The 115,343-nt window shown below is 63.2% G+C and carries 100 protein-coding genes and 1 pseudogene (1 of these 101 running past the window's edge); 45 read left to right on the top strand and 56 right to left on the bottom strand.

Annotation, left to right across the window (positions count from 1 at the left end):
- Window positions 1–233: 233 nt before the first annotated feature.
- From D3227_RS05950 to D3227_RS05935, 3 genes are all read left to right on the top strand, one after another.
- The gene (locus D3227_RS05950; RefSeq protein WP_120013197.1) at window positions 234–671 is read left to right on the top strand and encodes a cytochrome c oxidase subunit II; all 438 of its coding nucleotides are present in this window, start codon (window positions 234–236) and stop codon (window positions 669–671) included.
- Between the two features lie 561 nt (window positions 672–1,232).
- Window positions 1,233–1,676: a CBS domain-containing protein gene (locus D3227_RS05940; protein WP_120013195.1), complete on the top strand. Its 444-nt coding sequence runs from the start codon at window positions 1,233–1,235 to the stop codon at window positions 1,674–1,676.
- A 393-nt stretch (window positions 1,677–2,069) separates the two neighbouring features.
- A complete protein-coding gene (locus D3227_RS05935; RefSeq protein WP_120013194.1) occupies window positions 2,070–3,050 on the top strand; it encodes a lipid kinase in 981 nt (326 codons plus the stop codon).
- A gap of 328 nt (window positions 3,051–3,378) precedes the next feature.
- On the opposite strand, the gene D3227_RS05930 is transcribed toward D3227_RS05935, so the two are convergent.
- The 8 genes from D3227_RS05930 to D3227_RS05895 all read right to left on the bottom strand — a co-directional run bounded on the left by D3227_RS05930 (window position 3,379) and on the right by D3227_RS05895 (window position 12,845).
- Complete coding sequence (locus D3227_RS05930) at window positions 3,379–4,701, bottom strand: NAD(P)/FAD-dependent oxidoreductase (protein ID WP_120013193.1); 1,323 nt, start codon at window positions 4,699–4,701, stop codon at window positions 3,379–3,381.
- Window positions 4,702–4,712: 11 nt separating this feature from the next.
- On the bottom strand, window positions 4,713–5,600 hold the full coding sequence (locus D3227_RS05925) for an ABC transporter permease (RefSeq protein WP_120013192.1): 888 nt from the start codon (window positions 5,598–5,600) through the stop codon (window positions 4,713–4,715).
- A 10-nt stretch (window positions 5,601–5,610) separates the two neighbouring features.
- Window positions 5,611–6,561 (bottom strand): ABC transporter permease, encoded by a 951-nt coding sequence (locus D3227_RS05920; protein WP_120013350.1) that lies wholly within the window; start codon window positions 6,559–6,561, stop codon window positions 5,611–5,613.
- A gap of 96 nt (window positions 6,562–6,657) precedes the next feature.
- Entirely contained in the window at window positions 6,658–8,328 is a 1,671-nt protein-coding gene (locus D3227_RS05915; protein ID WP_120013191.1) for a peptide ABC transporter substrate-binding protein, read from the bottom strand.
- A gap of 58 nt (window positions 8,329–8,386) precedes the next feature.
- Window positions 8,387–9,718, bottom strand: a complete 1,332-nt coding sequence (locus tag D3227_RS05910) for an NAD(P)/FAD-dependent oxidoreductase (RefSeq protein WP_120013190.1) — start codon at window positions 9,716–9,718, stop codon at window positions 8,387–8,389.
- 2 nt (window positions 9,719–9,720) lie between these two features.
- A complete protein-coding gene (locus D3227_RS05905; RefSeq protein ID WP_167480613.1) occupies window positions 9,721–10,446 on the bottom strand; it encodes an SDR family NAD(P)-dependent oxidoreductase in 726 nt (241 codons plus the stop codon).
- Window positions 10,443–10,931, bottom strand: coding sequence for a MarR family winged helix-turn-helix transcriptional regulator (locus D3227_RS05900; RefSeq protein WP_120013189.1), 489 nt, complete (start codon window positions 10,929–10,931; stop codon window positions 10,443–10,445). The genes D3227_RS05905 and D3227_RS05900 overlap by 4 nt, the downstream gene beginning before the upstream one ends.
- A 267-nt stretch (window positions 10,932–11,198) precedes the next feature.
- Entirely contained in the window at window positions 11,199–12,845 is a 1,647-nt protein-coding gene (locus tag D3227_RS05895) for an ABC transporter ATP-binding protein (RefSeq protein ID WP_120013188.1), read from the bottom strand.
- 195 nt (window positions 12,846–13,040) lie between these two features.
- On the opposite strand from D3227_RS05895, the gene D3227_RS05890 reads away from it, so the two are divergent.
- A complete protein-coding gene (locus D3227_RS05890) occupies window positions 13,041–13,433 on the top strand; it encodes a GFA family protein (RefSeq protein WP_120013187.1) in 393 nt (130 codons plus the stop codon).
- 52 nt (window positions 13,434–13,485) lie between these two features.
- Here D3227_RS05890 and D3227_RS05885 read toward each other — a convergent pair whose 3' ends face one another.
- Window positions 13,486–15,003 (bottom strand): winged helix-turn-helix domain-containing tetratricopeptide repeat protein, encoded by a 1,518-nt coding sequence (locus tag D3227_RS05885; RefSeq protein ID WP_208646341.1) that lies wholly within the window; start codon window positions 15,001–15,003, stop codon window positions 13,486–13,488.
- Window positions 15,004–15,130: 127 nt separating this feature from the next.
- On the opposite strand from D3227_RS05885, the gene D3227_RS05880 reads away from it, so the two are divergent.
- Window positions 15,131–15,385 carry a DUF1127 domain-containing protein gene (locus tag D3227_RS05880; RefSeq protein ID WP_167480612.1) on the top strand — a complete coding sequence of 85 codons (255 nt, stop codon included), beginning with the start codon at window positions 15,131–15,133 and terminating at the stop codon, window positions 15,383–15,385.
- A 105-nt stretch (window positions 15,386–15,490) separates the two neighbouring features.
- Here the strand turns inward: D3227_RS05880 and D3227_RS05875 are convergent, their stop codons facing one another.
- Complete coding sequence (locus D3227_RS05875; protein WP_120013184.1) at window positions 15,491–16,531, bottom strand: EscU/YscU/HrcU family type III secretion system export apparatus switch protein; 1,041 nt, start codon at window positions 16,529–16,531, stop codon at window positions 15,491–15,493.
- 84 nt (window positions 16,532–16,615) lie between these two features.
- Here D3227_RS05875 and D3227_RS05870 point away from each other — a divergent pair, with 84 nt between their 5' ends.
- Window positions 16,616–17,422, top strand: coding sequence for a tetratricopeptide repeat protein (locus D3227_RS05870; RefSeq protein ID WP_120013183.1), 807 nt, complete (start codon window positions 16,616–16,618; stop codon window positions 17,420–17,422).
- A 188-nt stretch (window positions 17,423–17,610) separates the two neighbouring features.
- Here the strand turns inward: D3227_RS05870 and D3227_RS05865 are convergent, their stop codons facing one another.
- From D3227_RS05865 to D3227_RS05835, 7 genes are all read right to left on the bottom strand, one after another.
- Window positions 17,611–18,060 (bottom strand): hypothetical protein, encoded by a 450-nt coding sequence (locus D3227_RS05865; protein ID WP_208646340.1) that lies wholly within the window; start codon window positions 18,058–18,060, stop codon window positions 17,611–17,613.
- Between the two features lie 14 nt (window positions 18,061–18,074).
- Window positions 18,075–19,433 carry a type II and III secretion system protein family protein gene (locus D3227_RS05860; protein ID WP_245451664.1) on the bottom strand — a complete coding sequence of 453 codons (1,359 nt, stop codon included), beginning with the start codon at window positions 19,431–19,433 and terminating at the stop codon, window positions 18,075–18,077.
- A gap of 57 nt (window positions 19,434–19,490) precedes the next feature.
- Window positions 19,491–21,659: a type III secretion system export apparatus subunit SctV gene (gene sctV, locus D3227_RS05855; RefSeq protein ID WP_120013181.1), complete on the bottom strand. Its 2,169-nt coding sequence runs from the start codon at window positions 21,657–21,659 to the stop codon at window positions 19,491–19,493.
- Window positions 21,656–21,859 carry a hypothetical protein gene (locus D3227_RS05850; RefSeq protein ID WP_245451663.1) on the bottom strand — a complete coding sequence of 68 codons (204 nt, stop codon included), beginning with the start codon at window positions 21,857–21,859 and terminating at the stop codon, window positions 21,656–21,658. Before D3227_RS05850 ends, sctV begins: the two co-directional genes overlap by 4 nt.
- A 125-nt stretch (window positions 21,860–21,984) precedes the next feature.
- The gene (locus D3227_RS05845) at window positions 21,985–22,383 is read right to left on the bottom strand and encodes a hypothetical protein (RefSeq protein ID WP_120013179.1); all 399 of its coding nucleotides are present in this window, start codon (window positions 22,381–22,383) and stop codon (window positions 21,985–21,987) included.
- A 38-nt stretch (window positions 22,384–22,421) separates the two neighbouring features.
- Window positions 22,422–23,423, bottom strand: coding sequence for a SctD/MshK family protein (locus D3227_RS05840; protein WP_120013178.1), 1,002 nt, complete (start codon window positions 23,421–23,423; stop codon window positions 22,422–22,424).
- A 122-nt stretch (window positions 23,424–23,545) separates the two neighbouring features.
- Window positions 23,546–23,728 (bottom strand): hypothetical protein, encoded by a 183-nt coding sequence (locus D3227_RS05835; protein ID WP_147377579.1) that lies wholly within the window; start codon window positions 23,726–23,728, stop codon window positions 23,546–23,548.
- 214 nt (window positions 23,729–23,942) lie between these two features.
- On the opposite strand from D3227_RS05835, the gene D3227_RS05830 reads away from it, so the two are divergent.
- Window positions 23,943–24,803 carry a MurR/RpiR family transcriptional regulator gene (locus D3227_RS05830; RefSeq protein ID WP_120013348.1) on the top strand — a complete coding sequence of 287 codons (861 nt, stop codon included), beginning with the start codon at window positions 23,943–23,945 and terminating at the stop codon, window positions 24,801–24,803.
- A 76-nt stretch (window positions 24,804–24,879) separates the two neighbouring features.
- On the top strand, window positions 24,880–35,559 hold the full coding sequence (locus D3227_RS05825; RefSeq protein WP_120013176.1) for a LysM peptidoglycan-binding domain-containing protein: 10,680 nt from the start codon (window positions 24,880–24,882) through the stop codon (window positions 35,557–35,559).
- Between the two features lie 29 nt (window positions 35,560–35,588).
- On the opposite strand, the gene D3227_RS05820 is transcribed toward D3227_RS05825, so the two are convergent.
- Together D3227_RS05820 and D3227_RS05815 are read right to left on the bottom strand one after the other, a co-directional pair.
- A complete protein-coding gene (locus tag D3227_RS05820; RefSeq protein ID WP_120013175.1) occupies window positions 35,589–36,509 on the bottom strand; it encodes a LysR family transcriptional regulator in 921 nt (306 codons plus the stop codon).
- A 3-nt stretch (window positions 36,510–36,512) separates the two neighbouring features.
- A complete protein-coding gene (locus tag D3227_RS05815) occupies window positions 36,513–37,202 on the bottom strand; it encodes a L,D-transpeptidase (RefSeq protein WP_208646339.1) in 690 nt (229 codons plus the stop codon).
- Between the two features lie 227 nt (window positions 37,203–37,429).
- Here D3227_RS05815 and D3227_RS05810 point away from each other — a divergent pair, with 227 nt between their 5' ends.
- The 12 genes from D3227_RS05810 (at window position 37,430) to D3227_RS05755 (ending at window position 46,496) form a co-directional block, all read left to right on the top strand.
- The gene (locus tag D3227_RS05810; protein WP_245451662.1) at window positions 37,430–38,044 is read left to right on the top strand and encodes a type III secretion protein; all 615 of its coding nucleotides are present in this window, start codon (window positions 37,430–37,432) and stop codon (window positions 38,042–38,044) included.
- A gap of 20 nt (window positions 38,045–38,064) precedes the next feature.
- Window positions 38,065–38,691: a hypothetical protein gene (locus tag D3227_RS05805; protein ID WP_120013173.1), complete on the top strand. Its 627-nt coding sequence runs from the start codon at window positions 38,065–38,067 to the stop codon at window positions 38,689–38,691.
- 10 nt (window positions 38,692–38,701) lie between these two features.
- Entirely contained in the window at window positions 38,702–39,541 is an 840-nt protein-coding gene (gene sctJ, locus D3227_RS05800) for a type III secretion system inner membrane ring lipoprotein SctJ (RefSeq protein ID WP_342633991.1), read from the top strand.
- Window positions 39,538–40,155: a SctK family type III secretion system sorting platform protein gene (locus D3227_RS05795; protein WP_120013171.1), complete on the top strand. Its 618-nt coding sequence runs from the start codon at window positions 39,538–39,540 to the stop codon at window positions 40,153–40,155. The genes sctJ and D3227_RS05795 overlap by 4 nt, the downstream gene beginning before the upstream one ends.
- Window positions 40,156–40,159: 4 nt before the next feature.
- On the top strand, window positions 40,160–40,777 hold the full coding sequence (gene sctL, locus D3227_RS05790) for a type III secretion system stator protein SctL (RefSeq protein ID WP_120013170.1): 618 nt from the start codon (window positions 40,160–40,162) through the stop codon (window positions 40,775–40,777).
- Window positions 40,774–42,132 (top strand): FliI/YscN family ATPase, encoded by a 1,359-nt coding sequence (locus D3227_RS05785; protein ID WP_120013169.1) that lies wholly within the window; start codon window positions 40,774–40,776, stop codon window positions 42,130–42,132. The genes sctL and D3227_RS05785 overlap by 4 nt, the downstream gene beginning before the upstream one ends.
- Window positions 42,119–42,607: a hypothetical protein gene (locus D3227_RS05780; RefSeq protein WP_120013168.1), complete on the top strand. Its 489-nt coding sequence runs from the start codon at window positions 42,119–42,121 to the stop codon at window positions 42,605–42,607. The genes D3227_RS05785 and D3227_RS05780 overlap by 14 nt, the downstream gene beginning before the upstream one ends.
- Before the next feature lie 155 nt (window positions 42,608–42,762).
- Entirely contained in the window at window positions 42,763–43,743 is a 981-nt protein-coding gene (gene sctQ, locus D3227_RS05775) for a type III secretion system cytoplasmic ring protein SctQ (RefSeq protein ID WP_167480611.1), read from the top strand.
- The gene (gene sctR, locus D3227_RS05770; protein ID WP_120013166.1) at window positions 43,736–44,389 is read left to right on the top strand and encodes a type III secretion system export apparatus subunit SctR; all 654 of its coding nucleotides are present in this window, start codon (window positions 43,736–43,738) and stop codon (window positions 44,387–44,389) included. The genes sctQ and sctR overlap by 8 nt, the downstream gene beginning before the upstream one ends.
- Before the next feature lie 15 nt (window positions 44,390–44,404).
- Window positions 44,405–44,674: an EscS/YscS/HrcS family type III secretion system export apparatus protein gene (locus D3227_RS05765; RefSeq protein WP_006203901.1), complete on the top strand. Its 270-nt coding sequence runs from the start codon at window positions 44,405–44,407 to the stop codon at window positions 44,672–44,674.
- A gap of 9 nt (window positions 44,675–44,683) precedes the next feature.
- Entirely contained in the window at window positions 44,684–45,499 is an 816-nt protein-coding gene (gene sctT / locus D3227_RS05760; protein ID WP_120013165.1) for a type III secretion system export apparatus subunit SctT, read from the top strand.
- Window positions 45,500–45,668: 169 nt separating this feature from the next.
- Window positions 45,669–46,496, top strand: coding sequence for a D-glutamate cyclase family protein (locus tag D3227_RS05755; RefSeq protein WP_120013164.1), 828 nt, complete (start codon window positions 45,669–45,671; stop codon window positions 46,494–46,496).
- Between the two features lie 9 nt (window positions 46,497–46,505).
- Here the strand turns inward: D3227_RS05755 and D3227_RS05750 are convergent, their stop codons facing one another.
- The 9 genes from D3227_RS05750 to D3227_RS05710 form a co-directional block, all read right to left on the bottom strand.
- Complete coding sequence (locus D3227_RS05750; RefSeq protein WP_120013346.1) at window positions 46,506–48,002, bottom strand: HAL/PAL/TAL family ammonia-lyase; 1,497 nt, start codon at window positions 48,000–48,002, stop codon at window positions 46,506–46,508.
- Between the two features lie 303 nt (window positions 48,003–48,305).
- Window positions 48,306–48,809: a cupin domain-containing protein gene (locus tag D3227_RS05745; protein WP_120013163.1), complete on the bottom strand. Its 504-nt coding sequence runs from the start codon at window positions 48,807–48,809 to the stop codon at window positions 48,306–48,308.
- A 3-nt stretch (window positions 48,810–48,812) separates the two neighbouring features.
- Window positions 48,813–49,250, bottom strand: a complete 438-nt coding sequence (locus D3227_RS05740; protein ID WP_147377577.1) for a hypothetical protein — start codon at window positions 49,248–49,250, stop codon at window positions 48,813–48,815.
- 35 nt (window positions 49,251–49,285) lie between these two features.
- The gene (locus D3227_RS05735; RefSeq protein ID WP_120013345.1) at window positions 49,286–50,014 is read right to left on the bottom strand and encodes an SDR family oxidoreductase; all 729 of its coding nucleotides are present in this window, start codon (window positions 50,012–50,014) and stop codon (window positions 49,286–49,288) included.
- Window positions 50,015–50,103: 89 nt separating this feature from the next.
- Window positions 50,104–51,240 carry an ABC transporter ATP-binding protein gene (locus D3227_RS05730; RefSeq protein WP_120013161.1) on the bottom strand — a complete coding sequence of 379 codons (1,137 nt, stop codon included), beginning with the start codon at window positions 51,238–51,240 and terminating at the stop codon, window positions 50,104–50,106.
- A gap of 4 nt (window positions 51,241–51,244) precedes the next feature.
- A complete protein-coding gene (locus D3227_RS05725) occupies window positions 51,245–52,081 on the bottom strand; it encodes a carbohydrate ABC transporter permease (protein ID WP_245451661.1) in 837 nt (278 codons plus the stop codon).
- The gene (locus tag D3227_RS05720; protein ID WP_120013160.1) at window positions 52,078–53,019 is read right to left on the bottom strand and encodes a carbohydrate ABC transporter permease; all 942 of its coding nucleotides are present in this window, start codon (window positions 53,017–53,019) and stop codon (window positions 52,078–52,080) included. Before D3227_RS05720 ends, D3227_RS05725 begins: the two co-directional genes overlap by 4 nt.
- A 65-nt stretch (window positions 53,020–53,084) precedes the next feature.
- Window positions 53,085–54,371, bottom strand: a complete 1,287-nt coding sequence (locus D3227_RS05715; RefSeq protein ID WP_120013343.1) for an ABC transporter substrate-binding protein — start codon at window positions 54,369–54,371, stop codon at window positions 53,085–53,087.
- 149 nt (window positions 54,372–54,520) lie between these two features.
- Window positions 54,521–55,537, bottom strand: a complete 1,017-nt coding sequence (locus D3227_RS05710; protein ID WP_120013159.1) for a hypothetical protein — start codon at window positions 55,535–55,537, stop codon at window positions 54,521–54,523.
- A gap of 410 nt (window positions 55,538–55,947) precedes the next feature.
- Here D3227_RS05710 and D3227_RS05705 point away from each other — a divergent pair, with 410 nt between their 5' ends.
- From D3227_RS05705 to D3227_RS05695, 3 genes are all read left to right on the top strand, one after another.
- Entirely contained in the window at window positions 55,948–57,216 is a 1,269-nt protein-coding gene (locus tag D3227_RS05705) for an ADP-dependent glucokinase/phosphofructokinase (RefSeq protein WP_120013158.1), read from the top strand.
- A 12-nt stretch (window positions 57,217–57,228) separates the two neighbouring features.
- On the top strand, window positions 57,229–57,999 hold the full coding sequence (locus D3227_RS05700) for an SDR family NAD(P)-dependent oxidoreductase (RefSeq protein ID WP_120013157.1): 771 nt from the start codon (window positions 57,229–57,231) through the stop codon (window positions 57,997–57,999).
- 62 nt (window positions 58,000–58,061) lie between these two features.
- Complete coding sequence (locus D3227_RS05695) at window positions 58,062–58,895, top strand: DeoR/GlpR family DNA-binding transcription regulator (RefSeq protein WP_120013156.1); 834 nt, start codon at window positions 58,062–58,064, stop codon at window positions 58,893–58,895.
- Between the two features lie 25 nt (window positions 58,896–58,920).
- Here the strand turns inward: D3227_RS05695 and D3227_RS05690 are convergent, their stop codons facing one another.
- The 7 genes from D3227_RS05690 to D3227_RS05660 form a co-directional block, all read right to left on the bottom strand.
- Window positions 58,921–60,813 (bottom strand): ABC transporter ATP-binding protein, encoded by a 1,893-nt coding sequence (locus D3227_RS05690; RefSeq protein ID WP_120013342.1) that lies wholly within the window; start codon window positions 60,811–60,813, stop codon window positions 58,921–58,923.
- Window positions 60,813–62,690 carry an ABC transporter ATP-binding protein gene (locus D3227_RS05685; RefSeq protein ID WP_167480609.1) on the bottom strand — a complete coding sequence of 626 codons (1,878 nt, stop codon included), beginning with the start codon at window positions 62,688–62,690 and terminating at the stop codon, window positions 60,813–60,815. The genes D3227_RS05690 and D3227_RS05685 overlap by 1 nt, the downstream gene beginning before the upstream one ends.
- 154 nt (window positions 62,691–62,844) lie before the next feature.
- Complete coding sequence (locus D3227_RS05680) at window positions 62,845–63,618, bottom strand: SDR family NAD(P)-dependent oxidoreductase (protein WP_120013155.1); 774 nt, start codon at window positions 63,616–63,618, stop codon at window positions 62,845–62,847.
- A gap of 39 nt (window positions 63,619–63,657) precedes the next feature.
- The gene (locus tag D3227_RS05675; RefSeq protein ID WP_120013154.1) at window positions 63,658–64,386 is read right to left on the bottom strand and encodes an SDR family oxidoreductase; all 729 of its coding nucleotides are present in this window, start codon (window positions 64,384–64,386) and stop codon (window positions 63,658–63,660) included.
- Window positions 64,387–64,512: 126 nt separating this feature from the next.
- Entirely contained in the window at window positions 64,513–65,514 is a 1,002-nt protein-coding gene (locus D3227_RS05670; protein ID WP_120013153.1) for a tagatose kinase, read from the bottom strand.
- A gap of 241 nt (window positions 65,515–65,755) precedes the next feature.
- Window positions 65,756–66,988 carry an ROK family transcriptional regulator gene (locus tag D3227_RS05665; protein WP_120013152.1) on the bottom strand — a complete coding sequence of 411 codons (1,233 nt, stop codon included), beginning with the start codon at window positions 66,986–66,988 and terminating at the stop codon, window positions 65,756–65,758.
- 86 nt (window positions 66,989–67,074) lie between these two features.
- Entirely contained in the window at window positions 67,075–67,959 is an 885-nt protein-coding gene (locus D3227_RS05660; RefSeq protein WP_120013340.1) for a sugar phosphate isomerase/epimerase family protein, read from the bottom strand.
- 407 nt (window positions 67,960–68,366) lie between these two features.
- On the opposite strand from D3227_RS05660, the gene D3227_RS05655 reads away from it, so the two are divergent.
- The 7 genes from D3227_RS05655 to D3227_RS05625 all read left to right on the top strand — a co-directional run bounded on the left by D3227_RS05655 (window position 68,367) and on the right by D3227_RS05625 (window position 75,649).
- The gene (locus tag D3227_RS05655) at window positions 68,367–69,488 is read left to right on the top strand and encodes a helix-turn-helix domain-containing protein (RefSeq protein ID WP_245451660.1); all 1,122 of its coding nucleotides are present in this window, start codon (window positions 68,367–68,369) and stop codon (window positions 69,486–69,488) included.
- 523 nt (window positions 69,489–70,011) lie between these two features.
- Complete coding sequence (locus D3227_RS05650) at window positions 70,012–71,427, top strand: extracellular solute-binding protein (protein WP_425374479.1); 1,416 nt, start codon at window positions 70,012–70,014, stop codon at window positions 71,425–71,427.
- A 112-nt stretch (window positions 71,428–71,539) separates the two neighbouring features.
- Window positions 71,540–72,421 (top strand): carbohydrate ABC transporter permease, encoded by an 882-nt coding sequence (locus D3227_RS05645; protein WP_006204272.1) that lies wholly within the window; start codon window positions 71,540–71,542, stop codon window positions 72,419–72,421.
- On the top strand, window positions 72,421–73,257 hold the full coding sequence (locus tag D3227_RS05640) for a carbohydrate ABC transporter permease (RefSeq protein ID WP_120013149.1): 837 nt from the start codon (window positions 72,421–72,423) through the stop codon (window positions 73,255–73,257). Before D3227_RS05645 ends, D3227_RS05640 begins: the two co-directional genes overlap by 1 nt.
- 4 nt (window positions 73,258–73,261) lie before the next feature.
- Window positions 73,262–73,501, top strand: coding sequence for a DUF2160 family membrane protein (locus D3227_RS05635; RefSeq protein WP_120013148.1), 240 nt, complete (start codon window positions 73,262–73,264; stop codon window positions 73,499–73,501).
- 30 nt (window positions 73,502–73,531) lie between these two features.
- Window positions 73,532–74,575: an NAD(P)-dependent alcohol dehydrogenase gene (locus D3227_RS05630; protein ID WP_120013147.1), complete on the top strand. Its 1,044-nt coding sequence runs from the start codon at window positions 73,532–73,534 to the stop codon at window positions 74,573–74,575.
- 12 nt (window positions 74,576–74,587) lie between these two features.
- Window positions 74,588–75,649 carry an ABC transporter ATP-binding protein gene (locus tag D3227_RS05625; protein ID WP_120013146.1) on the top strand — a complete coding sequence of 354 codons (1,062 nt, stop codon included), beginning with the start codon at window positions 74,588–74,590 and terminating at the stop codon, window positions 75,647–75,649.
- 120 nt (window positions 75,650–75,769) lie between these two features.
- Here D3227_RS05625 and D3227_RS05620 read toward each other — a convergent pair whose 3' ends face one another.
- Window positions 75,770–76,285: a MarR family winged helix-turn-helix transcriptional regulator gene (locus D3227_RS05620; protein ID WP_120013145.1), complete on the bottom strand. Its 516-nt coding sequence runs from the start codon at window positions 76,283–76,285 to the stop codon at window positions 75,770–75,772.
- A gap of 92 nt (window positions 76,286–76,377) precedes the next feature.
- Between D3227_RS05620 and D3227_RS05615 the strand changes: the two genes are divergently transcribed.
- Window positions 76,378–77,844: an MFS transporter gene (locus D3227_RS05615; RefSeq protein WP_245451659.1), complete on the top strand. Its 1,467-nt coding sequence runs from the start codon at window positions 76,378–76,380 to the stop codon at window positions 77,842–77,844.
- A gap of 21 nt (window positions 77,845–77,865) precedes the next feature.
- Here the strand turns inward: D3227_RS05615 and D3227_RS05610 are convergent, their stop codons facing one another.
- From D3227_RS05610 to D3227_RS05580, 7 genes are all read right to left on the bottom strand, one after another.
- Window positions 77,866–78,873, bottom strand: coding sequence for a phosphoglycerate dehydrogenase (locus D3227_RS05610; RefSeq protein WP_120013143.1), 1,008 nt, complete (start codon window positions 78,871–78,873; stop codon window positions 77,866–77,868).
- A gap of 101 nt (window positions 78,874–78,974) precedes the next feature.
- Window positions 78,975–79,751 (bottom strand): SDR family NAD(P)-dependent oxidoreductase, encoded by a 777-nt coding sequence (locus D3227_RS05605; protein WP_120013142.1) that lies wholly within the window; start codon window positions 79,749–79,751, stop codon window positions 78,975–78,977.
- 7 nt (window positions 79,752–79,758) lie between these two features.
- Window positions 79,759–81,123 (bottom strand): dihydroorotase, encoded by a 1,365-nt coding sequence (locus D3227_RS05600; protein WP_245451658.1) that lies wholly within the window; start codon window positions 81,121–81,123, stop codon window positions 79,759–79,761.
- Entirely contained in the window at window positions 81,098–82,021 is a 924-nt protein-coding gene (locus tag D3227_RS05595) for a polysaccharide deacetylase family protein (RefSeq protein WP_120013141.1), read from the bottom strand. Before D3227_RS05595 ends, D3227_RS05600 begins: the two co-directional genes overlap by 26 nt.
- A 12-nt stretch (window positions 82,022–82,033) precedes the next feature.
- Window positions 82,034–83,050, bottom strand: a complete 1,017-nt coding sequence (locus D3227_RS05590; protein ID WP_120013140.1) for an NAD-dependent epimerase/dehydratase family protein — start codon at window positions 83,048–83,050, stop codon at window positions 82,034–82,036.
- A 36-nt stretch (window positions 83,051–83,086) separates the two neighbouring features.
- Window positions 83,087–83,854: an SDR family NAD(P)-dependent oxidoreductase gene (locus D3227_RS05585; protein WP_120013139.1), complete on the bottom strand. Its 768-nt coding sequence runs from the start codon at window positions 83,852–83,854 to the stop codon at window positions 83,087–83,089.
- Entirely contained in the window at window positions 83,854–85,101 is a 1,248-nt protein-coding gene (locus D3227_RS05580; RefSeq protein WP_167480608.1) for an MFS transporter, read from the bottom strand. The genes D3227_RS05585 and D3227_RS05580 overlap by 1 nt, the downstream gene beginning before the upstream one ends.
- A gap of 343 nt (window positions 85,102–85,444) precedes the next feature.
- On the opposite strand from D3227_RS05580, the gene D3227_RS05570 reads away from it, so the two are divergent.
- The 7 genes from D3227_RS05570 to D3227_RS05540 are packed head-to-tail and all read left to right on the top strand — an operon-like array spanning window position 85,445 to window position 92,587.
- Window positions 85,445–85,795 (top strand): RidA family protein, encoded by a 351-nt coding sequence (locus D3227_RS05570; protein WP_120013137.1) that lies wholly within the window; start codon window positions 85,445–85,447, stop codon window positions 85,793–85,795.
- Window positions 85,796–85,827: 32 nt separating this feature from the next.
- Window positions 85,828–87,258, top strand: coding sequence for a dihydropyrimidinase (gene hydA, locus D3227_RS05565; protein ID WP_120013136.1), 1,431 nt, complete (start codon window positions 85,828–85,830; stop codon window positions 87,256–87,258).
- Window positions 87,243–88,157: a nitrilase-related carbon-nitrogen hydrolase gene (locus D3227_RS05560; RefSeq protein ID WP_120013135.1), complete on the top strand. Its 915-nt coding sequence runs from the start codon at window positions 87,243–87,245 to the stop codon at window positions 88,155–88,157. The genes hydA and D3227_RS05560 overlap by 16 nt, the downstream gene beginning before the upstream one ends.
- Window positions 88,158–88,195: 38 nt before the next feature.
- Entirely contained in the window at window positions 88,196–89,494 is a 1,299-nt protein-coding gene (locus tag D3227_RS05555) for a Coenzyme F420 hydrogenase/dehydrogenase, beta subunit C-terminal domain (protein WP_245451657.1), read from the top strand.
- Window positions 89,491–90,654, top strand: coding sequence for an NAD(P)/FAD-dependent oxidoreductase (locus D3227_RS05550; RefSeq protein ID WP_120013133.1), 1,164 nt, complete (start codon window positions 89,491–89,493; stop codon window positions 90,652–90,654). The genes D3227_RS05555 and D3227_RS05550 overlap by 4 nt, the downstream gene beginning before the upstream one ends.
- Window positions 90,651–91,925, top strand: coding sequence for a Zn-dependent hydrolase (locus D3227_RS05545; protein WP_120013132.1), 1,275 nt, complete (start codon window positions 90,651–90,653; stop codon window positions 91,923–91,925). The genes D3227_RS05550 and D3227_RS05545 overlap by 4 nt, the downstream gene beginning before the upstream one ends.
- Entirely contained in the window at window positions 91,922–92,587 is a 666-nt protein-coding gene (locus D3227_RS05540) for a cysteine hydrolase family protein (protein ID WP_120013131.1), read from the top strand. Before D3227_RS05545 ends, D3227_RS05540 begins: the two co-directional genes overlap by 4 nt.
- On the opposite strand, the gene D3227_RS05535 is transcribed toward D3227_RS05540, so the two are convergent.
- The 5 genes from D3227_RS05535 to D3227_RS05515 all read right to left on the bottom strand — a co-directional run bounded on the left by D3227_RS05535 (window position 92,541) and on the right by D3227_RS05515 (window position 98,993).
- A complete protein-coding gene (locus tag D3227_RS05535) occupies window positions 92,541–94,034 on the bottom strand; it encodes an N-acyl-D-amino-acid deacylase family protein (RefSeq protein ID WP_120013130.1) in 1,494 nt (497 codons plus the stop codon). The genes D3227_RS05540 and D3227_RS05535 overlap by 47 nt on opposite strands.
- Window positions 94,035–94,057: 23 nt before the next feature.
- Window positions 94,058–95,599 carry a trimethylamine methyltransferase family protein gene (locus D3227_RS05530; protein ID WP_120013129.1) on the bottom strand — a complete coding sequence of 514 codons (1,542 nt, stop codon included), beginning with the start codon at window positions 95,597–95,599 and terminating at the stop codon, window positions 94,058–94,060.
- Between the two features lie 20 nt (window positions 95,600–95,619).
- Window positions 95,620–96,591 (bottom strand): D-2-hydroxyacid dehydrogenase, encoded by a 972-nt coding sequence (locus D3227_RS05525; protein WP_120013128.1) that lies wholly within the window; start codon window positions 96,589–96,591, stop codon window positions 95,620–95,622.
- A 10-nt stretch (window positions 96,592–96,601) separates the two neighbouring features.
- On the bottom strand, window positions 96,602–97,510 hold the full coding sequence (locus D3227_RS05520) for a dihydrodipicolinate synthase family protein (protein WP_120013127.1): 909 nt from the start codon (window positions 97,508–97,510) through the stop codon (window positions 96,602–96,604).
- 64 nt (window positions 97,511–97,574) lie between these two features.
- Window positions 97,575–98,993 (bottom strand): MmgE/PrpD family protein, encoded by a 1,419-nt coding sequence (locus tag D3227_RS05515; protein WP_245451656.1) that lies wholly within the window; start codon window positions 98,991–98,993, stop codon window positions 97,575–97,577.
- A 184-nt stretch (window positions 98,994–99,177) separates the two neighbouring features.
- On the opposite strand from D3227_RS05515, the gene D3227_RS05510 reads away from it, so the two are divergent.
- From D3227_RS05510 to D3227_RS05500, 3 genes are all read left to right on the top strand, one after another.
- Window positions 99,178–100,065 (top strand): LysR substrate-binding domain-containing protein, encoded by an 888-nt coding sequence (locus D3227_RS05510; RefSeq protein ID WP_120013337.1) that lies wholly within the window; start codon window positions 99,178–99,180, stop codon window positions 100,063–100,065.
- A 192-nt stretch (window positions 100,066–100,257) separates the two neighbouring features.
- A complete protein-coding gene (locus D3227_RS05505) occupies window positions 100,258–101,913 on the top strand; it encodes an ABC transporter substrate-binding protein (protein ID WP_120013125.1) in 1,656 nt (551 codons plus the stop codon).
- Between the two features lie 217 nt (window positions 101,914–102,130).
- On the top strand, window positions 102,131–104,551 hold the full coding sequence (locus tag D3227_RS05500) for a GcvT family protein (protein ID WP_120013124.1): 2,421 nt from the start codon (window positions 102,131–102,133) through the stop codon (window positions 104,549–104,551).
- 45 nt (window positions 104,552–104,596) lie between these two features.
- Here the strand turns inward: D3227_RS05500 and D3227_RS05495 are convergent, their stop codons facing one another.
- The 4 genes from D3227_RS05495 to D3227_RS05480 all read right to left on the bottom strand — a co-directional run bounded on the left by D3227_RS05495 (window position 104,597) and on the right by D3227_RS05480 (window position 108,233).
- Entirely contained in the window at window positions 104,597–105,502 is a 906-nt protein-coding gene (locus D3227_RS05495) for an allantoinase PuuE (RefSeq protein WP_120013123.1), read from the bottom strand.
- 32 nt (window positions 105,503–105,534) lie between these two features.
- Window positions 105,535–106,569: a pyridoxal phosphate-dependent aminotransferase gene (locus tag D3227_RS05490; protein ID WP_120013336.1), complete on the bottom strand. Its 1,035-nt coding sequence runs from the start codon at window positions 106,567–106,569 to the stop codon at window positions 105,535–105,537.
- A 268-nt stretch (window positions 106,570–106,837) separates the two neighbouring features.
- Window positions 106,838–107,602, bottom strand: a complete 765-nt coding sequence (locus tag D3227_RS05485; RefSeq protein ID WP_120013122.1) for a pirin family protein — start codon at window positions 107,600–107,602, stop codon at window positions 106,838–106,840.
- A gap of 37 nt (window positions 107,603–107,639) precedes the next feature.
- Window positions 107,640–108,233: an isochorismatase family protein gene (locus tag D3227_RS05480; protein ID WP_120013121.1), complete on the bottom strand. Its 594-nt coding sequence runs from the start codon at window positions 108,231–108,233 to the stop codon at window positions 107,640–107,642.
- A 111-nt stretch (window positions 108,234–108,344) separates the two neighbouring features.
- On the opposite strand from D3227_RS05480, the gene D3227_RS05475 reads away from it, so the two are divergent.
- Together D3227_RS05475 and D3227_RS05470 are read left to right on the top strand one after the other, a co-directional pair.
- On the top strand, window positions 108,345–109,250 hold the full coding sequence (locus D3227_RS05475) for a LysR family transcriptional regulator (RefSeq protein WP_120013120.1): 906 nt from the start codon (window positions 108,345–108,347) through the stop codon (window positions 109,248–109,250).
- Window positions 109,251–109,344: 94 nt separating this feature from the next.
- Entirely contained in the window at window positions 109,345–110,838 is a 1,494-nt protein-coding gene (locus tag D3227_RS05470) for an aldehyde dehydrogenase family protein (protein ID WP_120013119.1), read from the top strand.
- A gap of 69 nt (window positions 110,839–110,907) precedes the next feature.
- On the opposite strand, the gene D3227_RS05465 is transcribed toward D3227_RS05470, so the two are convergent.
- Window positions 110,908–111,141 carry a hypothetical protein gene (locus D3227_RS05465; protein WP_120013335.1) on the bottom strand — a complete coding sequence of 78 codons (234 nt, stop codon included), beginning with the start codon at window positions 111,139–111,141 and terminating at the stop codon, window positions 110,908–110,910.
- Window positions 111,142–111,411: 270 nt separating this feature from the next.
- On the opposite strand from D3227_RS05465, the gene D3227_RS05460 reads away from it, so the two are divergent.
- Window positions 111,412–111,741, top strand: a complete 330-nt coding sequence (locus D3227_RS05460) for a hypothetical protein (protein ID WP_245451655.1) — start codon at window positions 111,412–111,414, stop codon at window positions 111,739–111,741.
- 62 nt (window positions 111,742–111,803) lie between these two features.
- On the opposite strand, the gene D3227_RS05455 is transcribed toward D3227_RS05460, so the two are convergent.
- The gene (locus tag D3227_RS05455; protein ID WP_245451654.1) at window positions 111,804–113,195 is read right to left on the bottom strand and encodes a PAS domain S-box protein; all 1,392 of its coding nucleotides are present in this window, start codon (window positions 113,193–113,195) and stop codon (window positions 111,804–111,806) included.
- Between the two features lie 247 nt (window positions 113,196–113,442).
- Window positions 113,443–114,076 (bottom strand): annotated as a pseudogene (locus D3227_RS05450) (beta-barrel domain-containing protein); the annotation flags it as partial.
- Here D3227_RS05450 and D3227_RS41480 point away from each other — a divergent pair.
- Window positions 114,015–114,239: a hypothetical protein gene (locus D3227_RS41480; protein ID WP_167480605.1), complete on the top strand. Its 225-nt coding sequence runs from the start codon at window positions 114,015–114,017 to the stop codon at window positions 114,237–114,239. The pseudogene D3227_RS05450 and the gene D3227_RS41480 sit on opposite strands and share 62 nt — an antisense overlap.
- A gap of 153 nt (window positions 114,240–114,392) precedes the next feature.
- Here the strand turns inward: D3227_RS41480 and D3227_RS05445 are convergent, their stop codons facing one another.
- Window positions 114,393–115,343 carry the 3' portion of an HlyD family type I secretion periplasmic adaptor subunit gene (locus D3227_RS05445; protein ID WP_120013118.1) on the bottom strand. 570 nt of this gene lie beyond the right edge of the window, so only the last 951 of its 1,521 coding nucleotides appear in the window; its start codon lies off the right edge, out of view; the stop codon is at window positions 114,393–114,395.

The following is a 115,343-nucleotide window of genomic DNA, read 5'->3' as shown; positions in this document are numbered from 1 at the left end:
GCTGCCAAGGTAGAACTCTGCCCATTTGTTGGCCGCACCTTGGCAGCGCGCCAAGGGTGGCCCTTGGCGCTTTCGCACCTTGCGCCGAGGATCACCGCAGCGCTGGCTTGAAGCCTGCCTCAAAATCTCCGCCAGACGTCCCATCGTCAATTGCCAGACTGCGTAGTTAAAGTCTTGGCGCAACCACTCCGTGGCGGGCGCGTTTGTGCGCAATGGCTGCGTCGATTGGAGGGATGGGTTCGCCGACGGTTCCAGGGATAAGCACTGACATCGCGAAACGCGCTGCGGTGCTCGCGGTGTGCTTGTCCTTGGGAGTTTGTTCCAGCTGCGCAGGCGCCCAGTCGGCGCTCGATCCGGCTGGCGAGGAAGCGCGCCAGATCGCTCAACTGCTCTGGCTCATGGCCACTGCTGGCGGTTTTATCTGGCTGGCGGTAGTGGCCCTTCTCGTTCACGCGACGCGCCGCGAGCGCGTGCCGATGCCATTTGCGGTGTGGAATTCCATCGCTGCTGTGGCTGAGTTCGTTCCGGGCGCACTGATCCAGCGCAACCAGGTCGACCTCATGCGCGTCGACAACGTGGCGGCGATCGACCTGCCTGGACTGAGGCAAGTCGGAATCGAGCCGCGCGACATTCTGGAGGTAATCGGCATGATCGAGCACACGGGTGACTAAACCCTTCTCGTTTGCAACCATTCGTGGTCTCCGCCCGTAGGGCCGGGGAACGTCGGCTCCGTAGGAATTTCCGGCGGCGTGCCCGGCGGGATCTCTGGCGGTCCTCTTCCCGGCTCGGGAACGGGGTCAGGCGAAGGCGGAGGCACGCCCGGCGGCTCGCCGGGTGGAGTTTCCGGCGGGGCGGGGGGCCGGGACGGCTCTGGATTGGGATTGTCCGGCGCCGGTACGGGATTATTCGGATCAGGACGGTTCATGGTGGTCTCCCGGGTTCGATTGCGGGCTCTCCTGGAGCCGCGCTCCGAATGTTTCACATCTTGCCAATACGCGCGGTCAGCCGGTCCCACGCCATGGCTCGAGCCCCGTATCCGGAATCCCGCGTCGGTCATCGAGGCAAACCCTTGGAGGCGTGGAGTGTTCCCGATCAGTGTCGGATAACCTTTTCGGCCAGACGTCATTGCGCTTGGCCGTGGCCCGCTTTCGGAACATCGAGGCGTCACACGAGTTGGGGGTCAGGACGGGTGCCTGCCGCATCCGTTCGGCCAATTAACAGGAGCGCTGGAAATGAGAGTGAGCGAAGTAATGACCCGCGACGTCCGCGTCGCCAATGCGAATGAGACCATCCAGGAGGCGGCGCGCATCATGGCTGAAATAGACGCCGGCCTGGTTCCGGTCGGCGACAATGACCGGCTCGTCGGTATGCTGACCGACCGCGATATCGCCATCCGTGCCGTGGCGGAAGGCAAGGGTCCCGACACGAAGGTCGGCGACATCATGACGAATGATGTCAGGTACTGTTTCGAAGACGAAGACACCGTTGATGTATGCCGCAATCTTGGCGATCAGCAGATCCGCCGCATTCCCGTCCTGAACCGCGACAAGCGGCTGGTAGGCATCGTCTCGCTGGGCGATCTCGCGATCTCGGACGGCAGCGGCCGCACCGGCGAAACCTTGGCCGCCATCTCGCGACCCGGTGGGCAGCATACGCAGACCGGCGGCATGCATTAACCGAAGGTCGATGAGCGATACAATCGAGACGCAGACGTGTCCGCATCTCGAACGATTTAGGACTTATCTCACCGTGGTCGCGCCTTGCGTTCCGTGTGATCAGACGTCGCGTCCCCGCAACCACCGACATTCGTGATGTCGCGGCGGAGACAAGGTCACCGCGGATGCCGTCGGCCGCCATCTCCTGACAATCCTCCTAGCGCTTTGAAACTGTGCGCGATGACCAGTGCTCGGGAAAGCTCCTGCTTAGCGCCTATCTCACTCCCCACTTGGCGGAACTAGCCTGCGTGGCGCTGGTGTGTCCGGATGGGTCAAAAGCGTCGGTTGCGGTCGCAATCTGGAAGCAGCCACCTTATGTGCGTTGAGCCCATGAACCATCGGACCGTTCTTTGAATGAGCAAATTAGACAAAAGGCGCGCATTGCTGCTCCTCAATCCCAAGGCGCGGCGCGGCCAGGAACTGATCGCGCCAGTTGTGGAGCGGCTGGAGGGAGGTCGGCTTTCTGTCACCGTCGAGACGTTCGAGGCGTTGCCTGAGATCGCTCGTGACATCGTTCGCTTACGCCATATGGCCGATCTTGTGGTTGTGTGCGGTGGCGATGGTTCGGTATCGTCGGCGGCGATGGCGGTGATGGAAAGCGGCCTGCCGATGGGCATTATTCCTATGGGAACGGCGAATGACCTCGCTCGCACACTCAATATTCCGATGGATCTCCTGCAGGCTGCCGATGTGATCGCGCGAGGCCAAGCCCGGCTGATCGATGTCGGCACGGTTAATGGTCATGCCTTTTTCAACGTCGCGAGTATCGGACTCAGCACCGAACTGGCGCAGGGTCTGGACCCCGCTCTGAAGAAGCGTTTCGGCAGGCTTGGCTATGCGCTGGCGGCGATGAAAGTGTTGACGCGGGCCACGAGGTTTCACGCGAAGATTACCGAGAAAGGCGCGGCGATCGAAGCCGAAACCTACCAGATCGCGGTTGGAAACGGTCGGCACTACGGCGGCGGCAACGTTGTGGAAGAGACGGCCGAGATCGATGACGGACATCTCGATCTCTATAGCTTGGAAATGACGAATCTCTGGAAGCTGGCGCTGATGCTCCGCTCGTTCCGTTCTGGAACGCATGGCGCTTGGCGTGAGGTACGCACGGCCAGGTGCGTCGAGTTCAACATCGAGACGGAGAAGCCGATGCCGGTCAACACCGATGGTGAGATCGTCACCTCGACACCGGCCCATTTCAAGGTTCACCCAAAGGCGATCTCGGTCTTCGCGCCTCCGATCCTGAGCATTCCAGGCCGCACCGAAATGTTTCGTCGAGCAATCGGCGCAGACCTCGCATTGTCGGGAGATCATCCAGGCGCTGGCGCTGCGCAATAGCTTGTCGCCGGCGGGACAAAACGCCGAGGCACGCATGATCGTCATGGTCTCGACTACGGTCACGTCGTCGAGGCGTTGGATGAGGTCTCGTCCGGTCCCAACAGCCGGAAGTTCCTGGCCTCGGCATTTCAGCGTCGTTCCGACGAAGTCGACCCCGGCATCCAGTGACCAGGCGTGCGTCCTCCAGGGAGGAACAGTCGGCCCATTGCCAGCTTGCCGCAACGTCGCGCCGCCTTAAGAAAGGCCTCTACCGGCTCGGGCCGGACACGATCCGTGGCGAGCCGACCGACCCTGACGATCGGGCGTTCTTGTCCGAGAGAAACCTTAGCTAAGCGTGGGGTGGAAGTGGAGACCCGCTGGCCTTTGCCCGGATCCAGTCCGAGACGCGATAGTATCGCAACATGGCGGCGGGAGCGAAGGACATGAAGAAGGGTGCCCGTCGCAGCGGCTCGAGCTTCAGCGCCAGGTCTTTTTCGGGGACGCTTTTCGCCCATTCGCCCAGTATGCCGCCAAGCATGCTTCCGGTCGGCACGCCACGGCCGGACAGGCCCGTCAGCGCGACGACACCCGGCGCGAGTTGATAGAAGCGCGGGATGGTGCGCTTCTGCATGTCCAACTCGCCGAACCAGAAATACTCCCATCTCAAGTCGCTGCCGAACTGCGGATGGAGCCAGCGCAGGCGATCGGACATGAGGCGGTGTGTGAACGCCATGTCGCTTCCGCGCCGGCCCATCGGGAACATCGAGGCGACGATGCGTCCCTCGCCGTTGTACTTGTAGACGAAGATGTCGCCTCGGCCGTCATGCATCGTCGTGTTGCGCGGCAGGATGGTTTGGCGTTCGCTGGCGGTCAGCGGCTGGGTGGCGGCGACAAACACCCTCTGGATCTTGTAGGTCCGGTCGAGGCCGGGCCATCCGTCGACGGTGTAGGCGCCGGTCGCAAAGATGACCTTGTCGGCGACCACACTCCCTTCGCCGGCATGAACTGTCCAGGCACCATCCTGCCGCACGACATCGCGGACCGGCGACCTCGTGTGAATTGTGCCACCTTCCTCGATGACGGCACGGGCAAGGCCTCTCGCGTATCCCAATGGATTGAGGTGACCAGCCTCGGAATGAAACCAGCCGCCATGATATCGCGGGCTGCCGGTGATTTCCTCGGTAGCCTGCCTGTCAAGCAACCGCGTCTTGGCGCCGACCGCATTGTACTGTTGCGCCTTTGCCTCGAGCCTAGCGACGGCGCCTGGCGTAAGGGCACCCATCACGTAGCCGTTCTGCTGCCATTCGCAATCGATGCCGTAGCGCTCGATCATCCCTGCGACCTGTCTGTTGGCCCCTGTTTGCCGGGCGATCAACCTTTCGGCCCATGGCTCGCCCAGCATGGCACGCAGTTCGGGGAGGCTGTAGTGGGTGAAGGTTGGCGTGCAGTGGCCGGCATTGCGCCCCGAGCCGCCGAAGCCGATCTCCTGGGCTTCGAGCAGAACCACGTCTATGCCGTCACGGGCAAGGTCGAGTGCAGTGGTCAGCCCGGTGTAGCCGCCGCCGACGATGCAGACATCCGCCCGCCTGCGTCCTTGCAGCGAGCCGGTCTTTGGCGGTGGCGCCGCGGTCGCATACCAGAGCGAGACTTCAAACGGCGAAAACCTTGCCATGCCGGGCGGCCTCACAGCATGTCGCTTCGCGCGTCGAGCGCATCGCGCAACCCGTCGCCGATGAAATTGAAACTGGTGACCGCCAGGGTTATGGCGGCGCCGGGAACGATTGCCAGCCACGGCGCGCTGTCGAGATATTGCTGGGCGCCGTTCAGCATGTTTCCCCAGCTCGGCAGCGGAGGCTGGATGCCGTAGCCGAGGAAGCTGACATAGGCTTCCAGAAGGATGGCCCGGGCAACGGTAAGCGTGGCCGCGACGATGATCGGGCCGATTGCATTGGGCAGCAGCTCGCGAAACATGATGTGGCTGTTGCTGAGCCCCAGCATCCGGGCGGCGACGACGAAGTCGCGTTCGCGCAGCGAACGCACCTCCGCCTCGACGATGCGCGCGATTTCCATCCAGCTCGTTGCCGCGATGATCAGCGTGATCATGATCGGGCTCGGCTTGATGAAGGCCGCCATCGCCAGCAGCAGGAAGATGTTGGGGAAGGACAGCATCGCGTCGACAAAACGCATCAGCACCGTGCCGATGCGGCCACCGAAGAAGCCGGCAGCAATCCCGAGCACGGTTCCGAAGACGGTGCTGATGACCATCGCAGCGAACCCGACCAGGAGCGAAATGCGGCCGGCCATGAACAGGCGCGCCGCAATGTCGCGTCCAAGCGGATCGGTGCCGAAGAAATGATAGCCCGTGAACGGCGGCGAGAACCGGCCACGCAGGTCGATATAGAGATCGTCAAAGGGCAGCAGCCAAGGTCCGAAGACGCAGGCGAGGACCAGGACGATGATCATCACCAGGCCGAACATCGCCAGTCGATGACGGGCAAATCGGCGCACGCTACGGCTATGCCACCAGCGTTGCCTGGCGTGGGTGGGGATGAGGAAATCCGACTGGGTCATCTTTCGTTCCTCAGCTCAATCGAATGCGCGGATCGACGAATGCGACGGTGAGGTCCGCGGCCAGATTGCCGACCAGGACGAGGACAGCGGACATCATCAACAGACCCATCACGACGGGGTAGTCGCTGTAGCCGAGACTATCGAGGAACAGCCGCCCCATGCCGGGCCAGGTAAAGACCGTTTCCGTCACCAGAGCGCCACCCAGTATTGTCGGCAGTTGCAGCCCCAGCAGGGTGATCATCGGCAGCAGGGCGTTTCCGAGAATGTGGCGGATCAACACCCGTCGGGAACTCAGCCCCTTGGCCCGGGCCGTTCGGACGAAATCCTGGCTGATGACGTCGAGCGTCGCGGTGCGCATGTAGCGGCTCCACACGGCGATATTGACCAGCGCAAGAACGACGCTCGGCATGATGAGATGGATCGCGTAATCGCCGAGCGAGCCGTCGCCGATCGTGTACATGTTGCCGGCCGGCAGCCATCTGAGCCGCAGCGAGAAGATGTAGATCGCGATCAACCCGAACCAGAAGGTCGGGATCGACAGCGCCACCATTGCGCCGACGGTCGCGGCGTAGTCGAAGATCGAATATCGTCTGAGCGCGCCCAGGACACCGATGCAAGTGCCGACAAGGATGGCGATCGCGGTTGACACGCCCATCAGCAGCAATGTCGCGACAAGGTGCTCCCAGATGATGTCGAGCACGGGCCTGCCGTCCCGGTACGAACGCCCCCAGTCACCGCGAAGCAGGTGTGCCAGCCAGTCGATGTACTGGACGGGAAGAGGTCGATCGAGCCCCATTTGCGAGGCGATGCGATCGAGGTCGGCCTGCGTCATCCCTGGTGTCAGGGTGAATTGCGATAGCGGTCCGCCCGGAGCCAGGTTCAGGACGGCAAAGCCGATCACCGAAACCAGCAGGAGCAGGACGAGGCTTTGCCAGAAGCGTCCCAGCAGATAGCGAACCATGCCGGTTGTCTCCGTTTTGCTGTCCATCGGATACAGTCGCGCCAGAGAGGCGCCCAGGCCGAGCCGGTCATTGCCGGCCCGGCCTCATTTGTGCGTCTATGCCCAGTACCAGGTGGCCACGTCCCAGGAGTCGATGCGCACATTGATGTTCGGCACGACGCCTTCGACACCGGATTTGTGTCCGCGGACCGTCGCGTATTGGAACATCGGCAGGAATGGCAGGTCGTTGCGCACGGTCTCCTGGATCTTCAGGTAAGCCTTCTTGCGTTGTTCCGGTACGAATTCGACACCGCCGGTTTCGAGCAGCTTGTCCACCTCCGGGCTGGCATACTGCCAGGTATTCTGGCCGGAGCCGCCCTTGGCCGGGATCGACTTCGAACTGAGGTAGTCCGAAGTGTCGGGATCGGAGCCCGTCAGGAAGTTGATGCCGACGACGACGGAATCGAATTCCGACTTCATCCAGTAGTCGCCCCACATCACCGCCGGCGGCAGGTTGGAGATCACCACCTCGACGCCGATGTCGCGATACGATTGCTGAATGAACTGCTGCGCCTGTTCGCGGATATGATTGCCGGCCGTGGTCGAGTTCTTGAACGAGAGGCGAACACCATCCTTGACGCGGATGCCGTCCCCACCAGGGACCCAGCCGGCGTCGTCCAGCAGTTTCTTTGCCTTGTCCAGATCGTATTCCTGCTTCGGCAAATCGGGATTGTAGTAGAAGGACTGCTGCGGCATGTAGGTTTCGGTCGGGGTCGGCAGCCCGTAGTAGAGGGCGTCGATGATCGTCTTCTTGTCCAGCGCATGGTACAGCGCCTGACGAACGGCGAGTTCCTTGAACTGCGGGCGCTCCATGTTGAAGCTGAGCGATTCGATCGTGGCGGCGGGAATGACGGCGACCGCGGTTCCGCTCAATGCCTTGGCTTCGTCATAGTGGTCGGCCGTGATCCACTGCAGTCCGATAACGTCGATGTCGCCGGTCTTGAACTGTGTGTAGAGCACGGTCAGATCCGGAATGTACTTGTAGATCAGGCTCTTTAGGTAGGGGCCGTCGGCGAAGTAGTCGGTGTTGGCGGCCAGTTCGATATGATCGCCGGCCATGCGTTCCACCCACTTGAACGGGCCGGTGCCGATCGGGGCATTGTTGAACGGCGCGGTGTTCTTGTCCTCCGCCGCACCGAGCACATGTTTGGGAACGATGAAGGTCGCGGCCAGGATCGACGGGTAGGGCGCGTAAGGCTCCTTCATCTTCCACTTGATCTCGGTTGGCGAGACGACAGTCAGATCCTGGACAAGTTCGTGACCGGCACGTCGCCAGCTGCGAAAATTCGGGTCGACCAGCAGTTCGAGCGTGAACTTGACGTCTTCGGCGGTGAACGGCTGTCCGTCATGCCATTTCACGTCGTCGCGCAGCTTGACGTGCCACTCGAGCCCGTCGGCAGAGATACCGCCGTTTTCGACGGTCGGCACCTCCTTGGCGAGCGCGGGGAAGAAATTGCCTTTCGGGTCGACGCCAAACAGCGAATCGAACACGCTGAAGTGGATGCCTTCGTCGACCTCGATATGTATCAGGTGCGGATTGAAGACGGTGGGTTCCTGGGAAAAACCGACGATCACCTGTCCCTTGGGCTCGCTCGGCGGGGTTGCCGCGAGGGCCCTGCCTGTTCCCGTCAGGCTGGGTATGGTGAGGCCGGCGGCACCGGCGATTGCCATTCCAAGCGCCTGACGACGCGTCGGTCGAAAGAAAGTGCTGCTGCTCTTGTCTGACATTGGAGGCTCCTTTTTTAGTGTTCCACTTTCGCTGCGTCACGCTCTCTTGTCGGAGCGCTTATAATCCAGTGATCGGTGCGACCTTCGATCCGTCCGAAAACCGCGACCACCGGAAATCCCTGGGATCGACGATCGGTGGCCGTCCGGTGACGATGTCCGCCATCAGCCTGCCTGCCGCGGGCCCGATGCCGAAACCATGGCCCGAGAAACCGGTCGCCACATGAAAGCCGGGAACGTCGTCGACTGCGGAAATGACGGGAACGGCGTCGGGCGTGACGTCGATATAGCCGGCCCAGCGCTGCGCCACTTCTGCCTTTTCCAGAACAGGAAATGCCTTGCGGGCATTTGCAAGAACGCGCTCCGAGCTTTTTTTGGAAGGCTTAGGATCGAGCACGCGGCAGTATTCGAAGGGGCTCGCCTCATCCATCGCCCAGCGTGTCGGCATCCTTGCCTCGTCGAGGAAACGGTCCCCCAGGCGGAATTGCAGCGATCGCCACTCCGTCTTCCAGGCCGGAAGAAAATCGCGCGCATAGCGAAAGGAGTTCGGCACGATATCGACGAGATTGCTCATGCTGGAGGCGACGGTGTAGCCGCCGTCCTGGCGCTTGCGTATGGCGAAGTTGTTTGCCCACACGGCCTGGTCCGGTCCGTTCTCGACCGGGGTCGTGCGAAGAACCGTGTTCATGACCTTCAGCTGCGGCAGGTCGAGACCGAGCGTTCCACAAAACAGGTTCGACCAGGCCCCTCCGGCAAGGACGACCGCCTTGCAGGCGATGAAGCCACGTTCGGTCACGACGCCCGAAACGGCGCCGTTCGTCGTCTCGACGCCGCGCACTGCGCATTCCGTCAATATGGCGGCGCCGCGGTCGCGTGCGGCTTCGCCAATTGCAGGCGCCGCCTTCTGCGGCTCCGCGCGACCGTCGGCGGGCGTGTAGAGCGCGCCTTTGACATCGAGATTGGAGCCAGGCAAGAGGTCACGCAATTCGCCGGCGCCGATCATTCGCGACTCGAACTGATAGCCTTCGAGATGGCGTCCCCAGCGTTCGTGCTGGTCGTATTCCTTGTCGTCCGCGCAGGTGAAGACAATTCCGGCCCGGGCATAGCCCGTGTCTCGTCCCGTCCGTTCGGAGAGCCTCGCCCATATCCGCAGGGCTTCCGCCATCAGCGGAAGCTCGCGCGGATCCCGCCGGGAAATGCGAACCCAACCCCAGTTGCGGCTGGACTGTTCGTGTCCGATGCCGCCCTTCTCGCACAGGGCTACCCGCAAGCCTCTCTCGGCCAGTTCCAGCGCCGTCGAAGTGCCGATGATGCCGCCGCCGATGACGACGCAGTCCACCTCCTGTGGCAGCTCGGTATCTCCATGAACGGGGACGACGAACGGTCCGGGCATGCTCAGTAGGACTCCTCAAGCTGGCAATTGACGGAAAATTCCGCGACGCTCGCATGATCGGGTAGGTCGAGAAGCAGCCCGATGATCCGTGCGAGGTCGTCGGGGTCGGTCATCAGCGCATCGGCGCGATCGGTGATGCCGCGGGCCATGTCTGTGGCGACGAAACCTGGACAGACGGCCGTCGCCCGAATCCCAAGATCCCACCCCGCCTGCCGGATGCCATGGGACAGCGCGACGGCGGCAAATTTGGAGATCGAGTAGGAGCCGGCTGTCACGGACTTGACCCGCTTGCCCGACAGCGAGGCGAGAATGATCACCCGGCCCGCGCGGCTCGCCGCAAGCGATGCCCATGACGCGCGCACCAGACGGCGCGGCGCTTTGACGTTGACCTCGAACATAAGATCGAGATCCGTGTCGTCGATGTCGATGACCGACTTCGCAATCATGATGCCGGCGCTGGCGACAACCGCGTCGATTCGGTTGAAGGCATCGACGGTGCCGTCGACCCATGTCCGTTCGCTGCCGGCCTCCGTGGCATCGTAGGGGAACACACGGACGCGCTCGCCATTGGCCCAGTCTGGCTGCATCGGTTCGCGCATGCCCAGCGACAATGTCCAGCCCGTTTCGAACAGGTGCCGCGCGCAAGCCGCACCGATACCGCGGCTGGCGCCGGACACGAGCGCCACACGCTGGCCGGCTCGCTCTGCGCCTGCCGCCGGCGCCGTCATTGGTCGAGACCCAGGGTTCGGCGATAGACGCGCCGCAAAATGTCCAGCAGGCGCTTCTGATCTTCCTCGGGCACACCGGCGAAGAAATCGCTGGATTGCTTGGTGGCGATCTCGCGCACCTTGCGGGCGAGGTCCGCGCCTTTTTCGGTGATGTGGAGCTCCTGTGCACGTCCGTCGTCCGGCGCGTTCCGGCGCGTCACCAGGTCATGGTCGATCATCTGGTCGACCAGCCTGCCCATGGCGGAGCGATCGCGCAGGATAAGCTGCGCTATGACCGAAGGCCGTATCCCCGGATGGCTGTCGACAAGCAGCAAGGTGGTGATCTTGCCGGTTCCCCGGGCGACGTCGAGACCTTCCAGACGATCATCGAGATCACGCGAAAGCGCTATGTTGATGGTCCGGATATAGAAGCTCAACGTGTCTTCAAGGACGTCCAGCCCGACCGTTTCGACTGGATGAGGCGGGCCTTTCTTCTTTGCCGGCACCGAACACTCTCCCGAGGCTTGCTGACCGCCTTCATCGAGGTCGCCGCAGCCCCAATCCGGGGTTGTCGAGGATCTTCCAGGGCATGATTGAGCCGGTAGTGGATAAATGCAACTACTTTTAGTGGACAAACGCAACTATTCTGCTCGACAGCAGATCTGGACGAGCACGCGTCGGCGCCCCGAAGAACGGGCTTGCAGCCGCGCCTTTGCCGGCACGGCCATTCATGGCTCAGGGAAGGTCAGGGGATCTTCAGCATCGCCTTCGGCTCAGGCGGCGGGGACCCATTCCTTGCCGGGAATGGCGGAGATCAGTTGCCGCGTATAGGGGTGACGTGGCGACCGGAATATCTGCGAAGGCGGACCGCACTCCACGACTTCGCCGCGGTTCATCACCAGGATCTCGTCGCAGATGCGGCTCGCCACCCTCAGATCGTGCGTGATGAAGATCATGGCGATCTTCATTTCTTCCTGGATGCTCGCCAGCAGATCGAGGATCTGCGCCTGGATGGAGACGTCGAGGGCTGAGACCGCCTCGTCGGCGACCAGAACCTTGGGGTCCATCATCAGGGCCCGTGCGATGCCGATCCGTTGACGTTGGCCGCCCGAGAATTCGTGCGGAAAGCGGCCATAGGCACCCTCGTCGAGCCCGACCAGACGCAGCAGTTGCAGCGCCTTCGCGCGCGCTTCCTGGGCGGACAGGCCATGCGCCATCGGGCCGACGGTGAGGATCTTGGCGATAGTCTGCCGTGGATTGAGCGAGGCGAATGGATCCTGGAAGATCATCTGGATGTGCGGCCGCATCGGCCGGAACTCGGAGTCCGAAAGCGCAGCGATATCCTTGCCGTCAAACAGGATGCTGCCCCCGTCGCTGTCCAGGAGTTTTAGCAGGACGCGGCCCAGCGACGATTTTCCGGAACCGGACTCGCCGACGATGCCGAGCGTTCTGCCCTGGCGCACTTCAAAGCTGACCTGCTTGACGGCATGCACGATGCGGGACCGCGAGAAGAAGCCGATGCCCGGCCGATAGGTCTTGTCGAGTTTCTGCACCTCCAGCACGATCGGAGCATCGTCACGCGCCTTCGTTTCGCTCTCGATCATATGCGGGACGGCGGCGATCAGCCGCCTGGTGTAGGGATGGCTCGGATTGCCAAGCACGTCGGCGGCGGTGCCTTGTTCGACCATCGCGCCTTTCTCCATGACGATGACGCGATCGGCGATTTCCGCGACGACGCCAAAGTCGTGCGTGATGAACATGACGCTCATGTTCTTTTCGCGCTGCAGCCGCCGGATCAGGGCAAGGATCTGCGCCTGGGTGGTGACGTCGAGAGCCGTGGTCGGCTCGTCGGCGATCAAAAGATCGGGCTCGAGCGCCAGCGCCATGGCGATCATGACGCGCTGGCGTTGCCCGCCGGAGAGCTGGAACGGATACTGGTGCCGCAGGACCTCCGGCTCCGGCAGGCCGACTTCGCCGAGCAGGTCGACGACCGCCTTGGCGCGGGTCGCCGAGGTGCCGGACCGGTGTGCTTCCATGACCTCCGCCACCTGCTGGCCGACAGTCATCAGCGGATTGAGTGCTGAAAGCGGATCCTGGAAAATGATGGAGACCGAACGGCCGCGCAGGCTTCGCATCACGACTTCGCCGGCGCTGGCGAGATCGTGGCCCTTGAACCGGATGCTTCCCTGCGCAATCCGCACTGAAGACGGCAGCAGGCCCATGATCGCGTTTGCGGTGACCGACTTGCCGGAGCCGGACTCGCCGACGATGCAGAGCATCTCACCCTTGAGCATGTCGAAGGATATGTTTTCGACTGCGTTCTCACGCTCCATGTTTGCGGGCAGGCGCACGGTCAGATTTTGAACAGAGAGAACAGTTTGCTCACTCGGCTCGCGGGGAATCGTTTCGCTCGGCGGCATGGCTGGCCTTTCGAAGTCCAGTGATCAGGCTGCGCATACTAGCCGCACGTCCTACCGATAGCGCAAGCCCGCATTTGTGAGATTGAGCGTTGTTGCACCGTCGGGGCGACGCGTTTCCGCAGGCAGCGGGCAATTGCAATGACAGTGCTGCTCGTTGTAGCCATTCTGGCCGCCTGATCTTAGAGGAGACGCAGCATGGACCGATTCACCGGCGGTTGCCTCTGTGGCAACGTCAAAATTGTGGCGTCGGGCCTCCCATACCGGGTCGGTATTTGTCACTGTCTCGATTGCCGCAAGCATCATGGCGCCCTTTTTTATGCCGCGGCAGTGTTCCCTCAGGATGCAGTAACGATCGAGGGCGAAACACGCGACTACGCCGGGCGGTTTTTCTGCCCCCGCTGCGGCTCGTCCGTTTTCGCACGCACCCTGGATGAAATCGAGGTGCACCTGGGATCCCTGGATGCCCCCGACCAGCTGAAGCCAACCTATGAACTGTGGACCGTTCGCCGCGAGTCCTGGTTGCCGCCGTTTCCGCTCACGAGACGATACGAACGCGACCGTGACGCCACAGGTCGCTTTGAGGAGTAGGCCGCACGCATGACAGCTTTCGGATAGTCGTTTGGAAGATCACGCCGGCACGTCACTCCGGAAGGCCGGCCTTGCGGAAGCCATCGATGAAATGCTCAAGCGTCGCAGCATCGCGGAAAGGTTCCGTCATGACCCAGTGGCGGGTTGTGAAATGCGGGTTGCTGACGAGGAACATCTCAACCTCTGCACGCGCCTCGTCGAGTCGGCCGAGTTGGGCAAGGCTTGCCGCCAGGAAACGGCGTGAGCTTGTTCGATAAGTCTCGTCCCTGCGCAGTGTCTCGACAGCGGCTTTGTATTCGCCGGCCGCATATTGCGCCGCGCCGAGCGTCAGATAGTACCAGCTTGGCGGAAACGGATTCAGCCGGAACGCCTTGCGAATGTGCTCAAGACCCTCCTCGACCCGCCCGGCCAAGACCGCGATGTCGGATAATGTCGCCCAGGCGTCGGCCTCGTTCGGGTCGAGCTCGAACGCCTTGGCGAATTCCGCGTCCGCCTCGGCGAAGCTGCGCTCATAGGCAAGTAGGTTGGCCAGCACCCAATGGCAGCCAGCATCGTTGGGATCGATCGCCACAGCTTTGCGCGCCAGTTCCAAAGCAACGCTACGGTTAGGTTCGATGGGTTCGCCCCAATGCACCCATCCCATCCAGTGGTTCATGGCAAGCCATCGATAGGCCTCGGCGTATTCCGGATCGAGCGCCACCGCGCGGGTTAGCATCAGATGCGCTTCCCGCGCCGTCTGCGGCGAATCATCGATCAGCTTGCGCGCCCGCACGCAGAGATCGTAAGCCTCGAGATTTTTGGGTCGATTGCGCGGCGGCGGCGCGCGCAGCCGGCCGAGCAACGCCTCCACGATCTTGGCCGTCACCTCGTCCTGAACGGCAAAGATATCCTCCAGGCTGCGATCGAAGCGTTCCGCCCATAGATGTTCACCACTCGCCGCGTCGACCAGCTGGGCGTTGATGCGCACGCGCCCCGCGGCGCGTCTTGCGCTGCCTTCCAGCAGGTAGCGCACGCCAAGGTCCTCAGCGATCTCGCGCACGTCCATCGCTTTTCCCTTGTAGGCAAAGGTCGAGTTGCGCGCGATGACGAACAGGCCGGAGATCCTGGACAGATCGGTGATCAGGTCTTCGGTCAACCCATCCGCGAAGGAGTCCTGCTCGGGATCATTGCTGAAATTCACGAAGGGCAGCACGGCTATCGATGGTTTGTCGGGCAGCGGCAAAGGTTTTCGCTTCGCGCCACCGAGCTGTTCGATCGCCCCCGTGAAGCGGTAGCCGACGCGCGGAACCGTGGAGATCCACTCACCCCCGTCGGCGGGCGGACCAAGCAGCTTGCGCAGCTGTGCGATCTGGACGGTGAGGTTGCCTTCCTCGACGGCCGTGCTCGGCCACGCCGCGTCCATCAACTCGGCCTTGCCCAGGATTTCGCCGGGCCGTCCGACGAGCGCCGCAAGCAGCTTTAGCCCGCGGTAGCCAACGGCAACGGGGACATCGTTCCGAAGCAGCGTTCCCGCGTCGGAATCAAGCACGAACGGACCAAAGGCAAAGCGCGATCCCTGCATACGGCGCATCTATAGCCCGTTTGGAAGTTTTGAGAACTATTTGGGAGGGCTTAATTACGACGCTGTTCGTATCCTGCAGAATTCAACCTCTTTCAGGTGGGGGGTCCCCGGACCCTCAAACGATATGGAGGTTGCCATGAACAATATCCTTGCGTCGGCCCCGCATCAGGCAGCGCGGCCGGGAACGTCTGTGGGGCCGGCGTCGCGTCGGCGCCTGACGACCCTGCGAAGCATTATCGCGACCTGGCGCGATCGGACCTGGCGCGAGCGGATACGCTTTCGCTGGGAACTTGAGCAAATGTCGAAGGACAATCCGCATTTGATCGACGATATCGGTCTGACGAAACGACAGGTCGAGGCAGAGCTCGCCAAGCCCTTCTGGCAAGGATAAAGGCGAGTGCTGCAAGACGCGGATCGCGGCGCCAGCCTCGCACACGCGTTCGCATCAAGGTTCGCTGCCACATCGGGAACTGAAGCACGACCGCGAATCTTCGCCTCAAGTGAGGCCGTGTCGGACGAGATGGCGAACGACCGGCGAAAACATCTGCTGGCCGATATAGGATCCGGTGTTCGCATCCTCAAAGAGTGTTTCGGCGACGGCAGCGTCCTCGACTATGGGAATACCTGCCTGGCGCGCTTGCGTTGTTATCTCGTCGGCTGCGCGGCCCTGGCCTTTGCCGACGACCGTCGGCACCGGCGTTTCGCCCTTGACGTAGCGCAACGCCACGGCACGGTCGCCGGACACGAACACGATGACCGCATTTTTCACGCCCAGCTTCGCGGGTTGCACCACCGCTTCGCGCCGCTGCCGCTGCTGTTCATGGCGGATCAAGGGATCCCCCTCGAGATCCTTGTGCTCACGCTTGTATTCGGTCGTTGTCATACGCATGTCGCGAAGGAACAGCCAGCGCTGAAGTGGAACATCGATCACGCCGATGGCGACAAAGGCCAGGGCGGCGGCGATGCCAAGAGGTGTCAGCACCGCCTTGATGATAGGCTCCAGGCATGACGGACCGCAGCCTGGCGCATCGAAGAGCGGCTGCAGCCACGCGATCAAGATGAAGACGAAGAGGCTTGCCAGCAGCACCACCTTGATCAGGCCCTTGGTGAACTCGATGACGTTGCGCAGCGACAGGATCTTCTGAAGGCCCTTCGCCGGGTTTATGTGATCGAACTGCGGCTTCAGCGGCTCAAACGAGAAGACCGGCCCGAACGTCCCCAGCATGCCGAAGGCCACGGTGAGAACGACAACGATCCCGACCAGTGGCAATGTGGCAAGCATCAGCAACGAGAATGAATGGCGGATGGCCCGCAGGCTGACCTCCGCGAACGAGCCGCCGGGCGCCGTCACGGTCTGCACGAGTTCCGAAAAGTGCTTGAACAGCATCGGCCAGGAAAAATAGACATAGGCGAGCGCTGCGAAAAAAGTGAAGCCAGAGGTCAGGTCGCGGCTCTGCGGAACCTGGCCCTTGCGGCGGGCGTCACGAAGCTTCTTGTCGGACGCCGGTAATTTCTTTTCCTCAGCTTCTTCGGCCATGTTGCAATCTTATCGCACTGTTGTGGTTCCAGTCGGCCGACGCTCTGTGTAAGGTGGGGCGGGCTTGAATACCGAGAGGTGGATATGCGGTTGCATGTCGTATTCTTGCCAGTCGTCATCATCATGCTGGCGCTGACCGGTTGCCAGACGAGCAAAACTGGCTCTGTGCAGGCGAAGGCCCAGGGCCCGTCCTCGCAATCCGAGCGACTGATCAAGCTTGCCGACGATATTGATGCGCGCGGAGAAAGTGACACCGCAATCGCGCTCTACCAGCGCGCGGCAGCGATGCCGGACGCCAAGCCGATCGCGTTCGTCAAGGCGGGCGACGCCTATATGAAGGCGGGCTATCCCGCAGACGCTGCCAAAGCCTATCAGGGCGCGCTCGCAAAAGCGCCCAATGATGGCGGGGCAATGCTCGGGCTTGGCTCGGCGATGATAGAGGCGGGCGATATCGATGCCGGCATGCGCGCGCTCGCGCAGGCCGCGCCGCTGGTCAATACCAGCAGCGCCTACAATCGTCTGGGCGTGGCGCAGACATTTGCTGGCCAGACAGGGGAGGCGCAGACGACGTTCGCCCAGGCGTTGAAACTTGCGCCGGGCGATCTCGACGTCGAGACCAACATGGCGCTGGCGGCAGCGCTTGAAGACAATTCCGCCACGGCATTGCCGCTGGTCCAGAAGATTGCCGCCGCACCTGGCGCGCAATTGCACCACAAGCGCAATCTGGTGATGGTCTACGGACTTCTCGGCCAGGCCGATCAGGTCAGGGCCTCGCCGCCCATTGGCCTGACGACCAAGGAGGTTGCCACCTTGCTTGCGCGTGCCAGGACCATCCGGTCGAAAGGCAGTACCCAGGCCAAAGCGAAAGCACTCGGCTCCATCCTCGGCTAGAGCAATTCCAGGAAAAGTGTGAAACGGTTTTCCGTCCGGAATTGCGTCAAAACAAAAAGATAGAGCGGTTCTGCGTTTCCGTGAAACGATGAACAGCTCTAGTGGATCGGAGCAGCGGAAACCCTGAAGCGGTCTTCCGCCAGGCCCGACGCGTAGAGCAGTGCTACGCGAGCGATTGCCGCATCGGCTCACTCGACCGGGAGCGTCGTTTGCGGCGTCGACGGCGCGCTGTTGGCTCCGCCTGTCGGAGCCTCTTCGCCGTCGAGGTAACGACGGGCCGCACGTGCCGTGGGTGCTGCTGCCGCCGGCCCCATGCGCTGGCCCTCGACGAGGTCACGCTGGCTTTCGGCCATGCGCTGAAGATTGTAGGCATTGGCGCAGCCGGGCGGCAGGTGGGAGCCGACGCCGGAGACGATTGTCAGATCGGTCCTGGCGGCAGAATTGTCGTCATCGGCCGGTTCGGCCAGACATGCGTTGGGAGCAAGGACGGAGCCGCCGACCCCCTTCTCGGAGCCGCCCGTATCTGTCGAAACATAGCTGTAGCCGGGAGAATAATCCTGCCGCTGTTGCGGGCTGTTCACACAGCCGGCCAGAAACAGAGCTGGAAGAACGGAGCAAAGGGCGATGCGCAGTGTCATGGTCGTTTCCCCCACTACTTGATGATCAGACCCGTCGCCGACGCGTCATTGGCGTGCTTGCGACTGGCACGCTTGGCTGCCGGACGATCGAGCGGCGTGGCGAGGCTGTCGCGCACCGGCGCGACCAGATAGGGTGTGATCAGGATAACCAGTTCGGTCTCTTCGTGCTGGAAACGCTGCGATTGAAAGAGCGGGCCAAGCACGGGCACATCGCCGAGAACCGGAAATTTCTCCAGATTGCGCGAGGTCCGCTGCTGGAAAAGGCCCGCGATCGCAAAGGTCTGACCACTCGCCACTTCGACCGTGGTGTCGGCCCTGCGCACGATGAAGCTTGGCATGGCGAAGCCGTTGGCACTTACCGACCCGGTCTCCGACAAGGAACTGACTTCCGGCTGGACATGCAGCGCGATGCGATTGCGGCCGATCAGCGTCGGGGTGAACCCGAGCGAAACGCCAAAAGGCTTGTACTGGACGGTGACGCCGTCGGTTCCTTGCGGAATCGGAACCGGAATTTCGCCGCCGGCGAGAAAGCTTGCCGTCTGACCGGTCACCGCCGTCAGATTCGGCTCGGCCAGTATCTTGACGACGCCATTGCGTTGCAGCGCTTCGACCAGAATGTCGAAGTTGATGCCGTGCGCCTGATCCAGGTTCAAGCCGAAATTGCCGTTGCCCGAGGGCACGCCATTGTCCTGGAACATGTTGAATTCGAAGCCGCCGCTCCTGTATCCGACCGACCAGTCGACGCCGTATGACTGCAACTCCGTGCGTGAGACCTCGGCGAAGCGAACCCGGATATTGACCTGCTGCGAGCCCTGCACCGTCATATTGTTCAGCGGCGGCTGTTCCGGCGGCGAGAAGGTCCGGGCGACATTGTCCATATCCGTTGCCTCATCGACGCCTCGTGCCTCGCCTGTGGTAACGATGCGGGTTCCGAAAATGTGGAGATTTGTCGCCGAGTTCGGCTGCATTGCACGCTTGGCTTCATTGGCAGGCGTGATGTCGGGCGTGACGCGGAACTGGGCCGTTGCTTCGATCCGCTCATCGGCGGTGACTGCAATGAGGTTGGTCAGGCCGGGTTTGAGGCCGAAGACATAGACCATGCTCGGCGACACGACCTGCAGGTCTGCAATCGTGGTGTCCGCAACCAGGACGGATTCGACCGGTTCATTGAACCGCAGCAAGCGTCCTTGCCCGACCGGCAAGTCGAGCGATGGCTTGCTCGGCAATGGCGATGCGTTCTGTGCCGTCGCGTCTGCAGGTGTAAACAAAAACGCCAGCAAGAAGCCGACCGTCGCGATAGCGAGCCAGCGCATATCCGTCCGCCCTGCGAAAGCGGCGGACCGAACGCCTGCTGCGGTATCGTGGATTGTCATGCCGTTCCTCTCCTGAGCATTTGAATTCCCCAACTGTCCCCCTCCGTCCGCCTGGCGTCATGAGGCAGCCTCTTGCCCGGCTTTCGTCTGAGCCGACGGCAGCGACTGCGAGACATTTCGCGCGCCGGCTCTGCCGGAGCGGCCGGCGATCGTGGCCAATGGCTGGACGTTGAATTCCTGCGCGAGTTCCTGGAAGGACAGAACCGGAAGCTCGATGGCATTGTGCGTGAGCAGGCTGCGCATATGGCGGCGCACATCCATCGCGGCGAGGACGACTGGCGAGACGTCGGTGGAGTTCTGCGACAGCGCCCGCTCGATTTCGGTGACCAAAGCCTGCGCATCATCGTCCGAAAGGTTCAGGAATGTGCCGGTCGATGTGCTCTGCACTGCGTTTCGCAAGATATCCTCGGCCGAGCGCTGCAAGACATAGGCTGCGATGATGTTGTTGCGGCCGGCGGAGCGGAAGCTGATCTGGCGCTTCAAGGATGTGCGGACATATTCCGTCAGCAGGACGACGTCCTGTTCGCGTTGGCCCCATTCGATCAGGGCTTCGAGGATCAGCCGCAGATTGCCGATCGGCACGTTCTCGCCGACGAGCCGGCGAAGCACTTCCGCGATCTTCTGCAACGGCACGATCTCCTGTGCCTGTCTGACCAGATCCGCATAGTCCGGTTCCATGTCCGACAGCAGCCTGCGCGTCTCCTGGATCCCGACGAAATGGCCGGCATAAAGCCGAAGCGCATTTCCGGTCCATTTGGCCGCTGTTTCCGCCAGTGTGGAGAAGACGAAACCGGCTTCTTTCAGTGCCGATATCTGGCTGTCATCAACCCACACGAATTTGCGCTGACCGGCAATCGAAGCACCTTTTTCGTAAGTTACTTCGAGCAGTTCGAGATGCGTTGCGTCCGCTTCGACAAGAACGCGGTCGGCAGGAATTTCGGCATCCAGGATTGGTGCGCCCTCCAGATCGATGCGGATGCTTCGTGGTGAAAGCATCTCGTCTACCTGCATGCCAATGGCCGGAACGTCGACGCCGAGATCGCCGAAGAGTTCGCGGCGCACGCCGTCGGCGAGCGCGGCAAATTCGGGCTCCGGGATCGAGCGTGCGAGTTCGGTTCCGAGGCGTACGACGACGCGGTCGGATGGAGGCAGCGTTCCGGCGCGGATTGCTGAAAGCGACGCGGCATTTTCCGGTTGCTCGTGCACGGCGATCTGGCCGATCTCTTTGGACTCGGCTTCCTTTGCGGTGCGGCGATTGATTGCATAGGCGCCCGCTCCGAAGCAGGCACCAAGGATCAGGAACACGATGGAAGGGAAGCCCGGCACCAGGGCGAGGCCGACCATGATCACCGCAGCGAGCCCGAGCGCCCGGGAGTCCCGCAGGAGCTGGCTGGTTATCTGCCGGCCAAGATCGCCCGTTCCGTCCGCGCTGCCGACGCGCGTCACCATCGTGCCGGCGGCCACGGCGACGAGCAGCGCCGGTATCTGCGCCACCAGCCCGTCGCCCACGGTGAGCAGGGTGTAGGTCGCTGCCGCATCCCCCACGGACATATCGTGCTGCAGCGTTCCGACCGCGAAACCGCCGATCAGGTTGACCAGAATGATTACGATGCCGGCGATGACGTCGCCTTTGACGAATTTCATGGCGCCGTCCATCGCGCCGAACAGCTGGCTCTCACGCTCCAGCTGCTGGCGCAAACGGCGTGCCTCCGCCTGATCGATGTCGCCGTTGCGCAACTCGGCATCGATGCTCATCTGCTTGCCCGGCAGCGCATCGAGCGTGAAACGCGCGGCGACCTCAGCGACGCGCTCCGCACCCCGCGCAACCACGATGAACTGTGCGACGGTGATGATCAGGAAGATGACGAGGCCGACCGCGATGCTGCCGCCCACGACGAAGGTGCCGAACGCGGTAATGATCTCGCCGGCGTCTGCCTGGAGCAGGATCAGTCGCGTGGTCGTGATCGTTATCGCCAGCCGGAACAAGGTGGCGATGAGGATGACCGACGGCAGCGACGAGAACTGGAGTGGATGAGAAACGTAAAACGAAGCCAGCAGGATAAGCACGCTGATGGCGATGTTCGCGGTGATGAGAATGTCGACGAGAAACGTCGGCAGCGGAATGAGCATCATCACCACCGCGACGAGCATCAGGACGGCAATGACCAGATCGCTGCGGCGTGACAGCCTGGCAAGGAATTGCAGAAGTCGCTCCGACAAGGTCATCCGACGCCTCGTTGCGACAGGAAACTGATTAAGGCACTGTGTGCTTCTGTCTTACGCCCGGCCACGAGCAAGGCGCGGCTCTTCAGCAATGCAAGCGCCGGGTTGTCCATTCCTTCCAAGGTCTCCAGCCTGGCAATCGTGGCCAGCGCCTTTTCCGCCTCGCCATCGAGTATGAGCAGATGCGCCAATGTCCTGAGCACGCCGGCATTTCCCGGCGAGAGCTGTGCAGCGATAAGCAGGTACGCTGCGCCCCGCTTTGCCTGCCCATGACACCCGTAGAGATAGCCGAGGACATGCAGCAGATGGACCGTGTCATGCGGGTCGGTCAGATTCCGATTCCTCCCTGCATGCGACCAAGCAGTTCGCGATGACGCTCGATTTCATCCTCCATCAGCGTTCTGGCTAACGTCTTGAGTTGCTCGCCGCCCTCGAGGCCGGGGACCAGGTGCGTTACAAAATGCTGGAGAATAGGGACGGAGCGACGCAGGATGGCTGGCTCGGGAACAACGGGCATGACGAAGTTGGCGAGTATCTCGTCGAGCGATTCGCCGGCGGCACCTTGAGACGGCTGGAATTCCGCGGTTTCCGGCCTTTCCGCCGCAGCGGCCGATTTCGTCCCTTGAGCACGGTTTGCGGCTTTGTCGACGCCATTCATCCGTCGCCGGTTGATTGCCTGACCGCGCACGCCTTCCGCCTGCCGCACTTCGCGGCCGGCTGCGTCCATCCTTGCCGAATCGAGTCGCGGCCCTTCAAGCCGGCGGTTCACGGATATTTCAGCGCGACCGTGGCGCCGCCCTTGGTCAGGAGAAGTTCCGTCTCACCGATATGCTTGATCGTCCAGCCGTCATTGGTGAAGGCGCCTTCGTGATAGCGCGCGCCGTCGGCCGCGATGACGTAAGGCCGATCGCCATACCAGATCGCCTGCAGCGTCAGGCGCGGAGCCTGCTGCGCGTTGCCGATCATGACGTTGGAGACCAGGGGAATGTGCGCGCCGAACGCCTGGTCGAACCAGGATTGCGTCTCCGTCCAGGCGCCACTCTTGTCATTCGGGATCATGCCCGAGACCACAAGGCGTCCCGGTGATTGCTGAACGGTCAATGTGCTTATGCCGGATTGCTCGAGACGGAGCTTGAGCTGGCTTTCCGCTTCGGCGGCACTCTGGATTTGCGCCGGCGACGAATCGTCCAGGACTTCTTGGCCCGGCTCGCCGGCTAAGGCCATTCTGATCGGTTCGCCGTCGTGAGAGGATGCCTTTGCGCCGATGTCGGGCTTGGCGAAAGAGAACCCGTTCGCGGCGACGGAGACAGCGAATACGGCAAAGAGAACGCTGCCCGCAATCAGGACGGAGCGATGGGAAAAGGACCACCGGCTCGGGGGGCGTTCCGGGTTGACCAGCCGGATACGGGCGTCGCCGACGCTGATGGTGAGTGGAAGCCTGCAGCTTCTGCCATGTCCCTCGTGGATGGTCTCGCCTGTGGCAAGAGTGACATCACCGCGGACGGCCTCGATTTCAAACTGGTTGCCCTTGCGCCGCAGCCTTGCGTGGATCGGCGCGATGCCGGCATCCCTGAGCACAATGTCCGACTCGGTACTGGAGCCGATCGTATACAGTGGCCCGACCAGGCTGAGTTCGGCGCCGGCATGAAATCCGTGGGTTACGCTGAGCGCAACGGAACCTCCGGATGCCGGGGAGGGGGCGACAATCGTTCGGAGCAGGCGCGCTGGCGCCGCATCCAGATATCTGCCGATAGGATTAGCGGTCATGCCACTTCATCTCCCGCCGATGACGATTTCAAATGCAGCCTGACGACGGCGTTGAACGATTTCTGCCGTGCAAGTACGCCGCCGGTTGCTTGCGGCGGCGTATGGGTTCGAGAGTCTTTGCGCTAGGCCTTTTCAGCCGACTGGCCGAGCGTCCTTGCGGTGCTCATCAGCATGTCATGCTGGGATTTCGCCATCTCTTTCGTGATCTCCAGGCCAAACATGCGCTCCTGGTGCTTGATCATCTTGTCCAGGTTCTGTTCCGGCGACCCAGCCGAGCCGGACGTAATGGGAGGGGTAGCAGCCATCATTGTCTCCTTGAGGGACTATTCAAGTTACAAACTCCGGACTCACACCGCTGCGATCCGGCAGGTTGCGAAACCAACTTAAGGCAGCATGACCGAAATTGAAAGTCCAGTTGGAATATTTGGTCCACTTCAGTTCCAACTGTTGCGTTGCCGGCGTTCCAGGAGTAACCTTCGAACCGGGTGAATGGGGTATTTCAGGATGGAAAAAGGTCCTTTGGCGGAGCTGTTGGTCGAACGGTTCGAAAATATGCCGCCGCAACTACGTGTCGCCGCTCGTTTCGTGCTGGATCATCCCAAGGATGTCGCACTGATGTCGATGCGTGAGCAGGCGCACCACGCCGGTGTCTCGCACAGCACGATGATGCGGCTGGCGCGATGGCTCGGCCTTGATGGCTATGAGGACATGCGCAGCCTCTATGCGCGCGCGTTGCGTGAGACAATCGCCGGTGAGCCGGCGCGACGGGGTATCGAACAGCATGGCGCTCCGGGATATTCGACTGCCGGCGTCGTTGCCGACACACTCGCGGCTCAGATTTCAAGTCTCGGTGAATACGGCAATGCCATGCAATTCATCGCCGCCGCCGGGCTCCTTGCGCGATCACGCAATCTGTTCGCTCTCGGCTCGCGCTCCGCCTATCCGGTCGCGAGCCACTTCGTTCACATCATGTCGTTTGTGGCTGGCGGTGACAGCAAGGTGGCGCTTGTCGGCGAGATGGCCGGACAGGGTCTGGACGCTCTCCAGCAAGCGGGACGTGGCGATGTGCTCCTTGCTGTGGGCATGTCGCCTTATGAACGCACGACGATCGACGTGGCGCGCCAGTCGGCTCGGCAGGGCGTCGGCGTGGTGGCAATCACTGACAGCAGCGTGTCGCCGCTGACTCGGATCGCGCGGGAAACGATCATCGTCACGTCAAATTCGCAGTCGTTCTTCCGAAGCATGGCGCCGGCGTTCGCCGCCGTCGAGATTCTTGCGGCACTGACGGCAGTGCAGTCTGAAACGAATGCCGCAGAACGGGTGAAACAGTCGGAAGAACAGCTTGCTGCTTTCGGCATTTATTGGAAGCCCCCTCGATAAGACCTGAAAGGTTGCAATCGGGCGGGCGTGACGGCAGCCAGGCTGCCGGCAACAGTGATTTCCGGAGGTCGTCCAGATGGTTCGCCCGATAACGCTCATCAAGCCGCCAGTCCAGCCGCAAAAGGTCAACGCCTCGGCAAATGCCGCGCAGGTCGCGCGGCTGGAGGCGCAGGCAGCGCAGCTTCGGGAGCAGATCAGGCTTGCCAACCGGATGGGCGAGCGCGATTGGGCGGCACAGGCCCGCCAGCAACTGGCACAGGTCAATACGGAATTAAGTTCCCTGCAACCGCCGCCGGTTGCCGGGCCGGGCGTCAACGTCGTGAGCGCCAGCAATGGCACATCCGGCAACGGCACGACGGTGACTCCGGCTCTTTACGTGCGGCCCGATCTCGTGGCACCCACGCTGACGCAGGTGAAACTTGACGGAAGCAAGCCCGAAGACAACGCCGCGGAAGCGACGACCGCCCGCAACATTGTCAACGATGTCACCGGCGGCAAAAGCATCGACCAGATTGCCTCTGCCCGCGGCATGACGCGCGAACAGGTTATCGCCGCGCTCAGGTCTGGTGGGATGAGCGTGTCGACCACCGACCCGACCGGCGGCAACGGCGACGTGCACACGACGAAAATCACGGACGCCAGCGGCCGCACCGTCACGCAATACTACGACTACCAGCACGACAGCTACTATACGAGCGTCCAGCAACAGCCCAACGGCGCGGCGACCACCACGCCGGTCCGCGATGGGCTCGGACGCAAGGAAACCAGCAGCTACAATCCCGATACCGGCGCTATCACGACGCGCTATGAAGACGATCTTGGCACGGGTACCGTCACCGAGCGGACGTCGCTTCCCAACGGTGCTTCGGTGGAAACCGTGACACCGGGCGCCGGTCCGTCCCTTCCCGTGACCACCGTCACCGGCCCCGACGGCCGCAAGACCATACTGGCAGCCGCGCAGGATCCGGGCGGGACAAGCACGCAGAATATCAAAGACGGTCTGGCCGAGGGGAAAAACATCGAGCAGATCGCGCAGGAAAACGGCCTCACCAGCGAACAGGTGATCGCGGAATTGCAGGCCGCCGGCTATCAGGTCAAGACGCAGGCGCCGACGAGCGGCAATGGGGACGTGCAGTCGGTCGAAATCGTCGACCCGCACAGCGGCGACAAGACCGTCTACTCTCACGACTATCAGCACGACGCGCGCACCGTCACGACCACGGCCGACGGAAAGGAAACGTCTCACTCCGTCGATGGCAACGGCAAGACCCGCAGCAGTGTGCGCGACACCAAAACGGGCGAAACCACGACCACGATCGTCGATCCGAAGGCCGGGACCGAAACCAAGATCGTAACCGACAAGGACGGCCGGGTGACGACGACCACCACCGAGAAGATCAATGGCGGCAAGCCGGTCGAGTACGAGGTCAAGCCGGGCGACAACCTGACCCTGATCGCTGAGCAACATGGCGTGACGCTGGATGATCTCAGACGCACGAATCCGGAGCTATTCGATTCGCCTCGCGACCCGGACATCATCCATCCGGGCGAAAAGATCGCCATCGAAAACGGCACGCGTACGACCGTGGAGGTCACCTTCAACGGCTATACGCTGACCACCAGGCCTGACGGCAGCGCGACGCTGCACAACAACACCACCGGCACCGACCTGAAGATCGAGGCAGGAAGCACGCAGGAGGCGTTGGCCAAGACGCTGTTGGCGGTGAATCCCAACAGCAGCGATCCCAAGGAGGCAAAAGAGGGCGAGGTCGTGAAGACCTTCGTCGAAGGGCTGCTGGCGGGCGAGGCCTTGCCCAGTCTCATCGACGCGGCGGAAAAAGCCGGACAAGACAAGACGGACCTGATGACGAAATATGGTCGGGGTACCGTCATCGAGCCCAAGCTGGACGGTGAGAACAGGGTTGTCGATCCGTTCGGCGATCCGCCGCAGGGCAACGCACCTTCCGGTGGAAAGTGGACGCCGATGAAGGTCGACGGCGTCTGGACCTGGGTCGATCCCCAGGTCGCCCAGGCCATCATCACCGAGAACATCGCACTGTCGCGCATCACCGAGACGCGAGCTCTGGCCGGCCAGCGGCAGGAGCAGTTCAACGTCCATATGCTCGATCCAGCCTACGAGGATGCCGTCGATGGCGCGCAGACCATCATAAACGAGGCGCTGGCACCTCATGGCCTGCAATGGACCGCGCAGAAACCGAAGGGCACGCTTGCCGACGCACGGGAACGGCTGACCAAGGCCAACACCTTGCTGCAGAACGCGCAGGATGCGCGTGGGGAGTACGAAAACGCCGGCCGGGTTCTTGCGGATGCGATCGCCCAGCAGAGCGAACTTACGCCGCTGACTGATCCCAATGCGCAGGCCGTAACGTCGACGGACAATCCTGGCCCTGATCGGCAGACGGAATATGCACAGGGGCTCGCCGACCATGCGAATGTCGACAAGCTGTTTTCCGAAGTCGGCCTGCATCTGAGCAAGGGCGACAAGCTCACCATCGACTTCCTGGTCGGGCAGGCCGAACTGAACGGCGTTCCCACGGATTCGAAGGAATACAAGGACCTCAAGGCCCTGCAGACGACAGCAGGCAGTCAGCTCGAATTGGCGCAGGCCTACCAGGACTACTTCGACGCCCATGCCAATGCCACGCAAGTGGGCGCGCAGCAGACGGGTCTCGAGCAAAGGCTACTCGCCGAATACAATAACGAGCACCAGTTTCTGTTCGAACAGGGAAAGAAGCATCAAAGAGTCAGTGGCGATTATCTGGGTCTCTTCCAATCGCAAAAACTGGAGATCCGCGACGGCCAGCTGTGGGTGGTCAACCAGTTCGAAGAGGGCACGACAGAGCAGCAGCTCACCTACAGTTTGAGCGACGAGAACGTCAGGGACGAGTACCGGGACCGCCAACTCAACAAGGACTGGCAGCAGCTTCTGAGCGGCGCCAACTCCAGCGGGCCGGTGTGCACGGCCAATGGCCTTGGAGCAGCGAAGGCCGGCGAGGAGCAGGCGGCGAAGACCCTGAACGACGTCCTGGACAAGCAGCTCGGCGACAGCATTACCGACCTGAACTCCAAGCTGACGACGCTGCAGACCAACTTCAACAATGCGTTGACGGAACACGGGCCAGGAACGGTGGATGCCCCCGCTGGCACGCTGCCCGATGGCGTGCAGCCGGTCGAGATCAATGTCGGCGGACAAACGATCAAGGTGGCGCCCGAAATTGCCCAGAAATACAACGAGATAGGGATCGATGCGCTGACCGAGGGCGGGAAGGCAGTCTGGATCGACCTCGATACAAAGGATGACGATGCCAGTGGACGCTGGGTCGATCCCGAACTGGCGGTCGCCAAGCTGAAGCTAGATGCGACAAGGCTTCAGATAACGCAGGCCGAGGATCTGCGCAGGGTGGTGCAAGGTTTCAGTGACTATCATGAGCTTCGGCTCAGCGATCCTTCGCTCTTGGCCGACCGCAACAGCACGGTGGACAAGACCTATCTGGACGAGCATGAGCAGCAGACGCTCGACGGCATCTATCAGCCGAAGTTCCAGCAACTGCTCGCCAGCGGTTACGACAACGAATTCCAGGAACAGGTCGGCACGGACCTTGAGGAAAAGGTCTCCGGAGAACTCGGCCTGAATAGTTCGACCGAGGAAGGCCGCGAGGCGCTCGAGAATGTGACGGAGGAGATCCGCGATATCGGCGGCGACAATCCGTATGTGCGCAGCGTGCCGATCTTCTATGTCGACGACGAGGTCGGGACGCAGCAGGTCACGATCTTTGCCGTGCGCGACGGAGACGGCAACACGCGCTATGTCGACGTCACCGGCAAGAAGTTCGACGACCTCGGGGATTTCCAGGACAACAACAGCCAGTTTGGCGAGAACGGCAAGCTCGTCGTTCCCAAAGGCCTGGAGATGAAGGCGGGAGACGATGGAAAGGTCGCGCTTGAGGTCGTTAAGGCGCGCAACGTTTCGGTCTGGGACAAGGTTGTCGATCCGCTGGTTGGCATCGGGACCGGCATAGCCACCATCCTGTCGTTCACGCCGGCCGCGCCTGTCGCGGCACCGCTGGCCTATACGGGCGCGGCCTATCTCGGAACTAGAGCGGTCATAAACCAGGTCAACCATCTGGAACATGGCGGCAAGTGGGACGATACCGAGTCACTGATGAATGTCGCCAGCGTGGCGACCACGGTTCTGCCCATGGCTTCCAGCGGCGTGCGCACCATTGGCATGGCGGCGAAGAGTGAGTCATTCTTGAGGGGCCTGGCTGCCAGTCCGCGCGCCTTTGCTGGCAGCATCGGCGCAACCAAGTCGAACTGGGCGTTAGCAGCCGAAACCCGCACCTACATGCAGTCCTCCGCCGGGCTCAACAAAGTCGCATGGGGAATGGATGTCGGCTCGGTGATTGTCGGCGCACCTTTGCTGGCGACATCCGCCTACGATCTCGCCGTCAACGGAGACCAGATGAACGGTCTCCAGCTTGCCAACGCGCTTACGGGTCTTGGCACCGGCATCACCGGCACGGGGCTCGGCATCCATGGTTTGCGCACGCTGCGGCCGGGAACCGGCACGCAGGCGAGCTCCAATGGTCCCGGCGCCAACCCACCGCCGGGCAGCGGCGGACCGCACCAGCAGCCGCCAGGCGGCAAGGGACCGCAGCCGGCGCTGGAACCTGGCCCCTCTGGGCGTCCGATGAATGTCCATGAGATGGGCGCCGACGGCGTTTACAGGCCGACGGGAGAGCAGGTCTTCCACGATCCCAGCTACCCGGTCATTCCGGGAGAAGTGATCAAGACCGATGACGCCGGCGGCAATGGCTCGACAATGATGCCGGGCCGCGATCCGCATGGGTCGACCGCGCCCGGTACACCGCATCCCGCCGATGGAGATCCCATCATCGTGCCGGGTGAACCGACAGGAGAAGACGGACCGATTCACCTCGTCTGGGATCCGGAGACACGCAGCTTCGCCGGCATGCCTGAACCCGACACGAGCGGCTACGTCTACACCAGCGGCAAGGATCCGAAGACGCCCTCGGCCTATCTCGATGGGCTCACCACCGAGCAGCTTGTGGCCCGCTACGAGCAGGAGAAGAGCTACTACTCCAGCCGCGAGATGGCCGAGCGCTATGGTCCGGACGGCGTCCAGATACCGCGCACGCCGCTTCGCGAGATACTGCCGGACTTCCGTGTCGGCGTCACTTTCCGGGCCCGGCTGAACACCGGCGACGCATTCGGGATAGGCTCGCCAACGGTTGCGGCTGTTGGCTTCGGCGTCGGAACCAAGACCGATTTCGGCATGATCGGATGGTCGATCGTCGACAGTGTCAGCCAGCGCAGCATGACACCGTTCAAGGACGCGCTCGGCACGCAGGGCGTCGTATCCTACCGGGCACGCGAATACAGGAACATCACCGCCCTCCAGGCCGGTGTCTGGCCGGTGTCCAATCAGACGGCCTTTCCGGTTCGCAGCAACGATCTCTCGGCGGCGGCGAGCAAGGCGATATTCAGCGACGCGACCGGCTACAACGCCAAGCCGATCGATGCCGCCATTGTCGGGGCGACGCCGGACGGCGAAGGCATCGTGATCGAGATGACCTACACGCCTTCGCTCAAAGGCTCGGAGGTCACGCTCGCACCCGGCCAGCACGATTTCTTTGGCGTGCCGGCGGAAAACAGTTCCGGCCACGTCAAGCTGGAAGGCGCGCTTCCGTTCGATCGCATCATGACCGAGACCAAGGTCGGCATACGCCTGCCGGTCGTGGCCAATCATGTCGCGGCTGTCGACCAGATGCCGCGGGTCGGTTTCGAGAAGCGTCCGGAACTGGCTGTCAAGGATACGCTGCAACCGGGTGACATCGTATCGACGCAGGCATTCGATCAGATTCAGTCCGCCCTCGGCTCGACAACCCTCAAGATACAGTTCGCGGTCAAGGACCCGGCGAAGGCATCCGAAGTCGTCGCGGCCATCGGACAGGGTGATGGCATCCAGTCGATCCGTGACTTCGTCAAGTCCGGTCAGATCGACCCGTCGAACACGGTTTCTCTCGTCGATGAACCGACGCTGAGTGGATTGCGGCTCTCGGCCGTGCCCGGCAAGGCGCCTACGGCAGACATCGTCCTGCTGACCGGCGAGAAAGTTCGCGCTGTAAACCCCGAGGCGATGCTGGTCGACGTCATCTTCAACGATCGCAACGGGCTGCCTGGCGTATTGGGCTTCAATCCGGATCGGATGACGACTTCAGCGACCTACAAGGTAAAATCAAAAGTACAGTCATGGCTTCCGGCGCGGTTCCAGCCCGACGGATCACCGCAGTCCCGCTACATGCCGAGCGCCGGCAACATCTATAAGAATCTCTACGGTTCGGATGGCACGCCCGCCACGCGCTACACGTTTTCACTGTCGACGCCTCCTGTTCCGGCAAGCGTGGTGGCTTACAGCGCCGAGGTGAGGATCCAGTACAAATCCAAGGCGGCCAAGGTCGCCCCTTCGATCGCCAAGAACGAAACCGCGACATTGACCTTCAATCGCGCCGACGGGCAAAATGAGCAACTGACGATCCCGGCCTGGCTCGCCCATGCGTTGGATATGTCGCGCGACGGAGCTTCGACCGGCATACCAAAGGGCGGCAAAGCCTCCCTGGACCAGTTCCTGAGCGAACTTCAGAAGACGGCACGGCCGGATCAGCTCGCCGCGATCGAGCAGTTCAAAACCGATTTCGGCCCATCGATCGTCGATGGCGGTTTCATGCGCCAGGACATTGCCGACGGCGTGCTGACGTTCCTCTCCTCGCAGGTGGGCGGCCGCAGGAGCGGCCCGATCCAGATAAGGGACGAGAACGGACAATCCGTGACGGCCACGCGCTACGGGCCGCTGCCAAGGAGCGCCGAGAACGTCTATGTACCGCCAGCCGACGGACCGCCAGCGCGCGGCGACGAACCGGAACTGATGCACAAGTCGCATATCCTGTACCGGGACCCGGAAACGGGGGAAGCCTATGTCCTGCCATGGGTGCGCGGCGCCTCGCAGGACCATGTGCCGGGCAGCCAGGGACGGCCGCGGGAAGATGCCGTGCCGCCGGAAGCAACGCCGGCCAGAAAGGCGACAGAGGCGGCGCCGGCCAGGAAGGCAATCGAGGCGGCGCCCCCGACCACATACTCGCTGCAACAGGTCCGCAACATGCGGCAGCCCGAGAAATGGAAAGCCGGCGAGACCTATACGCGCGAACTCAATGGATCGAATGGAGAAGTGCATTTCCCGGTCGAGGCCAACCCGAGCGGGCCCCACCCGGTCGTTGGCGAAGGTGGGCGATACGTGGATGCGCCTGTCTTCAAGAGCCAGGACGTCATCGAGGCGATCGAAGTCAAGACCTACCATCGCTGGACGACGATCAACGGTGTCGCCCAGATGCGCGAAGTGCCGCTCACGCCGAAACTGCAGGAGCATATCAACAAGGACGTGGCGCTGCGCAACGAGAACCCGGGCTATCAACCGCGCTGGGTCTTCCTCGACGCGCCGCCTTCAGCGGAGTTGCAGCGGGCGCTCGACGATGCGGGGATTGTCGGCAACATCTTCGGACACAACAAACCGGCCGCGGCAACACCGCAACAACCTCAGTCTGCAACGACCAAATCCAATCCGGGCCGAACCTTGCGGCTCGAAGACGACAGCGGCAAGGTGATCATCGCGGCTATGCTTGGCACCGAACCAAGGGGGCCGGAACTGGTCTATGTTCCGCCGTCCGATGGACCGCGCGCGCCGGCCGACGCGCCGGAGGTGGCCGACAAGACGCACATATTGATGCACGACCCCAACACCGGCGAGCCCGTGGTGCTGCCCTGGATACGCGGTGCATCCGACGACCACGTACCGGGAAGGCTGCCGGAAGATGGCGGTCAGCCTGCCAATGCAGCGGAGGAAGCAAGCAATGCCGGCCGACCGTCGCGCGGCAATGTCGGCCCCTATGTTTTCCGCGCCGATACGCGCACACCGAGCGCGATCAGAGACGCGGGGGGCTTCTCGCCATCGCCGCCGACAGGAATCTGGGTGGACAATCCGCAAGGCATCACGCTGAGCAACTATGTCATGGGCAATACCCATGGCCGCTTCGTCGGTACGAGCCAGTCGGTCTCCGGGGCGAAGACCTTCGTAGCGGAAGAGTCGCGAGCCGCGCGCCAGCAAGGCTACACCTATCTTTACACGCTGAATCCAAGCAGACCGCGCCTCCACGTCCCGACCGAGTTCGAGGCGATGGGCCGGCCAGTTGGCGACAGGATGGCCCGCGTCGATGAGACCGCGGTCGACGGCAGCATACCGTGGAGCGAGGTCTACGGCTGGCGGATGATGGATCCTGACGGCAACTTCGTCGGCGGTTTCACCCGCAACGAGGGTGCCGTTGCTCCGGGCGCATCGACGCCCAAACGCCCACAGATCATCCTGCGGCCAGCCGACGAATTCTGGGATGTCAGCACGCCAACGGAGACGCCGGTAACCGAGGCCGTGGTCAACGAGGCGCCGCCTCACGCCAGTGAAACGCCGCAGGTGGTGAACACTGCCGCCGAAGCATCGTCCGCGGGTGCCGCATGGCCGCCCGCGCCTGACCGCGGCAGGGCAGTCTTCGACCCTGCCAGTGGAAAGGTCGTCAGCCTCGAGCTTCCGGTGAGCTCCGCGGCGGAACCGGGATATGCGGAACCTGTGCGAGCGCCGACCGGGCCGGAGGTCAGGGCGCTTTCAGCCGATCAGATTTCAGCGCTGACCGGCGCGCAACTGCACGCGATCAAGCCGGAGCACATCGCCAAGCTGACGCCCGAGCAGGTTGCTGCATTGACCTCCGAGCAGATCGGGCAGCTGACGTTCGATCAAGTTGCGGCGCTGCGGCCGAAGCAGTTGCGGGCGCTGAGCGCCGAACAGCTCCAGGCGATCAGGCCAAGCAGATTGCAGGCCATTGCCCCTGGCCGCATCAGCGGCTTGCGACCGGATCAGGTTGCTGCCTTCTCACCCGAGCAACTTGCCGCCTTGACCATCGAACAAGTGCGCAAGCTGACGCCCGACCAGATCGCCAAGCTCAGCGACGAGCAGCGCAACGCCTTCACGTCGGAACAGTTCGCCGCCATGAGGCCCGCCCAATTCGGCCATCTCGATGCGACGCAGTTCGCGGCGTTGAATCCCGATCTCGTTGCAGCACGCAATCCCGTGACAACGGCGAAGCTGTCGCCGGACCACATCGCGGCGCTTACGCGTGAGCAGCTTGGCGCCCTGACCATTCATCAGATCGAGGCGCTGACGAAGCAGCAGATAGCGGCTCTCACGCCGAAGCAGCTGGGCGAGTTGAGCCCCGGCCAGTTGCGCAAGTTCACGCCAACGCAGTTTGCCTGGATGTCGACGGAGCAGACGAACGCGCTTTCTGTGCTGCAGGTGACGACCTTCCGGGCAACCCACAAGGGGGCCATGACGCCGGATCAGGCCGCTGCCGTCGACCAGGCACTGAGCCATGCCCGCATCAAAGAGAACGCGCAATTGGTCGCGACCTTCGGTCCAATGGCCGGCTCGTCCTACACGCTGTGGCAAATGCTGCCGCCGCATTGGGCCGCCACGACTGCCGGCGTGGCGTTCGGCGTGCGCGGCGTGGTCTTTAGCGCGCAGTCGATCTTTCCGAACGCCACGGCAAATCACACGCCGCTGGGACGCGCTCTCAACGCCACGAGTGCGGCGACGTTCATCTTTGCCGCCCCGGGTTCAACAGTGGGTCTCCTGCGTGGCGAGAACATTGTCGTGAATGGCACTTTCAGCCTCGGCAATGTGGTTTACGGCACGAAATCCGGCTTGCAAGCGATCACCGGCCGGCCGGTGTTCCGGAACGTGGCCGAGCACATCGCCGGCCCCGGCTATGTTCTGGGCTCGGCCTTCTACACGCTTCAGAACCTGCACTCGCCGCTGGCGGCGACAGCGGGCGCCTTGTTCACCGTCGGCTGCGCCGAGTTCTGGGCATCCGCCTACAGGACCGACCGGACGAATCGCCGGTCTGTGCCGAGGACGCCCGAGGCAATCGACGCAGCGGCGAAATCCGATGGGCGTTGGGCGAATGCCGACCGCATCGCGCTCGGCGTGACCTTCGGCATCGGCATGCTGCTCTTTGCCTGGGACAGCCTGGACGACCAGCCGTGGAACAATTCCGGCACGACACCCGGTACCGATCCCGCCACGCCCGGCGACGATCCTTCCGGCGTGGATGATACGCCGCCGGACGACAAGACCGACAAGCCTGATCCCGGGACGCAAACGCCGCCGCAAGACTTCCCGCAACTTGTCGTGCTGGCGGATGACGGCCTGAATTTGCGGACCCAGCCGGACGGCGATTCGACCGTGGTGACCGTCCTGCAACCCGGAGCGTTCGTCGAACAGACCGCGAAGCCGTCGACGGATAGTTCGGGGGAAGCCTGGATATCCGTCGAAGGTTTCGGACCGGACGGCGAAATGCACAGCGGCTGGGTCTCCGGCGACTATGTGGAGGCTCATCCCGCGGGCAGCAGCAATCCCGAGGGCCGCACCAATCCAACGCTGGAGAAAGACGGCTATCAGTGGGTCGAGGTCAAGGACGGCGACAGCATACGCCTGATCGCCAGGACCCATTCAACGGACGTGGCGGAGACGGTCGTGCTCAACATGGATCATATCGTGAGCCCGGATATGATCTTCTCAGGCGATCGCATCTATCTGCCGGTCACTTCGGTAGGCTGAGGAACAGCCGGCCCAGTTTTAGCGATCGTCTACAGGCTGCGCCTTGCGGTTCTGGCGGCATAGGCGTGCGCAACGCACGCAGCCAGCTTTGCCGCCCGCTCGGCTATCGGATTGGATGGTTCGGAAGGGTAGGAGGCGGTAAACTGCAGGTCGGACGGGTGCCATTCGCAGTCGACGATGCGCAGTTGGCCGCTAGCGGTGTAGTCCTGGACGACTTCCTCGGGGAGGGAGGCTATGCCGATACCGTTGAGTGTCATCTTGATGGAAGCGGCCAGCGAATTGGCCGGAAAGATACGCGGCGTCTCTTCCAGTTCGCCGGTGAGCTTGCGGTAAAGTTCGCTGTAGGGTCTGGTGGTGCGCGCATAGCTGATGATCGGAAACTGCATCAGATCAGTCAGTGTCAGCTTGCGTCGGTTCTGCAGTTTCAATTGCGGCGAGCAGACCCAGACGAGCGGAAAGGATGGCAGCTCGATATTCTCGATGCTGTATTCCAGAATAGGCCCCATCAGCACCGCAAGATCGAGCCGGTGGGACATGAGTTCGTTGCGAAGGGTGGTCGTCGCATCGACGACGATATCCGTGTCGACAAGCGGATAGTTTACCTGCAATTCCTTCAGGAAATCCGGAAGCCAGGTGTGCACGATGGTCTCGGCAACCCCGAGCCTGAGCACCCCGGCCGTCTCTGAAAGAGAGCTGGCCGTCAGTTGCAGCCGTTCGGCTACGCGCAGCACCCGTTGAGCAGGTGGCAGCAGCCGCTGTCCCTCGGCGGTCAGCCTGACGATGCTGCTCTGCCGCTCGAACAGCTTGGCGCCCAGCGCTTCCTCCAGCCCGGCGATTCGCGTGGATACCGCCGGCTGCGTTGTGTTCAGGCGTTCCGCCGCCTTTCGAAAGCTTCCGAAAGTCGCCACCAGGAGAAAGGTTTCGAGCTGCTTGATGTTGAAAGGGATCACGAGTCAGTGCCGGACAATAATCTGGGCGCCGATTTTTACCCGGTCATAAAGGTCGATAACGTCTTCATTGGTCATGCGGATGCATCCGGAGGAGTTGGCCTGTCCGACGGTCCATGGCTGGTTGGTGCCGTGGATGCGATAAAGCGTATTGCCGATATACAGCGCGCGCGCCCCCAACGGGTTGTTCGGCCCACCCGCAACGCGCGTGGGCAGGATGCGGCCTTTCGATGCTTCCCTGGATCGCATTTCTGCCGGTGGCCGCCAATCCGGCCAATCCTTCTTGCTCGAAATCGTGTCGCGACCGGACCACTCCAGACCCTCCTTGCCAACGCCCACCGCGTATCGCAGCGCCTTGCCGTCCCCCAGCATGTAGTAAAGGCGCCGCTCCGTAGTGTTGATCACGATTGATCCCTTTGGCTGAGCCTCGCTGAAATTCACGACCTGCCTGGGGATCACCGACCACGCCGGCAGCGTTACTTCGTCCGACGTCTGGTCGGGAACCGAAGGGGAGACCAGCACATTTCTCGCCTGATCGTAAGTCCAACTTCTGGGGTCATAGCCGCTGTTCGATTGGGCCTGTGCCGACGCCATGGCCGCAAACAATACTGCAGCAGTCAGGCCCGCAGGCAGGATCTTGCTTACCGCCACCGAGACCCATCCCCTTCTGCATCCTGGCGTTGAACCGGTGATCATGGACCGGTCTCAGCTGATTCCAGCGCGCACCATATCGCTTTGCTCACTGTTCGCAACATTTGGCACTGAATACACAGGCACAATCCAATTGGACTTCCAATTTCACGATGCCCACGATAGAGTGAATTGGCGGGTAACCATGGGACAAGCGACGCGTGCCGTCGCACGTGCGTCCCTTTGCGATAGGACTGACGTTGACGGGACGCGGTATCTGCCACGCGGATCGGTTGTCGGGAGCAAAGGCTGCCTTTGCCGCCTGCGGCCTCGCCATGGTCCTAGCGTTCGGCCTTGTCGCGCAGCCCGCCTATGCTTCCGAACCACACTGGCCTCCCGGCCCCTACAAATACATCACCGTCGACCAGTCGGTGACAGACGCGCTGGTCGAGCTTGGCCGCAACGTGCGGGTGCCGATGCGTGTCAGCAAGCTTGTAAAAGGGCGCCTCAGCGCCGGCATGCCGGTCGGAACGGCCCATGAGTTTCTGGAAGAGATTTGCAATCGATACGGGCTGGTCTGGCATTTCGACGGCATCGTCATGAACGTCGCGACCGAAGCCGAAGTCCAGACGGAGATGATTCCGCTTGATGCCAATACGGCTGCCGGCGCGGAAGATCGGCTTTCGCGGCTGGGCGTCCTTGATCCGAAGTTTCCGATCAAGGTTTCCAAGCAGGACGACGTCGTCTCGGTATCGGGGCCGCCGTCCTACATCGAACTCGTCAGGAAAACGCTCGGAGTTCCTGCCATGGCGAGCGCGAAGCAGGAGCCGGGCAAGGTCGTTTCGGTCCGCGTTTTCCGCGGCAAGCAGGCGGAGGCGCAGAATGTCCCCTCCGGCAAACCGAACTGAGGAAACAGGAGGGCAGGACCATGCAAATCGCGCCGATTGGAGCCCTGGAAGCCACGCTGGCAAATTTGACCACCAGCATAAGCGCGCAACAACAGATCACCGCCGGCGCGACAGCGCAGCCGGCTAACCGAATGGTGGGCGCCAACCAGGAAAAACACGATGCCGCGAAGGTCAACACGACTGAGCGCGGCGATGTCGCCACACGCGCAGGCCAGCAGGTGTCGCAGGCATCGTCCGGCACCAATCCGGCAATGTCCGGACAATCCTCCAAATCGGAAAAGACCGAGCCGATCGTCGAACATAGGCTCTTCGACTATCTGGCCGAGGTAGAGAAGTCTGGGGGTGGGGTGTTCACGGATCCATCGGCTCTGTTCGGTTCTGCCGTTCAGTCGCTGGAAGGAACCATGCAGCAGGTCCAGAAAGCCCTTGGTCAGGCGAACGTCCCCGTGAATGCTGAAACGGCCGCCACGCAGGATGCCGCCGACAAGACGTCAGGCAAAGATGGCGAAGACGCCCCGGCACAGAACGCCGAGCAACTTCTCGAACGGTCGATTTCGGTGATGTGGGCGGCAGCCAATCTCGAAGTTGTGACGAGCAGCGTGACGGCCGTCACGTCGTCCACCAGCACGCTGATCAAGCAACAGTAGGCGCCGCGGAGTGTTCGTGCCCAGATTAGCCTCGCCGCGGCGGTCAACGCGATTGAGCCGATGCGGCGCCCGGTGCCGCGTCGCGCTCGTTGTCATGGGTATGCTTGTGCTCCAGGCCTGCTCGGTGGAGCTGTATTCCAACCTCAACCAGCAGCAGGCCAACGAGATCGTGGCCACGCTGATGCGTCGCGGGATTCCGGCCCAGCGCGAAGCCGGCAAGGACGGCAAGATGACGGTTTCCGTGCAGAAGGGCCGTTTCGCCGAAGCCATGGCGATTCTCGACGAAAGCGGCTTGCCCAAGCAGGAATTCCAGACGCTCGGCGAGGTATTCAAGAGAGATGGGCTTGTGTCCTCGCCGGTGGAAGAGCGGGCGACGATGATCTATGGCCTGAGCCAGGAGCTTTCGCAGACGATCTCGGACATTGACGGCGTGCTTTCCGCGCGTGTTCATCTCGTCCTGCCCGAAAACGATCCGCTGAGACAGCAGTTGGTGCCGTCGTCCGCCTCCGTCTTCATCCGGCATCGCGCATCCGTTCCGATGAATGAGCTGATCCCGCAGGTCAAGATGCTGGTGTCCAAGGGTATCGCCGGACTGACCTATGACAACGTCTCCGTCACCCTTATTCCGGTCGCCGCGCCGGCCCCCGAGCAGGAAACCGGCGAGGCAGGCTTCACAACCTTCCTCGGCCTTTGGCTGCATCCGGACAGCGTCGCCGCCGCGATGTGGCTGTTTTACGGCATGGCGGCGGCCATCCTCGCCCTGGCTGCCCGGCTGGCTTACCTCCAGTGGTATCGGCGGCCCGATGTCTATGCGCTCGAGGCCTCGGCAATGCCGGTGAAGAAGACATGACCCAGACCGGCTCGGAGCAGGCTGCCAGCCCGGAATGGCAGGCGTTCATTTCCAACCCCGCATCCTATGCGGATGCGGCCCGGCTGGCGGAATGCTTTGACGGCACGATCAGCGAGGCCGCCTGCGAGCGCATGCTGCACTCGGCGCGCCTGCATCAGCGATTGTCGAAGGTTCTGCTGGAGCGTTACGGGCTCTCTTGCGCAGTCGATGAACCGGCCGACGAGGTGGATCGGGCGATCGCCTTGTCGTCGAGCGAGGAGTTGGAGGAACTCGCGCTTCGCTCGGGCGCGATCTACTGGGCCGCTAGCCTGGCAGCTGTCATTGACGGACGCGAGGCCGATGCGTTGCAGGCAGCACTTGGCGCCGATCTCTGCACTTTCGCGGTCGCCAACCGCGATCTGGCCGGTCCAATGCGGCCGTTGGAGCAGCTGGAAGACATGCGTTCCCGTGTCTATGCCGACGGCCTGAGTTGCCTTAGCGCGTGGTGTCAGGCGGTGCCTGGCGAGACCAGCATGCGGGTTCGCCTCAAGCTGATGCCGCACGAGCTTGTCGATCAGACGCCCGAGCCGTTTGTCGAAGCCGGTCCGGCGCTTGTCCGACGGGCGATGGGTTAGCGTGATGGTCGAACCGGGCACAGCGACCACTGACACGCCAAGGCGCCCCTACGCCCGCATCCTGCGCGCCGCGGATGCCCGCGCCTGGCAAGACCGACACGCCGTTCTCGACGAGGCGAGGCGTGATGCCCAACAGTTGCGTGACGCCGCCCGGCGAGCCTACGCGGCCGAATATGCGCAAGGCTATGAAGACGGCAAGGCGCGAGGCGATGCGGATGCCACGCAGCTGGTAAGCGAAACAACAGTCAAGGTGGATCGCTATCTTGGTGGGCTGGAAGCCGAAGTCATCAGCCTTGCCCTCGACGTCGTCAGGCGAATGCTGGGAGAATTCGACGTCAGCATGCTTGTCGCCAAGGCGGCGAGGCAGGCCGTGTCTGAAATTCGCCGGGCCAAATATCTGAAAGTCCGGGTTCATCCCGCTTCCGTCGACAGGGTTCGCGATGAGCTGGACGCGGTCTTGCGCGAGAGCGATTTGGGCATGACGGTCGAGATTGATGCCGACGATGCGCTGGCGGCCGGAGCCTGCATCGTTTCGACGGACTTTGCCGTCGTCGACGCAAGCATCGACGCACAGCTCAATGCCATAGCGGCCGCGATTTCGTCAAAGGCTAAGGTCCCATGACGGCGCCCGTTGCTGACATCGAAAGCCGCCTGGCCTCCATCATTCCAAACCTCCGTTCCGGTCTGCGCGACGATGCCAGCCGGCCGAGGAAGGGCCGAGTGCGGCGGGTGACCGGCACGGTCATCCACGCGACCGTGGAGGAGGCCCGGATCGGCGAGATATGCGAACTGGTCGACCCCAGGACCGGCAAGACGACCAAGGCGGAAGTCGTCGGCCTCATGGACGAGATGGCGATCCTTGTCCCGCTTGGCGATCTGACCGGTCTATCGAGCCTGACCGAAGTCGTTGCGACCGGAAAGGACCAACTGGTGCCCGTCGGGCCCGGCCTTCTGGGTCGCGTGATCAGCGCCCTCGGCGAGCCATTGGACGGCAAACCGCTTGCGCCCGATGGCATTGTCGGCAGCTATCCGGTCAATGCCTATCCGCCGTCTCCGCTCGAGCGCAGTTTGATTTCCGAGCCGATCCAGCTTGGAATCCGCGCCCTCGATGGGTTGCTCACCTGCGCGCGCGGGCAGCGCGTCGGCATCTTCGGCGAACCCGGCGTCGGCAAGTCGATCCTGCTCTCCGACATCGTCAGCGGCACCGATGCCGATGTTGCCGTAGTCGCCCTTGTCGGCGAGCGCGGGCGCGAGGTGCGCGAATTCCTCGAGCATCAGCTTGGACCGGAAGGGCGGCAGCGGGCAATCGTCGTCGTCGCGACCTCCGACCGGCCTGCCATCGAGCGCGTCAAGGCCGCCTATGTGGCGACCAGCATTGCCGAATATTTTCGCGACCAGGGCAAGCACGTGCTGCTTGCGATGGACAACATAACGCGGTTTGCCCGCGCGCAGCGCGAGATCGGCCTGGCCTCGGGCGAGCCGCCGACGCGTCGCGGTTTTCCGTCTTCGCTGTTCGCGGTCTTGCCGCGTCTGCTCGAGCGCTCCGGCCCCGGCCGCGTCGGTTCCATCACCAGCCTCTACAGCGTTCTTCTGGAAGGCGACGGCACGCTGGATCCGGTCGCCGAGGAAATTCAGGCGCTTCTCGATGGCCATGTCTTCCTGTCGAACGAACTTGCCCAACGCAACCATTTCCCCGCCATCGACGTCTTGCGCAGCCGAAGCCGCCTGATGGATGCGGTTGTGCCGCCGGCACATCGGGCCGACGCCAGCCGCCTGCGCGAGCTGCTTGCACGCTACGCCGATATCGAACTTCTCCTGCGCGTCGGCGAGTACGAAAAAGGCAGCGATGCCGTGGCGGATGAGGCGGTGGCGAAGATCGACGCCATCAACGCCTTCCTGCGCCAGGCGTCCGCCACGCGCGAGAGCATCGAGAAGACACGTCAACGCATGCGGGAGATCGTCAATGAAGGAGCGTGACATGATCGCTCGATTGCGCGACCTCAGACACCGCCGTGAAGAGCGCGCAAAGGAAGAGGTGATCAGAAAACACGCCGCCGCGCGCCGGGCCGCAAGGGAGGGGCAGGAGGCGGCCGCTGCCGTCACGGAGCACCTCCAGCGCACGGTCGACGCCGAAGATGCAGCCTTCGGTGCGCTGGTCGGACAGCCGGTAAAGGCGGCCAGCCTCCACGGGCTTCAGGGACGGTTCGAAATCGCCGCCAGAAAAACCGAGCAGCTGCGAGAAAGCGAGAAGATGGCCGGCGTCGCCGAGCAGCGACGGAAGGTGGAGTTGTCGGCAGCCCGCAAGGATCATCGCGCGAGCATGAAGGCCGTGTCGAAGCTGGACGGCCTGTTGGAGCATCTGACCAAACGCACCGCGCGGCGTCGCCTGGCGCTTGCCGAGCTTTCCGAGGAAGAGGAGCGCGGCCCACCGCGCTTGCCTACAGAACGATAGCCCAATCCGTGATCGTGAATATGGATGTGATGCCTCAAGCCTTCGCGTCGGCAAAAACGAAAGCGCGGGTAAAACCAGCGAAACGTGCGGCCACACGGTCGCGCGCTGGCGAGCGGCTGAAATTGGAATCCGTAGCGTCCGGGGACTTTGCGGCATTGAACGCCTTCTACCGCCGCCGTGCTCCCGCCGAGATCACGATTGCGGGAAAGACCATGGCGATCGCAGCCGTCTGGCCGGCGCCGAACCCTGAGGACCAGCGGCTGTGGACCATCGCGTTCACGGTCGGAGACAGTGCGGGCAAATTGCACCTGCCGCTTTCCTTTGTCGAACGGGGCTTCGCCAGGGCGGACGAACTGGTCGACATGAAACGACTGGCACCCGCTCACGCCGCATTGCTGTTGGAGTCCGCGTTAGAAGGTGATCTCGAATGGATCGAGGGCAAGCTGGGCGAGAGGATCACGATCATCTCGGTCGAACAGGCAGATGCCGTTTCGGGCGAACCCCCATTCGCCTTTGTCCTGACCGGCAAGAATGAAACGATAGACTGCGTCTTGAACACGAATGACGCCGGCCTGGCGGTGCGGATCGGCCACCTCCTCGACGAGATCGGCAAGGCGAGGCCACCGATCCCGGCTGAGTTTCCGCTGCCGGTCTGCCTTCGGCGTGGCGCGCTCGCGATCACCCTTGGCGAGCTTCGAAGCCTGCAGGCTGACGATGTGGTGCTTTTCCGGGATGCGGAAGAAGAACGCATGGCGGCACTCATCATTGCCGAGCGCTTTTATGCGCCAGTGGCCTTGACTGAAGGCGGGCCGCAATTGCTTGCCGCGCCGACTGCAATCGCTGGATCGAATTGGGAGTGGACCATGAACCAGAACACGCCGCCGCGGGCCGGCCAGACTTTGGAAGAATCGACCCTGGACGAGTTGCCGGTCGAGCTTGCCTTCGAGATCGGCCGCACGGCAATGCCTCTGGGCGAAGTAAGGCAGCTTGCGCCCGGCGCTGTCGTTGCGCTCGCCGAGGTGAAGGAGGCGACTGTCGACATCATCGCCAACGGCAAGCGTGTCGGCCGTGGCGAGATCGTACGGATCGGGGAAAGCCTGGGCGTGCGGATAGTCCGCATGTTCGACAATGCTTGAGAATTCGCCCAATCTGCTTGGGATCCTGATCGCCGTCGGCGTCGTCGGGTTGCTGCCGCTGGCGGTCGTCACGATGACCGGCTTCCTGAAGATTTCGGTCGTGCTGTTTCTCATCCGCAACGCGCTCGGCGTCCAGCAGATGCCGCCCAATCTGGTGCTCTACGGCATAGCGCTCGTGCTCACCGTCTATGTCACCACGCCGTTGCTGAGCGAGATGTCGGGCCGGCTTCAGGAAGGGCAGGTCCAGTTCCAGACCACGGACGACCTCGCCAGGGCGGCGCAACTGGTCAGGGAACCATTGCAGCGACACCTTATGAAATTCACCCAGCCGCAGGAGCGGCAGTTCTTTCTCGATGGAACGACCCGTCTGTGGCCTGAACAGGCGCGCCAGAATCTCAAGGACGACGATCTGTCGATCCTTGTTCCCGCCTTTGTCGCATCCGAGCTTACCCGTGCCTTCGAGATCGGCTTCCTGCTCTATCTTCCCTTCCTCATCATCGATATCGTTGTCGCCAACGTCCTGATGACGCTCGGCATGATCATGGTCTCGCCGGTTCTCATTTCGATCCCGCTGAAACTGTTCCTTTTCGTCGCCATCGACGGCTGGTCGCGGCTGATGCATGGCCTCATCCTGAGCTACGGCTGACGCTGGGGGTTTTGCATGAGCAATGACTTCATCCTGGCGAAGGTCCAAAGCGCGCTTCTGACGGTGCTGTTCGCGTCCAGCCCGGCGATCATCGCAGCGCTGGCCGTCGGCATCCTTGTCGGCCTTGCCCAGGCGCTGACGCAGATCCAGGATCAGTCGCTGCCGCAGACAATCAAGCTGGTCGTGATCCTGCTGGTCATCATCGTCTTCGGCCCGCTGCTTGGCCAGCAGATCGCCGAGCAGGCCTCGACGGCGCTGGACGAATTCCCCATCGTCACGCGTTGAGGCACGCGGATGCCGGTCGAACCACTCTTCACGTCGGTCAAAGAGCTTCAGTTCTATCTTCTGGCAGGCGCTTTCGCGCTCGCACGCATGACCGGTTTCATGCTGCTGATGCCGCTCTTTTCGCGCGTGCCGCTATCCGGACTTCTGCGCAACGGCGTGGCGCTGGCGCTGGCGGTTCCGGTCTTTCCGATGATCGTGAACAAACTGACGAGCACCGACATCACGACGACGATGATCGTGCTCTACATGCTCAAGGAGGTCGTGGTCGGGGTAACACTCGGGCTGGCAATGGGCATACCGTTCTGGGCGGCGGAGGCCGCGGGCGATATACTGGACCTGCAGCGCGGTTCCACGATGGGGACGCTGATCGATCCGATGATGACGCATGAGACAAGTGCCACCGGCACATTGCTCGCCGTCATCATGGTCACGCTCTATTTGGCAGCCGGCGGCCTGCAACTTTCCCTGACCAGCCTCTACGACAGCTACGGACTTTGGCCGATCGACCAACTTCTGCCCGTGTTCAGCAAGGATGCAGCCGAAATCTTCCTCGGTCTGCTGAACCGCATCCTGATGATGGCGTTGACCCTTGTCTTCCCGCTCGTCATCAGCATGCTCTTGTCCGACATCGTGCTGGCTTTCCTGGCCCGCGCCTCGCCGCACCTGAATGTCTTTGCGCTCTCGCTGGTCGTGAAGACGCTGGTCTTCAGCCTCGTCTTTGTCCTCTACGCGGCTTTCCTGCTCTTCTATATGAACCGCGACCTCGGTTTTCTGCACGAGGCAGGTCGCCAGATAGAAGCGATCGGCTGCCGCACATGCCAATGAGGCCAAAAGATTTATTCGCAAACGCTAATGATAACGGCAGTCTCTGTTGGCCGGCCAATAAATACAATTTATCGTTGATGAAAGATTCTGACAATTTGACAAGCGGGTGACCCGCCGATGATCTTACGCCCTCCCGACGTGTCTGTAAAAGTGCATACTCCCGAAGGCCATGGCTCGCCAGACCACCGCATTGATCTATGACAATTTACGACTGGTCGATGCGGATAAGCTGCGCAGACTGGTTAGGACGGGTGCCTATGAAGGGTACACGGGAGGGCTTGCGCGCGGTAAGCTGCAAGCCAATGTTGTGATTGTGCCCCGCAGGTTTGCCAGCGATTTCCATCAGTTTTGCGTCCGCAACCCTAAACCCTGTCCTTTGGTGGCCGTGAGCCGTGCCGGCAGCCCATTGCTTCCAGCCCTCGGTGATATCGATATCCGAACCGATGCGCCTCAGTATAATATCTACTGCTTCGGGGAAGTGATCCGTCGGAAAACGGACATCATCGACTTGTGGCGGGATGATTTTGCCGCTTTTGCGCTCGGCAGCTGGCTTACCGTCGAGACTGCGCTTGCTGAAAAGGGCGTGAAGCTCCGCCGGATCGGCTACGGCAAAGCCTCCCCCAAATTTCGAACCAGGATCCAGACATCCCACGTCGGACCATTTGGTGGCGAAATGGTTGTCTCCATGCGCCCGACAAGACGATGCGACGTCGACAAGGTACGCGCTCTGACTGCACGCTTCCCTCATGCCCACGGCTCTCCCGTCCATGTCGGAGATCCATCGATCATCGGAATAAGGGATGTGATGGCTCCCGACTGGGGCGATGCGGTCGAAATCATGGCAGGGGAGGTCCCGGTATTCTGGGCCAGCAGCCTGACCGCCCAGGACGCTCTTGCTCGTGCCGAACTCGCGATCTCGATCACGGTTTCGCCTGGGCACATGCTGATCACCGACGTGGATGCACGAGCGGATGCGGGCGCTTTCAAGGTCTACTAGGACGCCGGCTCAGCACCGAGGCCCAGCCACCATCCGGGCAACCCGCGTCATGTCGGCGCTCATTTCGCGGTCGTCGTCGAGCGGGCTGACGAGCGCGCGCACGGTGGCATAGGTGCGTTGCGGCCCTTCGCCCATACTGTCGACGACGCCGCGCAGCTCCACGCCCGTCGCCGCAAAGATCAGTTCCATCGCAACCAGATAGCGCAGGCGCTCGATGATCTCGGCCGTCTTGGCCACCACTCGCGGCGCCATCGACGACTGATCCTCGATACCGTCCGAAACGGCAAGCGGGCTGAGCGACATCGGATTGGCCAGATGCCGGATCTCGGCTTCCAGGCCGGCGATCGGTTTCTGCAATTCGGCATAGCCCTGGCGGCTGCCGCCCCTGGCCGACAGGAAGCGCGGCAGTTCCGCCACCGTCGGCGACATCAGCTTCATGCAGCGGTTGGCGGTGCCCACTGCGCAATGCGCGAGAGCCTGGCCGAGCTGTTCCCAGGCCAGCGTCAACGCCGTGAGGTCGAAATTGCCGTTCGAGATGACCCGTTCGGCAGCGAACAGGATCACCGGGTTGTCGCCCGAATGGGTCAGTTCGATCTCCGTCGCCAGCCTTGCCTGTTCCAACGCGTGCAGCAGGCCGCCCCAGACCTGGGGCACGCAGCGATAGCTGAGCGGGTCCTGGATGCGCCGCGCCGCATTCTCCTTCCACAGCCCGCTTCCCTCGAGCTCGGCCCGCAGGCGCGCGCCGATCTCGCGCTGGCCGAACGCCGGTCGCGCCGACAGCGCGTCCTCGTCGATTGCCGTCAGCGATGAGCGGAATGCCTCGTAGTTGAGCGCCACCGCGGCCATCGACCAGTCGATGAGGTGAGCGACGTCTTCGAGGTAGAGGCAGGCCGTTCCGGTCGAAAGGCTGTTGGCGACGATGATGGCGTGGCCGTCCTTCTCGCGCAAGTCGAGCGCCTCGATCCCGGCAAGTGCCAGCCCCTCGGCGGATGGCATGACCTTGCCGTGGAACTCCACCTCGCCGTCGCCGCGCAGCGCCCTCGCCATATGGCCGAGAGGCGCAAGGTCCGCCGCGCCGATCGATCCCCAGGCTGGGATGACCGGGTGCACGCCGGCGTTCAGCGCCGCCACCAGGCCCATGACCACACGCTCGGAGGCGCCGGTGCCGCCCGCGGCCATTCCCGAGATGCGCGCCACCATCATTGCCCGCACCGCCTCGGTCGGAAGAGCCGGTCCGATGCCCATGCTGTGGCTGAGCGGCACGCTATGCTGGAAGGCGATCAGATCGGCCTGCGCAAGCGGCGTGTCGACACACGCGCCGAGGCCGGTGGTGACGCCGTATATCGGCTTGCCGAGTTGCGTGAGACGCTCGATGACGGCGCGGCTCGCGCGGATGCGGCGCATCGCCTCCTCGCCCAACACCAGGCGGGCGTTGCGACGTGCGATCTCGGCGACATCCGCCGCGCCGAGCGGCTTGGCGTCGAGCATTATCATTCTGAGCGTCATGCCCTGCATGTATCCTAAGATTGATGTTCAGGAAATGGGCGCAGTCGCCAAGGTGGCTCAGGCTGAGACCGCACGCGCGCCCGAGACCATCCGGCGCGAGGGCGCGCGCAGATGGCGTGCGGCGATGGCCTCCTCTTAGCCCGATCTGGCCAAATTTACTTGGTTCCTGCAACTGCGTCGCGGTCAGGGATGATCACCACAAAAGCCTTGGCATCCTTGCCGCCGATGGAGGGTTTCTGGGGCGTCAGTGGTTTGGTCGGGACCGCATACCGCTGTCCAGACTGCCAGTCGTCGCCATCGGGCCTACTTGGTCGCGGTATGGGGTGTCGTCGGCGCGGCATAGGTGGTGCCGCTCGGCCCATAGCCGGTGATCGCGACGATGGCTGGCTCGTCGCGCGTTTCGCCGAAGTGGTTTGCCTTGGCCGGTTCAGTGTAGATGCCACCCGGCGGAAGGGCCTTGAGCTTGGTTTCGTCGTATGTGTCGCCAAACGCAACGTAGAAGGTTCCCGATAGGATCGTCACGAAGCGGGAATCGGGGTGCGACAGCGGCATGATGCGTTTGTGCGGCTCGAGCCGCAGCAACACGGTATACAATCCAGGCTTCATCGGATCCCCATGGAGCACCGTGGCGCTCTGGCCGCTGACCTGGGACACGCCAGTCGTCTCGGATGCGCTCCGGGTGATGGAGAGTTCCTGGGGCGTCGCAACAAAGAGTGGCATTGGAACGTCCGCTGCCTGGACTGAATCCATCCCCCCTGGCGACAGCAAAACCGCGGCGAACATCAGGTACCGGAAAGCCGATTTCATCGATCACTCCTTGGTCGAAAGGCAACTCTTACGGGAGCCGACCAACTCTTTATTCAACTTCGCCTGGGCAAGCAGTGCCTTCTGCCTGCCAGCCCGAAAATCGACATCCGCTCCAGCGTGGGTCCGATCGCGCGTCCCGACAGCCATCGATGTCTGCTCATCGATCGGCAGGCACGCAGCCCGCGCACCGGTTCCACATGGTGGCGTTAAGAGCAGAGGCGTTCTGGGCAAACCATCACCCACAAGGTTGGACGCGTCCAATTTGGAAACGCTGGAACTCTCATCATCACGGTGAATAATGTATGGCTTGACCTCAACTGGGTCGCGGTCTTCGAAGCCAATATGCTGAAGCGGAACACCACTCGCGCCGCCGCAAGTCAGCCGCCGCCAGGGCCGGATCATCCATTGATGATGCGCAGCCTTAATCATGGCGATGGCCAACGGTCCCTGTCCCGTGGATCAGCCTTCGATGGGCCTCATCGGCAGGTATAACCGCCGTCGATAGGCAGCGAAATGCCGGTGATCATCGAGGCCGCGTCGCTGAGCAGGAACACGATCGGGCCGGCGATTTCGTCCTCTGTCGCCCATCGGCCGAGAGGCATCTGCTTGAGAAAAGGTTCGGCGACATGCGGCTGGCTCCAGTGGCCCGACGAGATTGGCGTCATGACCACCGTTGGGTTGACGCTGTTGACGCGGATTCCGTATTTGCCCAGTTCCAGAGCCGAACAGCGCGTGATGTTTTCGAGCGCCGCCTTCGAGGAGCCGTAGGAAATATGCCCCTCGAGCGCCACCAGCGCTGCCTGACTGGAGACGTTGACGATCGCCCCGCCCTTGCCGATGCGGACCATTTGCTGCGTTGCATACTTGGTCACCAACAGCGCGCCACGCGCATTGATGGTGATGACCTTGTCGAAGATGGCGATGTCGGTGTCCATCGGCGTCGCGATCTCGCCGCCGAAACCGCCGCAATTGACCACGCCCCAGAGGTCGAGGCCTTTGAGTGCATCGCGAATCTCGTCTTCCGAGGCGAGATCGAAGGTCACCGTGCGGCAGCCCGTTTCCTTGGCGATCGCATCGAGCGCTTCGCGAGAGCGTCCGGCGGCGATGACCTTGGCATTCGCCCGCACCAGGTGCCGCACCGTGGCGCCGCCGATACCGCCGCTGCCGCCGGTCACCAGGATGTTTCTTCCCTGAAAATCCGTCATGGTTTCCTCTTCGTCCTTGTTTGAGCTTGTGCCGGGCAATCCACGACGTCCGATGTCCAACGCCCATCGATTTGCCGTATTGCTTTAATTCAGTCGACGCGTTCTTCGGGGGAGAGTGGAACTGGCTCCGCATGCGCCGCGGTGGCATCGGAAATTCTGTCCCCATTACTGTTGAAGAGGTGGCAGACGCGTGCCGGCAGCGAGATCGCGACGCGGTCGCCCGCCCTTGCGATCCGGCCGTGGCTGTCGCGAATGACCAGGCTTTCTTCCCCCTCATTGGCATGTATGAAAGTGTCGCTGCCGAGCAATTCGACCATCGAAGCCTGCACGACATGGGCATTGGCCTGTCCTTCTCCCGCAAGCGCGATATGTTCCGGCCGAATGCCGAGCGTGACGCTGTCGCCGGGTTCGATATGCCGCTCGACCGCAATGTCCAGCGTCGGACCCATCGAAAGAGCGACGGTCGTGACCATGCCTCGACTGGCAACCACTTTGCCGTTCAGGAAATTCATCGCCGGCGAGCCGATGAAGCCGGCAACGAACAAATTGGCCGGCCGGTGGTAAAGGTCGAGCGGTGTGCCGACCTGTTCGATGCGCCCGCTGTTCATGACCACGATGCGGTCGGCAAGCGTCATGGCCTCCACCTGGTCGTGCGTGACGTAGACCATGGTCGACGCGAGTTCCACCTTCAGCCGCGCGATCTCCACGCGCATGCCGACGCGCAGCGCCGCATCGAGATTGGAGAGTGGCTCGTCGAGCAGGAAAAGTTTCGGCTTCCGCGTCATGGCGCGGCCGATCGCGACGCGCTGGCGCTGCCCGCCGGAAAGCTCTCGCGGCTTGCGCTTCAGATAGGAGCCGAGCCGCAATTTCTCGGCCGCACGCCCCACGCGTTCGACGATCTCGGCGGCAGGCGTCCGGGCGATCTTCAGGCCAAAGCCAATGTTGCGGTCGACATCCATATGCGGATAGAGCGCGTAGGACTGGAACACCATGGCCACGCCTCGTTCCGGTGGCTCGGCACCACTCATATCGACGCCGTCGACCAGGATGCGGCCGGAGCTGATGGGCTCGAGCCCAGCGATGATCCGAAGCAGCGTGGACTTGCCGCAGCCGGATGGGCCGACCAGCACGCAGAACTCGCCATCCTCGATGGTTAGCGACAGTTCCGGGATCACCGTGGTGTGGCCGAAGGCCTTGGTGATCTTGTCGATCGAGAGCGTCGCCATGGGCCTAGCCTTTCACCGCGCCGGCGAGCAGGCCGCGCACGAAGGCGCGCTGCACCAGCACATAGAGGAGGATGAGCGGAAGCGCGATCAGCGTCAGGATCGCGAAGAGCGCGCCGGGGTTGGCCATGTAGAGGCCGGAATACTGCATCGGCACGATGGTGAGCGTCTTCATCTCGCTCCTGGTGAGCACGATGAGGGCGAGGAAGAACTCGTTCCACGTCACGATGAACTGCCAGATGGTGACGAAGACCAGGGCCGGCCGCACCAGCGGCAAGGCCACGTGCCAATAGGTTTGCCAGGCGTTGCAACCATCGACCCGCGCCGCTTCGAAGAGCTCGCGCGGGGCATCCTCCATGAAGGACTTCAGGATGACCATGGCGAACGGCACGCCGAGCGCCGCATAGGGAAGGATGAGGCCGATATAGGTGTTCACCCAGCCGAAGTTCTTGAGCAGGATGGCTAAAGGCAGGACCATCGAGGCGAGCGGCACCATCAAGGTCGTCAGCAGCGTCGTGTAGAGGAAGATCGAGCCCTTTAGCCTCAGGATCGCGCAGGCGAAGGCAAAGAGCGAAGAGACCGCGACCACGATCGCCACCGTCGCGACGGTGATGATCAGGCTGTTCAGAAAGATCAGCCCCAGCGGATTGTCGCTGATCACGGTGACGAAGTTGTCGAAGGTCACCGGCCAGGTGAAGAGCTGGGCGTCGAAGGCCTGCGCTGGGGTGCGCAGCCCGATCGACAGCATGTAGACCTGCGGGACCATCCAGAAGCCAAGCACGATGAAGAGAACCGCATGGATGACCATGCCGCGGATGCGGTTGCGGACGAGCGGTGCCATCATGGGTCCTGCTTTCCCGCGGGCGACAGGCGGGCGCCCAGCACCGCGATCTGGATCAATGACAGAACGAGCGCGATCACCAGCACGATGACGGAGAGGGCTGCCCCGCTGCCGGTGTCGCCCAGCACGAAGCTTTGCTTGAAGATGAAGGTGCCGAAGACCTCGCTTGCCCGGTTCGGGCCGCCGCCGGTCATCAGGTGCACGATCGGGAAGGTCTGCAGCGTGCCGATGACGCCGAGAAGCAAGAGCGATTTCGTCGCCGGCGCCAGCATCGGCACGATGACATGCACGGCAAGCCGCCACCCCCTGGCGCCATCGATGCGGGCGGCATCGAGCACTTCGTTGGGCAGGTTGGCGATGCCGGCGATGTACATCAGCATCGAAAAGCCGGTCCATTGCCAGATGTTGACGACGATCAGTGCATAGATCGCGGTCTTCGGGTCGCCGATCGGCGATGTCATCATGACGATGCCGATGTGCTTCAGATATTCCTGGGCGATGCCATAGTAGGGCGCGTAGATCTGCACCCACACCAGGCTGATGACCGAGACCGAGGTCACCACAGGCAGGAAGAACATGGTGCGGAAGAAGCCGCGGAGCGCATGGGTGTGGCGCTCGATGAAATAGGCGAGCAGCCCGCCGATCAGCATCTGCACCGGTATGGTGATGATGCCCCACAGGAACATGTTGCGCACCACGGTCCAGAAGGTCGGATCGCTAAGGACGGTCGTGTAGTTGGCAAGTCCGGCAAAAACCGTTCCGCGATCGGCCGTGCCTGCGTAGAAGCTCTGCCCGGCGACCCAGACAATTGGATAGGCGATGAAGACGACGAAGAGCAACGTCGCCGGCAGAGCGAAAAGATAGAGCCTCGAAGCTCTCGATGCCGATCGCCGTTCGACCGCCGTTGTGACGGATCCGGCTCGCATGGCCTCTGCGCTCATGATGCTCGCCACTTTACACCAAAAAGGGACCGGGCGCGTTTTCGCGCCCGGTCGTTCGTCCCGCTTCACTTCGCGGCAAGAGCCTTCTCGTTAGCCGCCTGAACGGCGGCGAGTGCCGCTTCCGGCTCGATGCTTCCAGCAGCGACACCGGCAAGCGCATTGTCGAGCGCCTCGGCGACTGCCGGCGAGGCAAAGCGCTGGTTTTCTGCCTTGGGAAGGTCCGCCATGAAGCGGGCCGACATCTCCTTGACGTGATCGGTGATGTCGCCCTTGGGAGAATTGCCCTCGAAGGCCGGAAGGTCGTTGAGGTCGTTCAGCGCTTCCTGCAGGCCGACACCGTTGGTGAGTTCGGCAAGGAAGGTCCAGGCTTCCGGGTTCTTGCCGCCGTTCTTGGTCAGGCCGTAGCCGATGTCGATGCCACCGACGGGCGGGCTGGCGGAATTGCCGTCCTTGACCGGGGGCAGGTAGAAGAAGTCGAAACCGTCCATGTTCTGGACGAATTCGGACAGCGGCGGCGGGAACTTGCTTTCCTGCATCCACCAGGAGCCGAGCGCCATCATGCCGACCTTGCCCTGTGCAAACAGCTGCGCGCCGGTCGGATAGGCATGGGCGCCGAGCGCGCCCTGCTGGAAGATCCCGTCGTCGAAGAGACCTTTCCAGGCCTTCATGGCCGCGACAAGTTCCGGCGCCGTCCAGGGCGATTCGCCGGCCTGGGCCTTGTCGACTATGCCCGGCGAGAACTGGTTGGCGAGCATGAGGAAGACGTTCTCGTTCTGCCAGCCGTCGGCCGCGCCCTGGAACATCGGGATATAACCGTTGTCGGTCAGCGCCTTGGCCGCCGCCTTCAGCTCGTCATAGGTCTTTGGCGCCGAAAGATTGAGCTTTTCGAAGATCTTGCGGTTGTACCAGATGCACAGAACCTGGGATTCCTGGGGGATGATGTAATAGTTTTCGTTGCCTTTCGGATTGCCCATCAGCATCTGCTTGCGGTTGACGGGGAAGACCTTCTCCGCCCACTTGTCGCCCCACTGCTTGGCGGCGCGTTCGTTCACCGCTTCGAGATTTTCGCGGTATTGCTGGGTGAGCGAACCCGGCTGCAGGCCGATCACGTCGGGCAGGCTCCCCGAGGCCGCCGCCGCCTTGAGCGCGGTGATGTATTCGGGCGAGTAGTTGTAATAGGTATATTTGACCTTGATGTCCGGATGGGCCTTCTCGAAGGCGGCAATCGACTTGGCCATCGTGCTCTGGACGAACCAGGACCAGACAGTCACCTCTTTCTGCTCGGCATTCGCCGAGGCAGCGGAAAGAGCGGCGGCGAGGATCGTCGTCGCAAGAAACAGAATTTTCCTCATCATATTCCTCCCTTTTTCTCCCACGTAATGCGCGTCGCGAGCCTCCTACTCGCGGGCGCGGCGACCCATTGAAGGGTCACTTTCAAAGCGTGACGGCTCCTGCCGCCATCGCTGGGCGTGACGGCCTCTGGTCGCCATCGCTACCCGGCTCAAGCGGCCTTGGCGGTCGCGACCGTCAACACGTCTTCGGTGATCACCCGGTCGTCCGCGAGCGGGCGGTTCGGCGTCAGCCCGAGCTTCTGCAACTCTCCATGATAGGCGCGCACCGCTTCCTCTGGGCCGATCGTGCCGTCAGCGACCGCCCGCATCAGAACGATGAGGTGAAGCGGCGCCTCGGCGAGGTTGATCTTGCGGCCAAAGAGCGCGAGGCGGGCGCCGTAGCGCTCCGACTGGGCGACGAGCTCGAATGTGTCGCGCGTGGTGCCGGCGCCGCCGCCGAGCACGCCGACGATCAGCTCGGAGTCGAAATTGACGAGCTCCTCCAGCGCCTTCGGCCCGTTGTAGGGCGTCTTCAGGAACAGCGGGCGCTCGGCCTTCGGCACGCTCGCCAGCGACTTGATGATGTGGTCGTTGACGAACTCGCCGATCTGCTCGCGGTTGAGGCCGATCTCGACGCTCGGATTGAAGACCTCATAGAAATATTTGAAATTGGTGCGGGCCGCCTCGGCGCGGAATTCGGCGAAGGCGTTCAGCGTGCGGATGTCGAGTTCGAGATCGTTGCTGAAGGAAACCGAATAGAGGGCGAGGTCCGTGCCGCGTGCCGGATAGCCGGCGATGGCGCGCGACAGATTGGTGTCGCGGAAGGGCACGGAGGGCTTCTGCGTGTAGGTGCCGTGGCGCACGGCGCCCCAGCACATCGTTTCCAGATTGCCGCGGATCGCCGGCTTCATTTCGCTGCCGAAGAAGGCGCCGCGCTCGTCGAGAAGGTCGAGGTTGGACTGCGACACCAGCATGAGGTCGACGATGTCCTGTTTGATGATTGCCTCGATCTGGGCGATGAATTCCTGGCGGCTGCGGCGGCGCGGCGGTTTGACCGAATAGTCGAAGCCCGTGGCGGTCACGCCGGCGCCGACATCGCTGTCCTTGGCATCGGCAATGATGAAATCGGTCGGCTTGTAGAAGCCCGCGCGGATGTTCGCCAGCTTCCTGTCGAGTCTCGTGACCATGGATGTTCCTCGGTAGAAATGTTTGTGCGGGGTCCGCTGTCGGCGCGCTTCCTTCGCCGTTCCAGGCTCGTCGCCATATGCAGATATTTCTCATAATCTGTCAATAGCTATCTAATTCTTTCTAATTCCGCGCCGATGCGAGCTGCCTGGCAGCCAGGTGCCCGGGTTTGTGTCATTCACCGCGAGCTCGACGTGGAGTAACTATATGTTTTTACAACATAAAATTCATACTTCCTAACAAATGGAGAAATTTGAGCATTTGCACAAAATTTCTTGCTGCAACGCCCAACGATGAGGTTTTGCGATGGCACATTTACGCAATTTTGGCGCGAGGCGGCAAAATTCACATTGACGATTTGGAAGATAATGATAGCAATTGGCAGCGTCGCCAGGTGAGGAGGAGCGCGGCCATGAGCGATGGTTTCGCGGCATCGTGCGCAGAGCGCTATTCCGCCCTGATCGATCCAAGGTCCGGCCCGCTTGGCACCGACGCCCTTTCGTCGGCGGGCCTTTTCCTGTGCGGCATCAGCGCATGCATCGATGCGCGGGTCGAGATGCACGACATGCAGCCGCTTCTGGACGCGTCCGCCGGCAGCCCCGCGGCGCAACTTGCCGATCTCCTTCTTTCCCGTGCTGCGCGCGGAGTGGGCGGCGAGGTACGGTTCGACTGGCCGCAAGGCCCGGCATGGCTGCGCGAACGGCTGCCGCTGCGCTATGCGCTGGGCGGTACCGGTCCTCAGGCGGCCTGGGTGCTGGGGCAACTTGGTGTCCGCTCGCTGGTCGCCATCGAGGATCGCTATGCGGCAATGCTGCGTAAGATCCCGGCCGGCGTTCTACTGGCGGAAGGGGGCACGCTCAGGACGGCGGACGCGGTATCGGCCGCTGGCCCACACATCCCCGAAATTTTCATCTTCGAATTCACGGCCGGCCACGCGATCGGCGCCGTCATGCCGACCCGTTCGTCGCGTGTCATCATCCGCTTCCGCGACCGCGGCATTCAGCGTGACAAGGATTTCGAGACCATGTCGCGCCGGTTGGCGCCGTCGGCCGCAGCCGGGCTTCTTTCGGGACTGAACGACGAGGCGGTGGAGAATGTCGGCGCTGCCAGCCGGCACGTCTTCGCGCTCAGCCGCGACTGGAAGGCAGCCGGTCTCAGGACGATCCATTTCGAGCTGGCGGGCTATGCGACGCAGCAGGCAGTCGAGGAGCTTTTTTCCCATGCAAACGGCGCGATCACCTCGCTCGGAATGAGCCATTCCGAACTGCTCGCCATGAGGCCGTCCGCCCATCATCCCATGGAGGCTCTCGTGGCGCTCGGCGAGCGGCTCGATCTCGAGCGGGTCTGCGTGCATGCCGACACATGGGCCGCTGCCGTGACCCTGAACGATCCGAAGGAAGAGGAACGCGCGCTGATGGCAGGCTGCGCGATCGCCAGCGCCAGGGCAGCGAATGGGGAACCCGCACGAACCATCGCGATCGCGCCGACGGCCGAGTTCCATCCGCTTCCCTTCCAGACACCTGTCCGAAAGGGGCGCTGGACCTTCGTTGCCTGCGCGTCTCCCTATGTGGAGAAGCCCGTGACGACGCTCGGCCTGGGCGACAGCTTCACCGCCGGCTGCCTGCTTATTCTCGGACGCAATCGCCACGCCGACGCCGGCCCCACCCTCCAACACGCCTGAAGGACAAATTCCATGTTTCTCGAACGGTTCCGCCTCAACGGCAAAACAGCCTTCATCACCGGCGGTGGCCGCGGCATTGGCCTGTCGACGGCTGAAGCGCTCGCCGAGGCCGGCGCTCGGGTCATCATATCGGACATGGATCCGCAGGTGCTGGGGGCAGGACGTGACGAGCTGAAGCGGAAGGGGCACGACGTCGAGGCGGTACAGCTCGACGTGACCGATTCGAAGTCCGTTGCCGCGGCTGCGCGATCCGCCAACGAGCGTCACGCGGTCGATATCCTCATCGCCAATGCCGGCATCGCCTGGCCCGACACAGGCAGCGAGGAGATGAGCGACGAGGTATGGCTGAAAGTGGTCGACGTCGACCTGAACGGCGCCTACTGGTCCTGTCGGGAATTCGCCAGACCCATGCTCGAACGCGGCCGTGGCTCGATCGTCACACTCGGTTCCATGTCCGGGCTGATCTCAAACAAGCCGCAACGCCAGGTGCACTACAATTCGGCGAAGGCCGCCGTGCACCACATGACACGCTGCCTTGCCGGAGAATGGGCCGATCGCGGCGTCAGGGTAAACTGCGTGGCGCCGACCTATGTCGATACGGTCATGTCGCGCGGCGGCTTCACCGACGACAGACTGATGCCGGTGTGGATGGAGATGACGCCAATGAAGCGCGTTGCGCGTCCGGACGAGATTGCTGCGCCTATTCTCTTCCTCGCCTCGGATGCCTCGAGCGCCATGACCGGCGCGGTCGTGGTTGTGGATTGCGGTTATACGATTTGGTAGAGATTGAACGATTTGGCATGAAATCTGTCGGCCTCGCTGTCGGGCCGCCAAGCGGGTGAAGCATGGAGTCTCCGAGCAAACGCGTCGATATCGTTCCCGCCAAGCGGCAGGCTCTTATCCTGGAGCACCTGCGCGTCAGCGGCGCGGCCAGCATCCAGGAGCTAGCCGACACGATCGGCGGATCGCAATCGACGGTGCGGCGCGATCTCGAACATCTGGTGGAAAAGGGCTACCTCGAGCGCACCCATGGCGGGGCGCATCTGCTGCAGCCGATGCGCGCCACCTTCGAACGCGAGATGACCGTCAATGCCGAGCTGCAGCACGCCGAGAAGGTCGCGATCGGCCGCGAGGCAGCGCAGCGGCTGAGCGCCCGCGACAGCGTCATCTTCGACAGTTCCTCGACCGTCATGGAGGTGGTGCGCGCCGCCGCCGAGCGTGATCTGCCACTGACCGTGGTGACGAACAGTCTCGAGATCGCCGATTTCGCGGCCGACATCAAATCCTGGCGCATCATCCTGCCGGGCGGCACCGTCCGTCCCGGCTACCGGCACCTTGCCGGCGAGCCGGGCGAGAGCTTCATCAAGACGCTCCATGCCGACCTCTGCATGACCGGTGCTTCGGCTGTGACCGGCACGCTGCTGACGGAGACGTCGTTGGAGGTGGCGTCGCTCAAGCGCGCCATGATCTCGTCTGCTCGCAAGACGATCCTGCTCGTCGACAGCTCGAAGTTCACCGCGCCTGGTTTCTGTACGCTTTCGGATATTTCCGAGATCGACGAGGTGATCACCGACGAGGGCATCTCCCAGGATGCACTTTCGTCCTTGCGCTCCGCCGAGCGCAAAGTGACGGTGGTTAGCGCCAGCGGCTTGCCGGCTTCAAATCGTTCCAGATTGTGATGCCCCACGCGCGAACCTGCGCCAATCACGTCGCCTTGCCGACCGCCGCCTCCGGTTCCATCTCGCCTTCTGAAATATCGTCGAACGAAGCGTAGTTCATGTTGTAGAGGCGGGCGTAGAGGCCCTTTCTTTCCATCAATTGCTCGTGGTTACCGCTTTCGACAATCTCGCCGTTCTGCAGGACGATTATGCGGTCGGCGCCGCGGATGGTGGCCAGCCGATGGGCGATGACCAGCCCGGTGCGGCCTTCGAGCAGTTTGACCAGCGCCTTCTGGATCAGCATCTCGGTGTAGGAATCGATGCTGGCCGTGGCCTCGTCGAGCACCAGGATCTTGGCGTCCGCCACCAGCGCCCGCGCGAAGCTGATCAACTGGCGCTGGCCGAGCGAGAGATTGCCGCCACGCTGCTCGAGTTCGGTGTCGTAGCCATCAGGCAGATGCTCGATGAAGTCGTGCGCGCCGACGGCTTGGGCGGCGCGGACCACCTCCTCGCGGCTGGCGCCGGTCTTGTGATAGCGGATGTTCTCCAGCACTGTTCCTGAAAACAGGAACGGCTCCTGCAGCACCATCGCCACCTGCTCGCCGAGCGAATCCTGCGTCAGGTCGCGGACATCGTGCCCGCCGACCAGGACCTGGCCCGACCAGACATCGTAGAAGCGATGCACCAGCGCCATGGAACTGGATTTGCCCGATCCGGTCGGGCCGACGAGTGCTACGGTCTCGCCCGGATTGACGCGGAAGGAGACGTTCTTCAGCACCGGCAGGTTCTGTCGATAGCCGAAAGTCACGTTCCTGAACTCGACCGAGCCGTCCATGTCGCGTGACAGCGCAACCGCACCCACCTTGTCGCTGACGTCCACCGGCACGTCGAGCACTTCGGAGATGCGCTGGCCCGAAGCCATGGCGCGCTGCATCACGCTGTACTGCATGGTGAGCGAGCGGATCGGATCGAAGAAGCGCTGGATGTAGAACAGGAACGCCACCATGACACCGACATCGAGGCTGTGCGACAGCACCATCGAACCGCCGACGACGATGACCGTCGCCATGGCGATGCCGGTCAGCGTGTCGACGATCGGCACCATCACCTGCGCATATTTCGCCGACCGAAGATGGGCACGGAGATTGGCCAGCACCTTCTCGTCATAGAGGTCGAAATTGACGTGCTGGCGTTCCAGGCTCTGCACGGTGCGCACGCCATGAATGCCTTCGGCAAGCGCACCGTTGGCGATGGAATTGGTTTCGTGCGCGGCCATGAAGGCGACCTTGGCGCGTGGCAGCCAGAACAGGCGCACGATGAACAGCACCGGCATGGTCGACAGCGTCAGCAGCCCGAGCCGGAAATCGAGCCACAGCAGGACGCTGACGATGCCGAACAATAACACGATGTCGCCCACCGACATCACCGATGTCTCGAGGAATTCTTGCATCGAATTGACGTCGCCCTGCAGGCGCGACATCAGCCGGCCGACTTCGGTCTTGTCCATGAAGCTCAGCGATATTAGCTGCAGATGGCTGAACATGGCGCGGCGCAGGTCGGACAGCACGTTCTCGGCCACCTTGCCGACGACGCTCTCCTGGACATAGCTGGCGGCATAGTTGATCAGGATAATGACCGCGAAGGCGCCGGTCGCCCAGACCATCACCGAGCGGTCGAGCCTGCCCGTCGCCATGCCGTGGTCGATGGCGTAGCGGATGACCAGCGGAATCGCCAGCTGCGTCAGCGTGAACACCAGCACCGCGGCGACCGAGATGAAAATCCGGCCCTGATAGGGTTTTACGAAGCTCCAGATGCGCCGCACGATGCGCGGATCGTAGGCCTTGCCGAAAACCTCTTCCTCGTCGCGGTGCGAGCCGACGACAGCCTTTGTCGGCCGTCCGCTGGTGTCTTCCTTCTCGTCGTCGCTCTGTGCCGACATCATGCTGCTCCCATGGCTGCAGGCCGGTCGTCTTCCGGCCGCAGCTGCAGGTCGTAGAGCGCACGGTAGCGTCCACCCAGCGCCAGCAACTCCTCATGCGTGCCGCGCTCGACGATCCGGCCGCCCTCCACGAACAGGATCTGGTCGGCGTGCATCAGCGAGCTCAGCCGGTGCGAGATGATGAGCGTCACGCGGTCCCTGGCGAAGCGCTTCATCGCCGCCCGGATTCGCTGCTCGGTGCCGGCGTCGATGGCGGCGGTGGAATCGTCGAAGACCAGAACCGATGGCCGCAGCATCAGGCTGCGCGCGATGGTCAGGCGCTGCCGCTGGCCACCGGAAAGCGACGCGCCGCGTTCGCCGACGACCGTGGTGTAGCCGGCCGGAAGCCCGATGATGTAGTTGTGCAGCTGGGCGTATTCGGCTGCCTGTCCGATGCGGGTCTCGCGCGCCCAGGGATTGCCATAGGCGATGTTGTTCTCGATCGAGGTGGTGAACAGGAATGCGTCCTGCTGCACGACGCCGACGGCCTTGCGCAGCGATTGCAGCGTGACCTTGCTGATGTCCTGGCCGTCGATGGTGATCGCGCCCGATGTCACGTCGTAGAAGCGTGGGATCAAATGCGCGATGGTCGACTTGCCGCTGCCGGGCGGGCCGACAATGCCGATGGTCTCGCCGGACCTAGCCTCGAAGGAGATGCCGGACAGCGTCGCGCGGCCAGCGCCCGCGTAGCGGAAGCCGACATTGTCGAAGCGCAGCACACCGTCGGTTATAACGAGGTCCTTGGCATCAGGTGCGTCCTGGATATCGAGCTCGGCGTCGAGCAGTTCGAACAGCCGCGTGCCGCAGGTCGAGGCGCGCGCGAACGAGTTGACCATCAGGCCGAGCTGGCGCACCGGCATCTGCAGGATGGTCATGAAGGTGAGGAACTGGGCCAGCGTGCCGACGCTGATCTGGCCTGCAATCACCTTCTGGCCGCCGAACCACAGCACCAGACCCATGGCGGCCAGGAACGAGAAGTTCATGGCGCTGGTGTTGCTGACGCGAATGTCGACGCGCTCGGTTGCGAGGTCCAGCGCATCCTGCTTGGCGCGGTCGAATTTCTCCAGCTCATGCCGCTGCGCCGCAAAGGCACGCACCACGCGGATGCCGCCGAGGTTCTCGTCCATCACCCGGCTCAGCACCGACAGGCGCTGCTGCAGGGTCAGCCAGGTGCTGCGCAACGCAAGCTGGGTGACCGAGGATCGCCAGGCAACGAACGGCACAAAGCTCAGGCTGAGCAGCCCGAGCACGAGATCGGTGCTGATCAGCAGATAGGCGCCGACGCCGATCAGCACGCCAAGCAGGACCACGCGCAGGATGCCGGTGGAAAAGAACATGCGCACGCCGTCGAGGTCGAGCAGCCCGAGCGTGATCAGATCGCCGGTGTGGACCCTGTCGTGGAAGGAAAAGCTCAGGCGCTGGATCTTCTCATAGAAGGCCAGGCGCAGTTCATAACCGGTCTGATGGCCGACGGCCTCGCCATAGTAGTTCTGCGCCATGGTGAAGAGACCGCGCAGGATGCTGACGACGAGCAGCGTCAGCGCCGTGTTCCACAGCGCATGCTCCGCAGCAGTACCGGCCCCCGCCGCCATCACGCCCTGCGCCTGATCGATGGCACGTCCCAGCAAGCGCGGAATGAAAAGCTGCAGCGTCGCGGCGATGAAGGTCGAGACGATGGTGATCGCGACTTGCCAGGGATGGCGCAGCGTCATGCGCACGATACGGAGCAGCGTGCTGAGGCCCTTGCCCCAGGAGGCTTCCGCCACATGGGCAAACGATTTGCCGCGCTCCGGCGCGCCGCCGATGGCTTGCGTATTCAAGGAAAGTATCCAAACCATTCCGAGCATTAGCCCGGACGAATGAAGCAGACTCAATTAGATAGCGGGATGTTACGCTTGCCCGACTTGACCGTTCAAGTGCCAATGGCGGCATCGCACTGTGCCTGGCGATCGCCACGGCGATCTCGGAAGATGACCGTGGGACCAATCCGTCCTACCAGCACGTAAATCCGGCATCGACAGGCACGACGGCGCCGGTCATCAGGCTGGCCGCGTCGGAAGCCAGGAACAGCACGGCGCTTGCGACTTCATGCGCCTGTCCCATCCGGCCCATCGGCGTGTCTCGCAGCCAGGCCTCGATCCGCGTCTTGTTTTCCGGGATCGCCAGAACCATCGGCGTTTCGATGTAGGTCGGCGCGACCGCGTTGACGCGCACCCCATGCGGCGCCCACTCGGCGGCGATCGAGCGGGTCAAATGATGGACGGCCGCTTTCGAGACATTGTAAGGCGTCTGCGGTTGGGGTCGATTGCAGATCGTGCCGGACATCGATCCGAGATTGACGATCGAGCCATGCCGGGCGGCAATCATGTGCCTGCCGAACGCGCGGCAACACCGGAAGACGCCGTTGACGTTGACGTCCATCATGCGCAGCCACAGTTCGTCGTCCACATCCTCCAGTGAAATGCCGCTGCTGCCGATGCCGGCATTGTTGACGAGGATCGAAGCCGGCGTGCCGTGGCCAGCCAACAAGTCGGCGATCTCGGTCACTCTTGCCGACGATGTCACGTCGCCGATCACCAGTTCGGCCTTGTGACCTTTGGCGATCAGCTCATCCCTTCCGGCGCTGCCGACCTGCTCGTCCGGCTCGATGATCACCAGGGAAGCGCCGGCTTCGCCAAGCGCATCCGCGCATGCGAGGCCAATGCCGCGGCCACCGCCGGTCACTACGGCGACCTCGTTGTCCACCCTGAAACGAGCCTGGTACATGGTCGTCCTCCCCAATTCCGATGACGGCTTGCCGCGCTGTCAGATATCGAAGTTGGCCGGCAGGATGACGACGTCCCGGATTGTTACCGTGCGCGATCGCGTCAGCATGAAAACAAGGACCTCGGCGACTTCCTTCGGGTCAAAGAGGGTCCCCGCGGCGATCGCACGGTCGAGGTTCTCCTTCGGCCAGTCTTCGACGAGGGGCGTCAGCACCGGCCCGGGGGCGATCGCGCCGACACGGATGCCGTGTTTCGCGACCTGCCGCCTCAGCGCGTGGACGAACGCCTGAACGGCGTGCTTTGAAGCGGTGTAGATCGGCTCCCACGGCACCGCGGTGTGGCCGGCAACGGAACTGGTGACGACGATGTCTCCCGTGCCGCGTTCGATCATGTGCGGCAAGACCGCGTGAACCGTTCGGAATACGGCATTGACGTTCAGGTTCAGCATCCGGTCAAAGGCGTCCGGATCGCCGTCCATAAAATCGCCGCCGATATAGGCGCCGGCATTGGCGTGGAAGGCATCGAGCTTGCCGGCCTTGTCCAGAATGGCCGGCATCATGCCCGCCACGCTTTTCGGGTCGGTGAGATTGACCACCAGCGGGATCGCGTTGGGGCCCAGTTCCGACGACAGGCTCTTCAACCGATCCTCGGCATAGTCGACAAGGACGACGCGTGCGCCCGAAGAAAGACAGGCTTTGGCGCAGGCCAGGCCGATACCGGACGCCGCACCGGTGATTGCTATGACTTTTCCCGACAGATCCTGACCCATATCAATCCTCCAGTTTACCTGCTTGGCCTCGCGCGGCCGTGTGCAGAATTGCGTTGTCCGCTCTCGACGTGACGTTTGTCGGCCAAATATTGCGCCACGTCCTCGCCGGGCTCTCGAGGCGGCCGGTCATCGGACGTCTCTCGGGGTCGCGGCGATGAATTCGTCTAGCTGCTGGCGTGACGCTGCACCTTCCATCGGACCCTGCAAGGTGACGTTGCGAGCGCCCGCGGCATTGGCATATTCAAGCGCCTGGAACGCAGGCATGCCGAGGCGCCGGCAAGCGACGTAAGCGCCGCCGAAACAGTCGCCGGCGCCCGTCGGGTCCACCTCGGCAACCCTGAATGCCGGACAATCGAGCCGCGTGCCGTCGGCGCCGAAGAATGTCGCTCCGTGTTCGCCGCGCTTGAGAGCGATCTCCGTCACGCCACGGGCAAAGAGCGCGGCGACCGCGGCGGTTTCGCCTTCGACACCAGCGGCCACGGACAATTCGTCGCCCGAGGGCAGCACAAGGTCGGCGACATCAACGAGCCTGGCGAAGCGCTCCCGCGTTTGTCCGTGCCCGAGCAACTCCTTGCGCAGATTGGGGTCGAGGGAAACGGATCCGCCGCGCTGCTTAATAACGCCGATGGCATGATCCATCATCTCCCAGACACCCGGGATGGCAAAAGCGGTACCCATGACATGGAGGTGTCCGGCCCGCGCGAACAGCGCCTTCGCCTCAGCCGTCAGGCTGACCAGGGCGGCCGCGGATTTTCCGATGTTGTAGACGAAGTCGCGCGAGCCGTCGTCGCGATAGCGGACGAATGCGCTTCCGGTCGGGTAGTCGGGACTGACCGAGATAGCTGATATGTCCGCGCCGTCGGACCGGAGCCGTTCGATGTTGATGCGGCCGAAATCATCGTCGCCGACCGAGGCGACAATTGCCGCCGAGCCGCCGATCTTGGCGCACTGATCGATGAAGATCGCCGGCGCGCCGCTGGGGTAGGGGCCGATGAGTTCGATCGGTTCGAGGAACCCGTCGCCACGGCTTTTCGCCATGATCTCCACCAGGATCTCGCCGATGACGACGGTCGGCCCGAGTGCGTCCGCTGCGAGCTTGGTCTGGCTTGAATTCGCATCCGCTTGCATCGCATGGCTCGGCTGTTGGGCACGTCGATATCGGAGCGCGCTTGCCGCAGGTCTCGCGGACGCGCTGCTCGCCGATACTGGCAGCGAACGGCGGCCGAGACGGGCCACGATGGAATGCGCTGTTATTCCTCCAAATAGCACGTTATGGACATTTGTATTTTTATGCAACATATTAATCGGGTCGAGAGTTTGCAGTGATTAGTGCGCGATCGCTTTTGCAGCGGCTTCACGATGGCGCCGATCACCCTTCCGCTGCCTGTGGCTCTTCGAATTCGGCCGTGTCGTCGGCGAAGCGCTGGCTCTCCAGGGACAAATAACGCTGGTGCAGCATGCAGGCTGCACCGAAAGCGGAACCGACAGTTCCTTCATCGTTCACCGTGATCGATGGGAACGGGAAGCTTGATTCCTGAATGGCGTGGATATGTGCGGCCACCCTGGCAGCCATCAGCGGATAGAGTGCGGCGACCGAACCGCCCAGCACGATCCGGTCGGCGTCGATGATCCGGCAGGCCTGCACAAGCCCTGTTGCCAGGGCCTTTGCCCACTGCTCGGCAATGGAGACGGCGCTGGGCAGCCGATCCTGGACGTCAGCAAGGAAGTTGCCGAATGACGGATGACTGAGGGCTGAGGTCTTGCGGTATTCGCCCATGATGGTTTCAAGGCCGATCAGCTGCTCCAGATTGCGACGCGGGCCTGGCGCGTCGCTGATGATCAGGTGCCCGATCTCGCCTGCCAGCCCGTTGGCGCCGCGAAAAAGATTGCCGTCGATGATGATGCCGCCGCCGACGCCGCTCTCCATCACGAGAAACAGCGTCACGCCTGAATGCGCCTCGCTGCGCCCGTAGGTCGCGCCGATGGCGAATGCGTTGGCATCGTTCTCTGCAAGCACCGGAACGCGCAGCGGCAGGACGTCCCGTACCAGCTCGGCGAGATGAACGTTTCGCCAGCCGAGAAGCGGCGCCAGGCGGACCAGGCCATGCTTGTCCATCTGCGCCGGCGTCGAGACGCCAAAGCCTTCGCATCGCTCCAGCTTCGACGCCGGAATGGATTGGAGGGCCAGGCTTACCGCGCGATCGACCGCGGCCTCGACGCTGATCGACGGCCCGTCAAACGGTTCCACATTCGTCGAGACGATGTTGGTCCCGAGATCGATCTCGACCGTGCTGATATGCTCGACACCGATCTCCACCCCAAGGAAGAATATGGCATCCGGCACCAGTTCGAGCATGATGCCGGGGCGGCCGACCCGGGCATAACCGGATTGTTCGGGCGGATCTTCGATGGCTTCGCGCACCAGGCCGTCTGCCGTCAGGCTGGCGATGATATGCCCCGACGAAGAGCGGTTGAGACGCAATTTGCGTGCGAGTTCGGCTCGGCTCAGTCGTCCAAACTGGTGAAGGGCTCTCAGAGCCGCCACTTCATTGCTTTGTCGAATTCTGCGATGCGAACTGGCGGTCAACGCCGGGTCATTCACGTAGGTCTCTCCAGGCTACCTGCGATCCGCCAGTTGCAAGCGATCGCAAGCCCTCATTTGGTACACGCCGCTCAAGCGGGCGGCAACTATGGACGGGCGTTCGTCGTTCGCCGGCGAACCGCCTCTTCCATTTTTAGGTCGATGAAGGCCTTTGCGTGGCTTGCCAGCGGCATGTTCTCGGTCCAGGTATCGCGCCAGATCGCGCATGCCAGCGAAAGACCTTCGTCGACCACGGCGCTGGAGAACGATTCGAACGTCACGTCGCGCTCGTAGTCGATATCGAGCAAGGCATCGAAGATGCGATCGAAATCGATCACCCCGTCGCCGAGGTAGCCGCGATTGCTTTCGCCGATGTGGAAATAGCCGATCTTGTCGCCGGCCAGACGAATGGCCGCCGCCGGGTTCGCTTCCTCGATGTTCATATGAAACGTGTCGAGATGGAGCCTGACGTGATCGGAGCCGGTCGCCTTGATGAAGTCGAGGCCTTGAGCCGCCGTGTTCAAGAGGTTCGTCTCGAACCTGTTGACGACCTCAAGGACCAGATCGACGCCGGCCGTCTTTGCCGCATCGGCCGTCCGCGCAATGGCTGCAATGCTGTTCTTGCGGCCGCGATCGCTTGGCATGGTCGAATATTTCGTGTGGGCCGAATAGAGAATGCCGCCAAGCTTGGTGCCGCCGATATCTCGAACGGCCGCGACCGCGCCGGTGAGCAAGTCCTCGCCGGCCTTGACGACGGCGGCATCCTCGCTTGACACGTCGGCGCCTAGCGGAAGGCCCATCGTGACGGCGATTTCGAGGCCCAGCGCCTCAGCCTTCCTGGCGAGGCGGTCGAGGTCGAACTTTTCGGGTCGCAGATACGCGAACTCGATCAGATGGTAGCCGCATGCGGCCGAATTCTCCATCGCCTCCTCGAGCATGGCCTGGGTGCCGCCGCCGGTCCAAACGAATGAATGAATGCCCAATCTGCGCATGTGCAGCTCCTCCAAGACGCAATCTATGTTGCATAGCACAACAAAATATCCAAACCAGGTTCATGTCAAGAGTCATACGAAGCGCGCGACGGTTCCGTCTGATTCCGCTTTTCGAACAAAAATGATTGACAGCTCAACGGAAAGCTCTAATTTGTCTCATTAAGCAACATATAAGCCTGGAAAAAGCACCAGAGCATTGGAGGAGGATCCGTCGAGCCGGCGCCCTGAGTGCGCGGTACCTTGTGTCATGTTTCGCCTGATGGCGTCGTTCACTGTATTTGTTCGGTGACCCTGTGCGCACTGAATGACCTGCAAGGCTGTGAGGATTGATCACCGTCCGGTCGGCGACGGTCTTCGATAAGCCCCGGGCAAGTGGAGGTGTTGGTCTGCCGCCGAGGGAGAACCCCTTGCCGAAGGGCCAGAGCAATTCCAGGAAAAGTGCGCAGCGGTTTTCCGTCCGGAATTGCGTAAAACAAATACTTAGAGCGGGGCGGCGATTCCATCAAAAGCTGAACCGCTCTAGGGAGACTGCGGATCAAGCGGTCGCTGCGTTAGCGGGAAGGAGCCACTCAATGAAGCCCGCTCTGAAGATCGTTCCGGACTTCGAAATGATCATATGTCCCCCGGCGGAATCGTTCCGCTGGAGCATGCATGACTATCCGTTCTTCAAAGCCAAGTGGCATTATCATCCGGAGTACGAACTGCACCTGACGCGAACGACTTCGGGCGTCATGATGGTGGGAGATCATATTGGAGAATTCGCACCAGGCTGCCTGGTCCTGACCGGGCCGAACGTCCCGCACAATTGGGTCAGCGATATTGAACCCGGGAAGACAATTCGCAATCGCGACATGCTGATCCAGTTCAGCCGCGAATGGGCCGATCGGGTCACCGGCTTCTGTCCTGAACTCGGAACTATCCGGCCGCTCTATGACGACGCGGTCTACGGAGTGGAGTTTCGCGGGGCCACCGCTCTCGCTGGGCAGCGACTGCTCGCACAGATCGGCGCCGCCCAAGGTGCCGAGCGTGTGGTGCTCTTTCTGCAATTGATGATCACGCTGGCCCGCAATCCTGGCGACCGCCGCAGGCTCTCGCGGCTGGCGCCCACCTCCGCGCAGGCGGAATTGCCGCCGGAACTCGACGTGGCAATGCGCTATGTTCTGGACCACTATAGCGACGATATCGACCTGCCGTTCGTTGCAAGGCTCTGCGGGCTGGAACCGCAAGCATTTTCACGTTTCTTCAAGCGGCAGACAGGCCACACATTTGCCCGATACGTCATCCTTGCGCGCATATATGCAGCCTGCTCACTGCTGACGCAGACTTATCGGCCGATTACCGACATCTGCTTCGAAGTCGGGTTCAACAACATCGCCAATTTTAACCGACAGTTCTTCAAGATCTGCGGGCGTACGCCGTCGGACTACCGGCGCAATGCCCACAAGATCGGGACTGAGGCGCGCGCCGATCCGTTCAGGGAGATCCGCGCCTGGTCAGGCGGCTCGCGCGCAGTCGGCGAAAAAGTATAGATCGCCTGCAAACCACGCGTGGCATGGGGGGATGTCCCCGCACTAAGTTCATCGGAATGCCCCAGGGGAGCGAGGCCGCAGGCAGAACAAATTCTCGAACGCAGGAGGATCCGTGTCGCTGAGCTTTCAATCTCAGGCACCGGTCGGGGAGGATGTCTTTGCGGGAACCACAGAGGCCGTTTCGTTGTCTTGAAGGCGTCACGCCGCGCCAAGTTCTGCGTCATGGCAACTGCACTGCCGGCAGGGATCGGCGAATGGCGCCACGATCGACGCGCGACGGAGCCACTGCATTCGAGCCCGTAGACTTGGATTTGCCTCCCAGGGCCGGCACCCGGGGAGTTCTCTTTCCGGGTGCCACTTTTCCGGCAGGACGGACCGGTGCGCATCGGCCTGAAACGGGTTTCAGCCATGTCCGGGTGACCAGGAGGTGCCGTTCCTGAGGGGTGGAACACGGCGATCGCAGAATGGACGACTGACAGTCAATGTTTTGTTGGAGGAGTGAAAAATGAAACATGAACTCAGAATGGGCCTTGCCGCATTGGCAGTAAGCCTGATGACCAGCGTGATGCCCGCCAAAGCCGATTTCTGGTCGGATGCCGGCGCGAAATACAAGGGTGTGACGCTGCACGGCGTGACCGAAAGCACCCCGCCTTCGAACTACATCAAGGACGTTCTCGCCCCCGCTTTCGAGAAGGCGACGGGCATCAAGGTGGAAATCGAGACCACCTCCTGGGACCAGATGTACGACAAGGCGATCAAGGACATGGAAGCCAAGACCGGCATCTATGACATGGTCTATATCGAGCAGGACATCATCTACGCCTACCTTGCCCGCGACTTCCTGGTCGACATCACGAAATCCCTGAAGGACGACCCGTCGCTGAAAGCGCCGGAGTACGACGAAACCCACTTCACGACGTTTGCGAACTATTTCAAAAATGCCGACGGCGATCTTTTCGGCATTCCGATGGAAGCCTTCATCAAGCTCTATCTGTACCGGACCGATCTGTTCAACGATCCGGCGATCAAGGAAGCCTTCAAGAAGGAAACCGGCAAGGACCTGGTGCCGGCCAAGACCCATGAGGAATACACGCAGATCGCGGAGTTCTTCACCAAATGGGGCAAGGACCACAATCTGGAACTGTGGGGCACCACGGCGCAGGCGCATACCGGCCACCCTGCTTCCTGGTACGAGTTCTTCGAATCCATCGCGCCCACTTTCGGTGTCTACAACTGGGGTATCGACGCTTCGAAAAACTACTCGGCGTCGGTCGCCAATGGCGGCACGATGAACAGCGACAAGGCCAAGGCAGCACTCAAATACTGGCTGCATCTGCGCGATATCGCCCCGCCGGAATCCCCGGCCAGCACATGGACCGAAGTCGGCACCACCTTCGCGGCGGGCCGCGCGGCACAGGGCCTGGTCTACGGCGAGAACGCGGCATGGATTGCCGCCGACGCGGAAAAGTCGAAGGTCGTGGGCAATGTCGGCGTCGCCCTGCCGCCGCTGGCTCCCGGCGTCATGGAGGATGCTGAAGCCGGCAAGGGCTATATCGGCTATTATGACGGCGGCGCCTTCGGTCTTCCGGTCACTTCGAAGAACAAGGAAGCGGCGCTGCTGTTCCTGCAGTATATCGGCCAGGACTCGGTCCAGGGCGATTGGGCGGTGGCAGCACCCCGCATCACCAACACGGCAACCTACGACGATCCGAAAGTGATCGAGATGGATAAGAAGCTCAACGGCTACTACACCATGCTCAAGAACGACGGAAAGCTGTTTGCCGGCGCACCGCCCTATCCGTTCCACGCGCAGGTGCGTGAAGCCACGGCGCCGATCTTCTACAAGATCCTGTTGGGCGAGGTGTCGTCCGACGATGGGCTCGACCAGATGGCTGCTGCCGCCGAGGCGGAACTGAAGAACCTCGGCTACCGCAAGTAGCTTCGCGAACCTAAACCTCGGGCCGCCGTGAAGCGGCGGCCCGAGTGTATTTTCGCCGCCTCGCGAAATTCGCGAGAATGTCGTGGACAATGCCTGCCAGGGGAGTGGTTTGATGCGATCAAACAGAGTGGGATGGCTGATGCTCGCCCCGACGATTGCGATCCTGGGGATCTTCGGCATCGTCCCATTTCTGTACGTGCTCTATGTGGCCTTCCATCAATGGAACCCGTTCGGCGCAAATCCCTACATGATCTACAACGGCGCCGACAATTTCCGCCGTCTCGTCTTCGACAACGAGTTCCTGACTTCCATCGCGTTCACGCTGAAGTTCGCCTTCTTCGCCGTCGTGAGCGAAGTCATCCTTGGCTACCTTCTGGCGCAGCTGTTCATGCGTGAGTTTCCCGGCCGGGGATTGTTCCGCACGATCCACACCCTGCCCCTGATCGTGGCGCCGATCGTCGTCGGGTCAGTCTGGCGCCTAATGACGACGCCCAGCATCGGCATCATCCCGTACCTGTTGAAATCCTGGTTCGGCTACGACCTCAATATCGGTCGTGACGCGACCATGGCCTTTGCGCTCACCGTCATCATGGATATCTGGCACTGGACGCCGCTGGTGACGCTGACGCTGCTTGCCGCATTGGTTTCGCTCCCCAAGGAGCCGTTCGAACAGGCCCAGATCGATGGCGCCAATAGGTGGCAGATCTTCTGGCACGTCACCTTGCCGATGATCCGCCCGGCGATCCTGGCGACGGTCTTCATTCGTCTCATGGACGCGTTGCGCACCGTCGATGAAGTGTGGATGCTGACCGGCGGCGGCCCCGGCGCCGCGACGCGCTATCTCGGCCTGCACATCTGGAAGATCGTGTTTCCCAAGACCGACTACGGCTACGGCTCGGCCACGTCGATCATCGTCCTGTACCTCACACTTGTGATGTGCTGGCTGCTCTATGTCGCCCTTGTCGCCCGGCGCGACCAGAAGAGGCCTTCCTGATGCGCGCCAACAGTCCGGTTTTCTCCATCCTGCTGTGGACCTTGCTCAGCCTGCTGACGCTGTTTCCGATCTATTGGCTGTTCGTGATCTCGGTAAAGCCAGCGGTCGAGCTGTTCACCACGCCAAGCGTGCTGCTCGAGACCGTCTACTGGAAGAACTACGTCAAGGTTCTCGGCGACGACACGTTGCGCCGCTACATGTTCAACTCCATCGTCATCTCGACCGGCAATGCGGTGCTGGTGACCGTTCTTGCCTTCATGGCCTGCTACGCGCTCTCGCGCTTCGATTTGGCCGGAAAGGAAAACATCTTCTTCTGGACGATCACCAACCGCATGGCGCCGGCCGCGGTGTTCCTGCTGCCCTTCTTCTTGCTCTTCACGCAGGTGTTCACCATCGGTGAGTGGAAGCTCTACGACACGCGCACCGGCATGATCCTGCTCTACTGCACCTTCAACCTGCCTTTCGCCATCTGGACGCTCAGGCCGACGATCGACGCAATTCCCAAGGAACTGGACGAGGCCGCAACCGTCGACGGTGCCACGACCTGGCAGGTGATCCGCGAAGTGATCTTTCCGCTCGCGCGGCCCGGCCTCGCCGTCACCCTGATCCTGACCTGGGTGTTCGCCTGGAACGAATTCCTGCTCGCCGCGACGCTGACCAGCTTCAACGCGCGCACCATCACCACCGGCCTGTCGGAGTATGTCACGACGACCGGAACCGAGTGGGGCACGATGGCGTCCATTGCCATCATCACGCTTGTCCCGGCCCTGTTGATCTTCTCGGTTGTCCAGCGGCACATCGTGGCCGGTCTGACCTTTGGCGCGGTCAAGGAGTAGTTCCATGGAACACATGATCGATCTCGATGAGGCGGACGACGAAGCCAACACCATCGTCGCAAGCCCGCAACGCACCGGTTTTCTGCCGATCGTCACCAACTGGTTCGACCGGGTTTTTGTCGGCATCTATCTGTTCGTTGCGCTCGAACTGTTCTGGATGCGGTTCCTCGAACAGTCGATCCCATTGTCCGTCTGCCATGTCCTGGCGATCGTATTGGGCGTGCTGATCGTCTGGCGTGGTTAGCGCGGGAGACAAGAGGAGGAACGCAGGCTCATGAAGTCGTTGGTGCTGGAAGAAAAGCTGAAACTGTCGCTGCGCGATTTCCCGATCGAGCGCGAGGAGGTGCTCGGCGCTCGCGACGTGCGCATCAGACTGCACACCGTCGGCATCTGCGGCTCGGATGTGCACTACTATACGCATGGCGGGGCCGGCCCATTCCAGGTGAAGGCGCCGATGATCCTTGGCCATGAGGCGTCGGGCATTGTCGCGGAGACAGGTGCCGAGGTGACGTCGCTGAAGGTCGGCGACCGGGTGTGCATGGAGCCGGGCATTCCTGACCCCAACAGTCGCGCGACGCGCATGGGTCTGTACAATATCGATCCGGCGGTTCGTTTTTGGGCGACGCCGCCGATCCATGGCGTCCTGCGGCCGAGCGTCGTGCATCCGGAAAATTTCACCTTCAAGCTCCCCGGCAACGTTTCGTTCGCCGAGGCGGCCATGGTGGAGCCGCTGGCCGTGGGCGTCCACGCCGCCACCAAGGCGCAGGTGAAGCCGGGTGATATCGCACTGGTGATGGGCGCCGGGCCGATCGGCCTGGTCACCGCACTTTCGGCGCTGGCGGCAGGCTGTGCGCGTGTCTTCGTATCGGACGTCGACGACACCAAACTCGAGCTCGCAGCGAAGCTAGGCGCGATCACGCCGATCAATGTCGCGCGTCAGGATCTGGCCAGGGAAATTCTCGCCGCAACCGATGGCTGGGGCGTGGAGATCGTGTTCGAATGCTCGGGCAGCCCGCGCGCCGCGGAAGGGGTCTTCGATCCGCTCTGTCCGGCTGGCCGGGTGGTGTTCGTCGGCGTGCAGATGCACGACATCAAATACGACGTCGGCAAGGCGATGGTGCGCGAGGCGCGCGTCGAGCATGTCTTCCGCTATGCCCACGTCTTCCCGCGCTGCGTTGCCATGCTGTCCTCCGGCGCGATCGACGTGAAGCCGCTGATCACCCGCACATTCGAATTCGAAGACAGCGTTCGCGCGTTTGAAATCGCCGCATCCGCCCCAAAAGGCGAAGTGAAGATGCAGATTGCCTTGCCGCAATAGAGGGGATGCAAGTTGGCTGAGGTTACCGTCAGGAATATCGTCAAGCGTTATGGCAGCGCGCAGGTTATCCATGGTGTGAATGTCGACATCGCCGATGGCGAGTTCGTCATCCTCGTCGGCCCGTCGGGCTGCGGCAAGTCCACCCTGCTACGCATGATCGCCGGTCTCGAAGCCATATCGGGCGGCGAGATCAGCATTGGCGGCCGGGTGGTGAACGATGTGCTGCCGAAAGACCGAGACATAGCGATGGTGTTCCAGAACTATGCGCTCTATCCGCACAAGAACGTCGCCGACAACATGGGCTTCTCGCTCAAGATCAAGGGCAGGCCGAAGGCCGAGATCGACGCCAAGGTGAAGAAAGCAGCCGAGATCCTGGATCTCGGCAAGCTGCTCGACCGGTTCCCGAAACAGCTGTCTGGCGGGCAGCGCCAGCGTGTGGCCATGGGGCGCGCCATCGTGCGCGACCCGCAGGTCTTCCTGTTCGATGAACCGCTGTCGAACCTCGACGCCAAACTGCGTGTTGCCATGCGCGTCGAGATCAAGGAACTGCATCAGCGCCTCGGCACGACGATCGTCTATGTCACCCATGACCAGATCGAGGCGATGACCATGGCCGACAAGATCGTGGTGATGCGGGACGGCAAGGTGGAACAAGTCGGCGCACCGCTCGAACTCTACGACAATCCGGGCAATGTCTTCGTCGCCGGCTTCATCGGCTCGCCGGCGATGAATTTCATCAAGGGCAAGATCGAAGCTAAGGACGGCAGGCAGGTCTTTGTCTCGGACACCGGTTCCGTCCTGCCGGTCGAGGAGGGCAGGGCGCAGCGCGACCAGCCGGTCATCTACGGCATCCGACCGGAGCATATCGACATCGCGCCCGACGGTTTGCCGGCAACGGTTTCGGTGCTGGAGCCGACCGGCTCCGAGACGCAGATCTTCGCCAGGTTTGGCGAGGACGCCATTGACGCCATCGTCAAGGACCGGCTCACCGTCCGTCCCGGCGAAGAGGTAAGGCTGAAGATCGATCCGCGCCGGGTCCACATCTTCGACAGGCAAAGCGGCGCACGCCTTTGACCCGTTGCCATCCGCAGCGATTGGCCCGGACCTGACCTGTCGGGCCGGGCATTCGCGCTTCTGACAAAGCCGTAGTCGAACGGTCAGGGTAACTTCTGCCGAGTTCGGCAATGTTCGACGCTAGATATTCTGGCGGCGGGCAGAACCACGTGCCGCGCCTTCGGCCGGCCGCGTCGCGATGAGGCCGGCCTCGATGGACCTGAGAAGCGCCAACGCATCGTCGAGGCGGCTGGTGTCGCCGCCGGCGGCGGCAGAGACGGCGTCGCCCCATTCCTTGCGCACCAGGGCGTAGTTGTCGGCCCCGCGCCGCGTGCGGTGGACACTGACGCCCCGGCGATCATCCGGATAGACATGGCGCTCGATCAGCCCCTTGCCTTCCAGGTCGCGCAGCACCGTGGAGACGTTGGTGCGCTGCAGCCCCGTCGCGGCCGCGATCTGGCTGGGCGTGGCCGAGGCGTACGCCACCAGATGGCGCATCACCATGCCCTCCGACTGCGAGAGCAGGAACACCCGATCATCCCGGTAGCCACGGAACTGGATCTCGCGGGCAATGATGAGGATCAGGTCGGCCAGATCCGCCCACCGGATAGCCGCGGGTGGAGCTTTGTGTGCGGATGAATCACGATCGGTTTTCATACTGCGGAGTTTACAGCCTCCTATCGGGTATGTATATGTGTATAATCATTATGTATACATAACTATGTCAACATACATATCTGGAGACTCGAATGACTCCCGCCTATTCCCCAAACCCGGCCTGGCACTCTCCCCGTTCCATGGCGCGCGCCGGAGGCCTGCATGGATTCGGCGTCTACGTGCTGCTCGCCGGCGCCTTCCTGCCGATCGCCGATTTCTTCATCGTCAACGTGGCACTGCCGACGATCGCCGCTTCGCTGAAGGCAACCCCGTCCGCACTTGAGCTGGTGGTGTCCGTCTATGGCGTGGCCTATGCCGCCATGCTGGTGCTGGGCGGCAGGCTTGGCGATCGTTTCGGCCGCCATAGCCTGTTTCTGGTTGGACTTTGCGGTTTCATCCTGGCCTCGCTGGCCTGCGGCCTGGCACCCAGCATCGAAGTCCTCATCACGGCCCGCCTGGTGCAGGGCGCAACGGCGGCCATGCTGGTGCCCCAGGTGCTGGCGACCTTCCAGGCGACGCTGGAAGGCGAGCGCAAGACCCGGGCCATCGCGCTTTATGGCGCGACCTCCGGCATTGCGGCGGTCGTCGGCCAGCTCGCCGGCGGACTGCTGGTCAGCGCCAACCTGTTTGGCACCTCCTGGCGGCCGATCTTCCTGATCAACATCCCGCTCGGCATTATCGTGTTCTTCGCCTCGCGGCTTGTCGTGCCGGCCAACCGCTCGCCGCACCCGGCCGGCATCGACCTGCCCGGCACCGTGCTTTTCGCTGCGACCTTGACCGCACTTTTGGTGCCGCTGACCGAAGGCCATTCGCTCGGCTGGCCTGCATGGACCTGGATGATGTTGGCTGCAGCCGTGGTGCTTGCAATCCTGACCGTCATCGTCGAACGGGCGACCGAGGCGCGCGGCGAGGTGCCGCTGCTGCCGCCGTCATTGCTCAAGCTGCCCTCGATGTCGCGCGGTCTCGCCATGATCACGCTGTTCAGCGTCGGCTTCGGCGCCTTCATGTTCGTCTTCGCGCTCACCGTCCAGAACGGACTCGGCGCCAACGCATTCGAAAGCGGTCTCGCCATCCTGCCGATGGCGATCATGTTTTTCATCGGCTCCATGGTCAGCCCGCGCATGATCAACCGCTTCGGCCGTGGAGCTCTGGTAGCGGGCGGCATCGTGCAGGCGCTTGGCCTGGCCCTGCTGGTCGCAATCATGGTCTTGGGCTGGCCGAATGTGAGCCTGATCGAACTGGCTGGGCCGCTGATGCTGATCGGCGCCGGACAGTCGATGCTGTTTTCAGGTCTGTTCCGCGCCGTGCTCGCCGATGTCCCGGCACACCTCGCCGGCGTCGGCAGCGGCGTTCTGATCACGCTGCAGCAGTCCGGCCTGGCACTCGGGGTCGCAACCCTCGGCACCTTCTATCTGGCACTGGAGCCGGCGAGCATTTCGAAGGCCTTTGGCATCGTCATCGCAATCCAGTTCGCGATCATCGTCCTGCTGGTACTGGCCACCGGACTGCTGCCCCGCTTCACCAGGCACCAGGTCAGCGCCCATCCCGTGGAAATGTGATGCCTCGGCGTGCCCGGGCGATCAGCGAGATGCTCGCCCGCGGCCGTCGGCGACGACACAGCCGCTAGGCGGGTCTTTGCCGTTCAGCACCGCGATCACGCATTGCGCCGCAACCATGTTGGTGCGCGCCAGCCCTTCGACCGAGGAGGCCGCCGAATGGGGCGAGGCCACGACATTGGGCAGCGCGATCAATTCGTCGGACACGGATCTGTAAGCGGCGTCGGTCTCGCTCAAGAAGACGTCGAGGCCGGCGCCTGCGATCGTGCCGCCCTTTAACGCCTCGAGAAGATCCCGATCCTCGACCAGGCCGCCCCTTGCCGTGTTGATCAGCACCGCGGTCGGTTTCATCAGCGCCAGCGTGTCCTTGTTGATCAGGTTGCGCGTCGTCGGCGAGAGCGGAGCATGAAGGCTGACATAGTCGCTTTCGCGAAGCAGCGTATCGACATCGACATAGGTGATGCCGTTCGCCTCGGCATAGGCTTCATCCACCGTCCGAGCGGACACAAGGATACGCGCCTCGAAGCCCTTGAGCCGCTGGACCACGTTGCGGCCGATACGGCCGAGGCCGATCAGGCCGACCGTCTTGCGGTACAGATCCGAGCTGATCAATATCGTCCAGTTGCCGGCAACCATGTTCATCTGTGTTTCGCGCAGCCGCCGGCCAACGGCCAGCATGAGCCCAAGCGCATGGTCGGCGACCGAGGCATCGTTGCCGCCGGCCGCGATCGTCACCACGCGGCCGAGTGCGCGGGCAGCCTCCACATCGACCCGCTCGTAGCCGACGCCGCGGCGCGCCACGATCTTGAGTTCGGGCAAGGCCTCGAGCAATTCCCGCGTCACCCGTGCGTGGCCGACGATCCATGCGTCGGCGCCGCTCAGAATACTCACCAGCTGGTCGTGCGAGAGGTTGCCGTCGCCCTTGACCTTCGAGGCTTCGGCAATGTTGACCTCGCAACCATTCGCCTGCAGATAGTGGGTCGTTTCGTCATCGAAGAAGCGCTGGGTGACAACAACGCGAGGGGTGGCCATGGGATGCTCCGAAAGTGCAGAGGAGCGCGCTTGCGCAAGAGACCTCACTTGATCGCCTGCCATGAAGAGACAGGAGAGATCAAGTCTGATTGCTTCTTCCGTCAGCCGGCCATCCAGCCGCCGTCAACCATCAGGTTGATGCCGGTGACATAGCTTGCCATGTCGCTGGCAAGGAACAGGGCGGCGCCCGCCACATCGTTCGGACTGCCGAGCCGCGGCCAGGGTGTGCGGCTGCGTGAATAGTCGAGCGCGCCGGGGTCGTTGGCGACGCCCGGTTTGCCGGTGATGATCTTGCCGGGCGCAATGGCGTTGCAGACGATCAGGTCGTCGGCGTGATCGACGGCGATCTGTCGCGTCATCTGCACGATGCCGCCCTTGCTCACCGAATAGGGAAAATCGCCGGGGCAGGCGACCATGCCGTGCTGCGAGGAAATGTTGATGATGCGGCCGCGCACGTCATTGACGGGTTCTTGGGCAAGCATCTGCATCACCGCGCGTTTGCAGCAGTAGAAGAAGCCCGTCAGGTTGACGCCGATGACGCGGCTCCATTGTTCGGGCGAGGTTTCGATGAGGTTGGTGCTGGTGTAGATCGCCGCGTTGTTGACCATCACGTCGAGCCGCCCGAAGCGGGCGACGGTGGCAGTGACCAGCGCATCGACCGCGTTCCAGTCGGAAATGTCCGTCGCGCTATGCATCGCCGTCCCGCCGCTCGATTCGATCAGGGCGGCGGTGCTCTGGCCGCCGCCCTCGATCGGCGTCTCGACGGTGTCGGCGATGATCACCGCGGCGCCCTCCGCCGCGAACTTCAAGGCGATCGCGCGGCCGATGCCCGAGCTAGCGCCGGTGACGATCGCAACCTTGTCTTTGAGGAGGGCCATTACTTGCTCAGCTTTCCCGAGTGACGATCTTTCCCTGCGCCAGGCCAACCAGCCTCTGGTCGCGCACGATCTCGTGGCCGCGCAGGAAGACGTTGGTCAACCGCGCCTTAACCGTCCAGCCGTCGAACGGCGTGTACGCCGCGCGGGAAACTTGCTCCGCATTCGAGATGGAACTGGATTGTCGCGGGTCGACGATCAAAATGTCGGCGTCATAGCCGGCAGCGATCCGTCCCTTGCGCCGGCCGAGGCCAAAGCGCTCCGCTGGATTACGCGCGCACAGGCGCACCACATCGGCAAGTGTGATGAGCCCGTCGTCGACGAGTTTCAGCATGGTCTGAAGCAGCGTCTGCAGCCCCGGCATGCCGCCCGGAATGTCGGTGAAAGCCGCGTAGCTGGCTGCTTTCTCGGCCGGAGCATGCGGAGCATGATCGGTGGCGACGAAGTCGATCAGCCCGGCCTTCAGCGCAGTGCGCAGGCGCTCGACGTCCTGCTGCGACCGCAAGGGCGGCGAGCCCTTCAGCCTGGCGCCTTGCGTCTCGTAGTCCTCGGCGCTGAAGAACAGGTTCTGCGGCGTCGTCTCGACGCTGGCATCCGCCCTGTCGCGCAGCCGGCTCCAGGCCTCCACGCCCAGTTCCGAGTTGATCTGCCGGACATGGACACGCGTCCCCGTCCTGGCGGCGGCAAGCACCGCCCGCCTTATGCCGCCGGCTTCCGCCTGCGGCGGCCGGCTGTCGAGAAAGGCCGCGATGCTTCCCGCGTGGTTGCGTTCAATGCTGCTGGCCAGGATGGATTGATCGCCAGGCGAAATGCCGATTAGCGTGTCGGCCCCAGCGAAACTCCGCAGAGCCCCGGCAACCGCATCGAAGGTTGGAAACAGGAAGTCTTCGGGCACATCAGCGGTGAACAGTTCGAACGAGACAGGCGCCAACTCGAGCAGGCTAGGGATGAGCGACAGGTCGTGGCTGACCACCGCCTGCAAGCCAACATCGACATGGATGCGGCCGTCGGCCATCGCCATCTTGTCGCTAAGCTGTCTGGCGGTGGCCGTCCATGGTTCGTCGGTTGGCATGTCGAGCACCGTCGTCACGCCGCCGAGGGCCGCGGCATGCGTGCCGGAGGAAAAGTCCTCCTTGTGCGTCAGGCCTGGTTCGCGCAGATGCGCGTGGGCATCGACCAGGCCAGGCAGCAGCAGGCTGCCCGAAGCGTCCAGCACCGTCTTGGCTTCTGCTCTTTCGCCAGGTGGAAGGAGCGTCGCGATCTTGCCGCCGGCGATGCCGACGTCGCGCCGGTCGAGCCCATCGGCATTCACGACTGTGGCGCCCCTGATCAGCGTCTCGAACATGCCGTCAGCCGCGCTGCTCGCAGCGCGCATGGTTCTCGAGCCAGAAGCGCGCGATATCTTCGCACCGCATGAAGGCGGCGGCCGGGTTCTGCTTCACATGTTCGATCACCTCGCGCAGCCCCGACGCCCGGTTGGGCTGGCCCATCCAGCGGGCGTGGATGCCCATCGTCAGCATGCGGCCGCCGGTCTCGTCCGCTTCGTCAAGCATGTAGTCGATCGCCGAGCGGCAATCCTCGGCGAAGTCGCGCGGATTGCTGTAGCCTGGCGCCACCAGATAGCGGCTGTCGTTGAGGGCCTTGGAATAGGGCACGACGAGGATCTCGGTGCCCTGATGGTCGAGGAAATAGGGCAGGTCGTCATTGCAGGGATCGGAGTGGTAGAGAAAGCCACCCTCCCGCACCAGCAGGTCGCGCGTGTTGACGCTCGGAAACGAGCGGCAGTTCCAGCCCAAAGGCCGCCTGCCCATCAGTTTCTCATAGAGCGCCACCGCCTCGCGCAACTGGCGCTCTTCTTCGCTCCGCTCCATCGTCGTGTAGTCGACCCAGCGCAGCCCGTGGCCGAGCAGGTCATGTCCCCGCGCGTTCATCCATTCGACCACCGCCGGATTGCGCTCCAGGGCTACGGCGCAGGCGGAGATGGTGACCGGGATCTGATAGCGGTCGAACAGCCGGGCCAGCCGCCAAACCCCGGCGCGGCTGCCATATTCGAAATGCGTCTCGGTGCCGAGGTCGCGCACCGGCGGGCTGCTGGCGAGATTGTATTCGCCCCAATTGTCGTTGCGGCCGTCCTCGAGCCAGGAATACTCCGAGCCTTCCTCGTAGTTGAGCACCAGGTTGATGGCGAGCTTGACACCGCCCGGCCAGGTCATGAAAGGCGGATGCGGCCCGTAACCGACGAAGTCGCGTGGCTGCTGGTGATCGGTCGGCATCGGCTGTCCTCCTCAGGCTTCGTTGGCGGCGATCCAGTCCATGTAATCATGGAAGGCCTGCCTGGCCGGCCTCGGCCGCCAGTCCGTGTCCCGTTCGATCCGGGCAAGGTCGTATTCGCCCCACATGCCCGTCTTCAGCGCCGGGTTCATGACGATGTTGGCTCCCTCGGTCGCGCTGACCTCGGCCTTGAGGCCGGGAACGCGCTCGGCCGCCCAGCCGATGAAATCGCCGACCGTTGCCGTTGTGCCGCTGCCGATATTGTAGTGCCGGTAGCGCAGGTTTTTGGCATCGAGCAGCGCCATGATCGCCTTGGCGACGTCGCTCGACAGCACATAGTCGCCGAGCGGCTCAAAACTGATTGGCCGGATCGTTTCGCCCGCCAGCGCCATATGCGCGACGCGGTTCGGCAAATGACGGACACTGCGGCTGCCGGTGACGCGGTCCATCGGGCCGTAGACCGACGACAGCCTGACCGAAATGGCCGAAAGGCCGAACAGGTCGGCGTAGCGGTTGGTGACCATCTCGGCCGCGAATTTCGAGATGCCGTAGAGCGTCAGCGGCGCCACATAGCCGTCCTCGGGCAGCGGCTCGCCGTTCCAGTCCGGCCCGTTATGCCGATAGACCGAACCGGAGCTGACGTAGACGAAGCGCTTGATGCCGGGACGGCTGCGCGCCCATTCCAGCATGCGCACCGTGCCCATCAGATTGACGTCGACAATCAAAGCCGGATCGTGGGCCTCCGGCTGCATCTGCGGGTCGCTCGGGCGCGAATTCGGCGTCACCGTCGCACCGTGGACAATCCCGGTGATGTTTTGCGCATCGAGCGCTGCCGCCCAGGCGGCAGGCTCCAATATGTCCGCCGTCAGCACGGTTAGGCGGTCGCGCACCGGGGCGAAGAATGTCTCTGCGATCGCGTCGAGCCCCGAGCGATCCAGGATCACGGCGCGGGCTTGCGGGTCGCGGTCCAGCCATTCGCGCGCAACCACGCTCATGACAAAGCCGGTGCCGCCGGTGACAAGCAGGGTCATGGGAACTCCTTTGAACGTGAATGAAGAGTGTCGAGGTCAGCGTGTCGCATAGCCGCCGTCCACGAGCATGTCGGAGCCGGTGACGAAGGATGCGTCCGACGACAGCAGGAAGGTCGCCGCCGCGGCGATCTCATCCGGCTCTGCGATCCTGCCGAGCAGATGGGCGGGACCGAGACCTGCATTGGCCGCATCGAAGTCTGGAAATCTGCGCAACAGCCGCGTGGTCGCCACCGCACCGGGCGACAGGCTGTTGACGCGGATCTTGTCGGGCGCATGGTCGACCGCCATCGCCTTGGCGAGATGGATCAACCCGGCCTTGGCGGCGCAGTAGGCAACGGCCCTGGTGGTGGCGACGCGTCCGAATTGCGAGCCGATGAACACCACCGAGCCGCCACCGCCTGCGGCGATCAATGGCACCGCGAACTTGCTCATCAGGAACGCGCCTGTCAGGCTGACGTCGAGCTCGCGTCGCCATGCGCTCTCATCGAGATCGACCACGGTGGCGTTCGTCGACGGTGCGGCGGCGTTGTGCACCAGCCCGTCCAACCGGCCGAAGCGCTCCTTTGCGATGTCGACGGCGCTGCTGGCGGAGAGAGCGTCGGTTACGTCACAGCGGCAGCCGATCGCTGAAGCGCCAAGCCTGTCGGCAAGCGCCGTTGCAGCCCCGGCATCGTAGTCGGCACAGACCACGCTTGCGCCTTCGGCAATGCAGCGCTGGGCGATTGCCGCGCCAATACCGCTTGCGGCACCCGCGACCAGGACAACATTGTCTTTCAGGCGGTTCGTCGCGGGATTGTTCGTCATCAGACCTGGTCCTCGACAGCTTGCACGATCGGCGTCGCGACCGGCCGGCGCAGAAGATTGTAGCAGGCCGCAAGCGTGACCAGCACCGCGCCGCCGCCAAGCAGCAGGAACATCGCCGGCGGCCCGATATGCGCCATCAGTCCGGCGGCAACGCCCGGCGTCGCGACATTGCCGATCGAATAGAGCAGAAGCAGCGTGCCGGACGCTGCGACCATGTGCCGGCTATGAAGTTGCGATGCCCCGAACGCCATGGCCACCGGATAGATAGTCAACGCCATGGCGCCATAGACGAAGAACAGCACGAACAGCAGCGGCACCGAAACAGCTCCGACCCAGGCGATCATGGCGCAGGCCGTCACCGATACCAGCCCTTGCACCAGCAGGATCAGGCGTCGGTCGAACCGGTCCGACAGCCAGCCGACGGGGGTCTGCGCGACCATGCCGGCAATGCTTATCGTGGTCACCAGCCAGACCGTCGCCGCCGCCGACAGTCCGATCTGCGTCCCATAGATGGGCGTCAGCACGAAGACATTCATGTTAGTGATGCCGCCCTGGAAAATGGCGACGACCGTCACCGGCGCCAGCCTGAACAGCGCCAGCGGCCCGAGCCTTCTGTCGGCTCCGGTCGTCTGCGCCGGTTCGGCCGGCACCGAAGGCAGCGCCGGCCAGCGCCGGCCGGCGAATTTGGGGACGAACGCCAGAAGCACCATCGCCGCCGCGACGGAAAACAGATGCGGTGATGTCGGACCGACAAGCGCGACAAGGATCTGGCCGAGCAGCACCGCGATCGCCGTCGTCAGCATGTAGATCGAAAACATCGCGCCGCGATTGTGCTGCTCGGCATAGAGGTTGATCCAGCTCTCGCAGATCACGAACATCGAGGCCATCGACATGCCGCCGAGCAGTCGGAAGCAGAACCAGCTCGGCACGAAGTCGGTGAAGACGAAACCGGCAGCTGACAGCAGTGCGGTTGCAAGGATCAGCACGAATGTTCGCTCATGGCCGTAGCGGGCCACCAGCGGGCGCGTCACCAGGCATCCGATCAGGAAGCCGATCGGATAGGCGGTCAGCACGATCTGCACCATGTCAGGCGCGATGCCGGGCTTGCCCAGATAGAACGAAACCGCGGTCGTCAGCATGGCGCTGCCTATGCAAGCGAGACAGATGCTGACCATGATCGGCAGCATGGCGCGGGAGCGCTCGGCGTTCCGCCACAAGCGCATCGCGGATTGAGCGATCGATCCCATGAATGCCGCTGTCGGCCGGCTACGATGCGCGCCGGCGACGGGAGACGAGCCCGACAATCGGCCCGGGCACGACAATCGGCGCGGCCCAGACAATCGGCACGGCATCGTCATGCATTACGGCGGCTCCCCCTTGGCGGTGCCGCTGATCCGCGGCTGGTTGCAGAAGCTATACCCCGCCAAGCGCGCCACAAACGAAGATTGACACGGCTATGACCTTAATTTTTTTGGCCATCCTTGTCACGGAAAGCAGCACCATGCCGCTTCCCAGGCTTTACAGTCGTTTTGTCCGCTCCGTACCATGGTCAATCTGCCATGATCGAAAGCCGCCAAGGGAGAAAACTGCATGACGATCGAACGTCTTGAGAACGGCCAACGCTTCTGCCGGGTGCTTCGCCACAACGGCACCGTCTACGTCGCCGGCCTGACGGCGGACGACCTTTCCGGCGACACCACCGCGCAGACCAAGCAAATCCTCGCCAAGATCGATGCCCTTCTGGCCAAGGCCGGCAGCGACAAGTCGAAGCTTTTGAGTGCCCAGATCTGGCTGCGCGACATTGCCGATTTCGAGATGATGAATGCGGCATGGGACGCCTGGATCGACCGCAGCGCCATGCCGGTGCGCGCGACGGTGGAGGCGCGCCTCGCCGGCGATCAGTACCGCGTCGAGATCATGGTCACAGCGGCCGTCGGCTGAGGGGCCTGTCCGCGAAGGGGGCGGCAAAACCAATGCATGAGCTGGTGATCAAAGGCGGTCGCGTTGCCCTCGACGACGATTTTGCCGAATGCGACATCGGCATCGACGAAGGCCGGATCGCTGCTATCGGAACAGGCCTGGCCGGTCAGTCCCAGCTCGACGCCGGCGGCCATTGGGTCATGCCCGGCGGCATCGACGCCCACTGCCATCTCGACCAGCCGGTCTGGGGCGGGGCGGGCAATGCCGACGACTTTGAGTCCGGCACCATCTCGGCGGCGTTCGGCGGCACGACCTGCATCGTCCCGTTCGGCATGCCGGGTCCGGACATGACCACGATTGGCGCCGTGGATCGCGCCCTCGACCGTGCCGCGGGCCGAGCGGTGATCGACTACGGGCTGCATGCCGTGGTCACGATGGGCACCGGTTCCGATGTCGAGGAACAGCTTGCGCAGCTCGCCGGCCGCGGCATCGCCTCGGTCAAGCTGTTCATGACCTATCAGGGCTTCGCGGTCGACGATGATCTCTTCTTCAAGATCCTCGACGCCGCGCGCGGCCTCGGCTGGATCGTCATGGTCCATGCCGAGAATGACGCCGCCATCCGGCGCACGCGCCAACGGCTGATCGATCTCGGCCGCACCGACATACGCTACCATGTCGTCGCCCACAGCGAGACCATGGAGCGCGAGGCGACGCATCGCGCTTTGGCCTTCGCCGAAATGACCGGCGCGCGCATGACCATCGTCCATGTCTCCTCATGGCAGTCGGCCGAGGAGATTGCGCGGGCGCGCACGCGCGGCGTCGATGTGGTCGCCGAGACCTGTCCGCAATATCTGTTCGTCGGCGCGGCCGATCTTGACCGTCCGGGCAAGGATGCCGCCCGTTTCGTTTTTTCGCCGCCGCCGCGCTCGCCCCGCAGCCAGGAGCATCTATGGCGGGAGCTGATCGATGGCGGTATCGACCTCTGGTCCTCTGACCACTCCCCCTATTTTTTCGCCGACAAGGTCGGCAGGGCCGAGACGCCCGGCTTCACCACGACGCTGAGCGGCATTCCCGGCATCGAGACCCGCCTGCCGCTGCTGTTCTCGGAAGGGCTGGTGACCGGTCGCCTCACGCTTGCCCGCTATCTCGATCTCACGTCGCGCAAAGCGGCGTCGATCTATGGACTAGCGCACGCCAAGGGCAGGATCGCAGTTGGGCTCGACGCCGACCTGGCGATATGGGACCCCACGGCGCGCTGGGCGCTTGGCCATGCCGCCCTGCATTCGCGCGTCGACTTCACGCCCTACGAGGGAAGAAACGTGACCGGCAAGCCGACGACGGTGCTGGTGCGCGGGGTTCCGGTGATTGCCGACGGCGTGCTTCGGTCGCAGCCGGGCTTCGGCCGTTTCGTGCCGCGCACCGCCGCCGATCCGGCTCAATCTGGAAAACCTGTCGAGGAGACGACGCCATGGCTAGATGCCTGACCATAGCGGTCTGCCAGACCGGCCCCATCCAGCGCAGTGCCTCGCGTGCCGAGACTGTCGGCCGCCTTGTCCATCTGCTGGAGAAGGCCGCAGCCGCCGGCGCGGAGATCGCGGTCTTCCCCGAAATGGCGCTGACCACCTTCTTTCCGCGCTGGCGCATCGATGATACCGCCGAGATCGAGTCCTTCTTCGAACGGTCGATGCCGGGGCCGGAAACGCAGCGGCTCTACGATGCCGCAGCCCGTCTCAAGGTCGGCTTCGCACTCGGGTACTGCGAGCTCGCGCATGAGGACGGCCGCACTCGCCGTTTCAACACCATGGACCTCGTCGGACCGGACGGCGTTTTCATCGGCCGCTACCGCAAGATGCATGTGCCGGGCTCAGCCGAGCCGGAAGAAGGCACGACCACGCATCTGGAACGCCGCTATTTCGAGCCGGGCAATCTCGGCTTCCCGGTTTTCGACTATCGCGGCGTCCGCGTCGGCATGGCGATCTGCAACGACCGCCGCTGGCCGGAAACCTACCGGATGCTGTGCCTGAACGGCGCCGAAGTCGTGCTGCTCGGCTACAACACGCCGCTGCTGCTCGACGAGGCGCCGGCGCTGGCGCATCTGCGCATGTTCCACAACCATCTGCCGATGCAGGCCGGCGCCTACCAGAACACGCTCTGGGTCGCGGCCGCCGCCAAGGCCGGGCTCGAGGACGGCCAGGCGTTGATCGGCGGCTCTTGCATCATCGCGCCGACAGGCGAGATCGCCGCACAGGCGCTGTCGCTCGAAGACGAAGTCGTCCTCCATCGCGCCGATCTCGACCTGATCACGACTTGTCGAAAGGTGAATTTCGACTTCGCGCTCTATCGTCGCCCGGATCAGTATCGCTTGATCGCGGAACAGGTCTGACGCCGGTGGGCCTCAGTCAAGCCAGTCGGTTGCAACGCATGGAACGGACTCCGTCCGATCCCTTGTCGTTGAGCGAGATCGTCGAGAACGGGCTGTGCATCGGCTGCGGACTTTGCCGGTCGCTTGCCGGTCTCGGTGCGGTCGAGATGGTCATGACGCCCGAAGGACGCGAGCGGCCGGTGGCCCGGCAGGCGCTCGATATGTCGACCTTGATGCGGATCAATGCTGTTTGCCCGGGAACGCGGATCGCGGGTCCACCACCGGCGCAGGCAAGCGATGCCAGGTTGATGGACACCGTCTGGGGTCCCGCCGAACGGCTGGTTCTCGGTAGCGCCGGCGATCCGACGGTGCAGTTTCGCGGCTCGGGCGGCGGCGTGCTGACGGCTCTTGGCCAGTTCCTGCTCAACTCCGGACGCGTGAAGTTCATCCTGCATGTCGCGGCATCGCGGTCGGCGCCGATGCGCAGCGAACGCCACCTGAGCTTCGACGCCGCCTCGGTGCTCGAAGGCGCCGGCTCGCGCTATGGGCCTGCGGCACCACTGGTGGATTTCAGCGAAATCCTCGACCGTTGCGAGCCCTTCGCGCTGATCGCCAAGCCCTGTGACGTCACCGCGGTGCGCAATCTGGCGCGGCTCGATCGGCGCGTCGACGAGTTGATGCGCTATGCGCTGGCCTTCGTCTGCGGCGGCGCCTCCGACCTGTCGAAATCGGAACAGGCGCTGCAACGCTTTGGCCTCACCGAGGACGAGCTCGCGCTGTTCCGCTACCGCGGCCATGGCAATCCCGGCCTCAACCGGATCGAGACCAGGGACGGCCGCGGCTTCGAACTCAGCTACCGGCAGCTGTGGGAAGACGAGGACAAGTGGATGATCCAGCCGCGCTGCAAGATCTGCCCCGACGCGATCGGGCAGGTGGCGGATATCGCCGTCTCGGACGCCTGGCTGAATGGCGGGCCGGCGGTCGAGGATGAGCCGCTCAACGGCATCATCGTGCGCACCAGGCGCGGGCTGGAGCTGTTCGATGCGGCCGTTGCCGCCGGCGCGCTGACGACCAAGCGCGAGACCAGCTTTGCCGAGCTCGGCGAACTGCAATCGCATCAAGTGCGCAAGCGCCGTGCCGTGTGGGCGCGGCTGAAGGGCGTCGAGATCGCCGGCAAGCCGGTGCCTGTGGTGACTGATCTCGCCTTGGAGGATTGCGCTCGGCAGAATGCGCCGGCCGACAATCTCGCCGAGGGCCGCGGCGCCCGCGACCGTGCCCGGCGCGGACGCCTGGGAGAGCCGCCTGCCGTATCGCGTGACGATGCCGGTGCAGCCATGTTGAAGGAAGGGTTCTTGTGAGCGCCGCCGAGCAAACCGAGGTCATCATTATTGGCGGTGGCATTGCCGGTGCCGGCGCCGCCTTTGAGATTTCGCGCACCAAGAAGGTGCTGCTGCTCGAGCGGGAAAGCCATTGCGGCTACCATACCACCGGCCGCTCGGCGGCGAGTTTTACCGAAAACTACGGCAATGGCGTCATCCGCCGCATCGTGCTGGCAAGCCGTGCGTTCCTGACCGAGCCGCCGGCCGGCTTCTCGGACTACCCGCTGCTCAGCAAGCGCGGCATGATCACCGTGGCGCGCAGCGATCAACTCGACCTGTTGCATCAGGAGCTGGAGTCGGCGCAGGCGCTGGTTCCCTCGATCGTCGCCATGACGCCTGCCGAGGCGATTGCGCGCGTGCCGGTGCTGCGCGCCGACTATCTCGCCGGGGCCTACATCGAACCGCATTCGATGGACATCGACGTCAACGGCCTGCATCAGGGCTATCTGCGCAACGCCCGCTCGCGCGGCGCGCGGGTCGTCACCAATGCCGGCGTCAAGGCGATCAGCCGCCAAGGCGGCCAATGGCGGGTCGAAACCCAGGCAGGAACATTCCTCGCGCCGCTTATCGTCAATGCCGCCGGCGCCTGGGGCGATGAGGTCGCCGAATTGGCCGGTGTGCGCCCGATCGGCTTGCAGCCGAAGCGCCGCACCGCCTTCAACATCCCGGCGCCCGACGGCGTCAGCATCACCGACTGGCCTTTAGTCAACGATGTCGGCGCCGAATTCTACTTCAAGCCCGATGCCGGCCAGTTGCTGGCCTCGCCGGCCGATGCGACACCGTCGGAGCCGATGGATGCCTATCCCGAGGATATCGATGTCGCGATCGGCGCCGAGCGCCTCGGCCAGGCGACCACGATTGAGGTGCAGCGCGTGTCGCGTTCATGGGCCGGCCTGAGGACCTTCGTAGCCGACGGGTCGCCGGTCGTCGGGCCCGACGACGAGGTTCCGGATTTCGTCTGGCTGGTCGGGCAGGGCGGCTACGGCATCAAGACCTCACCCGCGCTATCGCGCGTCTGCGCCAGCCTGATGGCGGGCGGCGGCCTTCCGGATGATGTCGCAAGGCAAGGCGTCGCGCTTGCGGACCTGACGCCGCAACGGCTGCGAAGCGCTGCCCTTCGGAAAGCTTCCGCGTCATGACCAGCCTGACGGCGGGCGGCAGGCTGGCCGGGCAGGTGCTGGAAAGGCTGGCCGAAGCCACCACCGACGCACCGGGCATAACCCGGGTCGCCTACGGTCCGGGTGAGCGGCTTGCCCATACAATGGTCCGCGACGAAGCGGAAAAGCTCGGCGCATCGGCGCGTGTCGATGCCGCCGGCAATCTCTATCTGACGCTGAAAGGCCGCAACCCCGATCTGCCGGCGATCGTTATCGGCTCGCATCTCGACAGCGTACCGCATGGCGGCAATTTCGACGGTGCTGCCGGTGTCGTCGCAGGGCTTGCGGTGATGGCCGAACTGGTCGGTCAGAACATGCAGCCCGCGCGCGATCTCATCCTGTTGGCGACCCGGGCCGAGGAGGCGGTGTGGTTTCCGCTGTCCTATCCCGGCAGCGAGGCGGCGCTGGGTCTGCTGAAGCCGCAGGCGCTGGAAGCGCGGAGATCGGACAGTGGCCGGACACTGACCGAACATATGCGGGAGGAAGGCTTCGATCCCGACGCTGTCAGGCGCGGCGTTGCCGGTATCGACGCCGGCCGCATCGCCGCCTTCGTCGAAGTCCATATCGAGCAGGGTCCGCGCCTCGTTGCCGCAGACGTGCCGGTCGGCATCGTCACCGGGATCGCCGGTGGATTCCGCTATGTCGATGCCAGGTGTCTCGGCGCCTATGGCCATTCGGGCGCCGAGCCGCGCTTTGCCCGGCATGACAGCGTGCTGGGTTTCGCCGATCTGGTCACCGGCCTGGAAAAAGAATGGGACGCGCTCGAGCGCGAAGGCCATGAAGCCACCATCACCTTCGGCCGGGTGGAATCCGATCCGAGCCAGCATGGCGGCAGCCGCGTGCTCGGCGAACTTCGCTTCACGCTCGATGTGCGCAGCGCCGACGCCGCCGTGCTGGAACGGATCGAGGCGCGGCTTCACGCGCTCTTCGCCGAAGTCGGCGCCAGGCGCGGCGTCACCTTCGAAGCCGGGCCGCGCTTCACCTGGGAGCCCGCAACCATGTCGCCGACACTGATCACGCGGTTGGACTGCGCCGCCAGCGATCTGCGGATGCGCGTGCCGCATGTGCCGAGCGGCGCGGGGCACGACGCGGCCACCTTTGCCGCCGCCGGCGTCCCGACCGCCATGCTGTTCGTGCGCAACGAGAACGGCAGCCACAATCCGCATGAAGCGATGGACATCGCCGATCTCGACCAGGCGATCCGTCTGCTTTTTCGCTTCGTCACCGACTACGACAATTTGGAACAGCCATGAACCTTGCCACGACCGCCTTGCTCGTCATCGACCTGCAGAACGAATACCGCCCCGGCGCCGCGTGGCCGGTCGTCGGCTATGACACAGTGCTCGACAATGCCGCCCGCTTGATCGCCGCGGCCCGTGCGGCGGGAGTTCCGGTCATCCACGCCCAGGCCTGGGTGAAGCCGGAGGAGCGCGATGGCTATGCCAGGCAGGAGGAAATCCTGACCGAGGAATTTCGTTCGGCCGTGGCCGGCAGCAATGGCGCGCAGATCTGCGCCGAGGTGGCGGCGTTGCCGGGCGACATCGTCATCCACAAGCACTGGCCGAGTTGCTTCCGCAGGACCGATCTCATGCAGCGCCTCGCCGACCTCAAGATCGAAAGCCTGATGGTCACCGGCGTGCTGACCGACAGCTGCGTGAGCGAGAGCGTCTTCGACGCGGTCTATCAGGGTTTTCGGGTCTGGCTGGTCAAGGAGGCCTGCGGCAGCATGACCGAGGCCATGCACCGCACCGGGATGCTCGACATGGCCAACCGCCTCTATGGCGGCGGCATCCTTCGCATGCCAGAGGCACTGAAGGCGCTGGTCGGCCAGACCTTCGACGGCTGGCGTTGTACCCGGCCGGTGGAATTCACCTACACGCTGGAAACCGTCGACCGGCTCTACGAAGCGCTGTGATGGGCTTCGTTGAGGCGGAGGGCTTGAGGACCGCGCCCGGCAGCGCTCCAGTCGCCTTGCCGTCGCGCCATACGGATACGCCATTGACGAAGACATGCTCGATGCCGGCGGCGGCTTGGCGCGGCTCTTCGAAGGTCGCGGTGTCGATGACCGTCTGCGGGTCGAAGATCGTCAGATCGGCGAAATTGCCGACCGCCAGCATACCGCGTCGGTCGATTCCGAATTCGCAAGCGGGCAAGCCGGTCATGCGATACACGGCCTCCTCCAGGCTGAACAGTCCGACATCGCGGGCATAGTGGCCAAGCACGCGCGGAAAGGTACCCCACAGGCGTGGATGCGGGTGGATGTCGTGCGGCAGGCCGTCCGAGCCGATCATGGTGCGCGTATGGGCGAGGATGTTGCGGACATCCGTTTCGTCGAGCTGGAAATAGACGGCGCCCGCGGGCAGCAACCGCTGGCCCGCCTCGCGTTCGGTGCAATTCCATTCCCGGGCGATGTCGGCAATTTCGCGCCTGGCCATTTCGGGATGCGGCGTGGACCAGGTGATGAGGATCTTCAGCCCGGTATCGCAGCGCTCCAGCCTGAGCACGGTCGAGCTCGCCGCATAGGGATAGATATCCATGCCGATGTCCATCGTCTGCCGCGCGCGGTCGATGCGCTTGAGCGAGGGCCGGCTCTTGCCGAAATTCGCACGGCCGGTGCACTGATGGTGCGAGATGACCAGCTTGCCGCCGGCATGGTCGGCGATGTCGATGGCCTCCTCGATCGCCTCGTCCATTGTCTCGAAATAGTTGCGCGTATGAGTCACATAGGGTCCGCCGAGGCTTGCTGCTGTGGCTGCCAGCGCCTTGACCTCTTCGGTCGAGGAGTTGACGGCCGGCGGATAGTCGAGACCGGTGCTGAGCCCGAAGGCGCCCTCGGCCATCGCCTGCGCGACGGCTTCCTGCATCAGCGCCGTCTCCGCTTCATTGGCCGCACGGTCAGTCACCGGCATAACGCGCTGGCGCAAGGTCGTGTGGCCGATGAGCAGAGCCGCGTTGGTGGCGATGCCGCGCTGCCTCAGCTCGGCGACGTAGTCGGCAAAACGCTCGAAGCGGAAATTCTCCTGGCCGCCGACCAGCGTGAACGGTGGCGGCGGCGCACTGTCCAGCAGCAGCGGGGCGAGGCTTATGCCGCAATTGCCGGCGATCACCGTCGTCACGCCCTGGCTGATCTTCGGGTCCATGCCGTGCGGCGCCAGCAGCGCGCCGTCATCATGGGTGTGCACGTCGATGAAGCCCGGCGCGACGATCTTGCGTGAAGCGTCGATTTCTTGCACGCCGCGCGCATCACCTAACTCGCCGATGGCGGCGATCCGGTCTCCGGCAATGGCAAGATCTGCCTCGAAACGCGCCGAACCGTCGCCTGAAATCAAGATCGCATTGCGCAGGATGAGGTCATGGGGCATCAGGCATTTCCTCGTTCCGCCGCCTAGCCTTCCGGATTGGCAGCGATCTCTTCGCGGCGGCGTGCGACATAGGTGTCGAGCTCCTCGCGGATCGCAGCGTCCATGGCTGGCTCCTCATAGTCATGCAGTGCCTGCTGCCAGAGTTCTGTCGCGCGTTCGAGCGCGTCCTTGCCGCCCGCTTCCTGCCAGGCGCCATGGTTTTGCCAGTTGGACAGCATCGGCTGGTAGAAGGCGGTCGTGTAGCGCGACATGGTGTGCTCGGCGCCGAAGAAATGGCCGCCGGCCGGCACGGACTTGATGGCTTCGAAGCCGAGATCGTCCTCCTGGAACGGCAGCGGCCGCAGGAACTCTATCATGTTCTGCAGGATCTCGACGTCGAGGACTAGCTTCTCATAGGAAGCCGTCAAGCCGCCCTCCAGCCAGCCCGCCGCGTGGTAGATCAAATTGGCGCCGCCGAGCACCGCGCCCCATGTCGCCATCTCGGTTTCGTAGGCCGCCTGCAGGTCGACCACGTTCGACGCATTCGCATTGGAGGTTCGGTAGGGCAGCTTGTAGCGCCGTGCCAATTGTCCGGCGATGATGTTGGCCTTGGCATTCTCCGGCGTGCCGAAGGCCGGCGCGCCCGACTTCATGTCGACATTGGAGGTGAAGGCCCCATACATCACCGGCGTGCCCGGATTGACCAACTGCGTCAGCACCACGCCAAACAGCGCTTCCGCATTCTGCTGGCAAAGGGCTGCCGCGAGCGTCACCGGCGTCATCGCCCCCATCAGGGTGAAGGGCGTGACCGTCACCGGCTGGCCGTGCTCGGCCATTGCGATCAGGCCCTCGGCCATGGCGTCGTCGAACAGGCGCGGCGAATTGATCGATATGATCGTCGTCACGCCCGGCGACGTCCGCATCTCCTCGACGCTGATGCCGCGCGCGATCGCCATCATGTTGATCCCGTCCATCGCCCTGGCGCGGCCGATCGCCGTGCAGTGGAAGGAGAGATCGCTCAGCGTCAAATTGGCGTGGTAGGTGTCCAGATGGCGCGAATTGGCCGGCAGCTCCATCGGCGCAACCACCTGGTTGCCGATGATGTGGATGGCGTTGAAGTGGTGCGCCAGCCGGATGAAGTTCTGGTAGTCGGGCAGATTGCCCTGGCGGCGCCCATTGATCCGGTCATGCACGTTGGGCGGGCCGGCCACCAGCCCGAAGACCAGCGAATTGCCGCCGAGATGGACCTGCTTCTCAGGATTGCGGCTGGTCAGCGTGAAGGACGACGGAACCGCCCGCAGCGCTTCGGCCACCAGGCTTTCATCCACCCTGATGGTCTTGTTCTCGCGGTCGACGATGGCGCCTGCCGCGGCGAACAGGTCCATCACGCGATCGCTCATGACGCGGATGCCGAGCTCCGACAGGATGCGCATCGACGTGTCGTGCAGCCGCTCAATCCGCTCCTCATCCAGAAGCTGCATGGGCGGGTAGGGGTTCTCCACATGTTGCCACGGCAGCTGCGCGATGCCGCCGCCGCCGCGTTCCAGTCTCGACCTGCGGCCGCCGCCGCGCCTGTCCTGTGACATAAGACTGCCTTCCTCCCGGCTCAGTAGCCGCGCTCCGGATTGACCACGTTCTCCAGCGGCGCGCCGCTGCGATAGCGCGTCAGATTGTCGGCGAACATGCGCACCGACTTGACGTCCCAGCCGTCATAGATCGCCGCGCAATGCGGGGTAACGGCGACGTTGTCGTAGCCCCACAAAGGATGGTCGGCCGGCAGCGGCTCGGTCGCAAAGACGTCGAGCGCGGCGCCCTTGATCGTCTTGCCGTCGAGGGCTTCGAGCAGCGCGACCTCCTCGACCACCCCACCGCGCGAGATATCGATGAGCACGGCGGAAGGCTTCATCGCGGCAAACGCCGCCTTGCCGAGCAGGCCGCGTGTGCTGGGCAGCAGCGGCACGCAGCAGACGATGAAATCGGCGCGTCCAGTAAGCGCCAGCAGAGCGTCTGGCCCATGCACCTCGTCGAGGCACGGCATGGGTTTTGGACGCGCGCGAATGCCTAGCGTGTGTAACCCCATCGCCTGTGCGCGGCCTGCGACGGCCGTGCCCGTCTTGCCCAACCCGATGATAAGAGCCGTCTTGCCTTCGATCGGCTCGACGCGGCCTCCGCCACCCCAGAGGCGCGCCTGCTGGCGGCGTTCAAAGCCGCGCAAGTCGAGCGAGAAGGAGAGCATCGCGCCAAGCGCGTATTCCGCCAGCATGCCGGCGGCGACGCCCGCGGAATTGGTGACGGTCAGCCGTTTCGGATCCCAGGGCCCGAGGTGATCCGTGCCCGAGCCGCCGACGGAGACCCATTTCACCGTCGGGCTTTCGCTTAGGGCCTGGCGCGGATATCGCGGCGTGCCGTCGAAGCGGACGGAATAGACAACTTCCGCCGCCACGCGCTCGATCATCTGGGGAAGAGCGGCGTAGCTGTCGCAGGCATGGACCGCGAGATCCGGGTGCGTCTCCTTGAGCACGGCAAGTGCTGCTTCCGGTCGGTCGGTATGCAGGATGACGGACGGGCGAGGGGACATGATGCCGGTCTCAGCTCCGGCCGATGTGATCGGCCGAAGGACCGAGCGCGGCGAGCAGTTTCTCGCCGCTTTCGAGCGTCGCATTCTCATGCGGCGCGCGCAGGTTCAGCCAGCGCCTGTCGCCGGAGCGCACGGCAAGCACTGCCTTCATCGCCGGGATCAATCCGGCATCCTGGATCACCTTCCGGAACGCCTTGATCGCCGCGTCCGCTTCGGCAAAATCCTTGTCGGCACGCGCCGCATCGTAGACCGCCCGGATGGCCGCGGCATTGAGGTTGACGGTCGCAGAGATGCAGCCCGCCGAGCCGCTGGCGAGGCCTTTGGTCAGCTGCGCTTCCGAGCTCGGGAAGACGGCGACCTTTGGTGCTGCTGCAATCACCGCCGCCGTGTTGTTCCAGTCACCGGCGCTGTCCTTGTAGGCGACGACGGTGTCGGGAAACGCTTCGCTCAGTCGGGCGGTCAGGGCCGGGCTCACCGGCACGCCGGAATTCTGCGGGATGTGGTAGAGGATCATCCGCATCGCAGGGTTCGCCACCTTCTCGATCAGTTCGCCGTAGTAGCGGGCCTGGCCGTTGTCGCCGGCGGCGGTGTAAAAGAACGACGGCAGCACCATCACCCCGGCGCAGCCGAGACCGACCGCATGCGCCGACAGTTCGACGGTTTCGGGCAGCGCCGTGACGCCGGTGCCGGGCATTAGCCGTCCCGGCGAAATGCCGGCCTCGACCAGCCATTCCAGCGCCTGCATGCGTTCGCGCGACGAAACCGACAGCGCCTCGCCCGTGGTGCCGAAGGGCGACAGGAAATGCGCGCCCTGGTCGAGCACCCATTTGGCATGGGATACCCAGAGATCGCGGGCGATCCTGCCGTCATTGTCGAACGGCGTCAGGATCGGTGCGATGGTTCCTTGCGGGCGGGTCATGGATGTCCTCTGTGCGTGATGGTGTTCGGTGCGGTGTCCGACCACCGCTACTGCCGTCCGGCTACTACCACGCTGGCCGCTGGAGCATCTTGGTGATCACCGGAGGATCGTAGAGCAATGGCGAGAGATCGGAGAAGAGGCTGTCGCGCTCGCCGAGCGAGAGCACCGCGTCGCGGATCGCACCGGCGCGGCCCTGTCCGAGCACAGGCGATGCGAATTCCATGTATTTGGCCTCGATTTCAGCATCCGCCAGCGGCGCCTCCGGCCCGCCGCGCGCATGGACGTCGCCCGACATCAGGACCCGCCCGTCGGTCGTGGTGATGACGACGTCGGCCCAGCGGCCTGCCGGGAAGCGGGCACTGTGCCGTTCGGACTCCGAGACCGTGATGCGGCTGAGCATATCGGCGACGGCAGCATTCTCGAGCCCGTTGCCGGAAATGTGCTCCAGCCCGATGCGGCCATGCATGACGAAGGTCGCAACGGCGAAGCGCAGGCTGTACTGCGCCTTCGACGTCGTGTCCGGCATGCCGTCGAACAGCGTTGCCGCATAGTGGAAGCTGTTGACCTGAATGTGCTTGATGTCGGTCGGCGCGAGATGATGCGCCAGGCAAAGCCCGCGCGTCGCGTCGATGGCCGCATGCGCCCAGCGGCAGATCGGATAGGGCTTCACATACTGGTGCAGCACCTGCCAGAAGGCGCCGAGATCCTGCCAATGCGATGCGACTTCGGGTGCCTCGACCGTGATCGCCGGCGCGCCGGTGAAGCCGCGTTCGGCAAGCACGGCGGCGGACAGCCCGGCCAAGGCGCCGATCCCCGAGCCGTCATGCAGCATCGTCGGGGTGGCGATCTCGCGCATCATCTGGCTGCGCGGGCCGTGATATTCGGCAATGCCAAGCGCCTCGCGCAGTTGCCCGTCGCTGAGCCGCCGCAGGCGCGCTGCAACGGCCGCCACGCCGAGCGCATTCCAGGCGCCTGAGGTGTGGTAGTCCGACACGGTCGCATGCAGCGCGATGCCGGCCCGGCCGGCGACTTCGTAGCCGACGACCAGCGCCGCCAGCGCATCCGGGCCGGTGAGGTCGGGCAGCGCCTCGGCAAGTGCCGCCAGCGCCGGCACCACCACGACGCCGATATGACCCTTGGTCGGGCTGTATCCGTCATGACCGTCGAGATTGTCGATCTGGGTCGCCGCCGCATAGGCAGCACCCGCTATGCTGACGCGGCGGCCGTCGAACAGCATGCGCGCCGAATGCTGTGGGTCGCTCGCGCCGTAGAGCAAGGTTGCGGCGTCGCGAGCGATCCTGCCCGCTTCCATCGGGCCGGCCGCAATGGCAATCCCGATCGTGTCCAGTAGCAGGTAGCGCGCCTGTTCCAGCACCGCTGTCGGGAAAACCGAAGCTGGCCGCCGCAACACGAAGTCGGCCAGGCGAACGGCAATTTCGGCACTCGCATCAGGCCCTTCACGCCGATGGGGCGACACTGCCACTGGCTCCACTCCCTCTGTCGTCACGACATCATTAATTTGGGTCCATCGCACATTCACGCAATTAGTTTGGCGGCTTTGGCCAAAAATATCTACGTCTCGTCGCCTGCGCGCGATTGAACGGCGGCCCGTCCGTGGGATACCTATCCCCGTAGGATACCTCCCACATATGTCGCAGGAGTTCGAGATGAAGCCGCCGCCCCCTCTGAACTATATCCGCTCCTTCGAGAGTTCGGCCCGTCATCTGAGCTTCACCTTGGCTGCCAAGGAACTTGGCTACACGCAGGCAGCGGTCAGCACGCATGTCCGCTCGCTCGAGCACTACATCGGCCGGCAGCTGTTCATACGCTATCCGCGCAGCCTCAAGCTGACCGAGATGGGCGAGGCGTTCCTGCCGACTTTGCGCCAGGCGCTCGATCAGATCGATCAGGCGACGGAGGCGATCGTCACCTCGTCGCGCAACCGCACGGTGGTCGTGTCCTGCCCGATGAGCCTGGCGGAGAACTGGCTGGCCGGCTGCATGGCCGCCTTTCGCAAGAAGCATCCCGAAATCGAGATCGTGCTGCATGGCACGATCTGGGAGGATCTCAGCGAACAGATCGCTGACATTACGATTTCGACGCGGCGTTTCGACGACCGTCCGCCAGCCGGCATCCCGCTTTGGAATGACGATCTGGTTTTGCTCTGCGCGCCGGCACTGCTGGGTGGCGAGCACGCGCTGAAGGTGCCGGAGGACATCCTCAAGGTGGACTGGATCTTCGTGCATGGCCGCCAGGAATACTGGCAGGTCGTTACGTCGGCGCTTGGCGTCGACATGGAGGATTACGACAAGGGCCTGACCACGAACGCCTCCAACATCGCGCTCGAACTGGCCGCCATGGGGGCCGGGCTCGTCGCCACCCAGCGCTCGCTTGCCCACGCCTATTTGCGGCGAGGACTGCTCGTCGAACCGTTCCCGATCCGGCCGCCGAGCCCTTGGAATTACTACCTCACAGAGAACCAGCTTTCGAAGGGAACCATCGCGCGCACGGTGCGGGAATGGATCCTTTCACGCGCCCAGGAGGACAGCGCCTGAAGTGTCGATTGTCGGGGATCGCCTTCGCACGAAAAAATTTGAGACGTCAATGGCATTGTTTTATTAGGCCTCAATAGCCGGTTTTCTGCGGTTTGCTCGGGCTTGAGCCCTTCCGGGATTTTTGCATCGCCTCTAACATCCTCGACGCAATGGGGAATGTAACGGGCGGAAAGCCCAAACCGGAGAATCACAATGACGATTTTCAAGAGCAACGGTGACCGCGTCCCGGCCGTCATCGAAAGCTACGCGGACGAAGTCAAAAGCGGCAGGATGGATCGCCGCGAATTCCTGGCTATGGCGAGCGCGATGGGCGCCTCGACGGCCCTTGCATACTCGATGGTCGGCATCGCACCCGCCCGGGCCGCTGCCCCGGAACCGGGCAAGAAGGGCGGCATCCTGAAGATGCAGATGATCATCAAGGACATGAAGGACCCACGCCTGTGGGATTGGTCGGAAATGGCCAACGTGATGCGCCAGTGCAATGACTACATGATCCGCTACACCACCGACTTCACCTTCGAGGGCCATCTGATCGAGAGCTGGGAGGTCAGTGACGATGCCACCGAGTACACGCTGCATGTGCGCAAGGGCGTGAAGTGGTCGAACGGCGACGAGCTCAATGCCGACGACATCGTCCACAACATCGAGCGCTGGTGCGACAAGGCGGCCGAGGGCAACTCGATGGCCGGCCGCATGGGCACGCTGATCGACCCGGCCACCAAGAAAGCCATTGCCGGCGCCATCACCAAGGTCGACGAGCATACGGTGAAGCTGAAATGCAGCCAGTCCGACGTCACCATCATTCCGGGCATGGCGGACTATCCGGCGATCATCGTTCACCGCAACTTCGACAAGGATGGCGCTGACATGACGAAGACGCCCGGCACCGGTCCGTACGAGCTCATCTCGTACAAGGTCGGCGAGTCGGCCTCGGTCAGGCGGCGCAAGGACTTCACCTGGTTCGGCGGCGAGACCTATCTCGACGGTGTCGACTGGACCGATTACGGGTCGGACGCTTCGAACCCCGCCATCGGCAGCGCCTTCGAGGCCGGCGAGATCGACTGCAACTATCAGACGGTCGGCGGCACCGTGGACCTCTACGACAGCATGGGCCTGGTCAAGGAATCCGTCGTCACCGCCGGCACGATCGTGCTGCGCACCAATGTGACCAACAAACCCTATGACGACAAACGGGTGCGCAACGCCATCCAGCTCGCCGTCGACAACGAGACCGTGCTGAAGCTCGGCTACAGCGGCCTTGGGCAGGTCGCCGAAAACCACCATGTCTGCCCGATCCATCCGGAATATTTTGAATTGCCGAAAGTGCCGCGCGATCTGGCCAAGGCCAAGGCGCTGATGACCGAGGCCGGCCAGATGGATCATGAGTTCGAGCTCATCTCCTACGATGCCGACTATGTGAAGGATCCTGGCGATGTCGTCGCCGCGCAGATGCGGGAAGCCGGCTTCAAGGTGAAGCGCACCATCATTCCCGGCACTTCGTTCTGGAACGACTGGACAAAATATCCGTGGTCGACCACCGAGTGGGGCATGCGTCCGCTCGGCGTGCAGGTGCTGGCGCTTGCCTATCGCAGCGGCGAAGCCTGGAACGAGTCCGGCTATGCCAATCCCGACTTCGACAAGAAGCTCAATGCCGCACTTGCCGTCGCCGATCCTGCCAAGCGCAAGGAGCTGATGAAGGACGTCGAGTTTATCCTGCAGGACTCAGGTGTCCTCGTGCAGTCGTTCTGGCGCTCGCTCTACCGTCACCACGCTGTCTATGTGAAGAACCTCAAGATGCATCAGACCTTCGAGCTGCAGCTGGATAAGGTCTGGCTCGACAAGGCATAGCGAGCCGTCGCGATGGATGCCCAGGGGTGCCCCGGCGCCCCTGGGTTTCGCCGGACGCACCAAACGGTTCGCGCTCGGCACTAGCGGTCGCAACTGCTAGCACTTTCCTTGAGGAGCAAATTCGACTGCAGCATCGGCCCAGTCGACCATGGCAACACAAACTGGCAAGGCGCTGGTCAAAGCGCCGGAATAGAGAACAAAGGAAAGAATTCAGGACATGCGTATTCATGCACAAGCCGTCGTCATTGGCGGCGGCCTGATCGGCTGCTCGATCCTTTATCATCTCGCCAAATTCGGCTGGTCCGACGTCGTCCTGCTGGAGCGAGACGAACTGACGTCCGGCTCGACATGGCATGCGGCGGCCAACATTCACGGCCTGCATGATTCCACCAACATCAGCCGGCTGCAGCATTACACCATGGCCTTGTACAAGGAGCTGGAGACCGAGACCGGCCAGGGCTGCGGCATCTTCCAGCCGGGCTCGCTCTATCTCGCCCAGACCGAAGCGCGCGAGCATCAGCTGCGGCTCCAGGAAGCCAAGGCGCGGCGTTACAAGATGAATTTCTACGAAGTCGACCGGAACGAGGCCGAGCGGTTGCATCCGCTGGTCGATTTCGACGGCATACGCTGCATCATGTACGAGCCGGAAGGCGGCAATGTCGATCCGTCAGGCGTCACCGCGGCCTATGCAACTGGCGCGCGCCAGCGCGGGGCCGAGATCCATCGCTTCACGCCGGTGACCGCCACCGAGGCGCAGCCTGACGGCAGCTGGATCGTGCGCACGCCGAAGGGCGATATCCGCACGCAATGGGTGATCAACGCCGCCGGCCTGTGGGGCCGCGAGGTCGCCGCAATGGCCGGCCTGCAACTGCCGCTGATCCCCACCGAGCACCAGTATTTCGTCACCGAGACCATCCCGGAAATCGCGGCTATGGGCCGACGGTTGCCCTCGGTCGCCGACCGCGACGGCGAATATTATCTGCGCCAGGAAGGGCTCGGCCTGCTCATCGGCGCCTACGAGCGCAACATGAAGTTCTGGGCCGAGGAAGGAACGCCGCTCGACTTCGGTCACGAACTGTTTCCCGACGATCTCGACCGCATCGAAGACAACATGATGCGCGCCATTGCCCGTGTTCCCGCTGTCGGCACGGCAGGCGTCAAGCGCGTCATCAACGGCCCGATGATCTGGTCGCCTGACAGCGCCGTGCTGTTTGGTCCGGTGCCGGAGTTGCAGAACTACTTCTGCTGCAACGGCATCATTCCAGGCTTCTCGCAGTCGGGCGGCATGGGCAAGCTGGCGGCCGAGTGGATGATCGAGGGCGAGCCTTCGCTCGACATGTTCGCCTGGGACATGGCGCGCTTCGGCCACTGGGCCGGCAAGGCCTTCACCAAGGCCCGCGTGCAGGATCAGTACAGCCACCGCTTCAAGATCCATTTCCCCAACGAGGAACGCGCCGCCGGGCGGCCGGTCCGCACCCGCCCCGCCTATGATATGCAAAAGCAGATGGGCGCCGCCTTCGGCCTCAATTTTGGCTGGGAGCACCCACTCTGGTTCGCCGCCGAGGGCGAGCCGCGCGAGGAGACGATCGGCTTCACCCGCCAGAACTGGTGGGGACCTGTGGGCCGCGAGGCGCGCATGCTGCGCGAACATGCGGGCATCATCGACGTGTCGAACTTCGCCAAATATGAGGTCAAGGGAGCTGGCGCGGAAGCCTGGCTCAACGCGCTGTTTGCCAACCGCATGCCGACGGAAATCGGCCGCTCCTGTCTGACGCCGCTGATCGGCAAGCGCGGCGGCATCGCCGGCGACTTCACCGTGACGAAGCTCGCCGAAGACCAGTTCATGGTGTTCGGTTCGGGCATGGCCGAGCGCTTCCATCAAAGGTTCTTCAAGGCGGTTCCGTTGCCCGAAGGCACCACGTTCCGCTCGCGCACCGAGGAACTGGCCGGTTTCAACGTCGCCGGTCCCAAGTCACGCGAATTGCTGCAGCGACTGACCAATGCCGATCTGTCGACGGAGGCGTTTCCGTTCATGCGCTCGCGCCAGATCACGGTCGCTGGTGTCGATGTGGTGGCGCTGCGGGTTTCGTTCACCGGCGATCTTGGCTGGGAGCTGTATTGCCCGGCCGCCAGCCAGATCGAGCTCTACAGTGCCCTGCTCAAGGCCGGCAGCGAAGTCGGTGCCGGGCCGGTCGGCTCGCGCGCCCTGATGTCGCTGCGCGTCGAGAAAGGCTATGGCAGCTGGAGCCGCGAATACTCGCCAGAATACTGGCCGCAGGAGGTCAAGTTCGACCGGCTTGTCAAAATGGACAAGGGCGAGTTCCTCAACCGCGACGCCTATGCCGCCATCGCCGACAGGCCGGCGCGCGATGAACTCATCATGCTGTCGATCGACGCCAGGGATGCCGATGCGACGGGCGGCGAGCCGATCTTCCTGCCGGATGGCACGCCGATCGGCCAGGTGTCATCAGGCGCCTATGGCTACTTCGTCGAGCAGTCGCTGGCGCTCGGCTATGTCAAGGCAGGCTCGGCGAGGCCCGGCGACAAAGTATCGGTCGCGATACTCGGGCGGCCGCACGAGGCGATCCTGCTGTCGCATCCGCCGTTCGATCCCGAAGGCAAGCGACTGCGGGCGTAGCCGACGCTCCAAGGCCGTTCGGCGGTCTACACCGCCGTACGATCCTCAGCCGCCGAACCGATCCAGCCAATGCTGGGCAAGGTCCGAGCGGCGGCAGATCCAGATGTCGGGATTGGCCTTGATCTTGTCGAGGAAGCGGGCCAGCCCGACCATGCGGCCCGGCCGTGCCGCCAGCCGGCAGTGCAGCGAGACCGTCATCATGCGTGGCGTCGTCGGGCCTTCCGCCAGAAGCCAGTCGACCGCATCGCCGACATATTCGAAGAACTGGCTGCCGGTCTCCAGGCCCGAGCCGCGCGAGAAGCGGCTGTCATTGTTGTCGAAGCTATGCGGAACGACCAGATGCCGCCTGGAATCGACCTCGACGAAATAGGGCAGGTCGTCATTGTAGTCGTCGCAATCGAACAGGAAGCCGCCATGCTCCACCACCAGCCGGCGCGTGTTGAGGCTGGGCCGGCCGGTGTACCAGCCGAGCGGACGGATGCCGGTGATCCGCTGCACGGTGTCCACCGTCATCGCGATATGCTTGCGCTCCTCCGCCTCGCTCAGCGGCGCGTAGTCGATCCAGCGCCAGCCATGGCAGACGATGTCGCTGCCGAGTGCCGCGATCGCCTTGCCGGCATCCGGATTGAGATCCAGCGCCCGTCCGACCACGTAGAAGGTTGGAACGATGTCTTTGTCGCGGAACAGCGACAGCAGCCGCCAGACGCCGACGCGCGAGCCGTATTCGTAGAGCGATTCCATGTTGCGGTTGCGCAGGCCCGGCAGCGCCGGCGATACGGCAAGGTCCGACAGGATTGCTTCGGAAACGCCGTCGCCTTCGCCGATGCTGTATTCGGCGCCTTCCTCGTAATTGACGACGATGTTGAGCGCCAGTTTGGCGCCGCCGGGCCATTCGGCCGAAGGCGGCTTGTCGCCATAGCCCACGAAGTCACGGACGGGCAGATACGGCATGCTCAACTCTCCCCTCGAACGCGGTCGCCAAACTATCTATCGCGCATGCCGATCAGGATGCGCAGCGCCCGGTCCATCATCTCTTGCGGACCGACCGTCGCGCGCAGGCAGTCCGTGAGGCCGTAGCCGCCGAGGCTGCGCACGATGACATCGGCGCCGCGCAAGGCTTTCTCGGCGGCCTCAGCCGCGGCTGCATCGGAGAAGCGGATCAGCACGAAATTCGTCCGGCTTTCGGGAACATCGTATCCGGCAGCCCTCAGATCATGCGCGAACCGGTCGCGAATCCCGGCGGTACGGGCCACCGTTTCGCGCATATAGGCCTGGTCCTCGACGGCAGCGACCGACATTGCGAGGCTCGGCGTGGTGACCTGGTTCGAGTTCTGCATCTTGCGCACTTCGGCCGCCACCGCGGGCGGAAACAGCCCCCAGCCGACGCGCGCACCGGCCAGGCCATAGGCCTTGGAAAGCGTGCGCAGCACGACGGTGTCGCCGCGCGCGACAAGCGCAAAGACCGGCCGCGAATCCTGGTCGTCGAACTCGCCATAGGCCTGGTCGATCACCAGCAGCACGTCGCCCCGCAAGGCGGCGCGCATGCGCAGCAGTTCAGCGTTGCGGATGCGGGTGCCGGTCGGATTGCCGGGATTGCAGACGAAGACGATCCGCGTAGCTGGCGTCACGGCAGCGAGAATGCTGTCGACCGAAACGGCGAAATCCTGTTCCGCCGCTTTGACATAGACCGCATCGGCGCGCGCCGCAGCGGACGCCGCGAAATTATAGGCATACGAGGTGCCCAACACCTCGTCGCCCGGTCCCGCGAACGCCGCGATGGTGCAGCTGATCAGGTCCATCGAACCGGCACCGCACAGGATCAGCTCGCGCTCGACCCCATAGGCCTGCGCGATCGCCTCGCGCAGCACCGTCCAGTCCGGGTCGGGATAAAGCTGGCTGCGGGCAATCGCGTCCTGGCCGGCGGCGATTGCCCCAGGGCTGGGCGGAAAGGCGCTCTCGTTTTGGGCAAGGGTTGGCCGGTCGTAGCCGCCGAAATTCGCCAGCGCGAAGGCGGACATGGCCTCTATGTGAGCGGCAGCTTTCAGAGGCATGGTGGGTGCATGGCAATTTTGCTGGCGGTCATCTCGTGAACTACCCCTGCCGGATCGGCTCACGGGGCAGGCTACAATCCGCCGGCGCGTTCACAAGCAAAAACTAGCCGCGCAATGGCTCGGAAATTCTGGCCCTTGGGCGCCGCTCCTTGAGAACGCTCCGACGCTACAGAAATGTCCATGCGACGCGCAGGCTCGCGCGTCGCATCGAATGCAGACAGCCGGGCTTCGACGATCACCCGCTCATCGTGCCTGCGCGGGAGAACGGCGCCTGCCGGTCGACCAGAAACAGGACCAGGTCCGTCTCCTGTATCGCCGCCACGTCAAGCGCGGTTTCGTCGGCGCCGATCGTCAGCGCCGTATGCGTTTCGGCTTGTTGGTCTCCGACCGAGACCGCGCCGCGGAAGACATAGAGCCAGCGATCGAACCCGGGCATCGCCGGCAGGTCGATGCTTGCGCCCGCCGAGAGGTGGGTGTCGTAGAGGTAGATGGCCTGGCGCACGAAGACCGGCGCCGCCGAGCCCATCGGCCCCGCCAGAAACCGCCAGCGATCGATGCTCTCGGTTCTGTCGAGACTGACGACCTGGACTCCCGGTTCCATGTTCGCGGCTTCGGGCCGCACGAAGATCTGCAGCATTTCGATCGGATCGCCCCCGAGCACCGCTTGCTCGTGCGAGAAGCCTGCCCCGGCATTCATCACCATCAAACGATCGGGCGAGATGACCTCGCTGCGGCCGGCTGAATCCGTGTGCTGCATGCGGCCCGAGCGCAGATAGCTGATGATCTCATCGTTGCGATGCTCGTGCATCCTGACGACAAGGCCGGGCTGCAGCCGCGCATGATCGATAAGGCCGAGCCCACCGAAACCGGCGTCGTCGCTCCGTCCCAACCCGACACCGGTGTGGATCCGGCGGAGCTGGAATGGGCCGTGGTTCCTGACCAAATGGGTTTCAGGTGGGACAGATTTCACCGTGTCTTTGGTCATGGCTTCCAAGGTCATCGTCTTTACTCCAGGCTTCGTGCGAACTCGGCGCCGGTTACGACTGGATGGGCGGAAGAACCTCGGTGAACAGCAACTGGACGAGCTGTTGTCCCATGGGCGTGCCCCAGTTCTGGGCGAGCTCCGCGATCATGGTGTTGGTTGCGGTCAGAACGACACCGGCGTCCTGCATGCGGCGGCGCGACATGTCCTCGGAAAGCTCGAACGGCGATCCCGACGCGTCCATGACGGCCTGCACGTTGTAGCCTTCGCCAACCGCGTCGATCGCCGGGAAGACGAGGCAGACATCGGTGGTCACGCCGGCCATGATCAGGTTCTTCCGGCCTGTCGCCTCGACGGCCGCCTTGAAGTTGGCGTCGGTCCAGGCATTGACGATGCCTTCGCGCTTGATGCGCTTCTCGAAGGCCTCCGGCAGGATGTCCTTCAACTCCGGCAAAAGCGGCCCCTGCAGACGATCCTCCTGGCTTGAGGTCAGGACGGTCGGGATGCCGAGGATGCTGGCGGCCTTGGCCAGCGCGAGCGACATGCGCTTGGCCTGTTCGACGTCGATATTCTTGATGAGCTGCATCGTGCCGACCTGATGGTCGATCAGCAGAAGCGCGGAATTCTCGGCGGTGAATCTCGTGCTCATGGTTTGCCTCCCGACTCGTTGTGAGCGTCATTGCTCGCCATGGAAGGTAGAGATGGAACGAAGTCTCGAGGAGACTCGAAAATTGTCGTCGTTATGTTCCATAAGTGGAACATGAAGACATTTGGCGATTTCGACGGTCTCGCGCTGTTTGTCCGCATCGTGCAGGCTGGCGGTCTGGCCTCGGCCGAACGCGCGACCGGTATCCCGAAGGCCACGCTCTCGCGCCGGCTGTCGGCGCTGGAAGAGACGCTGAACGTCCGGCTGGCGCGCCGGACAAAGAAGGGCGTGGTGCTGACCGAGCAGGGCCAGCAACTCTTCGAGCGCGGCCAGGCCGCCTTCATGCTGGCCGAGCAGGCTGTTGCCGAGGTTCAGGATGAGCGCGTCGCGCTGTCGGGCACAGTGCGCCTGTCGCTTCCCCCAGACATGGCGACCGCGGTTCTTGCTCCGGCGCTGATCGGCTTCAAGACCAGTTATCCCGACGTCACGATAGAGATGACGCTGGCCGATCGCAGGGTCTCTCTGATCGAGGAAGGATACGATCTGGTCGTTCGCATGGGACCGGTTGCGGACTCCGAACTGATGTTCAGGAAAATCGCCGATCTGCCGCGCGCGCTGGTCGCGAGCCCGGGCTTCCTCGCCGAACATCCAGACCTGAGCACGCCACAGGATCTGGAGATGCTGCCGGCCCTTGCGATCCGCCGCGATCTGGTCGAATGGGATCTGAAAAATACTCACGGGACACGCGCAATCATACGCCCCCGGATCGGCTTTGCCGCAAACCGCCAGACCATTCTCGTCGACGCAGCGCGCGCCGGACTTGGCATCGCCAATCTGCCGAACTTCCTGATCGAGGACGCCATGGCAATCGGCGCGCTTGTTCCTGTCCTGCCTGATTGGCAGTCGTCACCCGTCGAGATGACCGCGTTGTGGCAGAAGGACAGGATCACGGGACGGCTGATCAAGGCCATCGTCGGAGCGTTCGATGACGCATTACGTGCCAATCCCGCCGAGGTTTAAAATCAGCTTTTCGGCGGCAAGCTTTATCATCGGTGCTACTCTGAATGACGGTCTTCATCTAGGCTGAGCCCATCCGAAAATCGGGATTTGCAAGATGACGGCATCTGCCAGAGATTTATCCTTGCGCACGCCCATCGACGGCCGGCATCGCCAGATGCTGATCGACGGCAAATGGTGTGATGCCGCAAGCGGTCGCACTTTCGAGACGCGCAATCCTGCCACCGGCGCGGTGATCGGCACCGTGCCGCAAGCCGATTCCAAGGATATCGACCTTGCGGTTGCCGCCGCCCGCCGCGCCTTCGACGGGCCGTGGAGCCGGTTCAAGCCCTATGAGCGCCAGCTTCTGCTTTTGAAGATCGCCGATCTCATGGAGCGCCACTGGGAGGAGATCGCGCTTTCCGACACCACCGACATGGGCATGCCCATCGCGCGCACGCTCGCCAATCGGAACCGCGTGCTCGGCATGCTGCGCTTCTATGCCGGCATGGCCACGTCCATCCACGGCCACACGATCGGCAATTCGCTGCCGGGCGACATCGTCTCCTATACGCGCAAGGAGCCGGTCGGCGTCGTCGGCGCCATCATTCCCTGGAACGCGCCGACCGCCGCCTCGATCTGGAAGATCGGCCCGGCTTTAGCCACCGGCTGCACAATCGTGCTCAAGCCCTCGGAAGAGGCGCCGCTGACACCGCTTTTGATCGCCGACCTGATGCTGGAAGCGGGCGTGCCGGACGGCGTCGTCAACGTCGTCACCGGCACCGGCACTGAAGCCGGCGCGCCTTTGGCCGCCCATATGGATGTCGACAAGGTGGTCTTCACCGGGTCCACCGCCACGGGCCAGAACATCCTGCGCGCCTCGGCCTCCAACATGAAGCGCGTTTCGCTCGAGCTTGGCGGCAAGTCGCCGGTGATCGTCTGCGCCGACGCCGATATCGATCGCGCCGTGCCGGTGGCGGCGATGTCGGTCTTCGCCAATTCCGGCCAGATCTGCATCGCCGGCTCTAGGCTTTTCGTCGAACGGCCGATCTACGAGGATTTCGTCGAGCGGGTCGCGGCCTTTGCGGCAAAGCTCAGGATCGGCGACGGCGCCGATCCCGCAACCGAGATCGGGCCGCTGATCTCGCCCCGGCAGCTCGAACGCGTCACCGGCTTCATCGAGGACGGCACGCGGCAAGGCGCCAGGCTGCTGACCGGCGGCACGCGCATCACCGAAGGCGCGCTTGGTTCGGGAAACTTCATCACGCCCGGCGTCTTCTCCGGCGTCACCGACGACATGCGCATCGCCAGGGAGGAGATTTTTGGCCCGGTCATCTCGGCGCTGCCTTTCGACACGCTGGACGAGGCGGTGCGGCGCGGCAACGATACGCCCTATGGGCTCGCCGCAGGCGTGTTCACGCGCGATGTCGGCAAGGCGCATCAGCTGGCTAACCGCCTGCGCGCCGGGTCGGTCTGGGTTAACACCTATCACGCGCTCGACCCGGCGGTGCCGTTCGGCGGCTACAAGATGAGCGGCTACGGCCGTGAAGGCGGGGCCGAGCACCTCGACGAATATCTGAACACCAAGGGCGTCTGGATCCGGACCGACTGATCTGCGTCGTTAAGTCCAGTACCGCCAGCTCGCGCCGGGCTCTTGTAAGCGACCTTGTAGATCCTGCGCCTAGTCAGCCGGTCCGTCGGTTACTACGGAATCGGGCAGAATCCCAAAATCCTGGGACTTGGACCCTTGCGCCGCCATCAAGAACCCATCTGCGTCAAGGCCCCGGCGCAGCAGTTCTCGAACTGCGGCCGAGCGGCTTGGCATGCGTTTTTCGAAGCGCCAGTTTTCCAGGGCAGCCAATTCCTCGGCCGTCAGCATGATCTGCAGCCGTTCGGGTCGTTCCAAGTCGGCCATTGACGCCTCCATCGCAGGAAACGAAACGAGACAAGTTAGTATTTGCCTCAATGACAGTAGAGTTAGCGCTTACCGCCATCGGCGTCAAGAGCGCTGGAACAGCGGCCGACGTACAAGCCCAACGACGAGCAACAGGCGTTTATTGCGCGATCGGCAAATTCTACTAACTAATTGATTTTAATAGTGAATTATGGATATTTATCTTGTGGGCAGACCGTTTGTGGTGCATGCTTGATACTCAAGGAAAACAGGTCGTGAAAGAGGTTCCCCATGCGCTACGGATATTCGGCTCAATTGCGGGAGGATCTCAATGGTCAGGTCGTGGCGGCGCTACACTCGCGCGGCATAATCAATGTCGCCGCCGTGGCCGAGGAGGTGCGGCGGCGCAATCTCTCCGAAAACATTGCGCTTGAAGACATCGAGTGCCTTGTCGTGCAAGTGTCCCAGCTTTATGGGGCGCCCATGGAATTCGACGGCCTGACCGCCATACTCCCGCAGTCGGACGTGTTGGATGAAGCCAGCGAGAGACTGCCTGGGGAGGGTGCTCCGGATATCGACAGGTCCGCTCTACCCGATCGTCGCCAGGCCCAGATGCGATAGGTGTTGCGGACAAGCATGCGGGACCGCCGGACGGCGGTTCAACTCGGGCAGCGCGAAGGTGCTTAGGCCGAGGCGGCAGCGAAGGACGGTTCCACCGAGGACAACGGCGCCTCGATCGACCAGACAACCCCCTGTTTGTCGAATTCCAGGCTGCTCGTGCCCCTGAGAGCCTGCGGCGCGACCCGCTTGAGGACAACCGTGCCGAAACCCTGGCGCGCCATGCCGTCCACGATCGGCCCGCCCAGCTCGCGCCACACCAGGCGGAACATGCCGGCGCTGTCAGTTCCATCGGTCACCTGCCATGCGATTTCGACCCGTCCCGCATGATGCGACAGGGCGCCATGCTTTGCCGAATTGGTGGCAAGTTCGTGAAAGGCAATGCCGAGATACTGCACCGCGTTCGGCGCGAGCACGATCAACGGCCCGCTCACCGAGACCCGGTCCTGCGCCGCGAACGGTCTGATCTGGGCTCCGACCAGTTCGGCGACCGTGGCGCCCCGCCACTCGGCGTTGACGAGAAGGTCGTGGGATTCCGAAAGCGCCATGATCCGCGCGCGCACCTGGTCGAGGAAAGCCTGCGGCGAGCTGGTCTTCTTGGTGGTTTCGCGGATCATCGAGATGATGACCGAATACTGGTTCTTCACCCGATGGTTGACTTCGCGCATGAGCAGCCGGATGCGCCGCTCGCTCTCCTTGGTGGAGCTGATGTCGCGCGCGATCTTCGAGGCGCCAATGATACGGCCGATGCCGTCGCGGATCGGCGAAACGGTGAGCGACACCGGAACGCGCGAGCCGTCCTTGCGTTGGCGGACCGTTTCGTAGGACGGCACACGCTCGCCGGCGCGTATGCGGCTGATGATCGAGACTTCCTCGTCAAGGTGGTCGGGTGGGATGAGCATCGTCACCGGCCGGCCGATCGCCTCGGCGGGCGTGTAGCCGAACAGGCGTTCCGCCGCATCGTTCCAGCTGGTGATGATGCCGTTGATGTCCTTCGAAATGATTGCGTCCATCGACGATTCGACGATTGCCGCAAGGCGCGTCCGGGCCTCGTCGGCCTGCGTCTGCATGCGCAGGTCGATGAGCGTGTTCATGGCGCCCACGACGTTGCCCCTTTTATCGCGCAGCAGAACCGGGTGCGCCCTGAACGGCATAAACTCGCCGTCAGGCCGTTCGGCGATCGCCTGGCCCCAGCGGACATCGCGCTCTTCACGCAGGGCGATCGCCATCGGGCATTCGTCATGCTCCATGATGCGGCCGTCTAGGTGACGAAGCTTCCAGGATCCGCACCATTGGTCCTTGCCGAGGACCGGGCGATGCCCCCAGAGTTCAGCCGCCGCCTCATTGAAGAACGTGATGTGGCCCTGCTTGTCGGTCGTATAGACAGCGACGGGCAACCCCTGCATCAGCTCGGCAGAGTTCCCCGGAAGCCCACCCGCCTGATGAATGAAATTCAAGTGCAATCTCACTGTTCGAACAATAGCCTGCCAGCCGTAGCGGACCACCAGCTAAAGCTAAAATGCGCGTCCCGCGTTTCGGTTCCGGATCAGGTGTTTTACTTTGGCGCTGCTGGGGAGCGGTGGAATGCGAAGGGCCTTGTTTCCGTGTCGTGGCGGCCCGATGGCGCCATGATCGGCCCATAGTCGGGCCGGTCTTTTGTCCAGTCAGATAAATCAGACAAAGAATTCGTGAGGCGGCCCACGGCTATTTTTCCCGCATCGCGCGGCGGAAGTTCTGCGTGATCGGCTCGGCAAGGTAGGAAAGCACGGTGCGGGCACCCCGTACGGATCATCGCCTCGCTCGACATGCCGGGCAGCAGCTTGCGGCCCTCCAGCTTGGCGAGTTCGCTCTTGTCGATCAACACGGTCGCGGCGAAATACGGTGCCCCGCTGCGCTCCTCCACCATGCGATCAGCCGAAACGATCTCCACCACGTCGTCGAGTGGCGGCAGGTTGTAGCGGGCAAAGGCCGGGAAGCTGATGGGCGCGGGCTGTCCGGGGGCGATCGTCTCGACATCCTCTGGTTTGACCATAGCCTCGACCACGAGTTGTTGTCCGAGAGGCACGATCGTCATCAATGTCTCACCGGGTTTCACGACACCGCCCGCCGTGCGGACCTTCAGGTCCATGACGATGCCCTCAACTGGTGCGACGACATCGGTACGGGCAAGCACGTCCTTGGCGGAACGCTCCTGCTGTCTGAGGTCGAACAACTCCGCCTCGACCTTGCTCAACTCCTCGACGGCCTCGTTCACTGTGTTGAGGTTCAAGATCTGCATGTCGATCTCTGCGATGGCGCTTCTGGCACGAGCGATTGCCCCGACGTTGGTGGCGCGCTGCACCGAGACCGAATCCGGTAGGCGGATGATCGACGCCATCCTGACCAACACGCTGCTGCCGGAACTGAGCCGCGGCGTGCTGAACCGCTCGCTCGAGGGCGAAAAGATGACGAAGGTCACTGTTGGCGCCTCCGCGGACGGGTTCACCTATTCGTTCGAATAGTCATCGTCCAGTTCCGGCGAAGCGGCGCTTCCGACGCGGCTGAGGCCGCGCTGGCCGCGGGGTCGCCAATGCCATAACAATCCAGCCGGATCGCTCGACGGCGCGGCTTTTGGGAGGATCGGATGGCGTCGGGACACGGGACAGTGGAAGACTCTAATGCTCCCTGAATCCGCGATTGAGCGAATCGCGGACTGGCGCCAGCATATAGTCTAGCAGCGTGTGCTCGCCAGTCAGGATCATGACTTCCGCAGGCATGCCAGGTGACAATCTGACATCATGGAGTTTTCCGAGATCGGCTGTATCGACTTTAACCTTGGCGAGGAAATAGGGCTCTCCGGTCCTCTCGTCCGTCAGCCGGTCTGCCGACACCGATGTCAGCAAGCCATGGATTTGCGGCAGGTGCCGCGTCGGAAAGGCCGACAGCACCACGCGAGCCGGCATGTCCGGATGCACCATGTCGATATCGCCTGGCTTGATACGCGAATCGATGACCAGGTTGGGCTCGTTCGGAACGATATCGAGAAGCGGCTGGCCGCTGGAAATCACGCCCGATTCGGTCCTGACACGCAGATTCATCACCGTTCCTGCGATCGGCGCGACGATGGCGGTCCTGGTCAGCACATCCTGGCGTGATGGCAACTGGCTGCGCAGTTCGGCCAGGTTGCCGCGCACCTTGGCAAGATCCTCGTTTGCGGTCTCGCTATCCTGCTGCCGCAGATTGAGAAGCTGCAGCTCGGTCTCGCCGATCTGCTGTTCGTTGCGCGCGACCTGCGACCGGTTCGACGCCTGGTTCGCTCGGATGTCGGCCTGGGCACGCTGCAGCGCCAGGATCCGCGGCAGGCGCTCCAATCCCTTTTTGTACATTTCCTGTGCCGAAGCGATCTCGCGGTCGATCAGCCCCAGCTGCTCCTCCTCGGCTGCGATAACTTCCCTGGATCCGCTGCTCTGCTCCTCTATCTGCTGGATACGTTTGTGGAGGATCTGCTCGCGCCCTTCACGGGTCGCAAGGCGGCTGCGCAGCAACGCTTGCTCCTCGGCGGCCATTTTCCGCGCGGCCTCGCTGCCAGTCGACGCCAGCTCCTTGGGAAAGGTGATCTGATCGTC

Source organism: Mesorhizobium waimense (assembly GCF_003601975.1).
GTDB classification, from domain to species: domain Bacteria; phylum Pseudomonadota; class Alphaproteobacteria; order Rhizobiales; family Rhizobiaceae; genus Mesorhizobium; species Mesorhizobium waimense.
The sequence above is the reverse complement of the archived record's forward strand: the minus strand, read 5'-3'. Positions and strand labels throughout refer to the sequence as shown.

Excerpts from the sequence above, each read along its gene's own strand:
- D3227_RS05950 (WP_120013197.1), top strand. The coding sequence starts at position 234 with ATGGGTTCGCCGACGGTTCCAGGGATAAGCACTGACATCGCGAAACGC.
- D3227_RS05940 (WP_120013195.1), top strand. The coding sequence starts at position 1,233 with ATGAGAGTGAGCGAAGTAATGACCCGCGACGTCCGCGTCGCCAATGCG.
- D3227_RS05935 (WP_120013194.1), top strand. The coding sequence starts at position 2,070 with ATGAGCAAATTAGACAAAAGGCGCGCATTGCTGCTCCTCAATCCCAAG.
- D3227_RS05930 (WP_120013193.1), bottom strand. The coding sequence starts at position 4,701 with ATGGCAAGGTTTTCGCCGTTTGAAGTCTCGCTCTGGTATGCGACCGCG.
- D3227_RS05925 (WP_120013192.1), bottom strand. The coding sequence starts at position 5,600 with ATGACCCAGTCGGATTTCCTCATCCCCACCCACGCCAGGCAACGCTGG.
- D3227_RS05920 (WP_120013350.1), bottom strand. The coding sequence starts at position 6,561 with ATGGTTCGCTATCTGCTGGGACGCTTCTGGCAAAGCCTCGTCCTGCTC.
- D3227_RS05915 (WP_120013191.1), bottom strand. The coding sequence starts at position 8,328 with ATGTCAGACAAGAGCAGCAGCACTTTCTTTCGACCGACGCGTCGTCAG.
- D3227_RS05910 (WP_120013190.1), bottom strand. The coding sequence starts at position 9,718 with ATGCCCGGACCGTTCGTCGTCCCCGTTCATGGAGATACCGAGCTGCCA.
- D3227_RS05905 (WP_167480613.1), bottom strand. The coding sequence starts at position 10,446 with ATGACGGCGCCGGCGGCAGGCGCAGAGCGAGCCGGCCAGCGTGTGGCG.
- D3227_RS05895 (WP_120013188.1), bottom strand. The coding sequence starts at position 12,845 with ATGCCGCCGAGCGAAACGATTCCCCGCGAGCCGAGTGAGCAAACTGTT.
- D3227_RS05890 (WP_120013187.1), top strand. The coding sequence starts at position 13,041 with ATGGACCGATTCACCGGCGGTTGCCTCTGTGGCAACGTCAAAATTGTG.
- D3227_RS05885 (WP_208646341.1), bottom strand. The coding sequence starts at position 15,003 with ATGCGCCGTATGCAGGGATCGCGCTTTGCCTTTGGTCCGTTCGTGCTT.
- D3227_RS05880 (WP_167480612.1), top strand. The coding sequence starts at position 15,131 with ATGAACAATATCCTTGCGTCGGCCCCGCATCAGGCAGCGCGGCCGGGA.
- D3227_RS05875 (WP_120013184.1), bottom strand. The coding sequence starts at position 16,531 with ATGGCCGAAGAAGCTGAGGAAAAGAAATTACCGGCGTCCGACAAGAAG.
- D3227_RS05870 (WP_120013183.1), top strand. The coding sequence starts at position 16,616 with ATGCGGTTGCATGTCGTATTCTTGCCAGTCGTCATCATCATGCTGGCG.
- D3227_RS05865 (WP_208646340.1), bottom strand. The coding sequence starts at position 18,060 with ATGACACTGCGCATCGCCCTTTGCTCCGTTCTTCCAGCTCTGTTTCTG.
- D3227_RS05860 (WP_245451664.1), bottom strand. The coding sequence starts at position 19,433 with ATGACAATCCACGATACCGCAGCAGGCGTTCGGTCCGCCGCTTTCGCA.
- sctV (WP_120013181.1), bottom strand. The coding sequence starts at position 21,659 with ATGACCTTGTCGGAGCGACTTCTGCAATTCCTTGCCAGGCTGTCACGC.
- D3227_RS05845 (WP_120013179.1), bottom strand. The coding sequence starts at position 22,383 with ATGGACGCAGCCGGCCGCGAAGTGCGGCAGGCGGAAGGCGTGCGCGGT.
- D3227_RS05840 (WP_120013178.1), bottom strand. The coding sequence starts at position 23,423 with ATGACCGCTAATCCTATCGGCAGATATCTGGATGCGGCGCCAGCGCGC.
- D3227_RS05835 (WP_147377579.1), bottom strand. The coding sequence starts at position 23,728 with ATGGCTGCTACCCCTCCCATTACGTCCGGCTCGGCTGGGTCGCCGGAA.
- D3227_RS05825 (WP_120013176.1), top strand. The coding sequence starts at position 24,880 with ATGGTTCGCCCGATAACGCTCATCAAGCCGCCAGTCCAGCCGCAAAAG.
- D3227_RS05815 (WP_208646339.1), bottom strand. The coding sequence starts at position 37,202 with ATGATCACCGGTTCAACGCCAGGATGCAGAAGGGGATGGGTCTCGGTG.
- D3227_RS05805 (WP_120013173.1), top strand. The coding sequence starts at position 38,065 with ATGCAAATCGCGCCGATTGGAGCCCTGGAAGCCACGCTGGCAAATTTG.
- D3227_RS05795 (WP_120013171.1), top strand. The coding sequence starts at position 39,538 with ATGACCCAGACCGGCTCGGAGCAGGCTGCCAGCCCGGAATGGCAGGCG.
- sctL (WP_120013170.1), top strand. The coding sequence starts at position 40,160 with ATGGTCGAACCGGGCACAGCGACCACTGACACGCCAAGGCGCCCCTAC.
- D3227_RS05785 (WP_120013169.1), top strand. The coding sequence starts at position 40,774 with ATGACGGCGCCCGTTGCTGACATCGAAAGCCGCCTGGCCTCCATCATT.
- D3227_RS05780 (WP_120013168.1), top strand. The coding sequence starts at position 42,119 with ATGAAGGAGCGTGACATGATCGCTCGATTGCGCGACCTCAGACACCGC.
- sctR (WP_120013166.1), top strand. The coding sequence starts at position 43,736 with ATGCTTGAGAATTCGCCCAATCTGCTTGGGATCCTGATCGCCGTCGGC.
- D3227_RS05765 (WP_006203901.1), top strand. The coding sequence starts at position 44,405 with ATGAGCAATGACTTCATCCTGGCGAAGGTCCAAAGCGCGCTTCTGACG.
- sctT (WP_120013165.1), top strand. The coding sequence starts at position 44,684 with ATGCCGGTCGAACCACTCTTCACGTCGGTCAAAGAGCTTCAGTTCTAT.
- D3227_RS05755 (WP_120013164.1), top strand. The coding sequence starts at position 45,669 with ATGGCTCGCCAGACCACCGCATTGATCTATGACAATTTACGACTGGTC.
- D3227_RS05750 (WP_120013346.1), bottom strand. The coding sequence starts at position 48,002 with ATGACGCTCAGAATGATAATGCTCGACGCCAAGCCGCTCGGCGCGGCG.
- D3227_RS05745 (WP_120013163.1), bottom strand. The coding sequence starts at position 48,809 with ATGAAATCGGCTTTCCGGTACCTGATGTTCGCCGCGGTTTTGCTGTCG.
- D3227_RS05735 (WP_120013345.1), bottom strand. The coding sequence starts at position 50,014 with ATGACGGATTTTCAGGGAAGAAACATCCTGGTGACCGGCGGCAGCGGC.
- D3227_RS05730 (WP_120013161.1), bottom strand. The coding sequence starts at position 51,240 with ATGGCGACGCTCTCGATCGACAAGATCACCAAGGCCTTCGGCCACACC.
- D3227_RS05725 (WP_245451661.1), bottom strand. The coding sequence starts at position 52,081 with ATGATGGCACCGCTCGTCCGCAACCGCATCCGCGGCATGGTCATCCAT.
- D3227_RS05720 (WP_120013160.1), bottom strand. The coding sequence starts at position 53,019 with ATGAGCGCAGAGGCCATGCGAGCCGGATCCGTCACAACGGCGGTCGAA.
- D3227_RS05715 (WP_120013343.1), bottom strand. The coding sequence starts at position 54,371 with ATGAGGAAAATTCTGTTTCTTGCGACGACGATCCTCGCCGCCGCTCTT.
- D3227_RS05710 (WP_120013159.1), bottom strand. The coding sequence starts at position 55,537 with ATGGTCACGAGACTCGACAGGAAGCTGGCGAACATCCGCGCGGGCTTC.
- D3227_RS05705 (WP_120013158.1), top strand. The coding sequence starts at position 55,948 with ATGAGCGATGGTTTCGCGGCATCGTGCGCAGAGCGCTATTCCGCCCTG.
- D3227_RS05700 (WP_120013157.1), top strand. The coding sequence starts at position 57,229 with ATGTTTCTCGAACGGTTCCGCCTCAACGGCAAAACAGCCTTCATCACC.
- D3227_RS05695 (WP_120013156.1), top strand. The coding sequence starts at position 58,062 with ATGGAGTCTCCGAGCAAACGCGTCGATATCGTTCCCGCCAAGCGGCAG.
- D3227_RS05690 (WP_120013342.1), bottom strand. The coding sequence starts at position 60,813 with ATGTCGGCACAGAGCGACGACGAGAAGGAAGACACCAGCGGACGGCCG.
- D3227_RS05685 (WP_167480609.1), bottom strand. The coding sequence starts at position 62,690 with ATGGTTTGGATACTTTCCTTGAATACGCAAGCCATCGGCGGCGCGCCG.
- D3227_RS05680 (WP_120013155.1), bottom strand. The coding sequence starts at position 63,618 with ATGTACCAGGCTCGTTTCAGGGTGGACAACGAGGTCGCCGTAGTGACC.
- D3227_RS05675 (WP_120013154.1), bottom strand. The coding sequence starts at position 64,386 with ATGGGTCAGGATCTGTCGGGAAAAGTCATAGCAATCACCGGTGCGGCG.
- D3227_RS05670 (WP_120013153.1), bottom strand. The coding sequence starts at position 65,514 with ATGCAAGCGGATGCGAATTCAAGCCAGACCAAGCTCGCAGCGGACGCA.
- D3227_RS05660 (WP_120013340.1), bottom strand. The coding sequence starts at position 67,959 with ATGCGCAGATTGGGCATTCATTCATTCGTTTGGACCGGCGGCGGCACC.
- D3227_RS05650 (WP_425374479.1), top strand. The coding sequence starts at position 70,012 with ATGGGCCTTGCCGCATTGGCAGTAAGCCTGATGACCAGCGTGATGCCC.
- D3227_RS05645 (WP_006204272.1), top strand. The coding sequence starts at position 71,540 with ATGCGATCAAACAGAGTGGGATGGCTGATGCTCGCCCCGACGATTGCG.
- D3227_RS05640 (WP_120013149.1), top strand. The coding sequence starts at position 72,421 with ATGCGCGCCAACAGTCCGGTTTTCTCCATCCTGCTGTGGACCTTGCTC.
- D3227_RS05635 (WP_120013148.1), top strand. The coding sequence starts at position 73,262 with ATGGAACACATGATCGATCTCGATGAGGCGGACGACGAAGCCAACACC.
- D3227_RS05630 (WP_120013147.1), top strand. The coding sequence starts at position 73,532 with ATGAAGTCGTTGGTGCTGGAAGAAAAGCTGAAACTGTCGCTGCGCGAT.
- D3227_RS05620 (WP_120013145.1), bottom strand. The coding sequence starts at position 76,285 with ATGAAAACCGATCGTGATTCATCCGCACACAAAGCTCCACCCGCGGCT.
- D3227_RS05615 (WP_245451659.1), top strand. The coding sequence starts at position 76,378 with ATGACTCCCGCCTATTCCCCAAACCCGGCCTGGCACTCTCCCCGTTCC.
- D3227_RS05610 (WP_120013143.1), bottom strand. The coding sequence starts at position 78,873 with ATGGCCACCCCTCGCGTTGTTGTCACCCAGCGCTTCTTCGATGACGAA.
- D3227_RS05605 (WP_120013142.1), bottom strand. The coding sequence starts at position 79,751 with ATGGCCCTCCTCAAAGACAAGGTTGCGATCGTCACCGGCGCTAGCTCG.
- D3227_RS05600 (WP_245451658.1), bottom strand. The coding sequence starts at position 81,123 with ATGCGCGCTGCGAGCAGCGCGGCTGACGGCATGTTCGAGACGCTGATC.
- D3227_RS05595 (WP_120013141.1), bottom strand. The coding sequence starts at position 82,021 with ATGCCGACCGATCACCAGCAGCCACGCGACTTCGTCGGTTACGGGCCG.
- D3227_RS05590 (WP_120013140.1), bottom strand. The coding sequence starts at position 83,050 with ATGACCCTGCTTGTCACCGGCGGCACCGGCTTTGTCATGAGCGTGGTT.
- D3227_RS05585 (WP_120013139.1), bottom strand. The coding sequence starts at position 83,854 with ATGACGAACAATCCCGCGACGAACCGCCTGAAAGACAATGTTGTCCTG.
- D3227_RS05580 (WP_167480608.1), bottom strand. The coding sequence starts at position 85,101 with ATGGGATCGATCGCTCAATCCGCGATGCGCTTGTGGCGGAACGCCGAG.
- D3227_RS05570 (WP_120013137.1), top strand. The coding sequence starts at position 85,445 with ATGACGATCGAACGTCTTGAGAACGGCCAACGCTTCTGCCGGGTGCTT.
- hydA (WP_120013136.1), top strand. The coding sequence starts at position 85,828 with ATGCATGAGCTGGTGATCAAAGGCGGTCGCGTTGCCCTCGACGACGAT.
- D3227_RS05560 (WP_120013135.1), top strand. The coding sequence starts at position 87,243 with ATGGCTAGATGCCTGACCATAGCGGTCTGCCAGACCGGCCCCATCCAG.
- D3227_RS05555 (WP_245451657.1), top strand. The coding sequence starts at position 88,196 with ATGGAACGGACTCCGTCCGATCCCTTGTCGTTGAGCGAGATCGTCGAG.
- D3227_RS05545 (WP_120013132.1), top strand. The coding sequence starts at position 90,651 with ATGACCAGCCTGACGGCGGGCGGCAGGCTGGCCGGGCAGGTGCTGGAA.
- D3227_RS05540 (WP_120013131.1), top strand. The coding sequence starts at position 91,922 with ATGAACCTTGCCACGACCGCCTTGCTCGTCATCGACCTGCAGAACGAA.
- D3227_RS05535 (WP_120013130.1), bottom strand. The coding sequence starts at position 94,034 with ATGCCCCATGACCTCATCCTGCGCAATGCGATCTTGATTTCAGGCGAC.
- D3227_RS05530 (WP_120013129.1), bottom strand. The coding sequence starts at position 95,599 with ATGTCACAGGACAGGCGCGGCGGCGGCCGCAGGTCGAGACTGGAACGC.
- D3227_RS05525 (WP_120013128.1), bottom strand. The coding sequence starts at position 96,591 with ATGTCCCCTCGCCCGTCCGTCATCCTGCATACCGACCGACCGGAAGCA.
- D3227_RS05520 (WP_120013127.1), bottom strand. The coding sequence starts at position 97,510 with ATGACCCGCCCGCAAGGAACCATCGCACCGATCCTGACGCCGTTCGAC.
- D3227_RS05510 (WP_120013337.1), top strand. The coding sequence starts at position 99,178 with ATGAAGCCGCCGCCCCCTCTGAACTATATCCGCTCCTTCGAGAGTTCG.
- D3227_RS05505 (WP_120013125.1), top strand. The coding sequence starts at position 100,258 with ATGACGATTTTCAAGAGCAACGGTGACCGCGTCCCGGCCGTCATCGAA.
- D3227_RS05500 (WP_120013124.1), top strand. The coding sequence starts at position 102,131 with ATGCGTATTCATGCACAAGCCGTCGTCATTGGCGGCGGCCTGATCGGC.
- D3227_RS05495 (WP_120013123.1), bottom strand. The coding sequence starts at position 105,502 with ATGCCGTATCTGCCCGTCCGTGACTTCGTGGGCTATGGCGACAAGCCG.
- D3227_RS05490 (WP_120013336.1), bottom strand. The coding sequence starts at position 106,569 with ATGTCCGCCTTCGCGCTGGCGAATTTCGGCGGCTACGACCGGCCAACC.
- D3227_RS05485 (WP_120013122.1), bottom strand. The coding sequence starts at position 107,602 with ATGACCTTGGAAGCCATGACCAAAGACACGGTGAAATCTGTCCCACCT.
- D3227_RS05480 (WP_120013121.1), bottom strand. The coding sequence starts at position 108,233 with ATGAGCACGAGATTCACCGCCGAGAATTCCGCGCTTCTGCTGATCGAC.
- D3227_RS05475 (WP_120013120.1), top strand. The coding sequence starts at position 108,345 with ATGAAGACATTTGGCGATTTCGACGGTCTCGCGCTGTTTGTCCGCATC.
- D3227_RS05470 (WP_120013119.1), top strand. The coding sequence starts at position 109,345 with ATGACGGCATCTGCCAGAGATTTATCCTTGCGCACGCCCATCGACGGC.
- D3227_RS05465 (WP_120013335.1), bottom strand. The coding sequence starts at position 111,141 with ATGGCCGACTTGGAACGACCCGAACGGCTGCAGATCATGCTGACGGCC.
- D3227_RS05460 (WP_245451655.1), top strand. The coding sequence starts at position 111,412 with ATGCGCTACGGATATTCGGCTCAATTGCGGGAGGATCTCAATGGTCAG.
- D3227_RS41480 (WP_167480605.1), top strand. The coding sequence starts at position 114,015 with ATGTCGATCTCTGCGATGGCGCTTCTGGCACGAGCGATTGCCCCGACG.